This is a genomic window from Kribbella yunnanensis (assembly GCF_039529655.1).
In the GTDB taxonomy this organism is placed as follows: Bacteria; Actinomycetota; Actinomycetes; order Propionibacteriales; family Kribbellaceae; genus Kribbella; species Kribbella yunnanensis.
Window position 1 is genome coordinate 308951 of sequence record NZ_BAAANF010000017.1, and the last position, 115343, is coordinate 424293.

Below are 115343 nucleotides of genomic sequence, written 5' to 3' on the forward strand. Positions count from 1 at the left end.
TGAGTGTGGCGTACAGCGCGAACGACCTGGTCATCGTGGAGTTCGACGAACACGTCCGCAAGCGTCCCGAGATGTACTTCGGAAGCGGGTTCGACAGCCCGCGCTTTCCTATCGCAGTGCTGGAGTCTGTCGCCGCGCACGCGCTACACCCTGCGGCCGCCGTCGCCGTCGAGTCGCACACTCTGCGCAGTTCCGTCGACATCCTCGACGACCGGAGCTTCACCATCACCACGCTGTGCCCGCAGGATCTGGCGGAGGGGTATCACGGATCGCTGATCACGGTCCGCTGGTTGAGCCTGGCTGCCACCGCGGTGATCTCCCAGCACGGAGTAGTCGAGGTCTGGTCTGAGGGGATCGGTTTGCGCCAGGAGCTGACGGGCATCCGGCCGTCGGCGCCGAGACGGCCGTACGACGCGGCTGCCGGGAGCGGCATGCGGGTCACCTTGCACCTGGATCCGGAGTACGTCGTTGCCTTCCCATCCGTGCACGGGCTCGACCTGCACTCGCCGTACTGCGAGGACCCGCCGCGGGGAGGTGCGGTGGTGTTCCGGGACCTGCGTCCTACGACCTATTTGTAGGACGCGGAGCGTTCGGCGGCTCGGCGGAGGGTGTCGACGAAGGCGCTGTCGGTGATGTCGAGGTCGGGGAGGACGGGGAAGAGCAGGTAGACGGCGTGGTTGCCGGCGGCGGCGACGCCGATCCGGAACCTGGCCTTCTTGCCGCTGCCGGTCTCGAAGGAGGCTTCCCAGGCCTCGCCTTTGACGCCGCCGGTGGAGATGGTGCCGACCGAGCTGACCTTGGCGGTGGAGACGGCCTTCTGGCAGCCGTCGACGTTCTTGCGGACGAGGCTGACGTATGCGGCTGCGGCGTTCGGGGAGGCGAAGCGGGCGACCGTGTCGTCCAGGCCGAACTCGGTGGGGACCTTGGCGCCGGGGGCCAGGTAGGTCTGGGTGGCGTACTTGGCTGCCTTGGCCTTCTTCGGGTCGGTCCGCTCGCACTGGGTCGTGTTGCCGACCTTGCCGGGCGTGCTGACCCAGGGCTTGTCGACGGCCGCGATGATCGGCAGCTCGGCGGGTGCCATGAAGCCGGCCGGCTCGGAGGTGGGGAGCAGGCTCGCCTTGGCGGCGGGGGTGCCGGAGCCGCAGCCGCCAGTCTGCGGGCAGATCTTCTGCAGGGCCGCGGCGGTGGCATTCAGTACGGCGTCCGGCTTCGGCGGGGTGGTGCCGTTGGTGTCGTGCTCGACCACCAGGGTGGCCTGGCCGGCCAGCGTGACCGAGATCGTCCGGTACCGCGTCTTGGGGCCGGTCGCCTGTCCGAAGACCGCGATCCAGCCCTTGTCGCCCATCCCGCTGAGCAGGTAGCTGGTGTTCAGGCGGGTCCGCTTCTCGGCGGCACACTGGCTGAACCAGCCCACGATCGTGCCGTATGCCTTCTCGGCGGCCGCCGCGTCGTTCGACACCTCGACGTACTGGACTGCGGAGTCCTTGGTGGTCGGGTTGGCGAACTTGCGCACCCAGGTGCGCAGGCCGGACGGGTCGGCGAACCGCTGGGACTGACAGACGTAGTCGTGGTCCCCGGCGCCGCTGCCGTCCGCAGTCGCGCTGACCGACCAGGTGCCGGTCGAGCCGAGCGTCTTCGCGCCGGCCACGTCGAGCAGGCCCTTGTCGTCGGCGAGCACCTTGGAGTCGCTGGACTTGTCGTCGCCCGGGCCCTTGCCCTTCTTGGCGTCGCCGGAAGAGTCGTCGCCGCCGAAGGCGTTCAGCGCGGCGATACCGCCGCCACCGACCAGCACCACCACCGCCACACCGGCAGCGATCGTCTGGTTCCGCTTACGCGCCTTCTCCCGGCGTGCTTCCCGGGCAGCGGCGCGACCGCCGCCACGTTGTGCGCGGTGGGAACCGGCCAAAGCTCGACCTCCTGAGTGATTCCACCCGACAGTACTGGGTGGACCCTGTTCGCCCACACTCAGCTACCCCATCGACACCGGTGGGGAAGGTGCCGCGTGTTGGATGTTCTTTGGCGCTTGCGGCGCCCAGGCACGCACCTCACGGCACCGGAGGAACAGCCACGATGGAAAAGCATCGAGGCCGCTCCTCCGGCACCGCGATGCACGCACCTGAACACCGCAATCACTCAAACAACATCCAACACGCGGCACGAGCGTAAGCAAGCGCGCTGAAGTCTCCCATATCCGGCGTGTCTGGCCCAGCCGTGTCCAGTAGCAGAGCGACGATGGGAGTCAGATGACCGACATGCTCAGCCGCCCGGGCAGTCCCGGCGGCGATTCTGCCCCGCCACCCGGCCCCGTGGACGCCGTACCGACCAAGCCGGTGATCGTGTCCGCAGTGCTCTCGGCGGGAGCGTGCCTGCTCACCGGTCTCCTCACCTGTACGGCGGTCGCCGTCATCGGCTGGCTGGCTGCCACCTTCGGCGGTGCGTCCGGAGCGATCCGGGCCGGTGCGTCCGCCTGGCTGGTCGCGCACAAGGCGGGCGTGACGCTGGGCACCGGCACGATCTCGATCGCACCGCTCGGTCTGACCCTGTTCTTCGCGTGGTGTCTCTACCGCGGCGGCAAGTCCGCGGCCCGCAGCAGTGCGGCGGACGAGACCAAGGACCTGATCCTGCTGTCCGCTGTGTACGCCGGTGTCTACGGCCTGGGCGGTCTGATCGTCGCCTTGCTCACCGCTGACGGCACACTGCACGTTTCACCGCTCTCGGCCTTCCTGGGGACCGCCTCGCTCGCACTGGTCGCCGGCACGATCGGTGTACTGGTCGAGTCCGGTGCGGCCGAGGACATCGCCGATGCGACTCCACCTGGCCTGCGCGACGCCGTACCGGCCGCTGCAGCCGCCGTACTGACCGTGATCGCCGTCGCCTCTGTTCTGTACGGCGTGCTGCTCGCAATCCACTTCTCTCGGGTCACAGCGATGCTGGAGCTGCTCGACGCCGGGGTGATCGGGTCGGTCGTGCTGTTCGCGCTCTGCCTGATGCTGGTGCCGAACATGGTCCTGTACGCCGTCTCCTTCCTCGCCGGACCCGGATTCCAGCTCGGTACCGGGACGACGATCGCCCCGACCGGTGTGGACGTCGGCAACCTGCCGGCGCTTCCGCTACTGGCCGCCGTACCGGCAGACGGCTCCACTCCGACCTATCTGCTCGTGCTGACCGCGCTGGTGCCGCTGGGAGCCGGTGCGATGGCCGGACTGGTAGTAGTACGGCGTGGGCGCGCGGAACAGCACGCAGACGCGCTCGGCTGGGATGCGTTCGCGCTACGCGGCGGAATCGCGGCCCTACTCGCCGGAATCGCCTTCTACGTGCTGATGGCGCTGTCCGGTGGTTCGGCCGGGCCGGGGCGGATGGCTGCGGTCGGAATCCCGGCCGCGCTGGCGGCGGCCGGCGTACTGACGGCTGGGATGGCGATCGGGGCTGCGATCACCGCGGCCGTGGTGGCTGCCCGCCGACCGGCTGAACCGGAGCCTGAACCCGAGCGATAGGCTTCCCGGCGTGACAGACCCGGTTGCCCCCACCCCTGAGCCCGCCAGGCTCGTCGTGCTCGTCTCCGGCTCCGGGTCGAACCTGCAGGCTCTGCTGGACGCTGCCGCCGACCCGGCGTACGGCGCGCAGGTGGTTGCTGTCGGTGCCGACCGCGACGGAACCGTCGGTCTGGAGCGCGCTGCCGCGGCTGGTGTGCCGACCTTCGTGCACAAGGTCAAGGACCACGCCGAGCGAGCTGACTGGGACAAGGCGCTGACCGCTTCGGTGGCGCAGTACAAGCCCGACCTGGTCGTGTCGGCCGGGTTCCTGAAGCTGGTCGGGGACGACTTCCTGGCCGCGTTCGGCGACCGCTACATCAACACCCACAACGCGCTGCTGCCCGCGTTCCCCGGGATCCACGGGCCGCGGGACGCGCTCGCGTACGGCGTCAAGGTCGCCGGCGCCACCCTGTTCTTCGTCGACGGCGGGGTCGACACCGGCCCGATCATCGCGCAGGTCGTCGTACCCGTCACCGACGACGACACCGAGGAAACCCTCACCGAGCGGATCAAGGAGGTCGAACGCCGCCAGCTGGTCGAGTGGGTCGGCCGACTGGTCCGTCAGGGCTGGACCATCACCGGACGAAAGGTTCGACTGAAGTGAGCACCGACCGCAGGCCGATCCGCCGGGCGCTGATCAGCGTCTACGACAAGACCGGTCTGGAGGAGCTCGCTACCGCGCTGCACACGGCCGGCGTCCAGCTGGTGTCGACCGGTTCCACCGCCGCCCGCATCGCAGCGGCCGGCGTACCGGTGACCAAGGTCGAGGAACTGACCGGCTTCCCGGAGTGCCTCGACGGCCGGGTCAAGACCCTGCACCCGAAGGTCCACGCCGGCCTGCTGGCCGACGTACGGAAGACCGACCACGTCGAGCAACTCGCCGAGATGCGGGTCGAACCCTTCGACCTCCTGGTCAGCAACCTCTACCCGTTCACCCAGACAGTCGCCTCCGGCGCCTCGGTCGACGAGTGCGTCGAGCAGATCGACATCGGCGGTCCGTCGATGGTCCGTGGCGCAGCCAAGAACCACGCGAACGTCGCCGTACTGACGTCACCGTCGCAGTACGACGAGCTCTACACCGTGCTCGACGAGGGTGGCTTCTCCCTCGAGGAGCGCCAGAAGCTGGCCGCGGCCGCCTACATCCACACCGCCGAGTACGACGTGGCCGTCGCCTCCTGGATGGGCAGCGTGCTGACCGACTCCAGCGAGGGCTCCGGTTTCCCGGCGTGGGTCGGCGCTGCGTGGGACAAGAAGGCCGTGCTGCGGTACGGCGAGAACCCGCACCAGCCGGCCGCTCTGTACGTGAACGGTCGTGGTGGTCTGGCTGCGGCGGAGCAGTTGCACGGCAAGGAGATGTCGTACAACAACTACGTCGACTCCGACGCAGCCCGCCGTACGGCGTATGACTTCGCCGAACCGGCCGTCGCCATCATCAAGCACGCCAACCCCTGCGGCATCGCCATCGGCACCGACATCGCCGAAGCCCACCGCCGCGCCCACGAGTGCGACCCGGTCTCCGCGTACGGCGGCGTCATCGCCACCAACCGCCCAGTCACCGTCGAACTCGCCAAGCAGGTCGCCGAGATCTTCACCGAGGTCCTCGTGGCCCCGGCCTTCGAAGACGGCGCGGTCGAGGTCCTCCAGGCCAAGAAGAACATCCGCCTCCTGGTCGCCCCCGCCGTTTCAGGGTCTGAGCAGGTCGAGATGCGCCCGATCAGCGGCGGCCTGCTGCTCCAGCACACAGACCGCTTCCAGGCCCCCGGCGACGACCCGTCCGCCTGGACCCTCGCCGCTGGAGACGCCGCCTCGCCCGAGCTCCTGGCCGACCTGGCCTTCGCCTGGAAGGCCTGCCGCGCCGTCAAGTCCAACGCGATTTTGCTGGCCGCCAACGGCGCCTCAGTAGGCGTAGGCATGGGCCAGGTCAACCGAGTCGACTCCTGCCGCCTGGCAGTCTCCCGAGCCGGCGACCGCGCAGTCGGTTCAGTCGCCGCCTCCGACGCCTTCTTCCCCTTCCCCGACGGCCTGGAGGTCCTCATCGAAGGCGGCGTCAAGGCCGTAGTCCAGCCCGGCGGCTCCATCCGAGACGAAGCCGCCATAGAAGCCGCCACCAAAGCCGGCCTCACCATGTACTTCACGGGTACTAGGCACTTCTTCCACTAGTACGACACCCCGCTGCGCGGGGGAGTGGGCTCATCGCCCACGCCCCCCGCGCACAAGCCACTCGCTACGCTCGCGTCTCGCACGCTCCCCCACCCACCCTGCGTGCCGGGCTACTGCCCGGTGGTGCACTACCGCGCACGTGCGGGCTACCGCCCGCCCAACTGCTCCGGGGTTGATGTGGTCCCGGCGTGACCCGCCTTCCTGCCCTGGGCCGCCACGTCGGGGTCAGCTGAGAACGAGGCGCTCATCCCCGAAACTGGCGACGATCTCGAGCCGACCGCCAAGTGCCTCGACATACCTGCGGATAGTGCTCAGCTCGGACCGAGCCAGTTCGCCACGCTCGATCTTGGACACCGCAGTCTGCGTGATGTGCAGCCGCTCCGCCAGATCCGTCTGAGTCAGCCCATGCTCCTGCCGCACCTCCGCAAGCCGGTAAGCCCGGATCTCGGCCAGCGCCTCTTCCTTGTAGGCCGCAACTGCAGCCTCGTCCTCCGGGGTTCTGATGAACTCCGCTCGTACCTCTTCATGTGTCCGGTACTTCACCGTTGACTCCTTCGCCCGTTCATCGGCCCTGGCTGCTTCTTCATGTTCGGACGGCGCGAGGCTTTGATCGTCTCCACCGCCGGCCGGCCAAGCCCAGGTCCCAAGCCACTTGTGACAGCCCTCGGTGTAGGCGATCGTGTACGTCATTAAAGCAGATTATTACCTCCAGGTTCTAGAACCCAAAAGTACTATCCGCGTCAAGAAACTCCGTGGCCCCTGCAAGGCGGCCGGGCGCGGTCTCATTGGATGCTCCGACCGACAGGACGTATACGGCGCATCGGCGGCCCGGTTGCCAGCCCTGAGCGTGGCGGAGCCGTCCAGCACACCTATACGTCCTGTCGTTGCGCGGATCGCGGTGTGGGGCCGAAACTCCGTTGACCTCGCTAGGCGGCGCTCATACGTTGAAACGGTTCCTGAGCTCCCGGGGAGGTGCCGTGACCGATCGACGTACTGCTGCGGCTGTTTGACAGGGGACGACGCCGACGTCAGTGCGACTGGATGACACCTACCGGTGGCATGTGGGGGAACCTGCGTGACAGTGGCCGGGACAAAGAAGACAACCCCGGCAGTGGTCCGGATTCAGGGATGGAACAGGCCCTGATGAAGTAGGAACCGGAAGTAATCGCCCACCCGAGAGGTGAGCGGTGAATCGCGTCAATCCCCAGTCCAGCCTGAGTTTCCTCGCTCCGCGCGGAGGAGAACGAACGGAACCCTGCGCCTCCGAGTCAACGATCTTTCGACTCGCGAGGAGCAGCACCATCAGCAGATCCACCGAGAACACCGGGTTCACCTGTGCCCATTGCGCGACTGCGGTCAGCCCGCTGACCAACGGCAGCTACCGCAACCACTGCCCGGAATGCCTGTACTCACTGCACGTTGACATCACAACTCACTGCACGTTGACATCACACCAGGCGATCGCGCCAACCCGTGCGGCGCGCTCATGCGTCCCGTCATGCTCGAGCACCACACCGCCAAGGGCTACATGCTCGTCCACCAATGCCTCACCTGCGGCACCCGCCGCCGCAACCGCATAGCCCAAGACCCTCACCAACCCGACAACCTCGACCAACTCCTCACCCTCATACCCGCATGGAGAACACGGCCGTAAGTACCGGCCGTGGCCGAAGACCGGAGGGCGATGCGTCAAAGTAGAGGCGTGACTGATCAGGATGCCTCGACCGAACTCGCCCGCCTGCGCGGCACGATCGACAACATCGACGCCGCCCTCGTGCACCTGCTCGCCGAGCGGTTCAAGTGCACGCAGCAGGTAGGCGAACTCAAAGCCCGCAGCAGCCTCCCGCCCGCCGACAAGGCTCGCGAGGAACGGCAGATCACCCGCCTCCGCTCGCTGGCCACCGACGCCGGCCTGGATCCGGTCTTCGCGGAGAAGTTCCTCAACTTCATCATCGCCGAGGTCATCCACCACCACGAACGCATCGCCGAAGGCAAGTAGTCAGCCGACGTCCAACGAGGTCGGATATGCCTGGTGACCGGTCATCAGGTCCGGGTGGGTGCGGTGCGCGGATCTGCCCCACTCACCAACCCGCTTCTGGGCGGTTCGGGCAGGTCGCGCTGAGCGTGAACCGAGCGAGCTCCGCAAGGTTGGTGAGTGGGGGCGGTCCGCCCACCTCCTCCCACCCCCTCTCCCGGTCCACTGTTCGGCACGGTGGCTTCGGTCGATGCGCCACCACCGGCAGCCCGCGTCGACTGTGAGGAGATTGTCGGCGGTAAACGATGTACAACGGCGCGGAGGTCACACTCGACCGCCACTGCCCACACTCGCCGACCACAGAGAGGCCAAGGGCCAGCTGGTCACGCGGCCCGCCGACTCCGACCGCCTGATCGGCTGGGCGCTGACCTGCGGGAGTGTGACTGGACCGCTGCCATCGACTGCTCGACTCAGGAACTAACCCACATGCCGAAGTCAGGCGCGATAAGCGCGCAACGGGGGGTGCGCCGGAGGTGCGGTGCGCGGTAGCGCACCGGGCCCGGGCGGCAGCCAGGAAGGGAGCGAAGGGTGCGCGGGGGAAGGAACTCAGTTGGGGACGATGAGGGCTAGGCCGGCTATGGCGGCGGCGGTCAGGAAGAGGAACGCGGTGTCGAACATGCGGCCTCGGACGTGGAGGAGGCCAGCGGCTCGGTCGGTGAGGGTGGCGCGGAGGAGGGCTGCTACGCCGGGGGCGGCGGCGAAGATGAGGATGCCGTTGCGCCAGTTGTAGAAGGTGAGGATGACGAGGCCGGTGGCGGCTACCAGGAGGGAGAGGGCCAGGGGCCATTCGGTGGTACGGCGCTGAGCCTCGCCGGCCATCAGCACGTCACGCTCGCTTCGGGGTGGCGGTGGACTCGGCGGCTTCGACGACGTTGGTGAGGAGCATGGCGCGGGTCATCGGGCCGATGCCGCCGGGCATGGGGGCGATCCAGGCGGCGGCTTCGCGGGCTTCCGGGGCGATGTCGCCGACGATCTTGCCTTCGGCCGAGCGGCTGGTGCCGACGTCGAGGAGGATGGCGCCGGGCTTGATCATGTCGGCGGTGATCAGGCCGGCGGAGCCGGCGGCGGCGATGACGATGTCGGCGGTGCGGACTACGGCGGCCAGGTCGGTGGTGCCGGTGTGGCACTGGGTGACGGTGGCGTTCTCGGAGCGGCGGGTGAAGAGCAGGCCCATCGGGCGACCGGCGGTGACGCCGCGGCCGACGACGACCACGTGGGCGCCGGCGATCGGGACGTCGTACCGGCGGAGCAGTTCGACGCAGCCCTTCGGGGTGCAGGGGAGAGGGCCGTCCTGGCCGAGGACGAGTTTGCCGAGGCTGACCGGGTGCAGGCCGTCGGCGTCCTTCAAGGGGTCGATCAGGCCGAGGATCGTGTTGGTGTCGACGTGCTTCGGCAGCGGGAGCTGGACGATGAAGCCGGTACACGCCGGGTCCTCGTTCAACCGCGCGACCTCGGCCGCGATCTCTTCCTGGGTGGCGGTGTCCGGCAGCTCGACCTGGATCGAGGCGATGCCGACCGCGGCGCAGTCGCGGTGCTTGCCGGCGACGTAGGCCCGGCTGCCGGGGTCGTCGCCGACCAGGATCGTTCCCAGCCCGGGAACCACACCCTGCTCCGCCAGCTTCGCGACCCGGACCTTCAGTTCGTCCTTGATCGCTGCCGCCGTCGCCTTGCCATCCAGAATCTCTGCGGTCACGAGGCAAGAGTCTGCCATGTGGAGGCCGGGGAATAGCGCCCACCCTTGCCGTGGTTCCGGTAGATAGTTTATTCTTGAACTACTTAGCCCAGAGGAGACCCGAGATGCCCGCCGTGACCGTCAGCGACATCACTGTGCTGCCCCGCATCCACCAGCCGGACCCGGCCGTCGCGCGGGAGCGGGCGGTGCGGTCTGTGACGACTGCCCCGAGTGGTTACGAAGGCGAGGGCTTCCCGGTACGGCGGGCTTTCGCGGGCGTGGATCTGAAGGATCTGGACCCGTTCATCCACATGGACCAGATGGGCGAGGTCGAGTACGCACCGGGTGAGCCGAAGGGCACGCCGTGGCACCCGCACCGCGGATTCGAGACCGTCACGTACATGCTCGACGGGATCATGGAGCACCAGGACTCGAACGGCGGCGGTGGTGTCATCTCCAACGGCGACACCCAGTGGATGACCGCCGGATCCGGCCTTCTGCACATCGAAACCCCGCCGGAGCACCTCGTGGCGAGCGGCGGTCTGTTCCATGGTGTGCAGTTGTGGGTCAACCTGCCGAAGGCGCAGAAGTGGGCAGCACCGCGCTACCAGGACATCCGTGGTGGCGACTCGGCGTTGCTGTCCTCGCATGACGGTGGCTCGTTGGTCCGCGTGATCGCCGGCTCGGTCGACGGCCACGACGGACCGGGATCGACGTACTCGCCGATCAGCCTGGTGCACGCGACGGTCAGCCCGGGCGCCGAGCTCGTGCTCCCGTGGCAGCCGGACTACAACGCGCTCGTCTACGTCCTCGCCGGTCAAGGCACGGTCGGCGCCGAGCGTCGTCCGTTCCGCAAGGGCCAGCTGGCCGTCTTCGGTCCCGGCGATACCATCCGTACGGCGGCCGCCCTCAGCCAGCCGCAGGCGGAGCCGAATCTCGACGTACTGGTCATCGGCGGACGTCCGATTCGCGAGCCGATCGCGATGGCGGGGCCGTTCGTGATGAACACGCGGGCCGAGGTGGTGCAGGCGTTCGAGGACTTCCAGGCCGGCAAGCTCGGCTCGATCCCGGCGGTTCACGGTCTCGGCACGGAGCTTCACCAGTCCAACTGAACTGCAGCAGGACATAGCCTGCGGCTGGGAGCCGGTGTTGATGCCGATCTTCACCGGCCCGCCGAGGTAGTGCTCAGCCCTCCGGGTAGAACAGGAACAATGTGCAGCCCACGGCCGACTGCGGTACGTGCGAGGACCCAGCTGGTGCATGGATGAACGACCCGGCGGGATAGTCGCGCTCGCCGTCGTTGAACACCCCGTCGACCACGAAGACCTCCTCCGGACCAGGGTCGTGTACGTCGATGCCTTCCCACGACGACCCCGGTTCCATCTCGAGCAGGTGCGCCGACGCGATACCGCCCTTCCAAAGCGTCCTTAGTCGGATGCCGGGGAAGAGCTCGCGGGCGGGGACGTCTGCTGCCGAAATCCATTCCATACCGACAATCCTGACCAAACCGCGCCTGCAAACCCAGTGTCTGAATAGTCCCGAACGGGTACTTTTCTGCCATGAGCCCCCATCGCGTGGTAGCCCTCGTCTCAGCCCCGCAAGGCAGTTTCGAGCTCGGCTGTGTGGCCGGTGTCTTCAGTGCAGATCGCTACCGGTTCACGATCTGCGCCGAACGCCCTGGCCCGATCCGGACCGTGCAGGGTTTCGACCTGGTCGCCCCACGCGGCCTCCGCGCGCTCGACCACGCGGACACGATCGTCATCCCCGGCTGGCTCCCCAACCACAGAGAGCCCTCGCCCGCCGTACTACGCGCGCTGCAAAGAGCGCACGACCGCGGTGCGCGACTCGTCAGCATTTGCTCGGGCGCTTTCGCGCTGGCCGCGACCGGCCTGCTCGACGGCCGCCGGATGACCACGCACTGGCGGTACTGCGACAACCTGCAGGACCGATTCCCCGCCGTACAGGTGGATCCCGACGTGCTCTACATCGACCACGGTGACATCGCGACCAGCGCCGGATCCGGTACCGGGTACGACCTCTGCCTGCAGTTGGTCCGCAACGATCACGGCGCCGCGTATGCCGCCCGGATCGCCCGCCGGATGGTGATGCCGCCACATCGCGAAGGCGGTCAGGTCCAGTACCGCGCCGACGAGGAACCGCCGGCCGGCGAATCGCTGGCCGCCTTACTGGACTGGGTTTCCGGCCACCTTGCCGAGCCGATCACCGTCGACGAGCTGGCCGCCCGCTGCAACGTCTCGCCGCGAACCCTGGCCCGCCGCTTCACCGACCAACTCGGTACGGCGCCCGGTCAGTGGTTGCTCGCCCAGCGGATCGCCAGAACCCGTGCCCTGCTGGAGGAAACCGACCTCCCGATCGAAACCATCGCCGGCCACACCGGGTTGTCCTCGGCAACCAACCTCCGTCGCCGCTTCCAGAAAGCAGTCGGTACGACGCCGAGCGCCTACCGCAGGTCGTTCCGCGCATCGAAGGCGCCGGATTGGTCCAGCGTGATGTAGGACTGGAGCCGAGGGTCGTCGAAGTCACCGCCGTACGCCGCGACGAACGTGCGCGCGGCCGACGGTCCGCCGTACTGCGGGTTCAGGCCGTTGGAGAGGCTGTTCACCATCAAAGCGAGGTCGAGGTAGCGATCGCCGCTGCCGAGTCGGGCGAGATCGAGTACGCCGGTGAACTTCAGCGTCTCGGGGTCGACGAAGACGTTCGGTGCGCAGTAGTCGCCATGGGTCACGGCAGTCGCCGTACCGGGGAAGGGTGAGTCGAACGGGCAGCCGGACAAGGCGTCCAGTTGTCGCAGACCCTCCGCAAGGGCGGCGATCACGGCCGGGCGGTCGGCCTCGGGCCAGGGCTGCGACGCGTCGCGACCGGGCAGTTCGGCGGTCAAGAGCCAATTGTTGCCGCGATCAACGACTTGTGGGCAGGGGAAGCCGACCGAGGCGAGCCACTCCATCCGGTCCGCCTCATCGCTGATCGCGGCGGCGAGCGGACCCTCACCTGTCTTGTAGTAGAGCCGTTCGCCCCGCCGGACGAGCCGAACGACGGTCGCTCCGGACATACCGAGCAGGACCGGTTCGGCGGCCGAAGCGCCGAACCGGTCCATCAAGCGTTGAAGATCCACTCAGCGAAGATTACGGTGCAACGCCGAAATGAGCTCCCCATTTGCTGTGTCACCGTCGAGCGACCAGATCATCGCGCCGCCGAGGTTGCGGTGCGAGATGTACTGCGCCTTGCGCTTCATCTCGGTCGGGTCGTCCCAGGTCCAGAACGTGGTCCCGTCGAACAGCCAGGCGAAGCCGGCCTTGGTGTCGCGGTGGACCGTGAACGACGACAGCTTCGACTTCAGGATCCGGTAGTCCTCGTAGCCGGCCTCGTACGTCGCCGGCGCGGGGCCGGTGGCGTTCTGGAAGAGACCGTTGTTGGCGTTCGTCACGCCGGTCCAGCCGCGGGAGTAGAACGGCACGCCCATCACCAGCTTGCTCCGTGGAGCGCCCCGGGCGATGTAGGCGTCGATGGTGACCTGCGAGCTGAACTCGGTCGCCGTCGGATCACCCGCAGGCCCGTCGATCGAGGACTGCTGGTTGGTCTGCGGGTCCCAGGCGCCGTGGTAGTCGTACCCCTGGGTGGTCCCGAAGGTCAGGTCCTTGAAGACGTTGCGAACCTCGAATCCCCGGTCGACCTGAGCCGGGTCCGCCGGGAGGAATGCGGTCAGGTTGTAGCGGCCCTTGAACGGCCACGACGCCTTGTCCAGCTGCTTGCGGTACTCGTGCACCAGACCGGTGAAGTTCTGCTTGTCCTCGGGCCGGATCACGTTGCCCGGGTTGCCTTCGCTGGCCGGCCATTCCCAGTCCAGGTCGATCCCGTCGAAGATGCCCTTCGCGGCACCGGCCGGCAGACCGGGCAGGTTGCCCTTGATCCACAGATCCGTACAGGACTTCACGTGCGCAGCCCGGACCTCAGGCAGCGCGGCGTTCGAGAAGTACTTCGAGCCGGTCCAGCCGCCGAGCGAAATGCTGATCCGCAGCTTCGGGTACTTCGCCTTCAGTTGCTTGAGCTGATTGAGGTTGCCGTTCAACGCCTGACCAGGCTGGTCGGCAACTCCGCTCACGCTCTGCTCGGCGCTGAACGGCCGCTGGAAATCGGCCCACGGGTCGCTGCTGTAGCAGTTCCCCTGCTCGTCGACGAACCCGAACGCATAGTTGATGTGAGTCAGCCGCGCGGCCGACCCGTTCTTCACGAGGTCACTGACCAGGAAGTTCCGGTCGTACCCACTCCACTGCGTGTAGTAGCCCACCACGCGCTGATCGCTGCCATGTGCTTCGGCCGGTACGGCGGTGGTTCCCGCCAGCACGGTCGCCGCGGCAACCAACAGCCCAATACTTCGACGCTTCATTCCACTCCCCAACGGGCGGTCAAGGGACAAGTGGGCTCACAGTAGAGCCGCTCCAACGATTTACACAATGTCCCTACCAAATCTCGTCGTTACGACTCGTCGGTAGGGTCGCCGGTATGACGAATGTGCGTGATGATCTTGCACCGACCGGCGTACTGCGGGCGTCGATCAACCTGGGGAACCCGGTCCTGGCGCAGGGCACACCTGATGAGCCGCGGGGCGTGACCGTCGACATCGCGCGCGAGATTGCGCGCCGGCTCGACGTACCGGTCGAGTTCGTCTGCTTCGACGCGGCCCGGAAGTCGTTCGAGGCGATGGTGACGGGCCAGGCGGACCTCTGTTTCCTCGCCGTCGACCCCGCTCGGGCCGACCAGGTCGCGTTCACCGAGCCGTACGTCGTCATCGAAGGTGTCTACGTGGTCGGCAAGGACTCGGCGCTGACCACGGTCGCCGATGTCGACGGTCCCGGGATCCGGATCGGCGTGAAGGAGGGGTCGGCGTACGACCTGCACCTGAGTCGGACCGTCCAGCAGGCCACGATCGTCCGCGGTGCCGAGGGCGTCGACGTCTTTGTCGACCAAGGGCTCGAGGCCGGCGCCGGGATCCGCGAACCAGTCACCCAGTTCGTCGCCGAGCATCCTGACCTCCGGATGATCGACGACCCCTTCATGGAGATCCGGCAGGCCGTCGGCACCCTCAAGACCCGCCACCCGGACACCGTCGCCTACCTGTACGGCGTCGTCGAGGAACTGAAGGAGTCCGGCTTCATCGCACAAGCCCTCGCCCGCTGAGGGAACCTCGCCGGTTGTTCACGACACAGATGGGTCAAGACAACCGATTGGGGACCCATCGTGGCATCCGCTCCACGATCGAGACGGTACGGCGTCATCGCCGTCGTCGCGATCGCGATACTCGGCCTCCCGGCGCAGAGCCAGCCGGCCCAAGGTCAACGGACCCAGAGCCAGCCGGCGATCAGCCAGCCGGTTCAGGGTCGACCAGCTCAACCGGCGGCCGAGGTACGGCAGCTCAACGGGCAAGTCACCCTCATCACCGGCGACCGGGTCACGCTGCGCGAGGGGCGCGTCTCGGTGGATCCCGGGCCTGGCCGCGAGAAGGTGCGCTTCACGACTCGCATCGTGAAGGACCAGGTGGAGGTGCTGCCGTCCGACCTCGGCCGGCTGTTCGCCGCCGGCCGGCTGGATCGGCAACTGTTCGACGTTGCCGCGCTGATCAGGGCCGGGTACGACGACCGCTCGACGCCCTCGATCCCTGTCGTCGTCACGTACACCGGGAAGGCCAAGTCCCGCGCAGCCGTCGTCGGCGCGACCGTCACCCGGCAGTTGCCAGTGCTGAACGGCGTCGCGCTGAAGATCGACAAGGCCAAGGCCGGCGCATTCCTGACTGGTACGACGACGGCCGGCGTACAGAAGATCTGGCTCGACGCGAAGCGGAAGCTGAGCCTGGACGAGTCCGTCCCGCAGATCGGTGCACCGACCGCGTGGCAGGCCGGCTACACCGGCAAGGATGTCAAAGTCGCCGTACTCGACAGCGGCGTTGACACCTCGCACCCGGATCTGGCCGGCCAGGTCGTTGCTGCGCGCAACTTCACCGACACCGATGACGGTGACCGGAACGGTCACGGTACCCACGTCGCCTCGACCATCGCCGGTACGGCGGCCGCGTCGGCCGGCAAGTACAAGGGCGTCGCGCCGGCTGCCAGGATCTACGACGGCAAGGTGTGCGACGATCACGGCGACTGCCGGGTGTCCGCAATCCTCGCCGGGATGGAATGGGCGGCGACCGAGGTCAAGGCCAAGATCGTCAACCTCAGCCTCGGGGGTGGCGACACTCCGGAGATCGACCCGCTCGAGGAGGCCGTCAACCGGCTCACTGCGCAGACCGGCACGCTCTTCGTAGTTGCCGCGGGCAACGAAGGGTCAGGGGTCGGGACGGTCGGTTCGCCGGGGAGTGCCGATGCCGCGCTGACGGTGGGCGCGGTCGACAAGCAGGACAAGCTGGCCGAGTTCTCCGGTCGCGGCCCGCGCGTCGGTGACGGCGGTCTCAAACCGGATGTGACCGCGCCGGGCGTCGGCATCGTCGCCGCCAAGTCGAGTACGTCGGTCATCGGCACTCCCGTCGGTGATCGCTACCTACGACTCAACGGCACGTCGATGGCCACCCCGCATGTCGCGGGCGCCGCCGCACTGCTGGCTCAACAGCACCCGGACTGGGATGCCGAAGCCCTCAAAGCCGCGCTGATGGGGTCCGCCAAGCCGGCCGCCGGGCAGACGCTGTTCGAGCAAGGTTCAGGCCGGATCGACGTCGCGAAAGCCGTTCAGCAGAAGGTGTTCGCCGAACCCGGCAGCCTGTCGTTCGGTGTTGTTCGGTATCCGCATGACGATGATCAATCGATCACCAAGCCACTGACGTACCGCAACACCGGCGATCAAACGATCACTGTGCAGCTCGACACCGTACTGACCGGCCCGGACGGCAAGCCCGCGCCTGCCGGAGCGATCAACCTGAGCACGCAGTCCGTCACTGTGCCTGCCGGTGGAACAGTTGCCGTGCAGGTGACGATCAACACCAAGCACGACGGGCCGAACGGCGCCTACGTGGGTCGCGTCACTGCTACCGCCGGCAGCGCCACGGTGGCGACTGCGCTGGCGGTTACCAAGGAGGTCGAGCACTACACGATCACGGCCGAGGCCATCGATCCCGACGGGAAGCCGGGCGGTTTCGAGGAAGTCATGGCCTACAACGTCGCAACCGGTGACCGTACGACCGCCATGTGGCCGAACCCGGGGCCGGTCAGCTTCCGGCTGCCGAAGGGTGAGTACCTGCTCGACACGTCGCAGTTCATTCCGAACCCGACCGACCCTGAGGCCACCGGGCGTAGCTATCGGATGGTGCAGCCTCGGCTGAACCTCACTGGCGACAGCACAGTGGTGTTCGACGCCCGGAAGGCGAAGAAGGTCACGGTCACGGTGCCGCGCTCCGAGGCAAAGATCCTCTCGGCGACCGTCGGTTACCTGCGCAAGGCGGTCGGCGCCGAGGGTGGGCTGACCTCCATGTCGCTCGGCGCCTCGTACGACCCGGTGTACACCGGGCAGGTCGGTCCGTCGGCGGAGCCGGGCGCGATGACCGGGTTCCTTGCTGCGCAGTGGGCTCCGCCCGGTACCGACGGGCAGGTCCGGAACGCGCCGTACGTCTACAGCCACTTCGACGGCTTCCCCGGCGGATTCCCGACCGGCCTGGACCGGGCGATGACGGACCGGGATTTCGCCGCGGTCGACGTACAGCTCAACAAGACGAATGACCGGAAGGCCCGTCTCGGTGCGTACGGCATGGCGCCCGGGATGTCCTGGAGCTTCGGGAAGGCGCTCGAGTTCGATCAGGCGCGGACTGTCCGGTTGCTGCTGGGCGGTCGGTCGGCCGTTTGGAGCAAGGGCTTCGAGGAGATTCATCCGGACGATCCCGGCAACTGGGCGACCGACATCCGGTCGCGGTACCGCGAGTACCGGGCGGGAACGTCGTACCGGGAGCGGATCAACTCCGCCGTATTCACGACCGCGCCCGTCTGGGCCTTCCGCGATCGGAATGTCCTGAACATCCTCGACTACACGTTGATGGATGCCGATGGGAACAAAGGCGAGACCGGGATCGACACGCAGTCGGGCCGGTTGCTGCGCAACGGCGAAGTGATCGCCGAGGGCTTGTACGGCGACATCTACGCCGAAGGGGTGCCGGCGGAGAAGGCGACGTACGTGCTGGAGAGCTCGCTGACCCGGCAGACGTGGTCCGACTTCAGCACCCGGACCGATCGGAAGTGGACGTTCACCTCGGCGGCGACCGACCAGAAGACACAGCTGCCGGCGATCGGGATCCGGTACCGGCCGAAGGTCGGGATCGACAACGTGGTGGAGCGGACGCCGGTGATGGTGCTCCCGATCGTCCTCGAGGCGCAGCGTGACGGGGTGCTGCCGAAGATCCGGAGTGTGGAGATCCGGGTGTCCGGTGACGAGGGCAAGACCTGGCGCAAGGCATCGGTGCAGGCGGACGGAAGGGGTGGCTACCGGGCAGCATTCGCGACCCCGAAAACTGCTCGATCGGTCTCGCTGCAGGCGCGGATCGTCGACTCCGCCGGGTTCGTGACCGAGGAAACGACGATCGGGGCGTATCCGTTGCGGTGATTCCAGCCCACTGCGGAGGGTGAACGGGTGGTCACTCTTCTTGCAGGTTCCTGCCATGTCCTCCGGTTCGTGCAACCGAATGGGCTAGACCGGACATCTACCGGTAGTGGCCCGCCGGCTCCGCTCTGTGAGGAGGGCGGGTGGGCCACGTGAGGACAAACCGAAACGGGAGGGACTCATCGTGGTATCTACACCACGATCGAGGCGTATTGGCGTTGCCGCCGTCGCCTCGATCGCCGCCCTGGGAATCGGCCTGTCGGGCATCGCCCAGGCATCGGCTACTCAACCCAGACCGACATCACTGGCCGAAAAGGCCCAAGCCAACAAGGCCGCCGTCAAGGTCACCCTGGTGACCGGGGACCGGGTCACCGTCCATGGGGACGGCAAGGCGACCGTGGAGCCCGGCGCGGGCCGGCACGGGATCGCCTTCGGCAGCTACCGGGTGCAGGGACACCTGTACGTCGTTCCGTCCGACGTCCGGCAGCAGGTTGCGAGCGGGCGCCTGGACCGGCGGCTGTTCGACGTGACCGGTCTGATCAAGATGAAGTACGACGACAAGTCGTCCAAGGCGATCCCCGTGATCGTCACCTATGCCGGGCAGGCGAAGACGCGAGCCGCCGTACCGGGAGCGACGGTGACCCGCCAGCTGCCGGTCGTCAACGGTGCGGCGCTGAGCGTCGACAAGAGCAAGGCTGCCGCCTTCCTGGCCGGTGCCGGCAACAACGCTCGCTCGGCGACCGCGATCGAGAAGATCTGGCTGAACGGCAAGCGCGAGCTGCTGCTCGACAAGTCCGTACCGCAGATCGGTGCGCCGGAGGCCTGGAAGGCCGGCTACACCGGTAAGGGCGTGTCGGTCGCCGTACTGGACACCGGCATCGACGCGACGCACCCCGACCTGTCGACGCAGGTGGCCGGGGCCAAGAACTTCACCACCGAGTCGGCGGACGACGTCATCGGTCACGGGACGCATGTCGCGTCGACGATCGCTGGTACGGGTGCCGCGTCGGGCGGGAAGTACAAGGGCGTGGCACCGGACGCGAAGCTCTATGACGGCAAGGTCTGCGAAGCGTTCGGCTGCTTCGAGGACGACTTGCTGGCCGGGATGGAGTGGGCGGCCAAGGAGGTCAAGGCCAAGGTCGTCAACTTCAGCATCGGCGGTGCGGATTCACCGGAGATCGACCCGCTCGAGGAGGCCGTCAACCGCCTGACCGCGGAGACCGGGACGCTCTTCGTCATTGCCGCCGGCAACAGTGGCCCTGGTGCCGGAAGCGTCGGATCGCCGGGGAGTGCGGAGGCTGCACTGACGGTCGGTGCGGTCGACAAGCAGGACAAGCTGGCCGAGTTCTCGAGCGTCGGCCCGCGTGTTGGTGACGGTGCGGTCAAGCCGGACGTCACCGCGCCCGGTGTCGACATCGTGGCTGCCCGGTCGAAGGACGGCTCCATCGGTACGCCGGTCGGCGACAAGTACCTGAGTCTCAGCGGTACGTCGATGGCGACGCCGCACACCGCGGGTGCCGCGGCGATCCTGACCCAGCAGCACCCGAACTGGAAGGCGGGTGAGCTGAAGTCGGCGATCACGGGTTCCGCCAAGCCGGCGGCCGACCAGACCACGTTCCAGCAGGGTGCCGGCCGCATCGACGTGGCCAAGGGCATCAAGCAGACCGTGGTCAGCGACCCGGGCAACCTGTCGTTCGGGACTGCGGTCTGGCCGCACAACGACGACGAGCCGGTCACCAAGACGCTGACCTACCGCAACCTGGGCGACCAGCCCGTCACGCTGAACCTGGCGGCGACGCTGACCGACCCGACCGGTGCGGCCGCTCCGGCAGGCTCGTTGCAGCTGAGCGCGAACACGGTCACGGTTCCGGCCGGTGGTACCGCCTCGGTCCAGGCGACCTCCAACACCAAGCACAACGGACCGGACGGCGCGTACTCCGGTCGGGTCACCGCAACTGGTGGTGACACCTCTGTGGTCTCCGGGATCGGTGTCAACAAGGAGGTCGAGAGCTACAACCTGAAGGTGAAGACGAGCGGTCCGGACGGCAAGCCGCTCCCGCCGTTCATCGTCGTCCTGGGTCTCGACGACCACTCGTTCAACTTCTACTACACCGACAAGGACGAGCTCAGCCTGCGGCTGCCCAAGGGTGGCTACCACCTGGAGGCCTCCAACTTCCTGGTCGACCCGAACGACCCGGAGAAGGGGTCCTTCTACGAGGTCGTGCAGCCCGCGTTGCAGCTGACCGGGGACGCCAGCACCGACCTCGACGCCCGGCTCACCAAGCCGGTCAAGGTGACGGTCCCGAACGCCGGGGCGTCGCTCGCGGTCGGATCGGTCGGCTACGAGCGGTACACGCCGGACGGTCAGAGTGGGCTGGGTTCATCGGCGTTGCTGTTCGACTTCGACAACGTGAACACCGCGCAGATCGGTCCGGCATTGCCGCCCGAGCAGCTCACCGGGTTCGTCGGCTCACAGTGGGCCAAGAAGAACAGCGAGGGCAGGTTCGACAACTCGCCGTACCTGTATGCCCAGGGTGAAGGCACGCCCGGCGTCTTCCCGACCGGGTTGATCCGGAACGTGCAGGCGAAGGAACTCGCCGAGGTCACCCAGCAGATCAACGCGGCGAGTGACCGCAAGGTCGAGCGGGTCGTGTTCGGCTCGGCAGGTGGCTGGGCCATCATCCTCGACTACGACCAGCCGGCCACGACCAAGCTGCTGGCCGACGACAAGCCGGCGCAGTGGAGCACCCAGATCAGCGAGATCGTGCCCAGCACGGATCCGGAGAACCCGTTCCCGGACACGATCACCCAGCTCCGATCGCCGTTCCGGGAGTACCAGGCCGGCAAGAAGTACCAGGAGCGCTTCAACGCTGCTGCCTTCACGCCGTCCCCGGCCTTCGCCGGCCGGGCCGGGAACGACCTGCTGGTGCTGGCCTACGGCCTGACGGATGCCGACGGCAACCAAGGCGCCACCCGGGCGGACTCCGAGTGGAGCAAGCTGTTGCGCGACGGCAAGGTGGTCGCCGAGTCCAAGTACTTCGGTGAGGCCTTCGCCGAGGGCCTGCCGCCGGAGAAGGCGAAGTTCACCTTCCAGTCGTCGATGACGCGGCAGACGTACTCCGCGTTCAGCACCCGGACCGACCTGACCTGGACGTTCTCTTCGGCGAAGACCGCCGAGGAAACCCAGATCCCGTTGGTCGGTGTCGGCTACCACCCGAAGGTCGACAAGCACAACGTCGCCGACCGCAAGCCGGTCAGCGTCCTGCCGTTCACCCTGCTCGCCCAGGAGGGCAGCGCGGTGTCGGCCGTCAAGAAGGTCGAGCTCCAGGTCTCCGGCGACAACGGCAAGACCTGGCACAAGGCCTCCGTCGTCCCGGCCGGCCACGGGTCCTACAAGGCGATCTTCGCCACCCCGAAGGGTGCCAAGACGATCTCCCTGAAGGCCCACGTAGTAGATGCCCAGGGCAACACCGCCGACCAGACCACGATCGGCGCCTACCCGCTGCGCTAGCAGCACAGCTGAACGAACAGGGCGTCGCGACCATCCCGGTCGCGGCGCCCTGCAGCGTTCGCCGCGCCCACGCCACCTCCTCCAAAGCCCGCGCCCCAGTCGGCAGTGAAGCAAATGCACCAGGTCACTCTCGTCACCGGCGACCGCGTCACCGTGCGCGACAATCAGGCGAGCGTTCGGCCGGGCCCCGGCCGCAGCCACATCACCTTCAACACCTACCGCACCAAGAACCGCCTGTACGTCGTACCGTCGGACGTCCAGCGCGATCTCGCCGGGGGCCGGTTGGACCGGCGGTTGTTCGACGTCACGGGTCTGACGACGATCAGGGCTTATCCGTTGCGTTAGGAGATTGGGACAAACCTCGGTGGGGGCTGGGTCGTCTTAGGTTCCGACGGCCGGGACTGGGGAGATACGGATGAAGTTGACGGGCAAGCGCTGGATGGTGGCAGGCGTCGCGGTGGGGGTGACCGCGGCGCTTGTCGCCATGGGGGCGGGCGGGGGAGCGCAGGCGGCGCCGCAGCCGGTGGGGGCGCCGGTTGTGAAGGCGGCGGCTCCGGATCGGGTGGTGACGCTGATTACCGGGGACCGGGTGGTGGTTCGGGGTGGGGACCTGCAGAAGGTCACCGTGACTGCCGGCAAGGAGCGCGAGGGGGCGATGTTCCGGATCGGGCGCGAGAGCGGACGGTTGACCGTGCTCCCGCTGGATGTGGCGAAGGCGGTGGCCGAGGGGCGGTTGGATCGACGGTTGTTCGACATCACCGGGCTACTGGCGATGCAGTACGACGATGCGCACACCTCCGCGATTCCGCTCTTGGTGGAGTCGGCGGGACCGCGTGCGGCGTTGCGGGGGACGAGTTTCGGGCCGGCGCTGGGTGGGTCGGGGTTGTCGGCGGCCAAGGTGGACAAGGCGTCGGCGGGTGCGTTCTTCAGCGGTATGACTCGACAGAGGTCCGCGGGCGGCACGATTTGGCTGGACGCCAAGCGGCAGACCCAACTCGACCAGAGTGTGCCGCAGATCGGCGTACCGGCCGCGTGGAAGGCGGGGTTCACCGGCAAGGGGGTGCCGGTGGCGATTCTGGACAGTGGGATCGATGCCAGTCACCCGGACTTCAAGGGTCAGATCGTGGCCAGCAAGAACTTCACCGAGGAGCCGGTGGGTGACGCACTCGGGCACGGCACGCATGTCGCCTCGACGGTTGCTGGAACGGCTGCGGCGTCGAAGGGTAAGTACAAGGGGGTTGCGCCGGGCGCGCGATTGATCGACGGCAAGATCTGCGACGGCGAAGGCGGTTGCTCGGACTCGGCGATCCTGGCCGGGATGGAGTGGGCTGCGGTCCAGCAGAAAGCTCGCGTGATCAACATGAGCCTCGGTATCTGGGACGAGCCTGGCGTGGACCCGATCGAGGCTGCGGTCAACCGGCTGACCGCCAAGACCGGTGCGCTCTTTGTCGTTGCGGCAGGCAACGAAGGGCCGGACGGCCGGACCGTCCGCTCACCCGGTACGGCGGCGTCCGCGCTGACCGTTGGTTCGGTCGACAAGAAGGACGTTCTCGCGGACACCAGTAGCCGCGGACCGTTGCTGGAAGGGTCGGCGATCAAGCCCGATGTCACTGCACCTGGGGTGGACATCGTTGCTGCCAAGGCGAAGAACTCACAGATCGGTACGCCGGTCGGCACCAACTACCTGCAGTTGAGCGGTACGTCGATGGCGACGCCGCACGTTGCCGGCGCGGCCGCGATCCTGGCTCAGCAGCACCCGAAGTGGAAAGCTGCCGAGCTCAAGGCGGCGCTGATGGCGACGGCGAAGCAGTTGCCCGGTCAGTCGGTGTTCGAGCAGGGCTCGGGGCGGATCGACGTCGCGCGGGCGATCACCGACTCGGTGGTCTCGGTCCCGGGCAGCATCGGTTTCGGTACGGCGCTCTGGCCGCACGCGGATGACAAGCCGATCGCCAAGAAGCTCACCTATCGCAATCTCGGAACCAAGCCGGTCACCCTGTCGCTGCAGACCAGTTCGACCGTCGGCGGCAAGCTCGGACCATCCGGTGCGTTCAAGCTCAGCGCTCGGAAGCTCACGGTTCCGGCCGGCGGTACTGCCGCCGTCACGGTCACCTCCGACACCCGTCACTCCGGCCCGGACGGCCTGTACTCCGGTCGCGTCGTCGCCACGGCGAAGGGTGTCAGCGTCGGCACGCCGCTGGCTGCGGACAAGGAGATCGAGAGCTACAACGTCACCGTGCGGCACCTGATGCTGGACGGCGAGGGCACCGAGAAGAACTACACCCGGATCTTCTCGCTGGACCAGGAGAAGATCATCGAGGTGCCGACCGATGCGAACGGCGTCGCGAAGCTCCGGATCCCGCGCGGCCGCTACCTGGTCGAGGGCCTGCTCGGCGACACGAGCGACCGCTTGTACCAGCTGGTCTGGCCGAACCTGACGGTCGATCGGGCGATGACACTCGCCGTCGATGCACGCAAGGCGAAACCGGCCGCGTTCACGATGCCGCGCAAGAACACCGCGCTGGTCGAGGCGCAGTTCGACTACCACTGGGAGGGTAAGGACTTCTTCTGGGAAGGCAACATCTCCACCCAGAACCTCGACAAGCTGTCCGTCGGTTCGATCGGGGCGCCGCTGGACGGATTCACCGCCACGATCAACTCGCGCTTCGTGGTGCAGCGCAAGACCGGTGACAACCGCAACGCGCCGTACGACTACAACCTGGTGCAGAGCCGCAAGGGCACCTACTTCACCGGCTACCGGCGGACCGTCCGCGAGGCCGACCTCGGCCGGATCCAGTCGCAGTACGCCGTCGATGTCGCCGGGCGGATCGTGACCGACGAGCGGTTCGGCTGGCTGCCGGGCGCCGGGGGCAGCACGGCCGGGATCAGAGTCGAGTACGACGGGCCGGTCACCGCGACGCACTTCGTCGAGGCTCGTGATGGCGGCGGTGCGATCTCGTGGGACGGGAATGTCAGCTACCTGCATCGCGAGGGCGGTAACGACGACGAGCTGTGGTCGCTCACCTCGGAAGGCCCCAAGTCGAACCCGGGTCAGCAGTACGGCGAACGGTGGGGTCGCTCGGTGGTCAACGCCGGGCTGCAGAGCGGCGACAGCAGTTACCGGACCGGGAACGAGTTGGCGCTGTTCATGTTCCCGCTCACCGACGCCGATGGTCATGCGGGGACCGGGCTCACCGGGGCCGAGGACGAGTGGACCAAGCTGTATCGCAACGGCAAGCTGGTCGCGTCCGAGTCGGTGGCCGGGCAGATCTCGCTGGACAACGCGCCGGCCGAGAAGTCGACGTACCGGCTGGAGACCTCGGTGCAACGCAGCAAGTCGCAGCTCGGGACTCGCGTCGAACACGTGTGGACGTTCGCCTCGCAGAACACCGGCGACGCGAAGGTGGTGCTGCCGTTGCGTGACGTGCACTTCCAGCCGGCCGTCGACGCTCTGAACTCGGTGCCGCGGACGACCGTGACCACGTTGCCGTTGACCGTGGTCAACCAGCCGGGAGCGAAGCCGGCGCCGATCGAGTCGGTGGCGGTGCAGTTCTCCGCCGACGCCGGGAAGACCTGGCAGCGGGCGATCGTCGTACCGGGGGTTGGCGGCAGCTACTCGGCTGTCTTCCGGACACCGGCCGGCAAGGTCGTTTCGCTGCGTTCCACGGTCAAGGACCGCGACGGCGGAACGGCCACCCAGACCGTGCTCAACGCGTACCGGATTCGATGAGGATGGAATAGTCCGGTTGATGCAACCCCCCGGAGGGTTTCTGACGTCTCGGCTGCAGAGAGCTCATCCGAAACCCCTGGGGAGGACCCGTCGTGACTCGGAGTTCGAGGACGAGACCCGCGATCGCCGTACTGGCTGTCGCGGGTCTTGCATTGACTGGCTTGAGCGGGCAGGCGGTGGCAGCGCCGGCACCGGCACCCGCCGCGCCGGCGGCGCTTGGTGGAAAAGATGTGCAGGTCACGCTGATCACCGGTGACCGGGTTGTGCTGCACGGCGGTGATCCGGCGAAGCAGACCGTGTACGCCGGACCGGGCCGCGAGGACATGGTCTTCCAGAAGGAGCGGACCAAGGACCACTCGTATGTGATCCCGGCCGACGCCGTGAAGGCGGTCGGGGAGGGACGGCTGGATCCGCGGCTGTTCGATGTGACCGGGCTGATCAAGGCCGGGTACGACGACGCGTCGTCGAAGGTGATCCCGGTGCTGGCGACGTACGACGGCAAGGCGAAGCGAAGCACGCCGGTCGGGGCGAAGGTCACGCGGCAGTTGCCGTCGATCAAGGGCGCGGCGCTGGACGTGGACAAGTCGAAGGCGGCCGCGTTCCTCGGCAAGCCGACGGCTCGATCGGCCGGCGGGTTCGCCAAGCTGTGGCTGGACGGCAAGCGCAAGGTGACGCTGGACGAGTCGGTGCCGCAGATCGGTGGACCGGCTGCGTGGGCCGCGGGATACACCGGTAAGGGCGTGACCGTCGCCGTACTGGACACCGGGGTTGATGCGACGCACCCGGATCTGGCGACGCAGGTTGCCGGGGCGAAGAACTTCACCACCGAGTCGGCCGAGGACATCATCGGCCACGGCACGCACGTCGCCTCGACGATCGCCGGAACGGGCGCCGCGTCGGGCGGGAAGTACAAGGGCGTGGCGCCGGACGCGAAGATCTACGACGGCAAGATCTGCGTCGAGGAGGGCTGCTACGAGTCCGACATGCTCGCCGGGATGGAGTGGGCGGCCAAGGAGGTCAAGGCCAAGGTCGTCAACTTCAGCATCGGTGGTGAGGACACCCCGGAGATCGACCCGATCGAGGAGGCCGTCAATCGGCTGACCGCGGAGACCGGCACCCTCTTTGTCGTTGCCGCTGGCAACAGTGGGCTGGCCGGTGCCGGGTCGGTCGAGTCGCCGGGCAGCGCCGAAGCCGCGCTGACCGTTGGTGCGGTCGACAAGCAGGACGGCCTGGCCTACTTTTCCAGCATCGGCCCGCGCGTCGGTGACAGCGCGGTGAAGCCTGACGTCACCGCGCCGGGTGTGGACATCGTTGCGGCCAAGGCGAAGAACTCTTCGATCGGTGAGCCGGTCGGCGACCAGTACTTGCGACTCAACGGTACGTCGATGGCGACCCCGCACACCGCCGGTGCCGCGGCGCTGCTGGCGCAGGAGCACCCGTCGTGGAAGGCAGGTGAGCTGAAGAGCACGCTGATGGGTTCGGCCAAGGTGGCCGCCGATCAGACCTCGTTCCAGCAGGGTGCCGGGCGGATCGATGTCGCGGCTGCGATCAAGCAGACCGTGGTCGCTGCGGAGGGCAGTCTGTCCTTCGGCCTGGCGACCTACCCGCACACCGACGACGAGCCGGTGGTGAAGACGCTGACGTACCGAAACCTTGGCGATCAGCCGATCACGCTGAACCTGGCGACGACGTACAAGGACGGCACGGGGGCGGCTGCTCCGGCGGATGCACTGCAGCTCAGTGCGCCGACCGTGACGGTCCCGGCCGGCGGAACCGCTTCTGTGCAAGCGACCTCGAAGACGAACCACAGTGGGCCGGACGGCCTGTACTCCGGTCGCATCACGGCCACGGGCGGCGGCCAGACGGTCGTCGTACCGGTCGGTGCCGACAAGGAGGTCGAGTCGCACACGCTGACCGTGCAGACCCTCGCTCGCGACGGGAAGCCGTCCGACTACCCGGTCAAGGTCTATGCCGTGGACAAGGGCGAGTTGCTGTCGTTCGACCCCAACGCCGATGGCGTGGTCAAGGCCAAGCTTCCGGCGGGCGAGTACCTGGTTGGCCAGTTCCAGGAGTTCGAGCGGGGCGAGGAGGACTGGATCTTCTTCCAGCTCGTCGCACCGCAGGTACAGGTCGACGCCGATCGCACGGTCGTACTCGACGCCCGCCTGGCCAAGCCGGTCGTGACCAACGCGCCGAAGGCCGGTGCCGAGCAGGCCACGTCCGCCATCGGCTACGACCGGACGAAACCGGGCGTGAACGCCGGCTACAGCAACGAGGCAAGCGGTTTCGGCAACGGCGAGATGTTCACGTACAGCACCGGCCCGAAGCTGACGGAAGCCGAGATGATCGGTCATATCGCGTCGCAGTGGGGTGTTCGAGGCGAGGAGGGCTTCTTCTTCAACACCCCGTATCTGTACGCCCTGGCGGAACGTCAGCTGGGCGAGTTCCCCACCGGGTACAACCGGACCGTACGGCCGAAGGACCTCGCGGTGGTCGACACCCAGGCGCACGCGACGACCGACCGGCGGGCAATCGCGTTCATCTTCCCGGCCCTCGAAGGCGTCGGCTGGTCCGGTGCGCGAGCCATCTACCTCGACACGCCACGAGCGATCCGGTACTACGTCGACGCGAAGGCCGGCTGGAACACGAACATCGAGGAAGCAGCGTCGCCGGAGGATCCGTTCGCGCGACCCAGGTGGCAGCTCGTCGGTCAACTGAAGAACTACCAGGCAGGCCGGACCTACCACGAGCAGCTGAACGTGGCAGCCTTCGGCCCGGCCGGCGGTACGTCGCGCATCGGCAACAACCTCGGTGTGTACGTCGGCAACTACGGTGACGCCAGCGGTGCAAGAGGATCCGTCCAAATCGACTCGGGGAGCAGCATCCTCACCCGCAACGGCGAGCAGGTCGCGACATCCAACCGCTTCGGGTCCGTCGAAGCAAGCGACCAGCCGGCGGAGAAGACGACGTACAAGCTCGTCACCACCGGCACCCAGTCGGTCTCACCCTTCGCCACCCGAGTCGACCTGGACGCGACCTTCACCTCAGCCGCAACCACCACCTGGACCCAGCTGCCGATCATGACAGCCCGCTTCCAGCCCCCGGTCGACGCCCACAACCGGGCTGTGCGCACCAAGGTGACCACCCTCCCACTGGTGATCGACGGCGCCAAACACCTCAAGTCCGTGAAGGTCGAGGTCTCCGGCGACAACGGCACCACCTGGACCACCGCCAAGGTGACCAGAACCGCCAAGGGCTACAAAGCCACCTTCACCACCCCCGCCGGCACCACCATCTCCCTAAGAGCCCACCTCATTGACCAAGCCGGCAACACCACCAACCAATCCACCACCTCCGCCTACCACCTGAAGTAACCCACTCGCCCGCCGCCGAAGGACACCACCTTCGGCGGCGGCTCCATTTGCCGCCGCCCCAAACGACACCGCCTCCGGCGGCGACAGACTTTTTGGCGCCTCCGGCGCAGCCTCCCCGGTGGATCCGCCCTCGGCGGGTTTCGTCAACTTCGGTACGGCGGTCGGTGGCTGGGGCGCGCTGGTCTGCGGCCGGGAGCGTGGGTGCCGAGCTCTCGCCGCTGCGGCCGGCCTACAGAGGAGGTGTGGCGGGGCGGGTCTGTGGCTGAGCCGGTTGGCGGGGTAGCGCCTGGGTGCACGTTGCCTGGGCTGACGGGCTTTGGTTGCTGTACGAGAGCTGTGTGGAACATAGGTGCCCGCATGTGACGAACAGTTGGCTCAAACACCAGCCCTCAAAGGCGAAACGACGCTTTGCGGATACCTACTGCCGCTCCGTGGCAGTGATGATCCGTGGATCGTCGTCGGTGGCGAATTTCGCGCCGGGAGATGGAGTGTGGGGTGCATCTTGGGCCGCTCGGGCCCAAGACACTCCCCGCACCGGCCAAACCAGCCGCTCGAGCCGAAGGCTCCGCGCAGTGGACGAACCACCCGCGGCGGTCACCTAATTGGCAACCTCGTCTTCAACCGCAACCGAAGCCCGTCAGCCCTAGGTGACGGGCACTCGATCGCCGTCCTCGCCATCCCCCTCAGCCACCCGCCCGCACCAGCCACACCCCCTCTGTAAGCCGGCGCAGCGGCGAGGGCCCGGCACCCACGAATCCGGCCGCATTCGAAGCTGCCTGAGCCGCCCGGGGGCGCCGAGCGCATTTGGGGGTGGAAGCACGAAGCCCTCGCCGGGGCGAGGGCTTCGTTCGATGACCACGTTAGGGGTGGGATCGCGGTGTCGTTTTAGCCGAGGAGGTTCAGGGCTTGGACGGCGTCTCGTTCTTCGGCCAGTTCGGCGGTGGAGGCGTCGATGCGGGCTCGGGAGAAGTCGTTGATGTCGAGGCCCTGGACGATTTCCCAGTTGCCGTCCTTGGTGGTGACGGGGAAGGAGGAGATGAGGCCTTCGGGGACTCCGTAGGAGCCGTCGGAGACGACCGCCATGGAGAGCCAGTCGCCGTCGGCGGAGCCCTTCAGCCAGTCGCGGGTGTGGTCGATGGTGGCGGCTGCGGCGGAGGCGGCCGAGGAGGCGCCGCGGGCTTCGATGATGGCGGCGCCGCGCTTCTGGACGGTCGGGATGAAGTCGTTCTCGAGCCAGTCGGTGTCGGCGGTGAAGTCGGCGGTGTTCTTGCCGGCTACCTCGGCGTGGAAGATGTCCGGGTACTGGGTGGCCGAGTGGTTGCCCCAGATGGTCAGCTTCTTCAGGTCGGTGACGTGGACGCCGGCCTTGCGGGCCAGTTGCGCGAGCGCCCGGTTGTGGTCCAGCCGCGTGAGTGCGGAGAAGCGCTCGGCGGGGATGTCCGGGGCGTTGCTGCGGGCGATCAGCGCGTTGGTGTTCGCGGGGTTGCCGGTGACGGTAATCCGGATATCGTCGGCGGCGTGGTCGTTCAGTGCCTTGCCCTGGCCGGTGAAGATCGCGCCGTTGGCCTCGAGGAGGTCACCGCGCTCCATGCCCTTGGTCCGCGGCCGGGCGCCGACCAGCAGGGCGACGTTCGCGCCGTCGAAGATGACGTTCGGGTCGTCGCCGATCTCGACGCCGGCCAGGGTCGGGAAGGCGGAGTCCTCGAGTTCCATGACGACGCCCTCGACCGCCTTCAGCGCCGGGGTGATCTCGAGCAGCCGCAGCTCCACCGGGGTGTCCGGGCCGAGCAGGGCACCGCTCGCGATCCGGAACAGCAGGCTGTAGCCGATGTTCCCGGCGGCTCCGGTGACGGCCACCTTTACCGGTGTAATGCTCACGACAGCTCCAATCTGTGCATTCTTGTGCTTCGGACGCTAGCAACATCCGCAGGCGGGCCCAACCCTGGGTCACCTCCGACTTGCTCACATCATCAGCGGTTCGTTCACCGAGCGGTCATCTGCCGGACGCAGAGGTAGCAGAAGGTTCTCGACAGTCCCTGACTTGTAAGGAGTAAGTGCATGAAGCGGTTCGTCCCCGTCGCCGTCTCGGCCCTCGCGGTCGGTACGGCCCTGCTGGCCCCGCAGGCTGTCCAGCAGGCCACCCAGCAGAACGGCGACCAGGCTCAGGTCGCCGGTTCGGCGTACCACCACCGCGACGAATTCGTCATCGTCGGCCACCGTGGTGCCTCCGGCTACCGCCCCGAGCACACCCTGGCGTCGTACGAGCTGGCCGCCCGGATGGGCGCCGACTACATCGAGCCCGACCTGGTCACCACCAAGGACCGGGTCCTGGTCGCCCGGCACGAGCCGGAGATCGGCGGTACGACGGACGTCGCGCAGCACCCGGAGTTCGCGAACCGGAAGAAGACGAAGGTGCTCGACGGGACATCGCTGACCGGCTGGTTCACCGAGGACTTCACGCTCAAGGAGCTGAAGACCCTGCGTGCGGTCGAGCGGATCCCGGCGATCCGGCAGCACAACACCGTGTTCAACGGCCGGTACCAGATCCCGACCTTCCAGGAGGTCATCGACCTGAGCAAGCGGCTGTCCAAGGAGCTCGGCCGCCCGGTCGGCATCTACCCCGAGACCAAGCACCCGACGTACTTCCAGCAGCAGGGTCTCGCGCTCGAGCCCGAGCTGGTGAAGACGCTGAACCGCAACGGCCTGAACCGCCCGGACGCCAAGGTGTTCGTGCAGTCGTTCGAGGTCTCGAACCTGATCGCCCTGCACAAGCAGCTCCGGGTCCCGCTGGTCCAGCTGACCGACGCCGTCGGCCAGCCGTACGACTTCACGGTCGCCGGTGACAAGCGCACGTACGCCGACATCACCAGCCCGAACGGCCTGAAGGATGTTGCCAAGTACGCCGCGGGTCTCGGTCCGTACAAGGCGCAGATCATCCCGTTCACGGCCGACGGCAAGCAGGGCAAGCCGACCACGCTGGTCGCCGACGCGCACCGGGCCGGCCTGGTCGTGCACCCGTACACCTTCCGGGTCGAGAACAACTTCCTGCCGAACGAATTCGACAGCGACGCGGTCCCGTCGGACTCCGGCAACCTGTTCGGCGAGATCGCGACGTACCGGAAGCTCGGGATCGACGGCCTCTTCACCGACAACACCGACGTAGCGGTGGCCCAGGAGAAGGAAACCAAGTGAGGGCATGATAGGTGGGTGGAACGCAAAGTCGGCTCGGGGACAGCGACGGTCGAGGCAGCGCCGGACGGCACGTTCGTCCTGCGCGTCGACGGCTCGCTGCAGTCGCAGGTCGATCTCGCGGATCCCACCCACCTGTCCTTCGAGTACATGCGCCGGATCGCCGACGTACTCGACACCATGACGCCCCGCCGGCAGCCGATCGCGGTCACGCATATCGGGGGTGCCGCGCTCAGCCTGCCGCGGTACGTCGCGACCACCCGCCCGCGGTCCCGCCAGATCGTGCTCGAACCGGACGAGGATCTGACCGAGTTCGTCCGGGAGGCCCTGCCGCTGCCGAAGCGGTCCGGGATCAAGGTCCGCGGGGCCACCGGCCGGGCCGGGATCACCGACCTGTACGACGACTCGATGGACGTCCTGATCCTGGATGCGTTCGAGCGTGAGGCGGTCCCGGCGAACCTGGTCACCACCGAGTTCTTCGCCGAATGCGCCCGCGTCCTGCGCCCGACCGGCCTGCTGATCGCCAACCTGATCGACGGTCAGGCCGGGCTGCCGTTCATTCGCCGTACGGCGGCCACCGTGCGAACCGTCCTGGGCGAGGGCGTCGTACTGGCCGAGCGCAAGGTGCTTCGCGGCAAGGGGTTCGGCAACGTCATCCTGATCGCCTCCCCGCACGAGGTGCCCGATCTGACCGCGACCGGTCGCCGCGCACAGCCGCCGTACGACGTGACTCCGCTGACCGAATTGGCCGGGAAGGCGACCGTGCTGACGGACAGCGACGGGTTCACGCCGCCGGCCGCGCCACCAGGCACATTTCGTCCCTGACCCACCGCACAGGATGTAGCTGACAGGCTACAGACTGTGATATGTAGGTGTCGGCGCCGCCCGCCACCGATGATACGGGGGTCTGGGATGGCTCGGCTGCGCTCAGTGCCCCGCGTGGCACTGGGAATCGCTCTACTGCTCGTCGCCGGCGCCGGTCTGGTGCCCACGGCAACGGCACACGCGGAGACGATCCGGACCTTCGGCAAGGTCTTCGGTACCCAGACCAACGGCTCGATCCGGATCACCGGCAATGCGCTGGAGACCTGCGATACCGCGGCCACGGCCTGCAAGTCCGCGCTGGCCGGCAGCAGTTCAGGGGCCTCGAACAACGAATGGGCGATGCGCCTGCTCGATGCCGACGCCGACGCGGCAACGAAGTCCTCGTCCGCAGCCACGGTGACTGTGCCTGATGGCGCGAAGGTCATCTTCGCCGGACTGTTCTGGGGAGCCTCGCGCGCCGCAGGCACCGGCGGTACGGCGAGCAGTGGCGACGGCACAACGATCAAGCTCAAGGTGCCGGGGGCAACGACGTACCAATCGCTGACGGCCGGGCGGACCGACTATCTGAGTGCGCAGACCCAGGACTACTCGTCCTACCGCGATGTCACCGAGCTCGTGCAGAACGCCGGCAGCGGCGAGTACTGGGGTGCGGATGTTGCCGCAGGCACCGGATCGGACCGGTACGCCGGTTGGAGTCTGGTGATCGCGTATGAGGACGCGGACGAGCCGTTGCGCGACCTGACCGTCTTCAACGGCTATGCGCGCGTGACCACCGGTGATGTGATCAAGACCAGCATCTCCGGCTTCCTCGCCCCACCGAGCGGCGCGGTGAATGCCCGCTTCGGCAGCGTCACCTACGAAGGCGATGCCGGGATCAGCGGCGACTATTTCGCGGTCAACGGCACCCGTCTCGCGGACGCGCAGAGCCCGTCGGCCAACTTCTTCGGCAGCCGGGTCACCGATGCCGGCGCGAACCTCACCAACCGCAATCCGGCCGCGCTGAACAACCTCGGTCTGGACGCGAAGGTGGTCGATGCCGCCGGCATCCTTCCGAACAGCGCCACCAGCGCCGAGCTCACCTTCGCGAGCACCGGCGACTTCTACTATCCGGCCGCGCTGACCACCCAGATCGACCTCTATGCGCCGGCAATCAAGGGCACCAAGACGGTTCGCAACCTGGCCGGCAACGACCCGGCCAAGGTCGGCGACACTCTCGAGTACACGCTCAACTTCGGCAACACCGGCGACGACGACGCGCTCAAGGCCGTGGTCCGGGACACCCTGCCGCCGAACACGACGTACGTGCCGGGCTCGCTCTCGGTGTCGATGGGAGCCGTGGCCGGCGCCAAGACGGATCAGGCCGGCGACGACCAGGCCGAGTACGACGCTGCCTCGCGGACTGCCCGCTTCCGGGTTGGCACAGGTGCGAACGCGGCCACCGGCGGCCGGCTGAAGAAGAACCAGAGCACCACGGTCCAGTTCCGGGTCACTCTCGATGACGCGTCGGCCGGGACCACGGTCGTGAACACCGGCTATCTCGACTACACCGCCGAGACCCTCAACAAGCCGTACACCTACCGCCCCGACGAGGTCCGTACGCCGGTGGCCGCCTCGGCCGATCTCCAGCTCACCAAGACCGGTACGCCGGACCCGGTGCCGGCCGGCGCCGACCTGACCTACACGATCGTTGCCAAGAACAACGGTCCGAATACGGCGAAGGAAGTCGCGGTCACCGACACTTTGCCCGCCGGCGTCGAGTTCGTCTCGGCCACACCGACCCAGGGCACGTGTGGCGGGACACTGAGTTGCACACTCGGCGATATTCCGTCCGGGTCGAGTGCCACGATCACTGTCGTGGTGAAGGTCCCCGCTGCCAGCACAGCAACGGGCCTGACGAACGTCGCCACCGCGACCACCTCGACCTCCGACCCGAACCCGAACAACAACACAGCCTCGGTAACTACCCCGGTGACCCGAGTCGCCGACCTCTCACTGCAGAAGGCAGTTGTCCCGGACAACCCGGCGGCCGGTGAGAAGGTCAAATACACGCTGACCGTGAAGAACAACGGTCCGTCCGCGGCGCAGCAGGTCCGGGTTGCCGATTCGCTCCCGGTCGGTCTGACGATCATCGATGCCCAGGCCCCAGTCCCTGCCGGGTGTTCGGCGGCTGGCCAAGACATCACCTGCCTCGTCGACACCTTGGCCGGTAACGCCACGCTGGTCATCCAGGTGACAGCGACCCTCGATTCGGCGTACCAAGGTGGTCCGCTCACCAACGGCGCCGCCGTCTCGAGTGCAACCCCGGATCCGGACCCGTCCAACAACACCGGTACGGCGACCATCACGCCAGGTGATCCGAAGGCTGACCTGGTCGTCGGCAAGCAGACCATCACGAATCCGGTGGTCCCGGGCAAGTCGGTCACCTACCAGATCACCGTGCACAATGACGGCCCGTCCGATGCCCGTGGTGTGCAGGTCGCCGATGACCTCCCGGCCGCGTTGAGCGACGCGACCGCCGACTCGACGGCGGGTTCCTGCACCGTGTCATCCGGGGAGATTCGCTGCGCGCTGGGCGACCTTGGGGCCGGTTCGAACGCCACGATCACCGTTACTGCCAAGGTGTCCGCGACCGCCACTGGCACGCTGACCAACAGCGCCACCGCAACCAGCACGACGCCCGATCCGGAGAAGTCCAACAACACCGGCCGGACCACCGACAACCTCAGCGCGAGCGCGGACCTGGCGATCACCAAGACCGCGCAACCCGCGCCGGTCCACGCCGGGCAACCCGTCAGCTACAAGCTGACGATCACGAACAACGGCCCGTCGGCCGCGCAATCGGTGACGGTGACCGACCCGGTTCCCGCGCCGCTGAAGTATGTCTCGGCCACGACATCACAGGGCTCGTGCGAACAGGCCAACGGCACCGTCACCTGCGCAGTCGGAACAGTTGCCCCAGGCGACGAAATCACCGTGACCGTGGTCGCGAACGTCCCCTCCGGAACCCCGCCGAACGAACTCGCCAACACGGCCAGGGTCTCGTCGCCGACCCCGGATCCGGTCGCGGACAACAACAGCGCGACGTACACACTGCTCACTGGTGCCCAAGCGAACATCACCCTGACCAAGACCGTCAGCCCCGACCCGGTCGTCGCCGGTGAGACGATCACCTACAACCTCACCGTCAGCAACGCCGGACCGTCCGATGCGCAGAGCGTTTCGCTGGACGACGACGCACCGGCTGCGGTGACCGGCGTGAGCGCCTCGCCGACCGGCGGCGCGACCTGCAAGGTCAGCGATGGGCGAGTGACTTGTGAGTTGGCCACGCTGGCAGCTGGGGACAGCTTCGCGGTCAAGGTCACCGGCACGATTGCCCCGGGGACCGTGCCCGGTGCGTTGACCAACACGGCGTCGGCCGGCGCGAAGACGCCGGAGGATCCGACTGACTCCGACAACACCGCGACCAGTACGACGACCGTCCAGGCGCGCGCGGATCTGTCGATCACCAAGACCGCTCCCTCGGCCGTTGTCGCAGGCAACGAGTTGACCTACACGCTGACAATTGGGAACGCCGGTCCTTCCGATGCGGTCGGCGCGGTTGTCACCGACACTCTGCCAGCCGGTACGACGTATGTCCGCGGATCGAGTCCCGCCGGCGACTGCCTGCAGGACCCGTCGGTCTCGGAGCCGGTGGTGATCTGCCCGGCCGGTCGGGTCAAGCCTGGTGGTCAGCTCGTCATCACCGTGGTGACCAAGGTCGACCCGGCCCTTGCCTCGGGCAAGTTGATCAACGCGGCGACGGTCAGTGCGCAGACGCCCGATCCGAACGACTCCAACAACCGCAGCACGGCCGACACTGTGGTCACCTCCTCGGCTAATCTGTCGATCACCAAGTCGGTGAAGCCGTCCTCGCTGGTCGCTGGTGGCGAGGGCCTCTACACCCTGACCGTGCACAACGACGGTCCGTCGAGCGCGCAGGCCGTCACCGTGACCGACACCCTGCCGACCGGCGTATCGGTGCTGGAGGCAACTAGCGCCGAAGGCACTTGCACCACGGCGGTGAGCTGCATGCTCGGGACGATGGGACCGGGTGCAGAGGCAGTTGTGCAGATCCGGGTCAAGGTGGATTCGGGCCACGCTGCGCCGATCACGAACGCGGCCAGTGTCGCTAGTACGACACCGGATCCGGATCCGGCCGACAACACCAGCACGATCACCACGGAGGTCGACCAGTCTGCCGATCTCACGGTCGTCAAGACGAGCGACGAGAAGTACGCGACCGCTGGTGGTGGTGTGACCTATCGCCTCACCGTCGTCAACAACGGCCCGTCGGACGCGACCGCGGTCGCCTTGGCGGACACGCTGCCGACTGGGCTTGCGGTGGTCAAGGTCGAGCCCGACTGCACGGTCACCGGGCCGAACATCGAGTGTGCACTGGGCACACTTGTCGCAGGCAAGTCGGCGACGGTCGTCGTCTCGGCCGTCCTCGACTCCGGCTACTCCGGTACGACGGTTGCGAACACTGCGACGGTGAAATCGCCGGTGCCGGATCCCGTTGACACCAACAACAGTTCGACCGTGACGATCCCAGTCGGTACCAGCGCTGACGTTCAGGTGACGAAGCAGTCCGAGCCGGGGACCGTCACGCCGGGCAGTACCTTCGATTACGCTCTTGTGGTCACCAATGCGGGACCGTCGGTCGCGCGTTCGGTGGTGGTGACCGACACGATCCCGGCCGGTCTGACGATCGTGTCGGCGGGAACGCCGTGCCAGGTCGACGGATCCACGGTCCGGTGCGCGCTGGGCGACGTACCGATCGGGCAGGTGTTGCTCTCGATCCGGGTGAAGCTGTCGGCTGGGTATGACGGCGCGACGTTGACCAACACCGCCGCGGCCACGTCAACGACACCCGATCCGGACAAGGACAACAACACCGGAACGAGCGTTTCGCCGGTGGCCGCGCAGGCCGATCTGGCCATCACCAAGACGATGTCGCCGGCCAATCCCGTGGCGGGTCAGCAGGTGACCTACACGCTGACGGTTCGCAACAACGGCCCGTCCGATGCCCGCAAGCTCATCATCACCGACGAACTCCCGCGCGGCCTAACCAACATCTCCGCAACCACCCCCTGCCTCGTACTCCCGCCGCCCGTGCCCGCCCGCGCCACCAGTGGTGGCGCGAGACCTGAACCGGGGGCCGGAGACCCCGTGCCACAGGTCTCCGGTCGCAACATCCTGTCTCCTGCCACCACTGGTGGCCGGGGCGCTGGGGCGCCGGATGCTCCGGAGGCGGGGGTTGTTCAGTGCGGTACGGCGTCCCTGGCCGAGGGGGCGGTGATCACGGTCAGGATCACGGCTACCGTCGTACCGGGGTTCAGTGGTGAACTAACGAACCTGGCGCGGGTGGGGTCGGCCACGCCGGATCCGGTCAGCGCGAACAACGAGGCGAGGGTGACCGGGCGTCCTGGGCGGTCGGCGAACCTCGAGGTCTTCAAGACGGCGTCCAGCCCGACTGTGGTCGCGGGTGGATCGTTGCGGTACCGGATCGCGGTGCACAACGCCGGACCGTCGGTGGCGCTGAAGGTGTCGGTGACCGACGAGCTCGCGGCCGGGCTGCGGTTGCGGGCGACGCCGGCGCGGTGCCAGGCGGTCGGGCAGCTCATCACCTGTGCGCTCGAGCGGATCGACCCCGGGAAGACGGCGGTGATCGTGCTCGACGTGGTGGTGGATCCGAAGTACGGGAGCAAGTCGGTGGCCAACACCGCGACCGCGACGTCGGTGACGCCCGATCCGGACCCTCACGACAACACCAGCACGGTGACGACCGCGGTGACGCCGAAGCCTGAGCCTCCGAAGCCGGATCTCCCCGATACGGGTAGCCCGGTTGGGTTCTGGGCGGTCGCGATGGCGCTCATCCTGCTGGCGGCCGGGACCGTGCTGATCGTGGTCAGCCGGCGAGCCGGTCGACGCAGTCGCTGAAGGCGAGGCGCTCGGTGCGGCTCGCGCCGAGCGCCAGGATGAACTGATCCAGCCGGTCCGGTCGCGGTACGCGGCCGCCTCGCAGCCAGCTCTGCAGGGTGGCCCGCGGGATGCCAGTGAGCCGCTCCAGCGAGCGGAGTGATCGCGGCCTGGTCAGCGCGGTGAGCGCCGCACCCAGGTCCTCTGGGGTCGCGGCCGCGCGCAGCAGCTCGCTGACGTCCTGGGGGTCGCGGGCGGCCGCCTCCCAATGCCGCCGCCAGATCGGCAGGAGCTCAGCTGGTACGTCGCACCCGGTCAGGAACGCGACTGTCACCGGCCAGCTCGGTAGCTGCTTGCCGCTGGTCGCGCGGACCAGATGGGCGTGGGAGTAGTGGGCCTGATCGGCCAGCTCGCGATAGCTGAGACCGGCATCCTGGCGGACGCGCTGCAGAGCGCCGGTGAACGCTTCCAGCTGCATGACAACCTCCTCATGACCAAACATAAGTCAACATGAATGAACAATTCAAGTGACGGCGACCCGTAGGATGGGCGCATGTCTGTCGCGCGCGTGGCTGCCTTGGTTCACTACCCCGTTAAGGGACTGTCCGGCGTACCGGTCGAGCAGGCCGAGATCGGGCCGAGCGGAGTCGCCGGCGACCGCACTTTCATGCTGGTCGACCCCGACGGGACCTTCCTCAGTCAGCGGTCGGTGCCCGCGATGGCCGCGCTGCGGGCCGAGCTCGCCGGCGACACGCTGCAGCTGTCCGCGGCGGATGCGCCCGACCTCGTCGTACCGATCCAGTACGACGGGAAGCGGCGCGACGTCAGCCTGTTCGGCAAGTGGTTCGGGCTGGGCGTGGTGCAGGACGCGGCGGCGGACGAGTGGTTTTCCGCGCGGCTCGATCGGCCGGTTGGCCTCGTGAGGGTGACGCCGGAGCACGAGCGGCCCGGTTGGGGTGTGCATCGCGGCGAGACCGGTTTCGGCGACGCGCATGCGCTGCTGATCACCTCGCTGTCGTCGCTCGACGGGCTGAACGAGCGAATCGCGAGCCGCGGTGGCGAGGCGATCCCGATGAACCGCTTCCGGCCGAACGTCGTGATCTCGGGCTGGTCCGAACCGCACACCGAGGACCGGGTACTGCGGATGTCGCTCGGCGCGGTCGAGATCGGCTACTCCGCGCGGGCGATCCGTTGCGCCGTACCGACTGTCGACCAGGCGACCGGCCGTAAATCCGGGCCGGAGCCGACCCGGACCTTGGCCTCGTATCGTCGGGAGCCGGCGTACGGCGGTGGGGTCAGCTTCGGGATGAAGGCGGCTGTGCTGACCCCGGGGATGGTCACGGTCGGTGATGAGATCTTGGTACACGACTGGATCCCGGCCGGAACGGATCCGGCGCCCGCCACCCGGTAGCGTCCGGAGCTGTGCACCGGCTCCTACTGTTGCTGCTGGCTCCTACCTCGTTGCTGGTAGCCCCCAGTTCCTTGCTGATGGCAACGCCGCCGGCGCCGGGTGCGCCGTCGTACGAAGTCTCGTTGACCGGCACGCCCGATGGACGGACCTGGTCGGGGCGGGAGACTGTCAGCTTCACGAACACCGCGGCGGAGGCGCTGCCGGAGGTCTACGTGCGGCTGTGGGGCAACTCGCGTGGTTGCGGCTCGGTTGAGGTCCTGGGTGGCACGGCTCTGCGTGACTGCACGGTGGTCAAGTTTTCGTTGCCGAAGGCGCTGAAACCAGGGGAGCGGACGTCGATCAGCTTCGATGTGAAGCTCACTGCGCCGGATCGTGAGGATCGGTTCGGGCGTTCCGGTGAGTTCAGCTTCTTCGGGAACGCGCTTCCGGTCCTGGCGGTTCGTGATGCGACTGGCTGGCATCTCGAGCGTGACATGGGGATCGGGGAGAGCTTCTACACGGTCGCGGCCGACTTCGCCGTACGGCTCACGCACACCGGGAACATCGCCGTACCGTCGACCGGAGTGACGACGGATGGGGTCGCAATCGCGAAGCAGGTAAGGGATTTCGCTTGGGCTGCTGGTCCGTTTCGGAGTACGTCGGTAACGTCGCCGGGTGGTGTGACCGTGCGGACCTGGGCGACGCCGATGGTCACGGCGGCCGCGGTCGACGCGGCTCGGGCTGATGCGGCCGCGGCGCTCGACGAGTTCGGTCGGCGGTTCGGTGCGTACCCGGATCATGAGCTCGATCTGGTGCTGAACGATCGGTGGACGAAGTTCAGCGGGATGGAATACCCCGGGTTCGTCTTGCTGATCTCACCGAACAGCCCGGTCGTGCATGAGGTGGCTCATCAGTGGTGGTACGGGATCGTCGGCAACAACGAGTACGCCGATCCCTGGCTGGACGAATCCTTTGCCACGTACGCGACTGATGTCTTCGAGGACAATCACCGGGTCGGGTGCTGGCCGGGAACGTTGCCCGTGGCAATCACTCGGGACATGGGCTACTGGGGCGCGCACGATTCGTCGTACGGGACCTTTGTCTACACCTACGGTTCCTGCATGCTGCACGAGCTCGAGCGCCTGATCGGTACGCCGGTGATGGACCGGCTGCTGGCGTCCTACGCGAAGGCCAATTGGCACGGGGTGGTCACCCCGGCCGACTTCAAGACCGCCGCGCAGGCCGCCAGTTCCGTTGACCTGGCGCCGTTCTGGCGCACGCACGGGATCGGTTAGCAGGCGAGCGCGGCCCGATTGGCGACGTACTTGTAGGTGCAGAAGTCGATGACCTTGTTGAGCGAGTTCTGCAGGCGCGCGGTGTCGCCGTCGTTGTTCCAGATGTAGTTGCCCGAACCCCAGTACAGATGGTTCGCGCTGTTGCGGCCCTTGCCGGTGTGTACCAGGACCGTGCTGCGCGCCTTCAGGACGAAGGTCGGCGGGAAGTAGTAGACGTGGCTGGCGGCATCACGGATCCGGTAGCCCTTCAGGCTGAGCGGACGCGTGGTGTTGTTGCGGATGCTGATGTACTCGAGGTTGATGTGTGCGTTGGTCCTGGTGTCCTTGCCGACCGGGTCGTACTGGATCCCGGCGATCAGGAACTGCGGTGCCGCAGCCGAGGCCGGAAGCGGAGCGACCAGCGCTCCGGCGGCGAAGACCGTCGCTGCGATTCCGGACATGGGCAGACTGAAGCGTCGCGTGAACAAGGAAATCCCCTTTGGCAGTGGGCCAGATTCCCCCCGGCCCTGATGATTCGTGCTGCCGGTCCCCCCGGCTCTGGAGACCTTAGGAGTTACGCTCCGTGTTCGTCAAGGGCTCAACGAACCTCGGTGGCAACCCCGTGTTCGAGGAGCTGGAGACGGTCGGTGAGACCTGCATCGGCGAAGGCCTGCGCGAACTGGTCCGGGCCCTCGGTGAAGTGCGTCCATCCCTCGGTGTGGACCGGGATGATCGTCGCCGGCGCGAGCAGGTGGGCGGCCTCGACAGCCTCGGCCGACGTCAGCGTGAGGTTGGCCCCGTCCATCAGCACGGTCCGCGCCGCGCCGGCGAAGAGCACGCCGACACCGAACGGCCCGAAGCGGTCGGCGATTTGCTTGACCAGGTCCACGGACGCGTTGTCGCCGGACACGTAGACGGTCGGCAGGTCTGCGCTCTGCAGGACGAACCCGGTGACGACACCCAGTACGGCCTCAGCGCCTTCCGGCCCGTGCAACGCCGGTACGGCGGTCACCGTGACCCCGTCGATCGTCGCCGACTCCCATTTGTCGAGTCCCTGGACACCGGGGATCCGGGTGCCCGCACCGGGGGTCGACAGAACAGTGGGGATCGACGGCAGCAGCGCGCGACCCGACACGTCGAGGTTGTCGAAATGCTCGTCGTGCGAGAGCAGTACGACGTCCACCGGGCCGAGGTCGGCCGCCGGGATCGCCGGTCCGGTCAACTTCTTCATCACCCGGCCGGTCGGCATCTGGTACTCGCGCGGCTCGTCGAAGGCAGGGTCGGTCAGGAAGGTCAGGCCGCCGTACGTGAACAAAGCGGTCGGCCCGCCGATGTGCGTGATCTTCATGTCCTCGATCCTCGGTCGTTTCGGCCGAGATCACCATTGGCCCGCGAGCCACAGTTCCTGAAGATCGGGCCATATACTGTCTGTCATGCGTAGCGTCGCCGTACTGGCCTTCGACGGGATGAGTCCGTTCCACCTGTCCGTGCCCTGCCTGGTCCTCGGCGATCCATGGGACACGAACGGCCTGTACGACGTGCGTGTGTGCGCCGAGGAACCGGGATTGCTGCGGACGAACGCCGGCTTCGGGATCACGGTCGAGCACGGGCTGTCGGTGATGGACACGGCCGACGTGGTGATCCTGCCGAGCTGGGAGCCGACGCGCGAACCGTCCTCGTTGCTCTTGACGACGATCCAGCGGGCGCATGCGCGTGGAGCGGTCGTGATCGGGCTGTGCATCGGTGCCTACCTGGTCGCCGCGAGCGGAATCGCCGACGGCCGCGAGGTCGTGACGCACTGGCGGCGGGTCGCGGAACTGCAGGCCCGGCATCCGGACCTCGCCGTACGGGCCGATGTGCTCTGGTCAGATCTCGGCGACGTGATGACTTCAGCTGGTACGGCGGCTTCGTTGGACTGCTGCTTGCATCTGGTGCGCACGCAGTACGGCGTGGAGGCGGCAGAGGAGCTTGCGCGCAACCTCGTGATCGCGCCGCACCGCAGTGGTTCGCAGGCGCAGTACATCCCGGTCCCGGTCCCGCCTGACCCCGGTGATGACGTGATCGAGAAGGCGATGGTGTGGGCACGTGCACGACTCGACCAGCCGGTGTCGCTCGACGAATGGGCGGCCGCGGTTGCGTTGTCTCGCCGTACGTTCACCCGTCAGTTCCGGGCCCGCACCGGCAGCTCAGGCCAGGCCTGGCTCCTCCAGCAACGCCTGGACCGCGCCCGTCTGTTGTTGGAAACCACAGACCACCCGGTCGAGCGAGTAGCCACCGCCAGCGGCTTCGGCAGCAGCGCGGCCCTCCGCCACCACTTCCACGCCGTCCTCGGCACCACCCCGCAACGCCACCGCCAGGACTTCGCCCCCGCCCTCGCCTAGAGCAGCCAGAACAACGTGTAGATCGCCGGCGCCGCAAACGTCACCAGCAAGATCCAAGCCATCAACCGATGCCCGGTCTTCCCCCGATCCAGCCCCGAGGCGAACGACAACACCGCCCCCTCCTCGGTATGCCGGCTCAACCCCATCCGCTTGGCCTCCTCAGGCCGCCGATCAGGCCGCTCATCCGCCAACGCATCCGGCGGAATCCCAAAATGCGCCGGCCGCTCCGGCCCCAGGTCCCCACGTTCCCGTTCCCCGAACATGCACCCTCCCGCCGTAGCCTCCCCCCATCGTCCCACCAACCACCCCCCAACACCCGCGACATCTCCCTTACGCCCCACCAACACCCAGAACCGGCCCGCCCACCACCCCACCCGGCGCACGCCGCCCACCGCCCGACCCGGGCGCACGCCGCCCACCGCCCGACCCGGCGCACGCCGGCCCACCGCTGCCCTTCGCCACGGCCCACCTTCGCCTAGCGCCCCGGGCCGCCCGCTCTCGTACTGCGGGGCGGAAGTTGTGCCCCGTCAGCCCAAGGTCCACCCCACCCCGCCGACCAGCCGCGGCGCTCACCACCTTCGCCTGCCGCCCATTTGGTGGGTCCACCCACCGGGTTGTGGGTTCCCCCATCGCATGCGGGGTGGGGAACCCACCATCTGATGGGTGGACGCCAAGGCCGGTTAGTTAAGGCGGCTCGGGCGACGCTAACCGAGCCAGCAGCGACCCAACTCCCCAAACCGGTTCGGGGAGCGCCAGCGCACTGCCGTAGCCATTCGGGGAGGATCCACCCCCCGAATACGACCGATATCCACCCCAAACCAGTTCGACACCGGCCGGCATCTTCCCCAAACCGGTTTGGGGAGGACCCACCACCATGCTTTCCAGACGACTGGGGAGCCCTACCCGCCGATTCGGTGGGGTAGCGCTCCCCAGCCGCGCCGTACTGCACCGCTCTTGACACCACCCCCGAACCGCTTAACTAACCGGCTTTGGGGTGCACCCATCAGATGGGGAGGACGAGCCGCAGCGAGCGGATCCAACGGACGAGCGGCGATCTACGCCGGTCGCCGGTTGTCGGCGTATGAACAGGACGTATAGGTGTGCGGCGGCGGTGGTTCCCGCCGGCGGCCGCCCAGGCGACCGCGTAGCAGACGTATACGTCCTGTCCGTCGGGTGATTGCGTCAGTTGAAGTCGGCGACCCAGCCGACCCGGGTGACCCGCTTGCCGATGCAGAGGCCGAGGAGGTCGACCGAGGTGCAGTACTTGTAGGTGCCACGACCGACACCGAGGGTGCGCAGTCCACAGTTCAGGAGCGTGCCCTTGCTCTGCGCCATCATCTGGTTGAACGCGTCGTTCGAGGACCAGTTGTCGCCGCCGGCTGCGGACATCGAGGAGCCGCTCGCGTTGACGTTGCCCGATTTGCTCCGGCTCTGTGCATCGCTGCGGGCTCCGTACGTCACCGGAGCGTCCTGCTCGAGCGGTGCGCACCCCTTGCTCTTGCGCGCGCTGTCGATCTGGTTGAACAACTGGATCTCGTCGTTCGTCATGTCCCCGTCAGCCGCGGGCGGCGGTGGTGGCGGAGGCGGCGGGGGCGTCTTCGTCGGCTTACCGGTTGGAGTGGTGGTGGGTTGGCTGGTGGGGGGATTGGTGGGCACCGTGGTGGCTGTGCTCGTTGGGTTGTCGGTGGGGACGGTCGTGGGGGTGTTGGTGGGACCGCTCGTGGGAGGCGCTGTGGGGGTCGTCGACGCCGTCGGGGTGCCCGTGGGAGGTGCGGTGGGGGTGGCCGTGGGCTTCTTCGGCGGGACGGTGGGGTCGTCGACCGGGATGGTGCTGGGGGTTGCGTAGGAGTCGTCGGTGCGGGTGCCGATCGGGAGCGAGGCGTCGGCCTCGTCGTTCTGCGGCTGGTGCAACAGGAGCCACGAGATCGGTGTGATGACGAGAAGTACCGCCGCCACCGCAATGAACGGCCGCCGCTTACTGCCCGCACCACGCGCCGTCCGAGACACCGGATGGCCGTCGGCATCAACCGCCGTACTGTCTGCTGCCTGGCGCGGCCGTCGGTTCGCCGCCGCCTTGCTCTCACGAATCGCCGCGGTACGCGGCCCTGACAGCTCGGTCGTGCCCCGCGCAGTCCGCGGATCCGCAACCGCCGCAACCGGCGGCTGCACGTACGACGAACTCGCCGCCGCCGTAGATTCGAACCCCTCCGACCCCGACGCGGACCCGAGCCGGGTGGACTCGGTCCCAACAGACCCCGCCGACGCAGAATCCAACCCCGCAGGTGAACCAAGCCGCCCTGACGCCGTAGGAGCCGTCTCACTCCAGGCAGACGCGGTAGGCGTCGAGTCGAGCCGCCCGGATGCCGCAGGAGCCGTTTCGCTCCAAGTAGACGCGGTCGGCGCGGAGCCGATTCGGCCAGACGCGGCCGAGGTGGAGCCGAGTGGGTCGGACGCTGCGCGGGCCGTCTCGCTCCAGGTGGACGCGGTGGGTGTGGAGTCGAGTCGGCTGGGGGTGGGAGACGCGGCCGGTGTCGACTCAATCCGCGGAGACCCGAGGGAGGCGGATTCGCTCCAGGTGGAAGCGGTTGGCGCGGGGGTGGCGCGCGGGGGCTCGGGGGGTGTGGTGGCCCAGGCGCCTAGGCCTGCGAGGTCCTCGGCCGGCGTCGATTGGCGGGATCGACGGGTCGGGGCGGGCTCGGGTGCCGGTGCGGGTGTTGGGGCGGCGGACTGGGTGACCCAGCCGCGTGAGCTCGTGCTGTCCGCAGTACTCGTCCCGAGCGGCTCACTGCCGGCACCAGAACGCGTGGGCCCGGCGAAGGCGTCGTCACTCCCGAGACGGCTCGAGCCGCTGAACGCATCGCCACCACGTGGTGCGTACTGCGGGGTGGAGTCGGTGCGGGTGCGGGCCTCCAGGTGGGCTTGGGTGTCGGCCCAGGCTTGGCTGTCGGTGCGGGGCTGGGCGTTGGCCCAAAAGGGGGACTCGCCGCCTCGCGGGGCGTAGCGGGGTGGTTCGGGTGGGGGCGTGGGTGCCGGTTCCGGGGCGTTCGGCCGGGAGCCCCGGGCACGCGTCGCCTTCCTGCGTGGTTTCTGCCGGCCACTGCCGGAATCGGACGACATTATGTCGTTGTTCCCTTCACTGTCTCGCCCCCAAGACGTGCCTCATCAGTCGTCGCGTCCGGCTCTGTAGAGCGTGGACGGTGCGACAAGGACGGATCTACCCGCCGTGACCGGCCGGAAATCGGCCGGACGTTGTGGCATTCGAACAACGTCTTCGCCACTGTCGGTGCCTTCGACACAATGACAACCTGTACGACGGCCTAGCTGCGGCCGAAGTCCTGCACCCAGCTTCCGGGGCCCCAGTCGGACTTGACGCGTCCGGGGTCGTAGCCGACGCCGAGCAGGTTGAACTTGCAGTTCAGGATGTTCGCCCGGTGGCCTTCGCTCTTCATCCAGGCAGCGACCACCTTCTGTGCGGTCGGGTACCCGGCCGCGATGTTCTCGCCCCAGCTGCCACCGTCGTACCCGGCGGCGCGCATCCGGTCGCCCGGGTCCTGGCCTTCGGGGTTGGTGTGGTCCATGTAGTGCCGGCGGACCATGTCGGAGGCGTGCCGGCCAGCTGCCTCGACGAGGGCGCTGTTCAGCCGCAGCGGGCCGCAGCCGTTCTGCTGGCGGACCTGGTTGGTCAGCTCAAGCACCTCGCGCTCCTGCGCGTTGGTACCGCCACCGTCGTTCGTGGGCGGCGGCTCAGGCGTGTTGCTCGGCGGCTTGCTGGTCGTGGTCTTCGTCGGGGTCGGCCGGGGCGGCGGCTTCGGCTTGCCCGGTTTCCCTTCGGTCGTCCGCGGCTTGCCCGGGGTGACAGTGACCGTGGTGACGCCGGTGGTCGGCGCGGTCGGCGTCGTCAGCGTGTTCGACGGTGTACCGGTCGGGGTGACTCCCGGCGTACCGGTAGTGCCCGGCGTCGAGGTCGTCGACGTGCCGTTCGCACCGGCGCCGATCACGGCGGTGGTGACCTTGCCGTTGGCCAGCGTCTTGGTGACGGTCTTCAGCGGGACGCTGTGCGCGCCGTCGACGAGTGAAGCACCGGAGTCGTCCCGGGTGTCCTCGGAGACGTTCAGTACCTTGGTCGCGTCGCTGACGGTCGAGTTGTCCCGCGACATCAGATAGATCACCGGGCCGATGGCAACGAGCACCGACAATGCGCTGACGATCGGGCCGACCAGGCCGCGTTTGTTCTTCTGCGCGCGTCGGGTACCGCGGTGCCGCCGGGGGGTTGGCGCATCCGTCATGGGTGGGCGAATCCTCTTCGTGTGCGTCGTGCCGAGTACTGCGTCGTTCCCCTCGGTCCTTCCAGGTCCCCCCTGGTTACCGAACAGCGACCTTAACCGATACGCCGGGTCACCGTTACAGTTCCGCGACCCGACTTAACGTTCTCCGAAGGTTGCGGTCAGCCACCGAAGTCCTGGACCCAGGATCCCTTGCCCCATTCAGGTTTCACCTGTCCCGAGGAGTAACCGACACCAAGCATTGTGTAGTCACAGTTCAGGATGTTGGCCCGGTGTCCCGGGCTGTTCATCCAGCCCTTAACGACCGCCGCCGGACTGGTGTAACCGACAGCGATGTTCTCGGCCATCGCGCCGCCCTGGAAGCCGGCGGCCTTCATCCGGGCGAACGGCGTCCGCCCGTCCTGGCTGTTGTGCGCGAAGTAGTGGTTGACCACCATGTCCGACGCATGCGCCTCGGCGGCCTTCGCCAACGCGCTGTTCGTCCGCAGTGCACCGCATCCGTTCTTCTTCCGCTCGGCGTTGGTCAACGTGAGCACCTGAGCCTCGGGACTACCGGAGGCAATCGTCGTGGTCGACTTCGTCGGCTTCGACGCCCGCGGGGTCGCGGTGTGGCTCGGCGTGGTGGTCGGCTTCCGCGTGCCTTCGCGACTCGGCGCCGTACTCGACCGGGTCGGTGTCGGCTTGACCGTTTTCGCGGGAGTCGGCGTGGGGGTGACAGACGCCGTACGGCGTGGTGTCGCGGACGGGCTCGTCGGCCGGATCGGGGTCGGGGTGACCGATGCGTCATCGACCGGCGTGGAGGCCGCAGTCAGCGGCTCCTCCTGGCTCGTCACCTTCTGACCGTCGACATCCCGCAGTACGAACCACCCGATCCCTGTGAGCACGACCAGCGCGGACAGGGAAGCGAGCAGTGGACCGGCCACACGGGAACGCCGCGACCGTCGGGGGTTCGTCATGGTGAGCAGCCTTGCCCACCCGATCGTTGCCTGACTCCTCTGGAGACCGGCCTTAACGGATGTCTGACAATCAGAACTGGTCTAGCAGCGTGCCGTGACGACGTCGGCAATGACCTTCCAGCCCAGGCTGCGGTACAGCCGGAGACCGTCGATCGATGCGATCAGGATGCCGCGCTTGGCGCCCTGGGCCGCGGCGGTCTCGACCAGGGAGGCCATCACCGCACTGCCGAGTCCACGCCGCCGGTGCGCCGGGTCGGTCTCGATCCGGTCCGCGACGGCATCCGGCCCGACGACCGCCATCCGGCCGCTCGACACGACTCCGCCGTGCAACGTGGCTCGGGTGATGATCAGGTCGTCCTCGAGCTCGGTGTGCAGCGCATAGCGCTCGTGCAGCTTGAGGGCAGGCTGCTCCGACAACTGGATCGTCATCAGCCAGTCCTGGTCGCGCTGCACCTCCAGACCGAGGTCCTCGAGCTGCTCGATCCGGGCTTCCTTGTCATCGGTGGCCAGGGTGATCCAGCCGGCCCCGCGACCGCCGGGCGCGGCCAAGGCCAGCTCGGCGGCTCGCTCGACCCGCTCGGGTTTGTCGTCCGCGTCCAGGACGACGTACTCCATGGCGCGGTTCTCCTCACCCGCGCGGACGGTCAATATGCCGTCCAGATCATCCTCAACCGTCGTCCAGCCCCTCGAGACGGACCACCCGGCCTGCCAGCGGCGGACGAGCTCCTCACGATCTCTCACCAGTCGATTCAACCAGCCGAATGCCGAGACGGCGAGGGGAACGGTGTCGCATGACACAAACTCGCCGTCCCGGACCGGTCACGGACGGGGGTCGGTGGGCAGTAGATCGAAGATGTAGTCGTCGTCCCAGCGCCCGTCCCGGCCGGGTGCCCCGGCGCGCCCGATGCCGACCTTGTTGAAGCCGTTGGCCTCGGCAACATGGGCCGACGCGGTGTTCTCGACCGCGGCGAGCAGGGTCAACCGACGACGTCCGAGACCACCCTCCTCGACCGGTGTGAAGGCGTGTTCGATCACCAGCCGCACTGCCTTCGTCATCACGTTCTTGCCGCGGCCAGATGGGTGCATCCAGTACCCGATCTCGCCGGGTCGCGTGTTCAGCCGGTCGTTCATGCCGAAGATGCTGACGTTGCCGATCAGCTCGTCGGTGCCCGGATCCGCGATCACCCACGACACGCCTTCACCCGAAGCCCGTGCTTCGTTCCGGCTCTCGATGAAACCTTCCGCGTGGTGCAGCTCGTACGGCGACGGTAGGCCCGCCAGCCAGTACTGCGTCCGCTCGTCGCTACAGGCTTCCTGGACCCGCTTGGCGTCATCGGGCCGAGGCGCCCGCATGTGGAACGTGCCACCGTCGAACTCCGGTACCGTCCACCAGTTGCCCTGCGGCTCCAGTTCGTCATCGCGGCCGACGGTCGCCACCCATTCGTCGTACCGGACGCCGCGAGCCTGGGCAGCACCCGGTACGACGACCAGTCCGCGGAACCCGGCTTTCCAGGCGACCCGGCGTGAACCCCAGTTGCCGACGTGAGCCCGCCAGATCACCCGGTCCCAGTTCAGGTCGTCGAAGACGTGTCGCACGACCAGCTTGACCGCACGCGTCATCGCGCCGGCGCCGCGCGCCCACGGAGCGATCGCGAAACCGATCTCGCCGACACCACCGGCGATGTCGTGCAGGCTGATCGTGCCGGCGAACCGTCCGTCCACGTCGATCGCCCAGTGCCGCGAGCCGTTCTCGTCGCGCCAGCCGTTCGGGATCAGTTCGGTGAGGAAGGAGACGGCGTCGGCGTGCGAGTACGGCACCGGAATCGTGGTCCAGCGCTGCATGACCGGGTCCTGGCACATCTCGTAGACCGCGTCGGCGTCAGCAGGCGTGTGTGCACGCAAAGTGATCGAATCGGCGGTCAGCACGGGCACGTCGTCGGGGAATCGCATGCTTCAGGGTGACAAGCTGCCACCGCCGCGGCAACGTCATTTCCCTGACAGCACGCCGAACTCCGTTTAGTCTTGGCACGTGAATGCAGCCGGAGCGGAGCCGCAACGCGGCCGGGGTGGACAGCTGGCCGCGCAACGACAGGCCACAATCGTTGCCGAGGTCAACAGTCGCGGCGCGATCACAGTCGCCGAACTGGTCGAACGCTTCGGCGTGTCGGACATGACGATCCGGCGCGACCTGGACGCCCTCGACTCCAGCGGCCTCCTCCACAAGGTGCACGGCGGCGCGACCTCGGTCGGCCTCCGCAGCGCCCACGAGCCCGGGTTCGACGCCAAGCTCACCCAGGAGTCCGCCGCCAAACAAGCCATCGCCGCCGAAGCCGCCGGCCGCGTCCAACCCGACAGCGCCATCGGCATCGGCGCCGGTACGACGACCTACGCGCTCGCTAGGCAGTTGCTCCGGGTCGAGAACTTGACGGTTGTCACGAACTCCGCCCGCATCGCCGACGTCTTCCACGGCAACGCCCGCTCCGACCGAACCGTCGTACTGATCGGCGGCATCCGCACCCCATCGGACGCTTTGGTCGGCCCGATCGCGACCGCCGCCCTAGGCTCCCTACACCTAGACCTACTCTTCCTCGGCGCCCACGGCGTAGACGCCGAACACGGCCTCAGCACCCCGAACCTGATGGAAGCCGAAACCAACCGCTCCTTCATCGCCGCCAGCCGCGAAGTCGTAGTAGTAGCCGACCACACCAAGTGGGGCACCGTAGGCCTCAGCACCTTCGCCACCTGGGCCGACCTAGACGTCATAGTCACCGACGGCGGACTGTCAGCTGGCGCCCGCAAAGCCATGCGAGACACAGGCTGCGAACTAGTAATCACCTCCTGACCGGACCCGCATCACCGTCCAACCCCGGTTGGCGAGGCGCTCGCAGGCGTGCCAGTCGCTCACCAAGTGCACTTGGTGGGTGATGGCGGTCCACCCCTCGCTCCGAGCACGCGCGCTCCTACGTCGCGTGCTCCGCTCGTGCGCCCCACCCACCCCTCCCACGCGGCTACCGCCGCTTCCTGTCGAGAACACTTCCGCCGACCGCACATTCGCAACCGCCGCCGCTAAGCCCGCTCCTACGTCGCGTGCACGCGGCTTGCTGAACCGGATGGCGTGGGGACTGCGGCCCGGCATCGACCTGCGGATTCGGGCAATCGCGTTGCGGGGCAAGCGGGTTGATCCTCCCCGCAGGCGGACCGCCCCCACTCATCAACCCCCTGGCATCGGCGAGCTCCACGCTTGGAGCCACTCGAAAACCGCAGTTGATGAGTGGCGCACGTCCGCGCCACGCGCACATTGCGTCCGTTCGATTCAGGGACGGGCGATCCGAATCTCGAGGTCGGCCACCAATGCCGCGGTCAAGTCGGCCAACTGATCTGCCGTCAAGGTGACGCCGCGCAGCGAGCCGACACCTCGGACCGTCGCCAGTGAATTACCCCGCAGGTCGGATCCCCGCAGATCGCAATGATCCAGTTCCAGCCCCGACAATCGGCAGCCGTCGATGACAGCCTTGTCCCACCGACAGCCAACCAGGCTTGTTTCGCTCATCGAGCAGTTCACGAACCCCAGTGCACCGGCCGTCCGCACCGTGTCGAACGTCGCGTAGTCGAGCCTGCAGTCCCCGAAGATCACGTTCTCGCAGGCAACTCCGCTCAGCGACAGCCCGGACAGTTGGCAGCCCCGAAAATGCACCCGATCCAGCTTCCCGCCGTCCACCCTGGCCGACGACAGGTCCACCCCGTCGAACACGCTGCCGGACATCACCACGCCCTCCCAGAGCGCATCCGCCAGGCGCGTCCCGACAAACCTCGATCCGACGATCGTCACGTCCTCGAGTCGCAGCCGCGTCGCATCGATTCCACCGACAGCCGCCTCACGAATCGCTGCACCGGTAAGAGCGTCGACCTCGGTCAAGTCCATCTCGTCGATCACCGGCATCAGAGACCGCGCCTCGCGTACTTCCCGAATCTCCACTGCTCTCCCGAGACATCTGGCGGATCTACTTGTGCCGTGTCCAGTTGTCCCACGAAAGACGGTTGCCCCCACGTACACAACGGTGGGCGTGTCCTAAAGCGGCGCGTCGACCTACGCCACGCCGCGTGCACGCGACGTAGGAGCGGGCGTGCTCGGAGCGAGGGCTAGGCGCGCGCGAGTGTGCCCGCAGCGAGGGGGGATCGCTGCGGGCTGGGTGAGGGCGAGTTAGGAGTGCGCCTTCAGGGTGTATTGCGGGCCGAAGAGTTTTTCGGCTTGTTTGGGGCCGATGTTGCCGTCGGCGGCGGGGGTGCCGGGTTTGCACTTGTCGATTTGGATCTGCCACTTGGTGGCTTCGTTCTTGGTGTCGATGTCGTAGTTGCCGCTGACGGCGAGGGTTCGGCCGCTGACCAGTTTGATGTGGTTCAGGACGAATTGCAGGCGCTTCACACTGTCGGACTGTTTGACGCCGAACTTGAGCTTGTCCAGGAAGACATCGCCGCCGGCGAACGGGTTTCGCTCGGCTGGTTTGCCGGTGTAGACCTGGTCGGGCGGGAAGATGCAGATCTCGTTGGCTGCGGTGCCCTTCTTGGGGGCTTTTTCGTTCGCGCCGATGTTGATCAGGTAGTCGTAGCGGCTGTTGGCTGTGCGGTGGCCCCACATGGCTGCCAGGTGCAGGTGGGGGCCGGTGGCGTTGCCGGAGGAGCCGGACTTGCCGAGCGGGTCGCCGGCTTTGACTTGTTCGCCCTTCTTCACCTGCAACCCGGGCGACAGGTGCTGGTACAGCACGCTGGCCTTCTTGCCGGCGTGCCTGATGCCCAGCAGGACCCAGTTCGAATCTGCGCCCTGGACGCCCGGTTGCGGTTTGTTCGTCACGCCGTCGTTGCAGGCCAGGACGATACCGTCCTGGACCGCGAAGACCGTCGTACCGGTCGCCACCGGGTAGTCGAAGGCGGCGTGCTTACCGCCGCTGGAATAACGCCAACCGGTTCCTACCTTGAGTTTTCCGGCAGGCAAAGGCAGCGCCATCGCCCCCACCCCACTTCCCCCAAATTGTGCTTTCCCCTTAAGGGAAAAGTACGCCTGGAGGCAAGGGCTGCACAGTCCTCGAAGACAGTTCTGCACCTTGGGGCAGGAGGTCAATCAGTTGATTCTCGACGCACCGTCAGAAGGCGTTGCTGCGAGTGCACTGGGGGCCGCGAAACCCTTCTCTGCAAAGGCTTTCTCGATCGCAGACAGTACGGCGTCGGCCTCATCGGAAGCGGTCAGCGCGATGATGCAACCGCCGAAACCACCACCGGTCATCCGGGCGCCGACAGCACCTGCGGCGAGTGCGGTGTCGACGGCGACGTCGAGCTCCGGAACGGTGATCTCGAAGTCGTCGCGCAGCGATGCATGCGACGCGTTGAACAGCGGTCCGACGTCGCGCAGGCGGCCTGCCTTCATCAACGCGATCGCGTCCTCGGTCCGCTTGATCTCAGTCACTACGTGTCGGACGCGGCGACGATCCACCTCGTCATCGAGCTTCGCCAGCGCAGCATCCAGCTCATCAACAGAAACCGAACGCAGAGCCGGTACGCCGAGTTGGGCCGCCGCGCGTTCGCAGCTCTGCCGACGTGCGGCGTACTCACCGTCGGCGTGCCGATGCGGCGCCTTCACGTCGACCACGAGCAGCGTCAGCCCGTCAGCCGAAGGGTCGAACGGGATCTGATCCAACGAGCCGGAGCGGATGTCGAACGCCAGCGCGTGCCCGGCTGTGCAGCACATCGACGCGGTTTGGTCCATCAGGCCGACCGGCGCACCGACGTACTGGTTCTCGGCGCGCTGTGCGAGCCGCGCAACCTCGGCCGGCTCGACCTCGACCTCGGCCAGACCCAGCAAAGCAACAAACGTGGCACACAGCAGTGCCGCCGACGACGACAGGCCCGCGCCGGTCGGGACGTCGGAGTCGAAGAGCAGGTTCGCGCCGCCGATCGGGTAGCCCGACTCGCGCAGGACCCAGACCGCGCCGGCCGGGTACGCCGCCCAGCCGTCGACCGAGTGCGGCGCCAGCTCGTCAATTGCGAACTCGATGACCGCATCGTGCCCGACGGATGACACCGCGATCCGGCCGTCAGCTCGCGCCGAAGCGTGCACCACGACCTCAACCGGCAGGGCGATCGGGAGGACGACACCGTCGTTGTAGTCGGTGTGTTCGCCGATCAGGTTGACTCGTCCGGGAGCACGCCAGGAACCGTCCGGCGCCGTACCGAAGATATCCGCGAAGCTCACGAGCCAGTCACCTTCCGAAGAGTCTCGGCCACGTCTTCCGGACGGGTGTCGCTGATGAAAGCGCCCATCCCGGATTCCGAACCGGCCAGGTACTTGATCTTGTCGGCTGCCCGTCGGATGGACAGCACTTCCAGGTGAAGGTAGCCGAGTTCGCGGTCGATCCGGACCGGGGCCTGGTGCCAGGCGGCGATGTAGGGCAGCGGATCGCCGTACAGGTTGTCGAAACGGTTCAGTACGTCGAGGTAGAGCTGGACGAAGTCGTCGCGCTCACCGATTGAGAGGTCGTCGATCCCGGCCACCTGGCGGTGCGGGTACAGGTGCACCTCGACCGGCCAGCGGGCGGCCTCGGGGACGAACGCCGTCCAGTTGCCGTTCTCGGCGACGACCCGGGTGCCTTCCTTGCGTTCGGCGGCCAGGACGTCGGCGAACAGGTTGCTACCGGCAACTTCCTGGTGCTCGCGGGCGCGGGCCATCAGGGTCCGGATCCGGGGCGGGAGGAACGGGTAGCCGTAGATCTGGCCGTGCGGGTGGCTGAGCGTGACACCGATCTCGCGGCCGCGGTTCTCGAACGGGAAGACGTACTCGATGTCGTCGCGGGCGCTGAGGTCGGCGTTCCGGTCGGCCCAGGCGTCCACCACCAGCCGCGCCTGGCCCTGGGAGAGCTGGGTGAACGAGCTGTTGTGGTCGCTGGTGAAGCACAGCACCTCGGTCCGGCCGGGACCGGCGAACGACGGGAACCGGTTCTCGAAGACGGCCACGTTGTAGTCGTGGTCCGGGATCTCGGTCGGGTTGCCGGGCTTGCTGGCGCAGAGCGGGCACTGGTCCGCCGGCGGCAGGTAGGTGCGGGTGTTGCGGTGCGTCGCGTAGGTGATCACGTCACCGGTCAGCGGGTCGGTCCGCAGGTCGACCTGCGGCTGCGGAGCGGGCAGGCCACGGGTGTCCTCGAGCGGAACCCGGGCCGGCGTGTCGGCCGGGTCGTAGTAGATCAGCTCTCGGCCGTCGGACAGGTGGGTGTCCGTCCGGCGCGCACCACGGGGTGTCTTCACGCTAATCATCGTAAACCAACAAACTCGAACATGCATCGTGGTGCGTCCCACCGGTACGCTGAGGAGATGGACGACCACGCCCAACGCCCGCCCTCTCGACATACGACGAGAGGGCTTTAGGACCTCCCCGACATGAACGAAACGCTCCTCAATATCGTTTTGATCCTGGTCTTCGTGCTGATCGGCGGGGTGTTCGCCGCCGCCGAGATGGCACTGGTCTCCCTGCGCGAGTCGCAGGTGAAGGCACTCGCCCACCGCGGTAAGCGGGGCGAAACGGTGGCCCGGGTGGCCGCCAACCCGAACCGGTTCCTGTCCGCCGTACAGATCGGCGTGACGCTGATGGGCTTCCTGTCCGCCGCCTTCGGTGGCGCGACGCTGGCCGACGCCCTGTCGCCGCACCTGGTGGACCTCGGGCTGCCCGAGGGCGTGGCCGGGACGGTCGCGCTGGTCCTGATCACGGTGCTGATCTCGTATGTGTCGATCGTGATCGGTGAGCTCGCGGCCAAGCGGCTCGCCCTGCAGCGGGCCGAGACGTTCGCGCTCGGCCTCGCTCCGCTGGTGGACCGGATCGCCTCCGGCGCCCGCCCGGTGATCTGGCTGCTCTCGAAGTCCACCGACCTCGTGGTCCGCGCGCTCGGCGGTGATCCCAACGCGAACCGCGAGGTGATGACCGACGAGGAGCTGCGCGATGTCATCTCCGCGCACGAGTCGCTCGGTGAGGAGGAGCGGCGGATCGTCGACGACGTGTTCGAGGCGGGCAGCCGGCAACTGCGCGAGCTGATGCTGCCCCGGACCGAGGTCGACTTCGTGGATGCGGAGATGCCGGCGTACAAGGCGGTCAAGTTCGCCGCCGAGCGCCCGCACTCGCGGTACCCGGTGATGAACGGTTCGGCCGACGACATCGTCGGGTTCGTGCACGTCCGGGACCTGTTCGACCCGGCGGTGGCGTCGCGTTCGGTCCGGGTCGGCGACCTGGCGCGTGAGGTGCTGATGCTGCCGGACACCGCCAAGCTGCTGCCGACGCTGACCGAGATGCGTCGCCGCAGCACTCACCTCGCGATCGTCCTCGACGAGTACGGCGGTACGGCGGGCATCGTCACGCTCGAGGACCTCGTCGAGGAGTTGATCGGCGATATCAAGGACGAGTACGACGAGGAGTCCACCGAGACCACGCGGTTCCGCAGCGGCGACATGGAGGTCGACGGGTTGTTGAACCTGGACGACTTCGCGGACGAAACCGGCCTCGAATTGCCTGACGGGCCGTATGAGACGGTCGGCGGATTCCTCGCTGCCCAGCTCGGCAAGGTGCCCGCGGTCGGCGAGGAGGCCCAGGTCGACCACCACACACTGACCGTGACCGAGATGGACGGTCGCCGAGTCGCGCGGGTCCGCGTGCACCGGGTCAGACCGGCAGGGGAGCAACCGGTTCCGGACGAGGCGTCAGCGCCCGTCGCCGACTGAGGATTACGGCGCCACCGACGACGTACCCGAGACCCTGGAAGACCAGGAGCGGGATGATGCCGACCACCTCGCCGAGCAGGCCGGCGGCGGCGATACCGAGCAGGACGGTCACACCTTCGGCGGCCATGATGGCGCCGAAGATGCGGCCGCGGGTGCCGTCGGTGGTCAGGCGTTGGAGCGTGGTCATCATGCCGGCGATCGCGAAGGCGCCGGGCAGGCCGACGACGATCATGCAGGCGAAGGCCGGGATCAGGCTGTCCCAGAAGAGTGGGTAGCAGAACAGGGTGAGGTCGATCAGGCCGAAGAGGAGCGCGCCCACTCCCCACATAGTTGCTGCAGGCAACCGTGAGCCGACGGCGGCGGCGACCAGACCGCCGACGATGCCGCCGATTGCTTGTGAGGACACGATCAGGCCGTAGGCCTTGCCATCGCCGCCGAGCTCGGTGGAGACGAAGGGTGCGAAGAGGGTGCTCATCACGCCTTCGCCGAGCCCGGTCACCAGGCAGAACACGAACAGCAGCCGCATGCCGGATCCGCGGACGCAGAGCTTCAAGCCCTCGGTCCACTCCGCCTTCAGTCGGCGGATTGCGCCACCGGCGGCCTCGGCGATCTCGCGGATGCGTTCGGTCCGGTGTCGTACGGCCGAGAGCAGGGCGATCGCGAGTAGGAACGTGACTGCGTCGGCGATCGCGAGCAGTGTCAGACCGCCGGTCGCGGCGAGGACACCGCCGATCGCGGCGCCGATCAACCGGGCCAGGTCGTGGATCTGACTGTTCAACGCGTTGGCGGTGACGAGTTGTTTGGAGTCGACGAGAACCGGGATCAGTGACTGCTCGGCCGGTTGGAAGAACTGTTGCAAACACGCTTGGGCGAGCACTACGCCGTACACGATCCAGATGGTGCCGGCGCCGCGAACCGCTAGCAGGGGAAGGAGAACCGCGGCGTTGAGGAGGTTCGCCACGATCATCGTTTTGCGCTGATCCCAGCGGTCGACGAAGACGCCGGCGAGCGAGCCGAGCAGGACAGTCGGAGCGAACGACGCCAGGAGCAGACCGCCGGAGGCGAGGGTTGATCCGGTCAGCACGTAGATCTGGAAGGCGAGGCCGGTGCGGAGGAGCCAGTCGCCGGTCATGGAGATCAGGCCGGCGCTGAGCACCAACCGGTAGTCGCGCTGCCGCGCGAGGACGCCCCACAGGTCCTTCATTCCGTCTCCTCCGGGTCCACGGTGACGATCTGGGTGATGGAGACGTAGCGGCTGCCGACCGGGCGGGTCGACTGGTCGTCGATCGGGCGCTCCTCGACGTACCGCTCGACGAGGCTGTTGATCTGCTGGACGAGCTCAGCCAATTCGTCGCCGGTCAGGTAGATACCGCTGCGGCCGATCCCGGCGTGGTCGCGCCAAATCGGCTCCTCGTCGTTGCGTTGCTGCTGCCACTGAGCCAGCGACTCCAACGCCCGCTCAGCCAACAACTGCTCCAGTACGTCGGCCGCCGCCGCCCCCTCTGGTGTTCGGGCAGCATCCCGCCACGACTGCGAAGTCGACACCAACCGCCACGGCCGCTCGCGGTTGTCCTTCCCCGGCGCCGGTTCCACGAAGTCGTATTTCGCCAACTGCCGCAGATGATGCGAAGCCAGCGCGTGGCTGATCCCCAACCGCCGAGCCGCATCAGCCGCCGTCATCGGCCCTTCCCGCCCCAGCAAGCTCTGCAGATCCAGCCGCACCGGATGAGCCATCGCCCGAATAGCCAACGGATCATCCAGCAACCGAGTCCGCTTCTCCAAAGACATGCTTGGAATATCCGCCGTACCCGACCCTCATGTCAAGCCATTGCTTGGAATCCCCCACCCAAAGATGGGTCGCCTGCTCTTTGTGCACGGAAGCCAACTTTGTGTACCCACCGACCACTTCTGAGGCCTCGGAGTGGTTGGTGGGTTCTCAAAGTCGTGCTGCGTGGTTGAGGAGTGCCCAAAGGTGGGTCGGCTGCTCTTTGGGCGCGAGGTGCAACTTTGTGTATCCACCGACCACTTCTGAGGCCTCGGAGTGGTTGGTGGGTTCTCAAAGTTGAGCTGCGTGCACAAAGAGCAGCGGGGTGGTTGGGGAGCGGAGGGCTGCTCTTTGGGGGGAAGGAGGGGTGCGCTAGGCCCGCCTGGCGGTGGCTGGGCTGCGATTCAGCCGGTGTGGTCTCGGATCCATTCGAGGGCTGGTTCGGACTGGGTGAGGATCGTGGTGTGGTCGAGGTGGGGGTGGAGGTCGAGGGTGGGGAGGGCCAGGCGGCTGGCTAGCCAGCGGCTGTTGGCGGGCGGGACGACTACGTCGTCTAGGCCGTGACACAGCAGGACGGGACCGTCGACTGCGGTGAGGATGAATTCGGCGGGGAGGGTGCTGGCGAAGGTGACTACGGCTTCGACGCGGTCGCCGAGGAGGGCGGCGGTGCGGAGGGCCAAGGCGCCGCCTTCGGCGTGGCCCATCAGGGCGAAGCCTTCTACGCAGGCTGCGTCGACGACCGCGGCCAGGTCGGCGGCGGTGGTGGACGACGTGAGGTCGCAGGAGATCCAGCGGATGCCGAGCCACTCGCCGGCCTCGTAGAGGTCGTCGGTCGGGACGCCGAGCGTGACGACGGCCAGGCGGCCGTCGTCGCAGGGCGCGCTGTCGTAGACGTGCAGCGCGCGGCCGTCCGTCAGCCGGAGGTCGGTCTCGAACATGTCACTCACCTTAAGAAGAGGAAGCTGCCCAGGTGAGCGATACGTCGAAGCCGACCCTTTCGGCTCGACAGGTTGTCCCTAACTAACCAAGCGCGTGTGGTTCGCCTCATTCGCGAGCGCCGGGTCGAGGGCGCCGAGGGCCAGCCAGGTCGCGCCGCTCACACCGTCACGGGCAGTGAGGATCTCTCCGGAAAACTGCTCGTGAAAGGTCTCCCGGAGCAGGCGGCCGACCGGAGATTGTTCACCGGCGACACTGCCCGCGAGGATCAACGGGGTCGTGTCCTTCGTTGTCCTGATCCGGCCGACCGTCTCAATGAGCAGGTCGGCTGCGCGTTTCACCAAGGCGTGCGCGGTCTTGTCGCCTTGCTCGTACGACGAGACCACCGTGCGGGCCAGTTCGGCCATCAGTACCGGTGGACGGTTGTTCACCACCCGAATCACGTCGTTACGCACGATTTCGTACCCATCACGCTGCGCAAAGATCGCCGAATCGTGGCCCGGCAGCAAAGCCTGCAGGACCGATTCGCCGAGCAGCCCGAGTGGCTCCTCCAGATCGAACGCGAGCAGCACACTGCGAACGGCTTCGCGGCCCAGCCAGAAGCCGGAACCCTCGTCGCCGAGCAGCCAGCCGTGCCCGCCGGCGGTCCGGACCAGTCGGTGGTCCACGACGAGCCCGGCATTGCTTCCCGTGCCCGAAATCAGCACGTGTCCGTCCGGTTCCGGCGTACCGGATGCGAAAGCGACCTCCAGATCGCCGATGAACTGGGCCTCGGTGGCCAGCCCGGCACCGGACCAGGCCGCGTCGAACTGGGCCTTCACCTCCGGTACGGCGAGGGCCGAGCCGCCCGCGGCCCCGATCACGGCGGCCCCGACGCGGGCCGGGTCGAGCCCGGTCAGGGCGGTGTGAAGGGCCTGTCCGAAGTTGGCCGCGGCCGTCGTCGGGTGGCTGGTGGGGTTTCCGCCGGCAGCGGCCCCTCGGCCGACTACGTTGCCCTCAGAGTCGGCGATCACGATCCGGGTCGAGGTGCCACCGAGGTCACCGCCCAGGACCAGTGTCGAGGCTGGCATCAAGACCACTGAGTCCGCAGGTTCCGGCAGCGGGCGTTCAACCGACATACGCAATGCTCCAAACTGCTCGAAAGAGGCCTCAATGAACATCCATGGACAAGGTCACACAACGGTCCCGATCTGGGGGTCGTAGCGAGATGAGCCTTGACTTTAGCTGCCACTTGAGAAAAGTTCTGTCCAGCAAACCGCAAACTTGCGCAGTTGTCGGCATCAAGAGTGTCGCGATGAACAGATTGTTGAGGGGTGGGCCGGAAGATGGCCAGCAGTGACCAGGGCGGACCAGGGGAGAGCACCGCAGTGAGCGCGCAGAGTTTTGTTCACGCGCTGACTCCGATCCTCGCCGCCGTGACCGAGCAGATCGACGGCCCGATCCAGCAGGCGGCCGAACTGTTCGTCACCTCATTGCGCGCGAACGGCGTCATCCAGGCCTTCGGCTCCGGACACTCCGAAGCACTCGCGATGGAGATCGCCGGCCGCGCCGGCGGACTGATCGCCACGAACCGGATCGCGCTGCGCGACCTCGTCCTGCTCGGCGGCGAACCGGCCGAGCTGCTGCGCAGCGCCGAGCTCGAGCGCGACCCGTCGTACAGCCGCAAGCTCTACGAACTGTCCGCCGCCCGCGAAGGCGACGTGTTCGTCATCGCCTCCAACTCCGGCGTGAACGGCTCGATCGTCGAACTCGCCAACGTGGTCAAGGAAAACGGCCACCCGCTGATCGCGATCACCTCGCTGCAGCACACCGCCGGAGTGGACTCGCGCCACCCGTCCGGCAAGAAACTCATCGACTTCGCGGACGTCGTCCTGGACAACCAGGCTCCGTACGGCGACTCCGTGCTGGACCTGCCCGGGGGTGGCAAGGTCTGTGCCGTGTCTTCGATCACGGCGGCGCTGATCGCGCAAATGCTGGTCGCAGAGGTTCTGCGCCGGCTCACGGCGGCGGGTGAGACCCCTCCGGTCTACCTGTCCGCAAACATCCCGGGCGGCGACGAGCACAACAACGCCCTCGAAGCACAGTACGCCGGCCGGATCCGGCGTACTGCCTGAAACACTCTCGGAAGGCGGGACCCATGACCACTCCCAACCCTCTGTCGCGGCGGCTGTTCCTGCAGCGCGCGGCGGTCGGCACCCTGCTGGCCACTGGCGGCAGCACGCTGCTGGCAGCATGTGCCAGCGGTGGTGGCGACGAAAACACTGGCGGCGGCGGCGCCAGCAAGACGGCGGAGAACCCCTTCGGCGTCAAGGCCGAGGACCCGCTCGACGTCGTCATCTTCAAGGGCGGCTACGGCGACGACTACGCGAAGTTCCACGAGTCGCTGTACAAGGAGAAGTTCGCCGCTTCGGCGATCAAGCACACCGGCACCACCGAGATCACCCCGCAGCTGCAGCCGCGCTTCAACGGCGGCAACCCGCCGGACGTGATCGACAACTCCGGCGCCAAGCTGCTGCCGGTCTCGACGCTGGCCAGCACCAACCAGCTCGCCGACCTGACCCCGCTGTTCGACGCGGCGTCGATCGACGACCCGAACATCAAGGTCAAGGACTCCGTCGAGCCGATCACCCTCGAGGCGGCCGAGCTCAACGGCAAGCCGCTGATCCTGAACTACGTCCTGACGGTCTACGGCCTCTGGTACAACAAGGCGCTGTTCGAGAAGAACGGCTGGCAGCCGGCCAAGACCTGGGCCGAGTTCCTCACCCTGTGCGACACGATCCAGAAGGCCGGCATCGCGCCGCTGGCCCACCAGGGCAAGTACCCGTACTACATCGGTCAGGTCCTGCTGGACATGGCCGTCAAGCACGGTGGTGTCGAGGTCATCAAGGCCATCGACAGCCTGCAGCCGAACGCCTGGATGCACCCGTCGATCAAGGCCGCGGCCGAGGCGCTGCTCGAGCTGAAGAAGAAGGGCTACATCCTCAAGGGCACCGAGGGCCTGGACCACATCCAGTCCCAGACGGCCTGGAACCAGGGCAAGGCGGCCTTCATCCCGTCCGGTTCGTGGCTCGAGAACGAGCAGAAGCCGGTCGCGCCGAAGGACTTCCTCACCACGGTCACCTACACGCCGCTGCTCGACGGCGCCAAGCTCCCGGTCGACTGCACCGAGATCGCGGCCGGTGAGGGCTTCATCGTGCCGGAGAAGGCGAAGAACCGGGCCGGTGGCCTGGAGTACCTGCGCCTGATGCTGTCGAAGAAGGGCGCCGGCAAGTTCACCGAGCTGACCGGTTCGCCGACCGTCGTCAAGGGCGCCGCCGAGGGCCTGAAGCTGTCCCCGGGCGCCGAGTCGTCCAGCGCGCTGATCAAGTCCGGTGGCGAGAACAACTGGTCGACGTACTTCGCGACCTGGTACGCGCCGATGAACGACCCGCTGTACGCGATCGTCGGCGAGCTGGTGGCCGACCGGATCACGTCCGACGAGTTCCAGAAGCGGGCCCAGAAGCTGGCCGACGACACGGCCAAGGACCCGAAGACCGTCAAGCGCACCCGGAGCTGATGCTCCACCCCCGCCAGATGCTGGCGTGAGCCACTGGGGCATCCTCAAGGTTGAGGATGCCCCATCGGCTCGTAATCCCCTAGGAGAAAGATGCGGCACGGCAGCTACCGCTTCGTCGCGAGTTTCCTCGCGATCCCGCTCGCGTTGTACCTGATCTTCGTGATCTCGCCCTTCGGGCAGGCCTTCTACTACTCGTTGACGAACTGGACGGGCATCTCCCCGAAGTTCGACTTCGTCGGCCTGGACAACTTCAAGACCCTCGCGCACGACGCGACCTTCCGCACCGCGCTCGGTCACAACATCATCCTGCTGATCCTGATCCCGGTGATCGTGATCTTCCTGGCCCTGCTGTTCGCCTACCTGCTGAACGTCGGCGGCCGGTCGAACAGCGCCGGCGTCCAGGGTGTCCGCGGCAACGGCTTCTACAAGCTGGCGTTCTTCCTGCCGCAGGTGCTGTCGGTCCCGGTCATCGCGGTGATCTGGTCGGTGGTGATGACGTCTACCGACAACGGCCTGGCCAACACCGTCACCAAGAAGCTCGGACTCGGTACGTCGCAGTACCTGGCCAGCCCGGACATCGCCCTGTACTGCGTGATGTGGGTACTGATCTGGGGCAGCGTCGGGTTCTACCTGGTGATGTTCAACGCCGCCATGTCGGGCATCCCGAAGGACATCTTCGAGGCCGCGATCATCGACGGCGCGACCCGGTTCACGACGTTCTTCCGGATCACGCTGCCGCTGCTGTGGGACACCATCCAGACCGCCTGGGTCTACCTGGCCATCCTGGCCCTGGACGCCTACGCGCTGGTCGCCGTGATGACCGCCGGCCCGGGCGGGCCGGACAACTCCACCCAGGTGATGGCACTGCAGATCGCCGACAACGGCTTCAAGTTCGGCCGCTCCGGCTACGCCTCGGCGATGGGCGTCGTGCTGTTCTTCCTGACCTTGCTGATCGCCGCCGTCATGCTCCGGGCCACGCGCCGCGAGCGGATCGAATACTGAGGGCCGTCTCATGACTGTGAACATCGACGTCAAGGGCGAGACCGCCGACGCACCCGCACCGATCCAGCCGGCCGGACCCAAGGACCGCTCCTTCAGCCCCGTGAACGTGTTCTCGCACACGGTGCTGATCGGCTGGAGCGTCCTGGTCGTGGTCCCGTTCGTCTGGTCGCTGATCGCCTCGCTGAAGAGCACCGGCGAGATCTTCGGCGACAGCCCGTGGGCACTACCCAAGAAGCTGCTCTGGGGCAACTTCTCCAAGGCCTGGGAGAAGGGCGTCGGCGACTACCTCGGCAACAGCATCGTGGTCGTCGTCTTCGGCGTCCTCGGCACCATGCTGTTCGGCTCGATGGTGGCCTACGTCCTGGCCCGCTACGAGTTCCCCGGCAACCGCTTCATCTACTACCTGTTCGCGGCCGGGATGATGTTCCCGACGTTCCTCGCGATCGTCCCGCTGTTCTTCGTCGTCCAGAACTTCGGCATGATCTCGACGTACCAGGGCCTGATCCTGGTCTACATCGCGTACTCACTCCCGTTCACCGTGTTCTTCATGCACGCCTTCTTCCGAACGTTGCCCACCTCGATCGCCGAGGCCGCCCTGGTCGACGGCGCCGGCCACGCGACCACGTTCTTCCGCGTGATGCTCCCGATGGCCAAGCCCGGCCTGATCAGCGTCGGCATCTTCAACGTGCTCGGCCAGTGGAACCAGTTCGTGCTCCCGTCCTTCCTGTCCCCGGAGAAGCCGGTCCTGTCCCAGGGCATCGCCACCCTCCTGGGCAGCCAGCGCTACGAGAACGACTGGGGCACGCTGTTCGCAGCCCTGACCATCGCCATGGTCCCGGTCGTAGTCGTCTACCTGATCTTCTACCGCCAGGTCCAGGCCGGCCTGACCGGAGCGACCCTGAAGTAAGTACTCTGCCTGGATGCTGAAGCGGCGGACAGTTTTGCAAGGAGCGCTCGCCGGCGCCGTGCTGAGCGGATGCTCGACGGGTACGCCGGAGAGCGCTCCTACTGTTGATCCCGGGGCGTTGCCGCTTGAGGTGGTGGCGGGGGCTGAGTACGGCGGGTTTGCGGCGGCGGCTTATCGGAAGAAGTATCCGAATGCGACCGTGACGTCGGTGGTGGAGCCGTTGTTGCGGGACAAGGTGCTGACGCGGTTCCAGGCTGGTGGACCGCCGGACGTCGTACTGAATGTTGGTGACAAGGCACTGGAGCTGCCGCGGTTGGTGGCGCAGGGGCAGGTGGCGGATCTGCGGAGCGTGCTGGATGCGCCGGCTTGGGACAACGCGAAGGCTAAGGTCTCGGACGGGATTCTGCCGGGGATGCTGGAGTCCGGGCAGTACGACGGGACGCAGCGGACGATCAACTATGTCGCGACGGTGTACGGGCTCTGGTATTCGTCCGGTCTCTTTCAGCGGCGTGGTTGGGATGTGCCGCGGACGTGGCCGGAGTTGCTTGCCCTCGGCACCGAAATGAAGGGCGCCGGGCTGCCGGCATTCGTGTATCCCGGCAATCATCCGTACTACGTTCTCGAGTTGATCCTCACGTTGGCGGCGAAGACCGGCGGGCATGACGTGGTGAAGCGGATCGACAACCTGGAGGACGGCGCTTGGCGTGACTCCAGTGTCGTCCGGGCGATCTCTGCGGTTGGTGAGCTGGTGAAGCGGGGGCTGATGGCTCCGGGTAGTGCGAAGTTCGACCACATCGCCGCCCAGAAACGCTTCCTGGCAAGCAAAGCGGGGATGCTCCCGTGCGGGAACTGGCTCGAGAACGAGATGAAGACCTCGATCCCGGCCAACTTCGCGCTGACGATGTTCGCCGTACCGCCGCTGGACGGCTCACCAGCGCTTCCCCGCGGACTCCACGTCGCCGCGACCGCGCCGTACCTGGTGAGTGCGAAGGCCAAGAACAAGGCCGGTGGGCTGGAGTTCCTGCGCGCCGCGCTGTCGCGGGATGTCGCCGCGCAGGTGACGACGGAGGCCAATCAGCTCACAATCGTGCGTGGTGCGGCGGACGGACTGGAGATTGGTACGGCGTTGCGTTCCGCCCGCGATCTCCTCGGGGCGGCGGGGGATCAGGCGATCACGTGGTACTTCGACAGTTGGTACCCGGCGTTCGCGACCGCCGCAGCTGAGGCGACTGGCGAGTTCCTGGCCGGCGGCGTACCGGTGTCGGACTGGAGCGGGAAGATCCAGGTCGCGGCGGACGATCTGAAGAAGGACAAGGCAGTCACGAAGTATCACCGAGCGTGAATAGGTTAGGTTAGGGCAACCTAATCGAATCACTCCCTGTGAGGTTCCGATGCGCTTGCTGCGCCCGCTCGTGCTGCTCCTCGTTCCCCTGCTCGTCCTGACCGCCTGCGGTGCCGAAACCAAGGAACGCGCGGCGGCCGGCGGCGGCCAGACGCAGGGTGGTGCGGAGGCGGGGGCGTACCCCGTCACGATCAAGAACAAGTACGGCAACGCCGTGATCAAGGAGACGCCGAAGCGCGTCGTCGCGGTCGGTCTGGTCGAGCAGGACGCGCTGCTCGCGCTCGGCGTCGTACCGGTCGGGACCACCGAGTGGTTCGGCGAGAAGCCGGGCGCGATCTTCCCGTGGGCGAAGGACAAGCTGGGCTCGGCCACGGTGCCGACCGTGCTGAGCGACAAGGACGGCATCCAGTTCGAGAAGATCGCCGGGCTGGCGCCGGACCTGATCATCGGTCTGTACTCCGGGATGACGGCCGCCGACTACAAGAAGCTCGAGGCGATCGCCCCGACCGTGGCCCAGCCGGCTGACGGCAGCGCGGACTACAGCGTCACCTGGCAGACCGTCACCAAGACCGTCGGGCAGGCCGTCGGCAAGCCGAAGGCGGCCGCCGTGCTGGTGGCCGAGGTCGAGAGGAAGTTCGCCGACGCGCGCGCCGCGCACCCCGAGTTCCAGGGCAAGACCGGGCTGATGGCGTCGCCGTACGAGGGCTATTTCGTCTACGGACCGCAGGACCCGCGGGAGAAGCTGCTCACCGACCTCGGCTTCGTGCTGCCGGCCAACCTGGAGAAGGTCATCGGCGACAAGTTCGGTGCCAACATCAGCGCCGAGAAGATCGGCCTCCTCGACCAGCAGTTGCTGGTCTGGTTCCCGGAGAAGAACGGCACCGCCAAGCTCAAGGCCGACCCGCTCTACAAGAGCATGAAGGTCCGCACCGAGGGCCGCGACGTCTTCATCGAGGAAGACAACAACAGCGAGCTGTACGGCGCCACCAGCTTCGTCTCCGTCCTCAGCCTCTCAATCGTCCTCGACCAACTCGTCCCCAAGCTCTCCGCCGCCGTAGACGGCAACCCGGCCACCAACGCCTGATCGTCCATCACCCGGGGGTTATGACTGCTGAAGGTGACCCGGTGTGAAGGAGGACCGGGGCGCTGGCAGAATCGGGGGTATGTCCCTCGCTGCCCCTGACCCCTCCGCGGCCGGAACCGAGCGGCGCCCCCGGGTGCTGTCCGGGATCCAGCCGACGGCGGACTCCTTCCACTTCGGCAACTACCTCGGGGCGGTGCGGCAGTGGGTGGCGCTGCAGGACGACCACGAGGCGTTCTACTGCGTGGTCGATCTGCATGCGATCACGGTGGAGTACGAGCCGAAGGCATTGCGGGAGCGGACGCGGCGGTCGGTGGCTCAGCTGCTGGCGGCGGGGATTGATCCGGAGCGGTCGACGCTGTTCGTGCAGTCGCATGTGCCTGAGCACGCGCAGTTGGGGTGGGTGCTGGGGTGTATCACCGGGTTCGGCGAGGCCAGCCGGATGACGCAGTTCAAGGACAAGTCCGCCAAGGGTGGCGCGGACCGGGCCACGGTTGGGCTCTTCACCTACCCGATCCTGCAGGCCGCGGACATCCTGATCTACCAGGCCGATCGGGTCCCGGTCGGTGAGGACCAGCGCCAGCACCTGGAGCTGACCCGCGACCTGGCCGGGCGGTTCAACCACCGGTTCGGCAAGACCTTCCGGCTCCCCGAGCCGTACATCGTCAAGGAAACGGCGAAGATCGCCGACCTGCAGGACCCGACCGCGAAGATGAGCAAGTCGAGCTCGTCCCCGGCCGGCATCATCGACCTGCTCGACGATCCCAAGGTGAGCGCGAAGAAGATCCGCTCCGCGGTCACCGACTCCGGCCGCGACGTGATCTTCGACCCGGAGAACAAGGCCGGCGTGGCCAATCTGCTGACCATCTATTCGGCGCTGACCGGTAAGAAGATCAGCGAGCTCGAGGACGAGTACGCCGGCCGTGGCTACGGCGACTTCAAGAAGGACCTGGCCGAGATCGTGGTCGACTTCGTCACGCCGTTCCGCGAGCAGACGCTGGCGTACCTGGACGACAAGGCCCAGCTGGACTCGATCCTGGCGGCCGGGGCCGAGCGGGCTCGCGAGGTCACCGAGCGGACGCTGACCCGGGTGTACGACCGGCTCGGCTTCGTCCCCGGGGCAGGCAAGTAGTGGCGACGATCGGGGTTGCGATCCCGATCGCGGAACCGTACGGCTCGGAACTGCAGAAGTTCCGGGCCGAGTTCGGCGACCCGATGGCCGCCTCGATCCCGACTCACGTGACGCTGCTGCCGCCGACCGAGATCGACGACGCGGACCTGGCGACGATCGACGAGCACCTGCTCGCGGTGGCCGCCCGGTTCCCGAGCTTCCGGATCCGGCTCCGCGGTACGGCGACCTTCCGGCCGATCTCGCCGGTGGTCTTCGTACCGCTGGCCGAGGGCATCTCGTCGTGCGAGGTCCTGCAGTCGCAGGTCCGGTCCGGTCCGCTGGCGGTCGATCTGCGGTTCCCGTACCACCCGCATGTCACGGTCGCTCACGACCTCGAGAAGGACGCGCTCGACCGCGCGTACGACACGCTGTCGGAGTACGACTGCGCCTTCGACGTAGCCGCCTTCGACCGCTACGAACACGGCTCGGACGGCGTGTGGCGCCCGCAGCGCTCGTTCCCGCTGACAGGCTGAGTCTCCTTCCTCTGGGTACAGGAGTTTCATGAAGATCAAGGCTGTCTGGGCGCGGTTCGCACGCACCCAGATCTGGCGGGCGTGGCAACGGTACGGCGATCGCCGGGGTAACCGGTTGGCCGGGGCAACGAGTTTCTTCGGCTTCCTGTCGTTGTTCCCGCTGATCGTGCTGGCCGCGGCCGTCACCGGCCCACTGCTCGGCAACGACGCGGTGCGCGACCTGAAGAAGGCTCTGCAGACGAACCTGCCGGGGATCGGCGACAAGATCGACATCGACGCGCTGATCGCCAACGCGGGCACGATCGGACTGATCTCCGGGGTCTCGCTACTCTTCACCGGACTCGGCTGGATCGACTCGCTGCGTGCCTCGATCCGCTCGATGCACGAGCTCGACGACCAGCCCGGTAACGCGATCCAGCTCAAGCTCGCGGATCTCGGTGCGCTGATCGGTCTCGGCGTGATCGGCGCCGTCGGCACCGGCGCGTCGTCGATCCTGACCGGGTTGTCGGAGCGGATCGTCGACGCCACCGACCTGGACGGGACCTGGCTGGCGAACTGGGGTCTGGACGCGATCAGCGTCGTACTCGGCATCGCCGCCGGCGCGCTCCTGTTCCTCTACCTGCAGACCGCGCTCCCGCGGATCATCCTGCCCCGCAAGGTGATGCTGATCGCCGCGCTGGCCGGCGGCATCCTGTTCTACCTCTCCCAGAAGCTCGGCGGGGCGTACGTGACCCACGTGCTCGGAGCCAACGCGGCGTACGGCGCCTTGGCCCTCCCGCTGGCGCTGCTCGTGTGGATCTACCTGATGACCCGCGTCATCATGCTGATCGCCGCCTGGACGAAGGAGGCCGGTCTCGACGCGATCGCCCGCGAGACCGACGACGCTGCCCGCCTCCGCATCGCCGAGACGCCGCTCCCCGCCTTCGAGGAACCGCTCCTGCTAGGCCCACCCGGCAAGCGCTACAAGGTAGTCCCGATCCCGCAGAAGAAGGCCGACACAGTTGCGGTCGCGGCAGGCGCCGTACTGGGCATGGCTGCTACCACCATCGCCCTCCAGCTTGTGAAGGCTGCCCGCTCAGTACGTCGTTAGTGGCGGCGCCGGCGCGGTCGTTTCAGGAACAGGCCGAGGAGCAGGACCGGGGGTGCGGCCCAGAACCACACCGGCGTGCTCACGAAGAACGAATTCACGGTGCGGATCTGTTTGTCCGCCGTACGGCGGCTGGGTGGGATCGGACCGGCCGCTTGCGGCTTACCGTCGGACGGGCCGGTGGCTTCCTTCGGGGGCGCGACGGGCTTGACCAGGGAGCCGACCGGGCTGAGCTTGTCGTAGTTCCGGAAGGTCCAGGTGAGCAGGGTGCTCGCGTCCTCGGTGATGCCGTGCGGGGCGTTCAGCATCGTCACAACCAGGGTGTGACCATCCCGCCGGGCCGCGCCGACGAACGTGTTCCGCGCGAGCGTGGTGTAACCGGTCTTGACGCCGAGAGCGCCGTCGTACTTGAAGAGCAGTTTGTTCTGGTTCGCGACCTGGTAGGTGCCCTTGGTGGTCAGCGGGAAGTTCGTGAACTTCGTCGAGGCGTACTTCGCGAAGTCCGGCCGGCCGAGTCCCGCCTGCGCGAACAGCGCGAGGTCGTAGGCGCTGGAGACCTGCCCGTCCGCGTCGAGCCCGGTCGGGTCCGTCACGTGCGTGTCGAGGGCGCCGAGTTCCTTGGCCTTCGCGTTCATCCGCTGGATGGTCCCCGCCGTACCGCCGTCGTCGTGCTCGCAGAGCGCGTGTACGGCGTCGTTTCCGGAGGCCAGGAACATCCCCTGGAAGAGCAGATCGACCGAGTACCGCAGTCCGGGCGAGACCCCGACCTTGCTGCCGACGATGTTCGCGTCGGCGTCCGTCCCGGTCACCTGATCGGTCTTCTTCAGCCGCGGCAGCAGTACCAGCGCGGTCAGCGTCTTGAGCGTGCTGGCAGGCCGCATCTTCGCGTGCGGCGCCTTCGCGAGCAGCACCTGACCGGTGTCGATGTCAGCGACGACGTACGCCGCCGCCTGCACGGTCGGTGGAGTCGGGCCGGCGGTGACCACGGCCGGCTTCGCCGTCATCAGCTCGCCGCCGACCGGCCCTTGCCCGACGGCGGTGGCTGCCAACGGCTGCGCGACCACCAGGGCGGTGGTCGCGCAGGCCGTCAGAAGCAATCGCATCGGCGGCAGCCTAGTTGCCCGATGGGGCAGGCGCCATGTCGGCCCGGTCAGGCCCGGTACGCCGTCCACATGTTGCTGATCCGGGTGCTCTGCCCCGGGGTGAACTGGTTGTAGCAGGAGTCGTACGAGTAGTCCATGTAGTTGTGGATCGGGTCCAGCCCCGGCAGCGAGCAGGAGTTCCGTCCGGTCGGGCACCCGCTCGACGCGCTGCCCTGGGCAGGCGTGTCACTGACCGAGTCGTTCGTGCTCGTGCACCCACCCTGGAACGTGTGGTAGAGCCCGAACCAGTGCCCGGCCTCGTGCGTCGCGGTCTTGCCGAGGTTGAAGTTCGTCGACGAACCACCCGGCAGCGAGCTGTACTGCACGCGGATGCCGTCGATACTCGGGTTGTTCGCGTAGTCCCACGGGAAGGTCGCGATCCCGAGGTACGAGAAGTTGACCAGCCAGATGTTCAGCGCGTTCTTGCCACCCTTACGGGTCTGCGACCGGTACGTCGTACTCTGACCGTCGGTGTGCCACGTGCTGTTGTTGTACCGGTACGTCCCAGCCAGCGTGAACGTGAACCCGGTGTTCGCAGCAGAGCTCGACTCACCACCAGCGAAGTCCTGGTTCAGCTCGGCGATCTGCTGGCTGATCTGCGTCGCGGTGACGTCCCCAGCGCCACTGCTGGACCGCATCACGTGCACGTAAACCGGCACATTGGCCGCCGCAAGCGCACCGGCCTTGGGCGCCAACCCACGAGCAGCCTTGGCCTTCACCAGCGCCGCAGTCTTGGCCTCGATCGACTGCTGCTCCTTGAGCGACAGTTCCCGGTGGTCCTTCCCGAACCCACCACGAGCAGCCGGCCCCTCAGCCGGCGTCAAACACGGGTTGGCAGTCCGATCAACCGGCAGCTGCGCGGTCGCCGTACCACCAAGCGGACTGAAAGCAAGCGCCCCACCGGCCAGCAAAACGGCCAGAGCGCGGGGACGAGTGACGAAAGAGCGCATAAAGCGTCCTCCAGAACCGGGCCGCTGGGCGGTGCGGCCGAATCCCCCGATTTTCCGCACCACCCCGCACACTGCCAACCAATTCCCTGACCCCCCAGTGCCAAGGCACCACCAGGCCGAGTGTCCGTCCTCGCATTGACATCCACGCCCGACCTTGAGTCAATGGATCGTCGGTAGACCATTGGATTGAGGAGCCGCCGTGACCGGACGACTGGGTGTGCAGGAGCTTCGGGATCTGGTGGGGACCGGGGAAGTGGACACGGTTCTGGTGGCTATCACCGATATGCAGGGGCGGTTGCAGGGGAAGCGGTGTGGGGCGCGGTACTTCGTGGAGGAGGTACTGCGGCACGGGACCGAGGGGTGTAACTACCTGCTGGCGGTTGATGTCGACATGAACACTGTCGACGGGTATGCGATGTCTTCGTGGGCCAGTGGGTACGGCGATCTGGTGATGGCGCCGGATCTGGACACGTTGAGGCTGGTGCCGTGGCTGGAGGGGACGGCCATGGTGCTTTGTGATGTGGAGTGGCTGGATGGGACGCCGGTGGTTGCTTCGCCGCGGCAGGTGTTGCGGAAGCAGTTGGAGCGGTTGGCGGCGCGGGGGATGGAGGCGTACGTCGGCACGGAGCTGGAGTTCATCGTCTTCGACGACACGTTCGAGGGGGCGTGGGACAAGCGGTACCAGGACCTGACGCCGGGGAACCAGTACAACGTCGACTACTCACTGCTCGGTACGTCGCGCGTCGAGCCGCTGCTCCGCGCGATCCGGAACGGGATGACCGGGGCCGGTCTGTACGTCGAGTCGGCGAAGGGGGAGTGCAATCTCGGGCAGCACGAGATCGCGTTCCGGTTCGACAAGGCGCTGGCGACGTGTGACAACCACTCGATCTACAAGACCGGGGCGAAGGAGATTGCCGCGCAACAGGGCAAGAGCCTGACGTTCATGGCCAAGTACGACGAGCGCGAGGGCAACTCGTGTCACATCCATCTGAGTTTCCGGTCGACCGAGGGCGAGGCGGTGCTCGCGGGGGACCGGGAGCACGGGTTCTCCGAGTTGATGGAGCGCTTCATCGCCGGCCAGCTCGCGTGTCTGTCGGAGTTCACGTATCTGCTGGCCCCGAACATCAACTCCTACAAGCGGTTCGTGAAGGGGAGCTTCGCGCCGACCGCAGTCGCGTGGGGGCTCGACAACCGGACGTGTTCGTTGCGTGTGGTCGGTCATGGGGAATCGCTGCGGGTGGAGAACCGCCTGCCCGGTGGTGACGTGAACCCGTACCTTGCCGTCGCCGCGATCATTGCCGCCGGCCTGCACGGTATCGAGAACGAGTTGGAGCTCGAACCGCTTCTCGAGGGCAATGCGTACGAGTCCGACAAGGATCACGTGCCGTCGACGTTGCGCGAGGCCGCGGCGTTGTTCACCGGTTCGCGGATCGCCCGCGAGGCCTTCGGCGACGAGATGGTCGACCACTACACGAACGCGGCGCGTGTCGAGCTCGACGCGTACGACGCCGTTGTCACCGACTGGGAGCGGATCCGTGGCTTCGAACGCCTCTGATCGCCAAGGCCCGGTCGAGCCGGCGACGAGCGAGCCGGCGACCAGCGCTGCGGGCCCGAAGCACCGGCGCCCGAGCGATCCGGAGGCGGCGCCCCCTCGCCCACGGATCGGGATCACGACGTACCTGGAACCCACCGTCTGGGGTGTCTGGCAGCGGGAGGCGGCGTTGCTTCCGCGGGTCTACCTCGACTCGATCGTCGCGGCGGGCGGCGTACCGGTTCTGCTCCCGCCCGTTGGTACCGATCCGTCCGTGCTCGACATCCTCGACGGCCTGGTGATCGCCGGTGGTTGTGACGTCGACCCGGCCGCGTACGACGCGGTGCCGCACCCGGAGACGGTCGACACCAGGCCGGGCCGCGACGAGCACGAGTTGATCCTGATCCGGGCTGCCCTCGACGCCGACCTGCCGTTGCTGGCGATCTGTCGTGGTCTGCAGGTGCTCAATGTCGCGCTCGGCGGCACGCTGCACCAGCATCTGCCCGAGGTGGTCGACCACGACCTGCACCGGCCGTCCCCGGCGGTGTTCGGCCGTACCGACGTGAAGGTCGACCCCGGCAGTCTGACTGCGCGGCTGCTCGGCGACCGCAGCAGCGTGCACTGTTACCACCACCAATCCCTCGACAAAGTCGCACCGACCCTCCAGGTCACCGCCCGCGCCGCCGACGGCACGGTCGAGGCGGCCGAGGTCGAAGGGCATGAGTTCGCGCTCGGCGTGCAGTGGCACCCGGAGGAGAACCCCGAGGATCTGCGCTTGTTCACCGCGCTGATCGACGCATCCAGGAGACACCAGTCATGACGTACGACGTGATCAACCCGGCCACCGAGAAGGTCGTCCGCACGATCGAACTCGCCTCACAACAAGACACCGACGAGGCGATCGAACGAGCGGCCAAGGCGTTCGAGAGCTGGCGGAACGTCACCCCGGCCGACCGCGGGCGACTGCTCAGAAGGTTCGCCGACGTGGTCGATGCCAACCTGGAATCCCTTGCTGCACTAGAGGTTGAGAACGCCGGCCACACCATCGGCAACGCCCGCTGGGAAGCCGGTAACGTCCGCGACGTCCTCACCTACTACTCGGCCGCCCCGGAACGTCTCTTCGGCAAGCAGATACCCGTTGCCGGCGGCATCGATGTCACGTTCCAGGAACCGCTGGGTGTCGTCGGCGTAATCGTCCCGTGGAACTTCCCGATGCCGATTGCCGGCTGGGGTTTCGCCCCTGCGCTTGCCGCAGGCAACACCGTCGTACTCAAACCCGCCGAGCTCACCCCGCTGACCGCGATCCGCCTCGGTGAGCTCGCGCTCGAAGCAGGCCTACCGCCCGGCGCCCTGGAAATCATCCCCGGCGCCGGCACAGTCGTCGGACAACGGTTCGTGACGCATCCCGCCGTACGGAAGGTGGTCTTCACCGGCTCCACCAAGGTCGGCAAGCAGATCATGGCCGGCTGCGCGGACCAGGTGAAGCGGGTGACGCTCGAACTCGGCGGCAAGTCCGCCAACGTCGTGTTCGCCGACGCGGATCTCGAGAAGGCTGCGGCCCAGGCGCCGTACGGCGTCTTCGACAACGCCGGCCAGGATTGCTGTGCACGCTCGCGGATCCTGGTCGAGCGCACAGTCCACGACCGCTTCCTCGAGCTGCTCGAACCGGCCGTGAAGGCGTTCAAGGTCGGCGACCCGGCCGACCCCGCCACCGAGATGGGCCCGCTCATCTCGCAACAGCAGCACGACCGCGTCGCGTCGTACGTCGACAACCCGCTCTTCCAGGGGACCAAGCCGACCGGCCCCGGGTTCTGGTTCCCGCCGACGGTGCTCGGTCATGACGTGCCCGACGAGATCTTCGGGCCCGTGGTCAGCGTGATCCCGTTCGACGATGAGGCGGACGCGATCAAGCAGGCGAACGATTCGGAGTACGGCCTGTCCGGCTCGATCTGGACCCGCGACGTCGGCCGCGCGCTAAGGGTCAGCCGCGGTGTCGAGGCCGGCAACCTGTCGGTCAACTCGAACTCGTCGGTGCGGTACTCGACGCCGTTCGGCGGCTACAAGCAGTCCGGGCTCGGCCGTGAGCTCGGTCCGGACGCGCTGGCCGCGTTCACCGAAACCAAGAACATCTTCATCAGCACGGAGGACTGAATGACTGACGTCAAGGCGAGCCGCCTCGAGGGGCGCGTCGCGGTGGTGACCGGCGGCGCGAGCGGGATCGGTCTGGCGACGGTACGCCGGTTCGCGGCCGAAGGTGCCAAGGTCGTGATCGGTGATGTCGACCCGGCGGCCGGGAAGATCGCCGCGGACGAGGTCGGCGGGCTGTTCGTCGCCACCGATGTGACCGACCAGGCCGCGGTGGAGAACCTGTTCCAGCAGGCCTTCGACACCTACGGCAGTGTCGACATCGCGTTCAACAACGCGGGCATCTCGCCGCCCGACGACAACTCCATCCTGGACACCGGGCTGGAGGCGTGGCGCAAGGTGCAGGAGGTCAACCTGACCTCGGTCTACCTGTGCTGCAAGGCGGCGATCCCGTACATGCGGCGTCAGGGCAAGGGCTCCATCATCAACACCGCATCTTTCGTCGCGGTGATGGGTGCGGCGACCTCGCAGATCTCGTACTCGGCGTCGAAGGGCGGCGTACTCGCGATGAGCCGCGAGCTCGGCGTCGAGTTCGCCCGCGAGGGCATCCGGGTCAACGCACTCTGCCCGGGCCCGGTGAACACGCCCCTGCTGACCGAGTTGTTCGCGAAGGACCCGGAGCGGGCGCAGCGCCGGCTCGTACATGTCCCGATGGGCCGCTTCGGCGAGCCGGACGAGATCGCGGCCGCGGTCGCGTTCCTGGCCAGTGACGACTCGTCGTTCATCACCGCCAACACGTTCCTCGTCGACGGTGGAATCTCCGGCGCTTACGTGACCCCGCTCTAGGCTGCGGTCATGGTCACGCCTGCAGACGATGCCGTGTTCCGGCCGGTCCGGACCGGGAACCCGTTCGAGGAAACCGTCGAACGGTTGCTGCAGGCAATCAAGCTGGGCGTGGTCCGGCCGGGTGACCGGTTACCCGCCGAGCGCGATCTCGCCACCCGGCTGAACGTCAGCCGGGTCACCCTGCGGGAGGCGATCCACGCCCTCACCGAGGCCGGGTACGTCGAATCCCGCCGCGGCCGGTACGGCGGGACGTTCGTCAACGAGCAGTTGCCGAAACCCCGCCGTACGCCGGCCAAACGGATCGCCCGCGAACTGGGCGACGGACTCGACGACGCCCTGATTCTGCGTGACGCGCTGGAAACCGGGGCGGCCGAAGCGGCCGCCGTACGGGCGTTGACGGCCGCGGAGGAAGCACATCTGCGGAAGTGCCTGGCCGACACCGCGGCCGCGAAACTCACCGACTACCGCCGCTTCGACTCCCGGCTGCATCTCGCGATTGCAGAGGTCACCGGCTCGGCGTCACTCACCTCCGCGACGGCCGACGTACGGATGCGGTTGAACGAGCTGCTGGACGCAATCCCTTTGCTGGAACGTAATATCGAGCACTCCAACGACCAGCACGCGGCGATCGTGGACGCGATTCTGAACGACGATCCGGCGGCCGCGCGACAGGCGATGCAGGAGCATCTTTCCGGTACGGCGGCACTGTTGCGCGCCTTTCTCGTCTGACTGCTTGACTCTGTCAATCGCGCGTGTCTCAATGTGTCAAAGGTCTGCCGGAAGACCATTGAGGAGGCCCTCGTGAGCCACGAAAAGACCCCGTTGACCGATGACGAGCAACGCCTGCATCAGCTCGGGTACGCGCAGGAACTCTCGCGGACGATGTCCGGGTTCTCGAACTTCGCGGTGTCGTTCACGATCATCTCGATCCTGTCCGGCTGCCTGACCCTGTACGGGTTCGGGATGAACACCGGCGGCCCGGCGATGATCGTCTGGGGCTGGCCGTTCGTCGGGCTGATGACGTTGTTCGTCGGGCTCGCGATGGCCGAGGTCTGCTCGAGCTACCCGACCGCGGGCGGTCTGTACTACTGGGCCGCCAAACTCGCCCCGTCGAACGGTCCGGCCTGGTCCTGGTTCACCGGCTGGTTCAACTTCCTCGGCCAGGTTGCCGTGACCGCTGGTATCGACTTCGGCGCCGCGTTCTTCCTGAACGCCTTCCTCGACCTGCAGTTCGGCTTCAGCGCGACACCCGGCCACACGATCCTGCTGTTCGGTCTCATCCTGCTGGTGCACGGGTTGCTGAACTCGCTCGGCGTGAAGCTGGTTGCCAGGCTGAACGACATCAGCGTCTGGTGGCACATCGTCGGCGTCCTGTTCATCGTCGGCGCGCTCGTTCTGCTGCCCGACAACCACCAGTCGGCCGGCTTCGTCTTCGGCCACTTCGTCAACAACACCGGCTGGGGCTCCACCTTGTACGTCGGCCTGCTCGGGCTGCTGCTCGCGCAGTACACCTTTACCGGGTACGACGCCTCCGCTCACATGACCGAGGAGACGCACGACGCGGCCCGCTCGGGTCCGCGCGGCATCGTGATGTCGATCCTGGTCTCGCTGGGTGCGGGCTGGGTACTGCTGATCGGCCTCACCTTCGCGATCCAGAGCTACGAAGGCGCCCTCGACAGCAAGACCGGCGTACCGCCTGCGCAGATCTTCATCGACGCGGTCGGCCTCACGATGGGCAAGATCCTGCTCCTCGTGGTGATCGGCGCGCAGCTCTTCTGCGGGATGTCCTCGGTGACCGCCAACTCGCGGATGATCTACGCGTTCTCCCGCGACGGCGCGCTGCCCGGCTCGTCGCTCTGGCACAAGATCAACTCCAAGACCCGCACCCCGACCAACGCCATCTGGCTGGCCGCCGGCGGCGCCTTCCTGCTCGGCCTGCCCTACCTCTGGAACGCCACCGCGTACGCCGCGGTCACGTCGATCGCGGTCATCGGCCTCTACATCGCCTACGTCCTGCCGACCCTGCTCCGGCTCGTCCAGGGCAAGAACTTCAAACCCGGCCCGTGGTCCCTGGGTCGCTGGAGCAAGCCGATCGGCATCATCGCGATCGTCTGGGTGGCCTTCATCACCGTCCTGTTCATGCTCCCGCAGGCGAGTCCGGTCACCGGTAAGAACTTCAACTACACCCCGATCGCCGTCCTGGTCGTCCTCGGCTTCGCCTCGGCGTACTGGTTCCTGTCCGCCCGCCGCTGGTTCACCGGCCCCAAGGTCCAAGGCTCCGAAGCCGAACTGGCCGCCATCGAACGCGACCTCGACGTCATCTGACCCCGAGCCCCCACCCCCAACCCACCCCCCAATCCAGCCCACCCTCATCCTTATCCCCACCCTCATCCCCCTCATCCCCACCCTCGCCTCGCCCCCAAAGAGCAGCCCCCCGCTCCCCAACCCCCTCGCTGCTCTTTGTGCACCAAGCTCATCTTTGGGAACCCACCAACCACGCGGAGCTCGCGAAAATGACTGGTGGGTGCACAAAGTTGGATCTCGTGCACAAAGAGAAGGCGGCCCACCTTTGGGCGGGGAGGGGTGGCGGCGGGGTGGTGGGGGTTCCCTGAACGTTTCAGGTTTGCCGGGGCGCCATCTGGTGCCCCGGCACGATCGTGCCGTGCTGACCGCTCTGACGCGGCAGGATCGGGTGACAGGATGGTGTCGAGACGGTTTCCTCATGTGACACTCGCCGTGTCGGCCGGTCGTCGGCTGTGATAATCGGCGAGGGCCTAATACATCGAGTGGCGGCCTTCGAGGAGTTATGTGACTGACGACGAGCTGGTTGGCCGGAGCGGACTGGTCGAGCGTGCGAAGAAGCAGCTCGAGACCAGCGGCAGTGTGCTGCTCTACGGTCCGACCGGTATCGGCAAGTCGGCGATGGGGCGGGCGCTGGTCGCGGACCGGACCAAGGCTGGCTGCCGCGTTCTGAGTGCGGCTCCGTCACAGAGCGAAGCCGGGCTGCCGTATGTCACGCTCCTGGACCTGCTCTCGAACCAGCTCGAGCTGGCCTGGCAGGTGCTGCCGGACCACCTCCGCCAGCCGCTAGAGGTCGCTCTGCTGAAGGCGAGCGCTCCGGACACGGTCCGTGACGAGCTCGCCGTCCGCCTCGCCGTACTGCATGTGCTGCGGCGCCTGGCGGCGAATGGGCCGGTCCTGCTCGTGGTCGACGATATCCAGTGGGTCGACCCGTCCAGTCTCGAAGTACTCACGTTCTGTGCACGCCGGCTGTCCGAAGGCGTGCACATGCTGGCGACCGAGCAGGTGGCCGACGGCGACCTCCCGGTGATGGCTGAGGCGTGCCCGGAGCCGGTGCTGCAGCTGGAAGTACCCCCGCTGACCGAGCCCGACGTACTGGGTCTGCTGCGCCAGCGGCTGTCCAGCCCGCTCCCGGTCCGTACAGCGCGCCGCATCTTCACCGCGAGCGCCGGCAACCCGTTCATGGCGCTGGAGCTCGGCCGCGCCGTGCTGCGGCACCCGCAGGGCGTCTCGCCGAATGACCCGCTGCCGGTGTCCAGCCGGCTCAAGACGCTGCTCGGCGACCGCCTGTCCGACCTGAGCCTCGGTGCGCACGAGCTGCTGCTGCACGCCGCCTCATCCCCGCGCCCCACGACCACTCAGCTCGCACAGTCCCTGGACCGGCCGATCGAGACCGAGCTGGCCGAGGCCGAGGCGCTCGGGCTGATCGACATCGCCTCCGAGCGACTGCGGTTCGCCCACCCGCTCCTGCGGGAGTACGTGTACGCCGAAGCCACGTCGGCCGCTCGCCGTCAGGCGCACGCCCAGCTCGCCGCAGTCGTCGACGAACCGGTCGAGAACGCGACCCACCGCGCCCTGGCCACCCAAGAGGCAGACGCTGACCTCGCGGTCGCCATCGAGGAGGCGGCCGCTGTTGCCGCCGGTCGTGGTGCGCCTGGCGCCGCCGCGACTCTCTGGCGACTCGCAGCCGAGCGGACTCCAGGCAACCTCCCGGACGAGCGCGCTCGCCGCCTCACTCGGGCCTCGGACGACGCTGCGGCCGCCGGGCATCTGGCGGAATCCGCTGAGATGGCGCGGCTCGCCGTACAGGCTGCGACGCTTCCAGAGACCAAGGTTCCGGCGCTGCTGCTGCAGGTCGACGCCGCCTGGCCGGACCGGGAGGTTCGAGTCGGTCTGCTGGCTGACGCGTTCGAGGTTGCCCAGGGCGACGACCGGCTCGAGGCGCGGGTCCGCATCGGGCTCAGCAACAGCGCGTACTTCGATCGCCGGCTGGACGAGGCTCAGGAGCACGCCCGGGTGGCCGAGGAGCTGGCCAGAGCGTCCGGCGACACCGAGGCGTTGGTCGACGCGCTGAGCGCGACCAGTTCGGTGCTGATGTCGCGCCGAGCCGACCAGAGCGCGGACTTCCTGTTGTCCCAGGCGGCCGAGCTCGCGCGCGACCTGCCGCTGTCCCAGGCGGTCGTGATCGCCCGCCAGATGGCGGCGATGAGCGAGCTGTTCCGCGGCCGCACCGACGAGGCGATCTGCGCGATCAGTGCCCTCGTCGAAGAGGTCCGCGACGGTGGCGCCATGCGCTGGCTCGCCTCGGTGCTGATCTCGGCGACCGCGATCTACGAGCGCAGCGGCCGCGGTCCCGAGGCTCTGAGCGCCGGGCACGAGTGCTACCAGCTCATGCAGGACATCGGCGAAGAGGCCGAGGTCGGGCTCATCATCGCCAGTCGCGCCGAGTGGGCCGGCGGTACGGCGGCCATGGCCCGCCAGCTCGCTGATGCGGCACTCGAGGGGGTCCGCCTGGTCGGCAACGACGAGTGGACGGGCCCGGCACTCGCCGTACAAGGACTGGTCGGCGTACTGACCGGTGATCCGCAGCGGGCCGTCGAGGCCTTCGATGCGATCGCGGACTCCGGCGAGGCCGCGATGCCGTTCGACCCCGCGATCATCCCCTGGCACGCGGACTACGCCGAGGCCTTGGTTGCCGCCGGCCGGCTCGACGACGCGGCCGCCTTGATCGCCGAGATCCGCTCCCGCGCCGCGACCTTGGACCGCCCGATCGTGCTGATCGGTCTGGCCCGTTCGGAGGCGCTCCTGATCGCCAAGCAGGGCGATCCGGCCGCGGCCCTTGACCTGCTGGAGCAGACGATCAGCGGCGCGGGCGACCGCGTGTACCCGCTGGATGTCGCCCGCTGCGAGCTGACCCGCGGCCGGGTCGCCCGGCAGGCCCGGCGTCGCTCGGTGGCGCGGACGGCGTTCCTGGACGCGATCGAGCAGTTCGAGACGTACGGCGCTCCCGCGTGGCGCGAGGTGGCCGAGACCGAGCTGGCCCGCCTGGACGTGCCGAGCCGCAGCCGGCAGCCGTCCGAGCTGACCGACAACGAGCAGCAGATCGTGGCCATGGTGCGCGACGGTTCCACGAACCGCGAGATCGCGGCCGCGCTCTACCTGTCCGTCAAGGCGGTCGAGTCCCAGCTGACCCGCCTCTACCGCCGCTTCGGAGTGGCGAACCGCACCCAGCTCCTCCGCATGGTCGACCGCCCGGGGTCATAACCTGGCGGGGTGAAACTCGAACGCAAGCATGCTTTCGTCCTGCTCGGAATCGCGCTCTGGAACGTTGTTACGTATCTGCGGTTCATCAAAGCGCTGGTCGACACCGAGAACCGCCCGACCGGGTACTACGTCGCCCACACGATCCTGATCGTGGTGAACCTGGTGATCGCGGCCGTCCTCGGCACCTGGGGAGTCCGCGCCTACAAGGCGGCCAAGGTCACCTCGTCGTGAAGGTCTACATCAGCGCGGACATGGAAGGCATCACCGGCCTGGTCGACGCCGAAGACGTACAACCGCCCGGCCGCGACTACGAACGCGGCCGCGTGATGATGACCGAAGACGTGAACGCCGCCATCCGCGGCGCCTACGCGGCCGGCGCGACCGCCGTACTGGTCAACGACGCCCATGGCCCGATGCGCAACCTGCTGCCCGACCAGCTGGACCCGCGCGCCACCCTGATCAAGGGCCGCCCGAAGCCGATGGGCATGATCGAGGGTCTCTCCGCGTCGTACGACGCCGTGCTGTGCGTCGGCTTCCACGCCCGCGCCGGCATCCTCGGCGTACTCAGCCACAGCTTCATGGGCCACGAGATCGAAGACATCTGGCTGGACGACCAGGTCACCGGCGAAATAGGCCTCTTCGAAGCAACAGCCGCAGCGTACGGCGTCCCTCTCGCCCTCCTCACCGGCGACGACGCCGCCTGCGCCGAGGCCGTGGCCTGGAACGACCGCATCCACACCGTCCCGGTGAAGTACGCCAAGGACCGCTTCGCCGCCCAGCTGGTCCCGGTCGCCGAAGCCCGCGCCGCCATCGAATCCGGAGCTGCTTCCGCCCTCCGCTCCATGCCAACCGTCGCGGCCGCCGCAGACCGCCGTACCCTCACCGTCCGCTGGCAGTCCGCCTCCGTGGCCTCCCACCTCACCGCCATCCCCGGCGTAACCCGCCACGACGACCGCACCGTGACGGTCACCGACGACATGCTCCAGCTCTACCGCCTCTTCAACCTCTACCTCCGCGTCGCCACCGCAGTCACCTCAAACCCGCCGTACTGCTAACGCCCGAGCAGCAGACGACAACTCAAGCCCCATACTCAACCGCTGCCAAGCCTGCGAGAACGACGACTGAAAGCTCCCGCGCACCGCGAACGCAACAACCGAGATCAACGCCTGCCCAACCGCAAAGAACCCGATCCCCACCACCGTCCCCACGATCGAACCCCCAGTGAACTGGCCGACCAAGATCAATACAACGCCGACCAGCCACGCAACAAACCCCACCACATAAGCCGCCGCCAGCAACCGCCCGTTAGCCACCCTCGCCCAATCCATGCCCGCCAGTATGGGCCCTCACGTGCTTGCTGACGTGAAGCTCCGCAGCGCCTCGAGGAGTAGTTCCGGGCTCTCCAGTTGTGGCAGGTGGCCGGTCTGCGCGAGTAGCTCGAAGCGAGCGCCCGGTACGGCGGCCGCGTACGCCCGGCCGTAGTCGGGATCGACGATCCGATCGGCGTCACCCCAGATCACGAGGGTCGGTACGGCGATGCCGCGCAGCCGCTCGCGAAGACCGGGGTCGGTCATCTTCTCGGCGTACACGGCCAGCGTCGCGCGGTTGCCCGCGAGCATCGCCTGAGCCTCCGGCGGAAGGGCGGTCGGATCGATCTGGAACCGCGCCGGGTCGTGGTAGCTGAGCTGGGCGATCTCGGGGAACGTGAGGTTGAAGAAGTCCGCGACCGGGTGGCCGGGCACCTCGATCCCGACCGCGTCGACCAGGACGAGTGCGTTCACCCGCGGCGAACCGAGCAGCGCCAGCTCAGCCGCGATCCACCCGCCGATCGAGTTCCCGACCACAGTCACCCCGGTGAGATCCAGTTCGTCGAGCAGGCCGACGTACTCCCGAGCCAACCCTGCGATCGTGGTCAGGTCCTCCGGCCGCGTCGTCCCACCGAACCCGGGATGCGTCGGTACGACGACGCGCACGCCGAGCGCCTCGGCCAGTCGCGCGCCGAACGGCTCGACGGTCTGCGGCCCACCGCCGCCATGGAGAAGCAGGACAGGACGGCCGGCGCCGTACTCGATGATCTTCATATAAGGAACCTTAGATCAATGTCCTTATATAAACAACCTGGTAAGATTCGCTGCGTGGAGACCACGGTTCAGGACGTCGGCATCGCTGTGAAGCGCCTCCAGTGGCGGCACCACACCGAGATGAGCAAGCGCCTGGCGCCCCTCGGCATCTCCCTCCCGCAATGGGATGTCCTCCGCCGCCTCCACGAGCACCCCGAGGCGTCCCTCCATGACCTGGCTCAACTGACCTTCCAGACCGACCAGTCCATGGGCTCCCTGGCCACCCGGATGGTCGCCCGCGGCCTGATCGAACGCGTCGAAGGCCCAGGCCGCGCCGTCCGCCACCGCCTGACCCCCGAAGGCGACCTGCTCCGCAAACAAGGTGCCACCTTCGTGGAGTCCGCCCTAGCCGACTCAGTCGGCACCCTGACCCCCGCCGAACGCACCACCCTCCTGAAACTCCTCACCAAAGCCGGCGCCTAACGCGGCTCGAAGTAGCTCCAGCTCCCACCACGATCCGAGCTGATGCCGACTCGCGTTTGGCCTCCGCGGAGGTCGAGGGCGTAGGTCAGCTGGTTCGTGGTTGCCAGCCCGGCCGACTCCCCAGGTCCGAAACCGAGCTGCTGGGAGCGGTTGCCGGTGATGCGGTAGCGCGCGACGCCGGTATCGCCGGCCGCCGGACCGAACATGATGACGGTGCCGTCGTCGTACGCGATGGGGCCGCCTCTGCTTTCGGCCGGCCGCTCGGTCACGACAGTCCAGGTCTTCCCGGCGTCGGTGGAGACCTTCATCGTCGCGAGCGCCTGCGGGTTGCTTTCATCGACGGTGGAGGTTGCGACGACTGTCTTTCCGTTCGGGCTCACCGACAGGTCGGCGGCGTCGTGGTCGGGATCGAGCGGTGCCTGCTGCCAGGTCTTCCCGCGGTCTTCCGACCACAGGATGTTGCTCCGGATCCCGCCGCTCAGGAGCCACCATCGACCGGTGTTGTCGCGAGTCAGGCCGCGGGCCAACGACGCGTCCACCTCCGTGGGGAAGGTGAGGTCGCGCATCGTCGACGTCTTCGGGTTGATGACCGAGATGGTGCCCCACTCGTCGGTGAGGATCTCGTCGTCCTGGAAGGTCTGCGACGCAGCGACATGTCTCAGGCGGGTCCGTACGACGCCCCTCTCGGTAAGCCGGATCAGCGCGCCGTCCGACCAGTTTTCGGTCGTGCCCTGGGTGGGCGGGGACGCGAGCATCGGTTCGTCGCGGGACCGCAGGAGCATGTACATCTGCGACTGGACCGGGGCGAAGGCGACTCGCCCGTGCAGGCCCAGTACGGCGGTGAACTCGCACTCAGCGCCCTGTGACGGGCAATGGGACCAGCTCGCGGCCCAGCGAGTCGGTGACGTCAGCACCGTGGAGTTGAGCCTCGCAGTGGAGTCGTAGGCGAACGCCTGCCCCTTCTTGTCCGATCCCGGGGCGGTCGGCGCGGGAGTCCTTGTCGGCTCCGGAGTGATCGGGGCGTCGTTCGAGTGCGGGTTGACTGTCGTGACCAGAAGTATGGCGGCGACGACTGTGGAGATCGCGGCGGCAACGGATACCCGACGGCGGTTGCGGCGGTGGACTGCCTTGCGGGCAAGGGTTTCGAAGGCGGGAGCATCGACCGCGCTCTGGACGGTGAAGGCCAGGTCTTTGAGGTCAGACATGGTCGACCTCCTCTTCGGCGAAGGTGCTGAGCAGGGGTGCCAGGCGGGCTCGGCCTCGGGTCAGGCGGGCTTTGACGGTGCCTTCGGGGATGCCTAGCTGGGCGGCGATCTCGCGGACGGAGAGGTCGACGATGTGATGCAGGGTGATGGCTTCACGTTGGTCCCACGGCAGTCGGCGGAGGGCGTCGACGAGGGCGACGTGGTCGGGGGTGAGGCCGGGGACCGAGTCTGGTGGTGGGCCGGTGCGGCTGATGATGCGGTGGAACGTGCTGTTGCGGCGGAAGCGGCTGCGGGCGACGTTCAGGGCGACCATGCGGAGCCACGCTTCGGGGTTGTCGACGTGGGCGAAGCGCTGGGGTTTCTCGATCGCCCGGACGAAGGCTTCCTGGACGGCGTCCTCGGCCTCGCTCAGGCTTCCGCACAGCCCGTACAGCTGCCCGACCAGGCGGCGGTAGCAGCCGTCGTACACCTCGCGCAGGCTTTCCATCGCGACCCCCAGTCAGCACCCAGCCTCTGCCCGCACGACTCTTGGCGGGTAGGAGCCGGTTGCTGAATGTGTGCTAGATCACATTCGGCGGAATGAGAGCATTCGCCGTATGTGGCTCGACGTACGGCGGCAGTTGGTCGAGAACCGGTATCAGCTGGCCGTGGAAGCGGCGGGTGAGTTTCCGGCGGAACGCCGAGTCGCGGGTACGCCATTGCTGGCGCCGGCGTCCTGGATTCCGGCCGAGCCCATCCCACTGACCTCGGTGCGGCTCGAGTTCGATCCGGACGCGGTCTTCTCCGGAGTGACGGGACTTGAACCCGCTGCTCAGGAGTCCTTGCCGCCCGGCTACAGCTCGTACGCGGAGGCGATTCGCGGCCTGGCGGCGCCGGCGGTCTTCGAGGACCGGCCCACCTATCGGTTGATCTCGGCGGATCTGGCTGGAGCGGATCCGGTACTGCGCTTCGGTCGCGGTACCTACTTCGACAGCATCAACACGGGGGAGGCGGCCGCTCACGAGTACGCCGCCGGGGTCGGTGGTTTGCGGGCCGCCATCGGGGAACCGTGGAACCTGTCCCGGCGACCGACCAACGTCGCGATCAGCACACTGACCCTTCGCGCCGAAGCCGGCGAGTCAACCTTCTTCGTCCATTGGCGTGATCCGAAGAAGGTCGGCCACGCGGGCGGTCTCTACCAAGTCGTCCCCGTCGGCATCTTCCAGCCGAGCGCAGCGGCCGCCTGGAACGAGCAGCACGACTTCTCCCTCTGGCGGAACATCGTCCGCGAACTGGCCGAGGAGCTACTAGGCGAGTCCGAGGACTACGGAAGCGACGCCGCCCCGATCGAGTACGACGATTGGCCGTTCGCGGCCCGTCTCGAGGCCGGCCTGGCAGACGGCTCGGTGCGGGCGCACTGCGTCGGGCTCGGCGTCGACCCACTCACCTTCGCAACAGACCTGCTCACCGTCGTGTCGATCGATGCACCCCTCTTCGATGACCTGTTCGCCAACCTGGTCGAACGAAACGACGAAGGTCGAGTCCTGGCCCCACAACTCTTCACCCCCGAGGTCGTCGGCAACTTCGTCCACCACCAACCCATGCAAGCAGCCGGCGCCGCCCTCCTACACCTAGCCCAAACCCACCACCTCGCCTAGCCGCGGTACCCCTCCCATTCACCTCAACAGCCGGACCCAGGGCACTCCACAATTGCTCCCGGCGGCACCCGCCACGCCTGGGCACACCCCGCCAACGACAATTGATGAGCTGTCTGGGTCCGCGATCGTCCGCTCCGGCGCGCACAAAGGAACAGCCTCTGACCGCGCAGGGCGGGCAGAGGCTGGTGAACCGATGGTCAGACTCGGCGGAAGATGAGGGCTCGTTTTACTTCTTGGATGGCCTTCGTGACTTCGATGCCTCGGGGGCAGGCGTCGGTGCAGTTGAAGGTGGTTCGGCAGCGCCAGACGCCTTCTTTGTCGTTCAGGATTTCGAGGCGCTGTTCGGTGCCTTCGTCGCGGCTGTCGAAGATGAAGCGGTGGGCGCCGACGATGGCTTGGGGGCCGAAGTACTGGCCGTCGGACCAGAAGACGGGGCAGGACGTGGTGCAGGCGGCGCAGAGGATGCACTTGGTGGTGTCGTCGAAGCGGTCGCGGTCGGCCTGCGACTGGATGCGTTCGCGGGTCGGCTCGTGGCCGCTGGTGACGAGGAAGGGCATCACCGAGCGGTAGGCGTCGAAGAAGGGTTCCATGTCGACGACGAGGTCCTTGAGCACCGGGAGGCCCTTGATGGGCTCGACGGTGATCTCCTTCTCCGGCGACAGGTCCTTGATGAGCGTCTTGCAGGCAAGGCGGTTGCGACCGTTGATGCGCATCGCGTCGGAGCCGCAGACGCCGTGGGCGCAGGACCGGCGGAAGGTGAGCGTCCCGTCCTGTTCCCATTTGATCTTGTGCAGTGCGTCGAGGACCCGGTCGGTCGGCTGCAAGGTGACGGCGTACGTCTTCCACTCCGCCTCGTCGACGACCTCGGGGTTGTACCGGAGGATCTTGACCTTGACGTCCATCAGTACTTCCGCTCCATCGGCTTGTAGCGGGTCTGGATCACCGGCTTGTAGTCCAAACGGATATTGACGTTGCCCTCGGCATCGAGTTCGCGGTACGCCATGGTGTGCCGCATGAAGTTCACGTCGTCGCGCTTGTCGTAGTCCTCGCGGAAGTGACCGCCGCGAGATTCCTTACGAGCAAGGGCAGACACGACCAGTACTTCGGCCAGGTCGATCAGGAAGCCGAGTTCGACGGCCTCGAGCAGGTCGGTGTTGAACCGTTTCCCCTTGTCCTGCACGGATACCTGGGCGAAGCGCTCCTTCAGCGACTCGATGTCCACGAGCGCCTGCTTCAGCGAACCCTCGGTCCGGTACACCTGTGCGTTCAGGTCCATCGTCGCCTGCAGGTCGTTGCGGATCGCCGCCACCCGCTCCGAACCGGAAGCGTTCCGCATGCCCTCGATCAGGTCGACCACGAACGCCTCAGGCTCGGCCGGCAGCTCCTCGAAGGCAGCCGTCGCCGCGTACTCCGCAGCCGCGATACCCGCCCGCCGACCGAACACGTTGATGTCGAGCAGCGAGTTCGTGCCAAGGCGGTTCGCGCCATGCACGGACACACACGCGACCTCACCCGCGGCGTACAGACCGGGGATCACGTCGTCGTTGTTGGCCAGCGCCTCGCCCTTGATGTTGGTCGGGATGCCGCCCATCGCGTAGTGCGCGGTCGGGAAGACCGGGATCTGCTCGGTATACGGCTCCACACCGAGATACGTCCGGGCGAACTCCGTGATATCCGGCAGCTTCGCGTCGATATGCGCCGGCTCGAGGTGCGTCAGGTCGAGCATGACGTACGCCTTGTCGGGCCCACAACCACGGCCTTCGCGCACCTCGTTCGCCATCGCGCGCGCCACCATGTCACGCGGCGCGAGGTCCTTCACGGTCGGTGCGTACCGCTCCATGAAGCGCTCGTTGTCCGCGTTGCGCAGGATGCCGCCCTCACCACGAGCAGCCTCCGACAGCAGTACGCCGAGACCCGCGAGACCGGTCGGGTGGAACTGGAAGAACTCCATGTCCTCCAGCGGCAGCCCCTTGCGCCACACGATCCCCATGCCGTCGCCGGTCAACGTGTGCGCGTTGGACGTCGTACGGAAGACCTTGCCGAAGCCGCCGGAGGCGAACACGATCGACTTGGCGCTGAAGATGTGCAGCTCGCCGGTGGCCAACTCATAGGCGACGACACCGGTCGCGCGGCCGCCGACCATCAGCAGGTCGAGAACGTAGAACTCGTTGAAGAACTCGACGTTCTGCTTGATGCACTGCTGGTACAGCGTCTGCAGGATCATGTGACCGGTACGGTCCGCGGCGAAACAGGAACGCCGCACGACGGCCTCGCCGTGGTTGCGGGTGTGTCCGCCGAAGAACCGCTGGTCGATCTTGCCCTCGGCGGTCCGGTTGAACGGCAGGCCCATCTTCTCCAGGTCGAGGACCGCGTCGACGGCCTCGCGGCACATCACCTCGGCCGCGTCCTGGTCGACCAGGAAGTCACCACCCTTGACCGTGTCGAAGGTGTGCCACTCCCAGTTGTCCTCCTCGACGTTGGCCAGTGCGGCGCACATGCCGCCCTGGGCCGCGCCGGTGTGCGACCGGGTCGGGTAGAGCTTGGTGAGCACCGCGGTCCGGGTCCGCTTGCTGGACTCCAGGGCCGCGCGCATACCGGCCCCACCGGCGCCGACGATGACCACGTCGTACTGATGCCGCTGCATCTGAGAACTGTCCTTACTTGCAGACCGACAGCGTGCTGCTGGGGTCGAGGCAGGGATCGAAGGTGAAGATGACCAGGGTGCCGAGGACGACGATCACGATCGACGCCGTGACCAGCAGTGCCTTCAGCCAGAACCGTGTCTGGTCCTTCTCGGCGTAGTCGTTGATGATCGTGCGCATCCCGTTGGTGCCGTGCAGCATGGCCAGCCACAGCATCAGCAGGTCCCAGACCTGCCAGAGCGGGTTGGCCCACTTGCCGGCCACGAAGGCGAAGTCGAGGGCGGTGATGCCGCCGCCGAGCATCAGGTTCACGAACAGGTGGCCGAGCACCAGTACGACGAGGGCCAGGCCGGACAGGCGCATGAACAGCCAGCTGTACAGCTCGAAGTTCGTCTGACCGGACCGGTTCCGGCCGCCGCCCTTCAGCGAACGGGCGCGGGTGCTGGACCGCGGGGCCGCGATCTCGCTCATCTCAGCCTCCGAAGACGTGGGTGAGGTGCCGGATCACGAACGGCACGAAGAGCACGACCCAGACCACGCCGACGCCGATCATCAGCTTGCGCTGGTTGCGCGGGCCCTGGGCCCAGAAGTCGACCAGGATCAGCCGGATGCCGTTGAACGCGTGGAACAGGATGGCCCCGACCAGGCCGACCTCCATCAGGCCGACGATCGGGTTCTTGTAGGTGCCGATGACCTCGTTGTAGGCCTCCGGCGACACCCGGACCAGAGCGGTGTCGAGTACGTGCACGAGCAGGAAGAAGAAGATTCCCACGCCGGTGATCCGGTGCGCGACCCATGACCACATGCCCTCCCGGCCACGGTAGAGCGTGCCGGCTGGTTTGCTGGGCAAACCGATCCTCCGATCGGATCTCGGAAAAGAGAGCCGGTGCGGCTGCCGCGATTCGGCTCGGCCCGGCGAAAACCCGGCCGGGTTCGATGGTAGTCCTGCTGCCGTGGCGCTTTTGTCCTGACAGGTGTGACATCGCTCTCCCGCGTGTCGGAGCCTGCCCTTAATTGGCCCCGCAACCAGGGTCGGCAGTGGCCCTCGACCGGTGACCCCCACTGTGTTCTTGACTTCAACTGAGCTTTAACCGCGAGAGTCCGGTCAAAAGACGATGGAGGGGAGATCACGGTGAGTTTCTGGATCTGTGCAACCTGTGCGGTCGAGCACTCCGAGCAGGTCGAGGTGTGTGCGATCTGCGCCGACGAGCGGCAGTGGGTACCGGCCGACGGTCAGCACTGGACGACGCTGGAGGAGCTGGCCGCCGCAGGGACGTCGGTGGTCGTCGAGCCGGTCGAGCCCGGCCTGTACGGCGTCACGTCGAAGCCGCCGGTGGGAATCGGCCAGCAGTCGATGCTGGTCACCACGTCCGAGGGCAACCTGCTGTGGGACCCGATCGGCTATCTGGACGACGACGCCGTACGGCGGATCCGGGAGCTCGGCGACGTGGTCGGGATCGTTGCCAGCCACCCCCATATGTACGGCGTCCAGGTCGAGTGGAGCCACCGCCTCGGCAACGTACCGGTGTATGTCTCCGAGGCGGATGCCCACTGGGTCGCCCGCCAGGACGCGGTGATCCAGACCTGGAAGGGCGTGCTGAATCCGTTGCCAGGCGTCACATTGATCCAGCCTGGCGGTCATTTCCCGGGGAGCGCGGTCGTGCACTGGGCGGATGGTGCCGAGGGCAAGGGTGTGGTCCTGTCCGGCGACACGATCTTCGCGAACCCCGACCGCACCTCGGTCAGCTTCATGCGCAGTTACCCCAACCGCATCCCGCTGTCCGGTGCAGTCGTCGACCGCGTGGCTCGCGCCCTAGACCCGTACGACTACGACCGCCTCTACAACAACTTCGGCTCGGTAATCCCCGTCGACGCCAAGGCCGTCGTACGGCGTTCTGCCGATCGCCACATGGCCTGGACCCGCGGCGACTACGACCACCTGACCTGAAGGCTCAGGCCGCCAGGCGGGACTGGGCCAGGCGGGTGTGGAGGGCGAGCATGTGGCGGATGCAGGTGTCCCAGTCGTAGAGCTCGGCCCGGCGACGGGCCGCGGCTCGGCGGTTGGGGACCTTGGCCAGCTGGAGTACGGCGTCGGCCAGGGCGACCGGGTTGGCCTGGCCCCAGCGACCGCAGGTCTCGTCGACCAGCTCGCGGGCGCCACCCGTGTTGGCCGTGACCACCGGCGTACCGGCGGCGAGAGCCTCCAGTACGGCGAGGCCGAACGTCTCGCCCGGGCAGACCGACAGCGCGATGTCCGCCTCGGCCAGATGCCTGGCGAGGGTACGGCGGCCGTCGACGTACCCGTGGAACGTGATCGGCGCCGAGCCGGCGATCTCGAGCAGTTCGTCGAGATGCGGACCGGTGCCGTAGACGTCCATCTGCAGCTTGACGCCGCGGCGGTGCAGCTCGGCGGCGGTGGCGACCGCGAGGTGCGGGCTCTTCTCGCGGGACAGCCGCCCGGCGTGGACGAGCTTCAGTACGCCGTCATCGGCCGGCTTGCCGAGTGACGGGTGGAAGGTGTCCAGGTCGACCCCGAGTGGGATCCGGACCAGGGGCGTGGTCACGTCGTCGAACTCGGCCGCCGCGTATCGCGACGTCACCACGACCGCGTCGTACGTGCGGCTGAGGATCTTGTAGAGCGCGGCCACGGTAGCGACCACGTGCAGCTGGCTGGCCTTCACACCTTCGGCGCGGCGCTGCACGCTCTCACCGGTCCAGCGGCTGGTGTAGGTGGTGACCTCGCCGAGCATCCGGCCCGGGCGCAGTACGTCGTGACCGCCGAGCTGACCAGGTCGCGCGGCACCGAGCGCGAGCATCGCGTCCAGGCGTTCGTGGCTGAACAAGACCGTGCCGATGTCGTTCTTTCGGGCCCAGCGCGCGACCGGGAGCAGCGTCGACTTGTCGGAGATCTCGACCGTCGTCGGCTGGAACTTCTTCAGTACGTCGATCACGTTCCACGGCGTGGTGATCAGCCGATAGCCGCCACTCACCTTCGGCGCCTTCACCCGGACGACCGTGCCGTAGTCGGTCTCGATGATCGCGTCCCGCTCGCCCGGGGTGATGACGATCCGGTCCGCGCCGGCATCGACGTACCCCTGACCGATGTGCTCGATGGCGGTCCGCATGCCGCCGGAGGTCGGTCCGACGAAGTTCGCCAGCTGAGCGATTCGAAGGCTCCCCATGCTCAAGCCACCTGCCGTACGGCGGCGGCTTCGCGGAGGACTTGCGCATAGTGCCGGTCGACCAGGTCGTCGACCACCGCCGGCCAGGTACGGGACTGGACTCGCTCGAGACCGCTGGCCGCCATCCGGGCGCGGGCCTCGGGGTGGTCGAGGAGGGTCTTGACGGCGTCGCGGAGTGATCCGGTCTGACCAGGTTCGAAGAGCAGACCGTTGACGCCGGGGTGGATCAGGTCCAGCGGACCGCCTGCGGCCGGGCCGACGGTGGCGACACCAGAGGCCTGTGCCTCCTGGATCGTCTGGCAGAAGGTCTCGTGCTCACCGGTGTGCACGAACACGTCCAGCCCAGCGAAGATCGCGGCCAGGTCCGCACCCCGGCGCATTCCGAGAAAGGTTGCCTGCGGCAACGCATGTTCCAGCGCGGCGCGGTCCGGGCCGTCGCCGACGATCACGATCCGGCAGTCCAGATCGGTCAGCTCGGCGAGTCGCCGAACCTTCTTCTCGGCTGCGAGGCGACCGACGTACCCGACGATCGGTTTGCCGTCCGGCGAGATCTCGCGCCGCCAGCTCTCATCACGGTGCTGCGGATCGAACAGGTCGAGGTTCACACCGCGTCCCCAGTGATAGACCCGCGGTACGCCGCCCTGCACGAGCGCCTCGACCGATGCTGTCGATGGCGCGAGAGTGCGGTCGGCGCGCGAATGCGTCCGCCGTACCCAGCGCCAGATGCCACGATCCGCCGCGGCGAACCACGGGTACTGCCGAGCGAAACCGGCGATATCGGTCTGGAAGATCGCCACCGTCGGCAACCCCAGCCGGCGCGCGGCGCGCAGCCCATAGGCCCCGATGATGAACGGCGAAGCCAGGTGCACCAGATCAGGCTTGAACTCAGCCATCGCCCGCTCGATCGACGGATCCGGCAGCCCGACCGGAAACTCCTTGTACCCAGGCGTCCGGAAGCTCCGCGCCCGGATCACCTGTACGTCGCCATAGCTGTCCGGGCCCGGTCCGGGCGCGATGATGAGCAGCTCGTGCCCGCGGGCCCGAAGCCGGTCGGCGACATGGCGAGCCGTGTTCGCCACGCCATTGATCTGCGGCAGGAAGGTCTCGGCAACCATCACGATTCGCACGTTTGCAGGTTCCCGACCGCGCATGAACCCTCGGCGACACTCTCGTAACACGTTGTGGATTCCCTGTCGACGCCTTCAAGGCCGCTTGATGTCTCCCCGGTGACGAGCGAGCGGCTCCTGGTTGCTCACACGCGAACTCCGGGGACCAGCAGGGTCAGCTGTCCGGGGTGAGCAGACTCACGGACGGGAAGTAGCTGCTGTAGCGGCCAGTGTCCCGGGTCAGCAGCCGGTAGCCGGCCACTGCGGCATGTGCGCCGATGTAGAAGTCGGCCAGCGGGGATCTGCGGGACCCGCCTCGCCGGCGATAGGCGACGTACGCCTTGCCGGCCAGGAAGCCTGCCTCGAACGGCAGCGGTTCACGCCGGATCCCGCTCTCGTCGAGAGTCTCGTCCAGCTCCTCGATCGATGCGAAGTCCACCGACACTTCGGCGTACACGATCGCGTTGATGACCAGGGGCCCGTCGTCGGCCGCCTGGGCGAGCGCGTCCTCCGACCAGTCGGCCCACTGGGGATCGTTGGTGGTCAGATCGAGGATCACGTTGGCGTCGACCAGCGTGGTCGGACGCCGGACGACGCTGAGCTCAGTCCTCGCCACGCAGCAGATCCATGATCTCGTCGGTGCTCATCCCACTGGAGCCGCGTCCGCGCAGGCGGCTCGCGATCTGCCGGCCGTGGGAGCGATTGTGCTCGGCTCTGCTCATCACCACGAGGTTGTCGCGGATGGCGAACTCGACCTCGTCGCCCTCATGCAGACCGAGGTGCTCGCGGACGTCGGTGGGGATCGTCACCTGGCCCTTGGCTCTGAGCTTCATCGAGGCTCCTTCACGGTAGGAATCCAACCAGTAGGAATCCTACCAGCAGGTGACTCCGGCGTGCCCGATCTCACCCGGGTGGTGCATACCAGTGGAGGGGTGGTTCCGCCTACGGTGGGAAGATGAGTCATCGCAGTGAGTCCGGATTCGAGTTCGCGCCGGTGTACGACGCGGGCGCGCTGGACGGGTTCGAGCCGGCCGAGAAACTGGGGGAGCCGGGGAAGTTCCCGTTCACCCGTGGGGTCTACCCGACGATGTACACGCAGCGGCCGTGGACGATGCGCCAGTACGCCGGGTTCGGCACGGCCGCGGAGTCGAACCAGCGGTACCACCAGCTGATCGACGCCGGGACGATGGGGTTGTCGGTCGCCTTCGACCTGCCGACCCAGATGGGGTACGACTCCGACGCCCCGATCGCGTCCGGCGAGGTCGGCAAGGTCGGCGTGGCGATCGACTCGATCGACGACATGCGAGTGCTGTTCGACCGGATCCCGCTGGACCAGGTGTCCACCTCGATGACGATCAACGCGCCGGGATCGGTGCTCCTGCTGCTGTACCAACTCGTCGCGGAGGAGCAGGGGGTCGCCGGTGACAAACTCACCGGGACGATCCAGAACGACGTACTGAAGGAATACATCGCGCGCGGAACCTACATCTATCCGCCGAAGGAGTCGCTGCGGCTGATCAGCGACATCTTCGCGTACTGCAAGGCGGAACTGCCGCGCTGGAACACGATCTCGATCTCCGGCTATCACATGGCCGAGGCCGGGGCGACGCCTGCGCAGGAGATCGCGTTCACGCTGGCCGACGGGATCGAGTACGTCCGGGCCGCGGTCGCGTCCGGGCTGGATGTCGACGAGTTCGCACCGCGGTTGTCGTTCTTCTTCGTCGCTCGTACGACGTTGCTCGAAGAGGTCGCGAAGTTCCGCGCCGCGCGGCGGATCTGGGCGCGCGTGATGCGGGACGAGTTCGGCGCGAAGAACCCGAAGTCGCAGATGCTGCGGTTCCACACCCAGACCGCCGGCGTGCAGCTGACCGCGCAGCAGCCCGAAGTGAACCTCGTCCGAGTCGCCGTGCAGGGGCTGGCCGCCGTACTGGGTGGAACGCAGTCGCTGCACACCAACTCGTACGACGAAGCGATCGCCCTCCCGACCGAGAAGGCCGCCCGGCTGGCGCTGCGCACGCAGCAGGTCCTTGCCTACGAAACCGATATCACCGCGACCGTGGATCCCTTCGCCGGCTCGTATGTCGTCGAGGCGCTGACCGACAAGGTCGAAGCCGAAGCCGTCGAGCTGATGAACCAGGTCGAGGAGTACGGCGGTGCGGTCGCCGCGATCGAGAAGGGTTTCCAGAAACACGAGATCGAGCAGTCGGCGTACCGCATCTCCCTGGAGATCGACGCGGCCGAGCGCGTGGTCGTCGGCATGAACAAGTTCAAGATCACCGACGAAGAACCCTACGAACCCCTCCGCGTAGACCCCGCCATCGAAGCCCAGCAGGTGGCCCGCCTAGCCACCCTCCGCACCGAACGCGACCAGACCGAGGTAGACGAGGCGCTAGCCGACCTCAAGAAAGCCGCCGAAGGCAGCGACAACTGCCTCTACCCCATGAAACGAGCCCTCAAAGCCCGAGCCACCGTAGGCGAAGTCTGCAACACCCTCCGCGAAGTCTGGGGCATCTACACCCCCGCCGACACCTTCTGAAGAGGAAAGAGGAAGAGGTCCAAAGGACACCGCTACGCGGCGGCAGTCCTTTGCGCCTTCGGCGAGGCGCGCAACCCGCCGCGCCACCTGAGACCGCCGGCGCGGTGCAGGCATGTGCGGACACGCACCACCCACTAACTCCTCCGAATGCCCGCCAACTGAGTTCCGCCATGCGTGAGACCGCGATCGCGGCAAGGGTTGGTGGGTGATGGGAGTCCGCGGACGGCACAACCAGCGAGCGCACCCGCCACCCGTCTGCTGCCGGCCGGCGTCGCGGCTGCAAGCATGTGCCCCTCACTGGGCCCTGCGAATGAGGGTCGGCAAGAGCTAACTGCCGGAATGCTCCTGCTCTGCGTCATCGGTCATGAACCGATCGAGGACCGGCGCTCGCCGTTCCTGCGCAAGTTGCCAGCGGAGGGCCGCGTTGACCCATGCGCTCACACTTGGCGCGCGACCCGCAGATACCGCAGTCCGAGCAGCGTCGGCCACGGTCCGGTCGACAGTCACCGACAACTTCTCCTTGCCAGGCATGCCTCCATCCTCCCGCACCCGGACACCCGGGCCATCACAATTGCGTTCTGGATGGTCGCTTACGCGTTGAGCTTGGCACGGCGTGCAGTTGTGATGGGCCGCAGGTCCGGACCCGCCAGTATCGGCAGCCTCGGTGCTCGCGGTGAGCCGGACCTGTGCCACTCACCAACTCCTTCCGACGCCAGTTATCGGCCGCCGCTTGAGCGTGAGGGAGTTGGTGCCGCGGTACTTGGTGAGTGTTGGCGGTCCGCACCCGCCGCCGCGGAGCGGGGGTCTGTTCAGTCGAGGAGGGCGGCGGAGGTCAACAGCGTGGTGGCTAGGGAGATTGACTCTTCGGAGGGGTCGAAGGTGGGGGTGTGGAGGTCGCCGGTGGTGTCGAGGGTGGGTGGGCGGACTCCTAGGCGGGCCATGGCGCCGGGGACGTGTTCCAGGTACCAGGCGAAGTCTTCGCCGCCCAACGACTGGTCGGTGGGGCTGATGGCGCCGGTGCCTAGGGTTTGCTGGGTGGCGTTGCGGAGGGTTTCGATGGCGGTGGGGTCGTTCATGACTGGGGGGACGCCGTGGGTTACTTCGGTGTCTACCTGGATGCCGTAGGGGGCGACTAGTTGGTTCGCCAAGGCTGGGATGAGGTCGGCGGCTTGGCGCCAGGCGTTGACGTCCAGGCAGCGGAGGGTGCCTTCGGCTTCGCCTCGGGAGGGGATGGCGTTGGCGGCGGAGCCGGAGGTGATGCGGCCCCAGACGAGGGACATGCCGGCGCGGGGATCGACTCGGCGGGACAGGGCCGCGGGGAGTTCGGTGACGAGGGTGGCCAGGGCGTAGACGAGGTCGCCGGTGAGGTGGGGGCGGGAGGTGTGGCCGCCGGGGCCGCTCAGGCGGACGAGGATGCGGTCGGCGGCTGCGGTCAGGGCGCCGACACGCAGGCCGATCTGGCCTACCTGCAGGCGGGGGTCGCAGTGGACGCCATAGATACGCCGTACGCCGTCCAACCCACCCGCCGCGATCACGCCGAGTGCACCACCGGGCATGACCTCTTCGGCCGGCTGGAAGATGAGGCGGACCCGGCGGTCCAACACGCCGTCGCGGGCCATCCCGGCGAGAACCAGCCCGGCACCGACCAGGCCGGCGGTGTGGATGTCGTGACCGCAGGCGTGCGCCACTCCGTCGATCGTCGACCGCCAAGGCGCCTCGACGCCGTCGGGGACCGGGAGCGCATCGATGTCCGCGCGCAGCGCCACACAGGAGTCACCGGAACCGATGTCGCAGATGAGTCCGGTCCCGGTCGGCAGCACGCGGGGTGACAGGCCGGCGTCCTTGAGGATGAGCTCCAGGATGTCGGTGGTCCGGACTTCGTGCCAGCCGAGCTCGGGGTGGGCGTGCAGGTCCCGGCGCAGCTCGACTGTGGTCTCGCGGACTTCCTCGACCCGGGCAAGGACATCCGCGACCAGCAGGTGATGACTCATGCCCGCGATTGTGACACGAGGCCTGAATCGTTCACTCTCCGTTACGGCGCCGGGCGGTCGGTGATCGTGCCGCAGGAGTTGCGGAAATGTGACGAAAGTGCCGGTCACTTTCCGGTATCGAGGTCATCTTGGCGTTCTAACTAACACTGGCCGCCCCTATAGTCTGCGGATGGCACGCAGGGGCAGGCGTGCGGGCAAACGATCTGGTACGACGAAGGAGACGTCCGGTGAAGAAGTTTGTGCGGGGAACCGCGATCGTGGGCGTACTGACGCTCGCTGTCGCAGCTTGTGGTAGCAAGCCGACGGAAAGCGGCAGCACCGGAGGGACCGACAACAAGGCCTTCAAGGCCTGCATGGTCTCCGACTCCGGCGGTTTCGACGACAAGTCGTTCAACCAGACGTCGTACAAGGGTCTGCAGGACGCGGTCAAGGCCAAGGGCCTCAGCGAGGTCAAGGCGGAGTCGAAGTCGGACAACGACTACCCGACCAACATGACCGCGATGGTCACCGCGAAGTGCAACGTGATCGTCGCCGTGGGCTTCAAGCTCGAGGACGCCACCGACAAGGCGGCGACCGACAACCCCGGGATCAAGTTCGCGATCGTCGACTCGGCCCCGGCCAAGCCGATCGCCAACGTGAAGCCGCTCGGCTTCAACACCGCGCAGTCCAGCTTCCAGGCCGGTTACCTGGCCGCGGCGCTGTCCAAGTCCGGCAAGGTCGGCACCTTCGGCGGCGTCAAGATCCCGCCGGTGACGATCTTCATGGACGGCTTCGCCGAGGGCGTGGCGTACTACAACAAGCAGAAGTCGAAGAACGTCACCCTGCTCGGCTGGGACGAGGCCAAGCAGGAGGGCCTGTTCACCGGTGACTTCGAGGACAAGGCGAAGGGCCAGAACAACGCCCAGAACCTGATCACCCAGGGCGCCGACATCATCTTCCCGGTCGCCGGCCCGTCGGGTCTGGGCGGTCTGCAGGCGGCCAAGGCCAGCAACGGCAAGGTCAACGCGATCTGGGTCGACACCGACGGCTGCGAGTCCGCCGCGGAGTACTGCTCGGTGCTGATCACCAGCGTCAAGAAGGGGATGGACGTCGCCGTCCAGGACGCGATCGTCTCCGTCGTCGACAACAAGTTCGACAACAAGCAGTTCATCGGCACGCTGGAGAACGGCGGTACGTCGCTGGCTCCGTTCCACGAGTTCGACAGCAAGGTCCCGGCCGAGCTGAAGACCGAGCTGGACCAGATCAAGACCGACATCATCGGCGGCAAGATCACCATCACGTCCCAGGCGCAGCCGAAGGCGTCCTGATCACCGCGTAACACGCGTGCGAGCCAGGAAGGCAGACCGCAACAGGTCAAGCCTTCCTGGCTCTCGGTCTGAGAGGGGAGACTGCCTCACATGCATCTCGAGCTGTCCGGCCTGACGAAGAGCTTCGGTTCGCTGGTCGCCAATGATCACATCGACCTGGTCATCGAGCCGGGCGAGATCCACTGCCTGCTCGGTGAGAACGGCGCCGGCAAGAGCACGTTGATGAACATGCTCTACGGGCTGCTGCAGCCCGATTCCGGTGAGATCGTGATCGACGGCGAGAAGGTGACCATCACCTCGCCGAGTGACGCGATCAAGCACGGCATCGGCATGGTGCACCAGCACTTCATGCTGGTCCCGGTCTTCACCGTCGCGGAGAACATCATGCTGGGCCGGGAGAACACCCACCCCGGCGGCGTGCTGGACCGCAAGAAGGCGAACGCCCTCGTCACCGAGCTGTCCGAGCGGTACGGCTTCGAGGTGAATCCCGAGGCGCTGGTCGAGGACATCCCGGTCGGCGTCCAGCAGCGTGTGGAGATCATCAAGGCGCTCACGAACGACGCCAGTGTGCTGATCCTGGACGAGCCGACCGCCGTACTGACGCCGGCCGAGATCGACGAGCTGATCGCCGTGATGCGGCAGCTCAAGGAGAACGGCACCTCGATCGTCTTCATCACCCACAAACTCAAAGAGGTCAAGGCGATCGCGGACAAGATCACCGTGATCCGCCGCGGCAAGGTCGTCGGCCAGGCCGAGCCTTCCGCGACCGAGGAAGAGCTCGCCGAGCTGATGGTCGGCCGCGCCGTCGACCTGGTCGTCGACAAGGAACCGGCACAGCCGAAGGACGCCGTACTGCGGGTGCAGGGTCTGACCGTGATCGACGAGCGCGGGTTCACCGCGGTCGACAACATCGACCTGGAGGTCCGGGCCGGCGAGATCCTCGCGGTGGCCGGTGTCCAAGGCAACGGCCAGACCGAGCTCGCCGAGGCGTTGCTCGGCCTCACCCCGATCGCCGCCGGGACGATCAGCCTGGGCGGCGAGGAGCTGACCGCGAAGTCGACCCGGCACCGGCTCGAGGCCGGTATCGGATACATCCCGGAGGACCGCGGGCACGACGGTTTCGTGGCCTCGTTCACGGTCGCCGAGAACCTGGTGCTCGACCTGTTCCGCAAGGCGCCGTTCGGCAACGGGCTGGCGCTGAACACCGACGAGATCGACAAGAACGCGCACGCCCGGGTGGAGGAGTTCGACATCCGCACCCAGGGCATCGACCTGACCGTGTCGTCGCTGTCCGGCGGTAACCAGCAGAAGGTCGTGCTCGCCCGCGAGCTGTCCCGGCCGCTGAAGCTGCTGGTCGCGTCGCAGCCGACCCGCGGCGTCGACGTCGGTTCGATCGAGTTCCTGCACAGCCGGATCGTGCGTGAGCGCGACCAGGGCACCGCCGTACTGATCGTGTCCACCGAGCTGGACGAGATCGCGGCGCTGGCCGACCGGGTCGCGGTGATGTACCGCGGCAAGGTGGTCGGCGTCGTACCGGCCGACACCCCCCGCGACGAGCTCGGCCTGATGATGGCCGGCGCCTCCAAGTCCGAGGCGCACGACGTCGCGATCGAGAACCCGACCACGTTGGGAACCATCTAGATGAGCACAACACAAGCCCCCGCACCGGTGGTACGCCGGCGATCCGGGCTTCCGTCGTGGGCGGTCCAGGGCCTCGTCTCGCTGAGCGCGATCGTGCTCGCGCTGCTGGTCGGGGCGATCCTGATCATCGTCGGCGACGACGAGGTGAAGACAGCGGTCGGGTACTTCGGCGCTGCGCCGCTGGACACGATTTCCGCGGCGCTGTCGGCGGTCGGCGAGGCCTACAAGGCGCTCGCGCTCGGCGCGATCGGTGGCATCACCCCGATCAGCGAGTCGCTGACCCAGGCCACCCCGCTGATCTGCGGCGGCCTCGCGGTCTCGCTGGCGTTCCGGACCGGGTTGTTCAACATCGGCGCCCAGGGGCAGCTGATCATGGGCGCCGTCCTCGCCGGGTACGTCGGTTTCGCGTGGCACCTGCCGCCGGTCCTGCACCTGATCGTCGCGATCGTGGCCGGCCTGATCGGCGGCGCGATCTGGGGTGGCGTGGTCGGCCTGCTGAAGGCGCGCACCGGTGCCCACGAGGTGATCGTCACGATCATGCTCAACTACGTCGCGATCTACCTGCTGCAGTGGCTGCTCACAACCAAGGCGTTCCAGCGGCCCGGCCGGGCCGACCCGATCTCACCGGTCGTCGACGCCAACGCGCAGTACCCGCAGTTCGGTGACACCCGCCTGCATCTCGGCTTCCTGCTGGCGCTGGTCGCCGCGGTCTTCGTCTGGTGGTTGCTCAACAAGTCGACCGTCGGCTTCGAGCTCCGCGCAGTCGGTGCGAACGCCGACGCCTCCCGTACGGCGGGTATGTCGGTCGGCCGTGCCTACGTGATCGCGATGGTCGTCGCCGGTGCACTGGCCGGTCTCGCCGGGACCCAGCAGGTGCTCGGAACCGACCTGCCGCTGACTGACGGCGTGGCCGCATCGGTCGGGTTCGACGCGATCACGGTCGCGCTGCTCGGCCGCGGTACGCCGCTCGGCACCGTACTGGCCGGTCTTCTCTTCGGCGCATTGAACGCGGGCGGTCTGCAGATGCAGCTGATCACCCAGACGCCGCTGACCCTGACGACGGTGCTGCAGGCAACCATCGTGCTGTTCGTCGCGGCTCCCGCGCTGGTCCGCTCGGTCTTCCGGTTCCTGCCGAAGGATCGCGGATCCGGAGCCATCCTCGCGAAGGGTTGGAACGGATGAGCGACGTGACGGTTCAGGACGTCGGGCCGGTCCCCGCTCCGGCGGCGATCGAGGCTCCGGCCGACCGCGTCCGCCGGCTGCGTGTCGGCGGTCTGATGCTGGTCTTCGCGCTGATCGGCCTCGGGCTGGCGATCTTCACCAAGAGCGGCAAGGCGACGTTCCAGCTGGTCTCCGGCGACCTGCAGAACAACCTGCTCGGGCTGCCCGCGCAGCCGGTCGCCCTGCTGCTCGGCGCCCTCGGCGTGCTGGCCGCGGTCGCCTACGTTCTGCGTCGGGTCCCGCAGAAGTACTCCGGTTGGCTGGCCATCAGTCTCGGGGTCAGCTTCATCGGCGCCTTCCTCTGCTGGGCCGCCGCGGGCAAGACCTTCCCGCTGGCCAACCAGTTCCAGGGCACGCTGAACTTCGCCACCCCGCTGATCCTCGGCGCGCTCGCCGGTGTGCTGTGCGAGCGGGCCGGTGTCATCAACATCGCGATCGAGGGCCAGTTCCTGGTCGGCGCGTTCACCGCGGCCGTCGTCGCCAGTACGACGGGGAGCGCGGTGGCGGCGTTGATCGCGGCCGCGGCATCCGGCGTACTGATGGCTCTGCTGCTCGCCGTGTTCTCGATCAAGTACCTGGTCAACCAGGTGGTGCTCGGCGTCGTGCTGGTCGTGTTCGCGACCGGCATCACCGGCTTCCTGTTCGACCAGTTCCTGCAGGAGGACGCGGCCGGGCTGAACACGCCCGAGGTGCTGTCTGCGGTGAAGATCCCGGGCCTGGGCGACATCCCGTTCGTCGGACCGATCCTGTTCAACCAGACCGCGCTGGTCTACCTGACCTACATCGCGGTCGCGGTCGTCACCTTCGTGCTCTTCCAGACCCGGTGGGGCCTGCGGGTCCGCGCGGTCGGCGAACACCCGAAGGCGGCCGACACGGTCGGCATCAAGGTCAAGCGCGTCCGGTACTCCGCCGTACTGTGGGCCGGGGTTCTCGCCGGTCTCGGTGGTGCGTTCTTCACGGTCGGGTACGCCGGTTCGTTCGCGAAGGACATGACCGCGGGCAACGGCTTCATCGCCCTGGCCGCGCTCATCATGGGCCGCTGGCACCCGATCGGCGCCATGGTCGCAGCCCTCTTCTTCGGCTTCGCCACCCAACTGCAGTCCCAGCTACAAATCATCCAGACCCCCATCCCCGGCGAACTCCTCCTGATGGCCCCCTACCTAGCCACCATCATCGCCGTAGCCGGCCTCGTCGGCCGAGTCCGAGCCCCCAAAGCCGACGGCGAACCCTACGTCACCGAATAACCCCGTTTGGTGGGTTCACCCCCACCTCCAGCGATTGCCACCTGCTGGGTTAACCCACGAGCTTGTGGGTCCTGCACCCGCATGCGAGTGCATAACCCACAAACTGCTGGGTCAACCCAGCAGCGGGGCAGGACGGGGCGCTCGGAGCGGGGGGACCGGTCGCGTGGGTGGTGCTGGTGGGTGGCAATGGCGGTGGGTGGGGTGCGTCTGGTGGGTTCACCTACGAGGTTGTGGGTTCTGTACCCGCATGCGAGTGCATAACCCACACGCTGATGGGTTAACCCATCAGATGGCGTGGGCCGGGAGTGGGATCGGGTGGGGTTGTGGGGGATGCTGGGGTGGTGGATGTGGATTGGGAGAGGCTGCGGGTGGCCGCGGTGGACGCGATGCGGCAGGCTTATGCGCCTTACTCCGGGTACGCCGTGGGGGCGGCGGCGCTGGTGGAGGACGGGCGGGTGGTTGCCGGGTGCAACGTCGAGAACGCGTCGTACGGGTTGACGTTGTGTGCCGAGTGCGGGCTGGTGTCGGAGTTGCACCGGACCGGGGGTGGGCGGCTGGTCGCGTTCACCTGTGTGGACCACAACGAGGAGTTGCTGACGCCGTGCGGACGGTGCCGGCAGTTGTTGCACGAGCACGGTGGACCCGGTCTGCAGATCGATACGGCGTCCGGGAGCCGGCCGTTGCGTGAGTTGTTGCCTGAGGCGTTCGGGCCCGAGTTTCTGGAGGAGAAGTGAGCTTCGACGCGGTCGACGTGATTCGCACCAAGCGGGATCGCGGTGAGTTGAGCGACGGGCAGATCGACTGGGTGATCGACGCCTACACACGCGGTGATGTCGCCGACGAGCAGATGTCGTCACTGGCGATGGCGATCCTGCTGAACGGGATGAACCGCCGTGAGATCGCCCGCTGGACCGCGGCGATGATCGCCTCCGGTGAGCGGATGGACTTCGCGAAGCTGTCCCGCCCAACCGCCGACAAGCACTCCACCGGCGGGGTCGGCGACAAGATCACGCTGCCGCTCGCACCGCTGGTGGCCGCGTGTGGTGTCGCCGTACCGCAGTTGTCCGGTCGCGGCCTCGGTCACACCGGCGGCACGCTCGACAAGCTCGAGTCCATTCCGGGCTGGCGCGCGGCACTGTCGAACGATGAGATGATGCGGCAGCTCGAGGACGTCGGCGCGGTGATCTGCGCGGCCGGTGACGGCCTCGCCCCGGCCGACAAGAAGCTGTACGCGCTGCGCGACGTGACCGGTACCGTCGAGGCGATCCCACTGATCGCCAGTTCCATCATGAGCAAGAAGATTGCCGAGGGCACCGGTGCACTCGTGCTGGACGTGAAGGTCGGCACCGGCGCCTTCATGAAGGACCTCGCCGACGCGCGCGAACTGGCCGAGACGATGGTTGCTCTCGGCACCGATGCCGGCGTGAAAACCGTTGCCCTGCTCACCGAAATGTCGGTACCACTCGGTCTGACCGCCGGAAACGCCTTGGAGGTCCGCGAATCCGTCGAGGTCCTGGCCGGCGGCGGTCCCTCCGATGTCGTCGAGCTGACGATCGCCCTCGCCGTCGAGATGCTCGCGGCGGCCGGCGTCACCGACGTCGACCCGGCGGAAAAACTGCGCGACGGTACGGCGATGGACGCCTGGCGCGCGATGATCTCGGCCCAAGGCGGCGACCCGTCTGCCGAACTCCCGGTCGCTCCGGAGCAACACGTCGTACCGGCTCCGTCGTCCGGTGTCCTGTCCAAGCTAGACGCACTGGCCGTCGGTGTAGCCGCCTGGCGCCTCGGCGCCGGCCGCGCCCGCAAGGAGGACCCGGTCTCCCCAGTCGCCGGCATCGAGCTGCACGCAAAGCCCGGTGACACCATCACCGCCGGTGCGCCCTTGCTGACCTTGCACGCGGACGACGCAAGCCGCTTCGAGCGGGCCCTCGAGTCGTTGACCGACGCGGTCGAGGTCTCAACGTCGTACGAGGCCGGCCCGCTGGTGATCGACCGAATCGGTTAGCTGGAGCCTGTGGTGAGGCGGGTTCGTTGGCGTTGGGTGAGGTCGGAGATGAGGGCGGTGTCGGGGCGGATTGTTGTGCCGAGTGGGGCGGATTGGCGGACGGAGAGGAGCGCGACCAGGGAGCCGGAGACGAAGCTGGCTTCGGCGATGGCCTCGTTCTTCTCGGTGCCTGCGTCGTACGCCGCGTGTGCGTTGCTGAGGGCACCGGGGACGCGGAAGGGGTGGTTGCGGGGCTCCTGGCTCCAGAAGCCCTCCTGGAGGACCTTCGCCTTGGCCGGGGTTGCTGTCTTGAACAGCTCGACGACGTAGCGCTTCTTCTTGTCGGGGCTGAGGCGGCTGGCGCGGTAGCCCTCGACGAAGCCTGAGTTCAGGAGGAGGGCGCGGTCGAGGGCGGGTTCGGCGGAGAAGTTCGCCAGGTAGGTCTCGGTGCTGAAGGGGCCGGTGGTGTGCTTCGGGTCGGCCACGAAGCCGCGTGGCAGGACGATCATCCCGGCCAGGGCGCTCTTGACGGTCTGCTCGACGATCTTGGTCGGAGCGGGGGCGTCGGCGGGGCGCACCGCAGCGCCCGCGTCACTGCCGCAGCCGGTCACAGCGAGCAGCAGGGCGGTCACAACAACGGCTATACCAGGAGCCGAGCGGTTCACGGGCCTTATCCGAGCAGGGCAAGGTGAACAGCGGCCGAACTAGCGGTGTGATTCGGTCTTCAGTGTGGTGATTCGGCGGAGGGCTGCCTTGGGGGTCATCGGGGCGCAGCCGGCGTCGACGCAGCGGCGGACTACCTGGGGGTCGTCGCGGAGGAGCAGGAGACCTCGGCGGAGGAGGGTGAACGGCGGTTTGCGGTGCTCGCGGAGGTCGCGCTGGAAGCGGCGGACGAACGTGACCAGGCGGTGGTGCCGGACGCAGATCGCGATCGCGAGCAGGCCGCGGTCCCGGAGTTCGCCGGTGATCTGGTCGGCGAAGATGCCCTCGGCAATGATCAGCGGGGACCCCTCGGTGCTGAACTCCCGGTGCCCGACGGTCCCGTCCGCGGAGATCTCGTAGATCGGCATATCGGCCTGGCCGGTCGCGCACAACAGTTCGAGCGCGGCGACCGCGCGGTCGCCGTCCCAGGAGGCGGGGTCGTCCCAGTCGACGATGCCGAGCGGAGACCGCGGCATCGCCTCGTCGTCACCGTCCCGGTAGAAGTCGTCCAGCCGCACGACGGGCAGCCCGGTCAGCTCCGCCAACCGCGACTTCCCGGCCCCCGACGGCCCGGCCAGCAACACCACACGCGCACTCACCCGCCCATTCTCCGCCACCCGCCGGTAACGTCCGCGCCCACCCACCGATAACCAGACGTGCCGAAGCTGAAACTGGGAGCCGTCTTCTACGCGCTGATCGCGGTTGTCGGCGTACTAGAGGTCGTGATGATCACTACTCAGCAGAGCCGGTGGGCGGGCCTGCACGGCTGGGTGCTCGCCGCGACGGCAACCGCCGACGGGCTCATCGCCGCCTTGTTCGCCATCGGAGCGGCCACGCGATGGGGGCTGATCGCGGACGACGGGCCGTGGATCTGCCAGCACGGCTGGGTCGTGGTGATCGGGCTGGTGGCGGTCAAGTTCGTGTTGTTCATCGTGCAGGACAGTGAGGCCATGCCGTTCCCGAGCGCGGCGCTGGTGTTCGTGCCGCACTTCATCCGCAGGTTGCAGGAGAACTATGACCGGGGGCGGCAGGAAGCTAGCTCAGCAGGGCGTTCTGCAGGTTCTGAGAGTGGCGAGTGAACCATGCGTCGGTGCGGGCGGTCAGGGCGGCTTCGCCGGTGGTCCAGCGTTGGTGGAACCAGGGGTGTCCGGTCTCGGAGCCGCGGCGGACGTAGTCCATACACCAGACGTGGTTGTCGGCCGTTGCCGCGACGAGCCGAGCGCGATCAGCCTCGGTCAGTCCGTAGGTGTCCGCGAAGCGGCGCAACCGACTGAGCACCCGACCCCGCCGTACGTCGTGGATGTCGTCCTCCGGGCGGAGTGGCGCCCACAGGCGGATCGCGGCGGCCACGTCCCACAGGGCTGAGCCCGGGCCGGCCAGGTCGAAGTCGATCAGGGCGACCGCGATCCCGTCCCGGAAGACGATGTTGTCCAGGTTTGGATCGTTGTGGCTGATCAGGCCGTCGATGTACGGCGGCGGGACCGGCTCGTTCCAGGTGAGGTCGGCTGTCGGGAATCCCGCAACAGCCTGGTGATAGTCGCGTAGGAGAACCGCCACGCTGTCGAGTGCCTCGTCCGTCATGGACCAGGACGGGTACGGCGGTGTGACGGTCTCGCCTGGCACGTAAGACAGCACCTCACGGTCTTGCGCATCGATGTCCAGGAACCGCGGTGCGCCGGCGAATCCCACGTCCTCCAGATACCGCAGTACGGCGTGGGTCGCCGTACTGCCGGCTCGGAGCGGCCGGCGGACGGTGTCGCGGACCCGGACGACCAGTCCCCGGTTGGCGGTGCCACCGAGTAAAGGGGTTTCCACCTCGCCCATGGTGGGCTAGGTGACCTCGTCCAGCAAGGCGCGTGCGAGTGGACTGTGGGTAACGATCCCGTTGACCAGCCCACTGCGGATCGCGGCGCGGACCGCGTCGGCCTTGCCGAGACCGTACGGAATCGCGATCACCTCGTCGATCGCGTTCATCTGGTCGGCGTTGATCGCGATCACCCGATCGGTGACCTTGCTCTGAACCGGAACGCCCTTCGCATCGACGAACACCCCGGAGATGTCCGCCACGACACCACGCTTCCGCAGCTGCTCACACGCGTCCGCGTCCATGGCGTCGTACAGCGTGGATTGACCGGCGGCCCAGGATCCCAACCCCACAACGGCTTTCGTGACCGCGTCGAAGTGACCGATCGCCTCGGCCACCTCCGGCTGCTGCCGCAACGCGCGTGCCGTGGTCGCGTCCGGAACCACCAGCGGGGCATAGAACAGGTACGCCGGTCCGCCGGACAGCCGCGCGGTGTGTCGGACGAGCTCGACCGAGTTGGCCTCGACATCCGGCCGGGTGAGTGCCCCGGTGAGCTGGACGACGGGGACGGTCGCGAGTGAGGTGAGCTGGTCGGTCATCGCGGTGACAGCGCGCGCCCAAGCCAGGCCCAGTACGTCGTCCGTGGTGACGATCTCGGTCAGCAGTTCCGCCGCGGCCTTGCCGAGCTGCAGACGTAACGCGGCCGGCTCGTCCTCGGGGGTGTCGACGACGATCGCGCGGCGCAGCCCGAAGGTCTCCTGGAGCCGGGCGGACAGGTCGAGATCGACATTGCCCGGATGGCTGATCTCGATCCGCACCAGCCCGCTGCTGCGCGCCTGGTCGAGCAACCGCGCGACCTTGAACCGGCTGAGCCGGAACTCGTCGGCGATCTCGACCTTCGATCGGCCGTCGACGTAGTACCGGCGCGCGATCGACGCCGTCAGCACGAGGTGTGCCGGACCGCCCGCGATGGGCTCCATCTCGCCTCCCCACAAACCGGCCGCTCATATGAGCGGAGCTGTGCACCAGTGTTGCACAGACTCTTGACAGGTCAACCCCGATTCCGTTTCACTCGTGGCAGTGAGCGGAAGCTTGCTCAAATGAGCGGTGAGGGAGTGGCTCGTGCCGAGACAGCGAAAACGTGCCGGAGCGGTCGGTGTCGCACTTCTGGTGAGTGCGGTCAGTGGCTGTGCCGGGTGGGGCGGTGGCGCCGGTGGTGGTGGCGCCGACAGCATCAACGTGCTGATGGTGAACAACCCGCAGATGGTCGATCTGCAGCAGCTCACCGCGGACAACTTCACCAAGCAGACCGGGATCAAGGTGAACTTCACCGTGCTGCCCGAGAACGACGTCCGGGACAAGATCAGCCAGGAGTTCTCCAGCCAGGCCGGTCAGTACGACGTCGCGACCCTGAGCAACTTCGAGATCCCGATCTACGCCAAGAGCAAGTGGATCGCTCCGCTGTCCGACCACATCGCGAAGGACCCGTCGTTCGACCAGGACGACATCCTGAAGCCGATGACCGAGTCGCTGTCCGGCGAGGACGGCAAGGTGTACGGCGAACCGTTCTACGGCGAGTCGTCGTTCCTGATGTACCGCAAGGACGTGCTCGAGTCCAAGGGCGTCACGATGCCGGCCAAGCCGACCTGGGACGAGGTCGCGGACATCGCGGCCAAGGTCGACAAGGCCCAACCCAACATGCGCGGGATCTGCCTGCGCGGTCAACCCGGCTGGGGCCAGATCTTCGCGCCGCTGACGACCGTGGTGAACACCTTCGGCGGCACCTGGTTCACCCAGGACTGGCAGGCGCAGGTGAACTCACCGCAGTTCACCGCGGCCACCAAGTTCTACGTCGACCTGGTCCGCAACCATGGCGAGGCCGGTGCACCGCAGGCCGGGTTCACCGAGTGCCTGAACAACCTGATCCAGGGCAACGTCGCGATGTGGTACGACGCCACGTCCGCCGCCGGATCGCTGGAAGCGCCGAACTCGCCGGTGAAGGGCAAGATCGGCTACGCCCCGGCACCGGTCAAGGAGACCGACAGTTCCGGCTGGCTGTATGCGTGGTCGTGGAGCATCCAGGAAGCCAGCAAGAAGCAGGACAACGCCTGGAAGTTCATCTCGTGGGCGTCCAGCAAGGAGTATGAGCAGCTGGTCGGCGAGAAGCTCGGGTGGTCCCGGGTCCCGGCCGGGAAGCGGGCGTCGACGTACGAGAATCCGGCGTACCTGAAGGAGGCCGGGTCCTTCGCGGCACCGACCAAGGAAGCCATCGAGACCGCGGATCCGCGCAACCCGGGGACGCAGCCGCGGCCGGCGATCGGGATCCAGTTCGTCGACATTCCGGAGTTCCCGGATCTCGGTACCCAGGTCAGTCAGGACGTGAGCTCGGCGATCGCCGGGCGGATGAGCGTGGACGAAGCGCTGAAACGCGGGCAGGTGCTCGCCGACGACGTGGCCGAGCGGTATCGCTCGCGCGCGGCGAAGTGAGGGGAGTGAACCATGTCTGTTGACACCGAAACCCGCCCGCAGCGTAAGCACGCGGCCCCGGACCAGAGCTTGATGCGCAAGACCGGCGACTGGGCTCGGCGGGCGCCCTTGCTGCCGGCGCTGATCTTCATGATCGTCGTGACCCAGTTGCCGTTCGTGGTCACGCTGATCACGTCCTTCATGGACTGGAACGCCTACTACCCCGACGAGCGCGGGTTCGCCGGGATCGACAACTTCCGCCGGGTGCTCACCGACGCGAATACGCGACACGCGATCTGGGTGACGATCCTGCTCACGGCGGGCGTCGTACTGATCAGTCTGCTGCTGGGGCTGGGGATCGCGCTGCTGCTGGACCGCAAGTTCCGCGGCCGGGGTGCGGTTCGGACGATGATGATCACGCCGTTCCTCGTCGTACCGGTGGCGGCCGCGCTGCTCTGGAAGCACGCGCTGTACAACCCGACGTACGGGTTGTTCAACGGGGTGCTGAAGTGGATCTTCGGCGAGAACGCGCCGCAGCCGGACTGGATCAGCAACCAGCCGTTGTGGTCGATCATCTTCGCGCTGGTCTGGCAGTGGACGCCGTTCATGATGCTGATCCTGCTGGCCGGGCTGCAGAGCCGGCCGCTGGACGTGATCGAGGCGGCCGGGATCGACGGCGCGAACCAGTGGGAGATCTTCCGCTACATGACGCTGCCGCACCTGCGCCAGTACCTCGAACTGTCTGCGCTGCTGGGCTCGATCTACGTCGTACAGAACTTCGACGCGGTCTTCACGATCACCTCGGGCGGACTCGGTACGTCGAACCTGCCGTACACGATCTACCAGACCTTCTACACCGCTCACGACTACGGACGCGCCTCGGCCGCCGGCGTCATCGTGGTGATCGGCACGATCGCGATCGCGACCTTCGCGCTGCGGTCGGTGTCCACGCTGTTCCGAGAGGAGACCGGACGATGAGTGGCGCTGTCACGATCGTGACGGGGAAGAAGAATCGCGGTGGTGGGTGGGCGCTGAGTGGGCTGGCGTGGATCATCGGGATCCTGTTCGTGCTGCCGGTGTTGTGGATGTTGCTGACCTCGTTCCACTCCGAGGAGAACGCCGCCAAGAACCCGCCGGATGTCGCGGCTCCGCTGACGATTGATGGCTACCGGGCGTTCTTCGACACCGGCCCGTGGCCGTCGCTGGCGAACTCGCTGACCGCGAGTGTGCTGTCCACGGCGTTCGTGATCCTGCTGGCGTTCCCGGCGGCGTACGCGCTGTCGATCCGGCCGGTGCGCAAGTGGACCGACGTCCTGTTCTTCTTCCTGTCCACGAAGATGCTGCCGGTGGTAGCCGGTCTGCTGCCGATCTACCTGTTCGCGCAGTCGGTCGGGTTCCTGGACAACATCTGGCTGCTGATCATTCTCTACACGTCGATGAACCTGCCGATCGCGGTCTGGATGCTGCGCAGCTTCCTGTCCGAGGTGCCGGTGGAGATCCTGGAGGCGGCCTCGGTCGACGGAGCGTCGCTGAGTAGGACTCTGCGATCCGTGGTCGCGCCGGTGGTGACTCCGGGGATCGCGTCGGTGGCGTTGATCTGTTTCATCTTCAGCTGGAACGAGCTGCTGTTCGCCCGCGTCCTGACCGGGACGGTGGCGCAGACGGCGCCGGTGTTCTTGACTGGGTTCGTGACCAGCCAAGGATTGTTCCTCGCCAAGGTGTGCGCCGCGTCGATCGTGGTCTCGCTGCCCGTGCTGATCGCCGGCTTCGCGGCGCAGGACAAGCTCGTCCAGGGCCTGTCGCTGGGAGCGGTCAAGTGACCCAGCTGAACACGGCGGCATTGGGTGCCCTGGGCAACATCGCCGTACCGTCTTATGACCGTACGGCGGTGACGCCGGGCATCGTGCACTTCGGGGTCGGTGGCTTCCATCGGGCGCACCAGGCGATGTACCTCGACGCGTTGATGAACGACGGGAAGGCGCTCGACTGGGGGATCGTCGGCGTCGGCGTACTGCCGCAGGACCGTCGGATGTACGACGTCCTGTCCGGGCAGGATCACCTGTACACGCTGGTGATCAAGCACCCGGATGGGACGCTGGAGCCGCGGGTGATCGGCTCTCTCGTGGACTACCTGTTCGCGCCGGATGACGCCAACGCCGTACTGGATCGGCTGGTGGATCCGGCGACTCGGATCGTGTCGCTGACGATCACCGAGGGTGGGTACCACGTGAACCAGGTGACGGGGGAGCTGGACACCTCCGGGCTGGAGGCCGACCTCGAGCCGGGTGCGGTGCCGGGGAGTGCGTTCGGGTTCGTGGTCGAGGCGCTGGCCCGGCGACGGGCGGCCGGGATCCCGCCGTTCACGGTGATGTCGTGCGACAACATCCCGGGGAACGGGCATGTCGCCCGGAAGATGCTCGCGGCTTTTGCGCGGTTGAAGGATCCCGCGCTAGCCGATCACTTGGAGAACGAGGTGCGGTTCCCGAACTGCATGGTTGATCGGATCACGCCGGTCACCACGGACGGTGATCGGTCCGCGTTGTCGGAGACTTTTGGGGTCGAGGACGGGTGGCCGGTGGTGTGCGAGCCGTTCACCCAGTGGGTGCTCGAGGACGACTTCGGTGGCGTGCGACCGCCGTACGAGGAGGTCGGCGTTCAGATCGTCGACGACGTCGAGCCGTATGAGCTGATGAAGCTGCGGCTGCTGAACGCGTCGCATCAGGCCTTGTGCTACCTCGGGTATCTGGCCGGCTACCGGTATGCGCACGAGGTGTGCCAGGACAAGCTGTTCGTGGGTTTCCTACTTCATTACATGACCGAAGAAGGTACCCCGACGCTGCCGCCGGTGCCCGGGGTTGATTTGGACCGGTACCGGCATCAGTTGATCGAGCGGTTCGCGAATCCGGAGGTCAAGGACACGCTCGCGCGGTTGTGCGCGGAGAGCTCCGACCGGATCCCGAAGTGGCTCGTCCCAGTCATCCGCGAGCAGCTCGCGGCCGGGCGCGAGATCAAGCGGTCGGCGCTGGTGGTCGCGTCGTGGGCCCGGTACGCCGAGGGTGTCGATGAGCAGGGTGAGCCG

General features: G+C 67.4%; 100 protein-coding genes and 1 pseudogene (1 of these 101 cut by a window edge). 56 read left to right on the top strand and 45 right to left on the bottom strand.

Annotated features, from left to right (window positions below; genetic code table 11):
* Positions 1-578, top strand: a 578-nt coding sequence (locus ABD231_RS24935) for a hypothetical protein (protein WP_344156657.1), incomplete at its 5' end; no start/stop codon positions are given.
* Here the strand turns inward: ABD231_RS24935 and ABD231_RS24940 are convergent.
* Positions 569-1906, bottom strand: coding sequence for a hypothetical protein (locus tag ABD231_RS24940; protein WP_344156660.1), 1338 nt, complete (start codon positions 1904-1906; stop codon positions 569-571). The genes ABD231_RS24935 and ABD231_RS24940 overlap by 10 nt on opposite strands.
* 337 nt (positions 1907-2243) lie before the next feature.
* Here ABD231_RS24940 and ABD231_RS24945 point away from each other — a divergent pair, with 337 nt between their 5' ends.
* Genes ABD231_RS24945 through purH form a run of 3 tightly spaced genes read left to right on the top strand, consistent with a single transcriptional unit; the run spans position 2244 to position 5693 of the window.
* Positions 2244-3494: a cell division protein PerM gene (locus tag ABD231_RS24945; protein ID WP_344156663.1), complete on the top strand. Its 1251-nt coding sequence runs from the start codon at positions 2244-2246 to the stop codon at positions 3492-3494.
* 10 nt (positions 3495-3504) lie between these two features.
* Positions 3505-4137, top strand: coding sequence for a phosphoribosylglycinamide formyltransferase (purN, locus tag ABD231_RS24950; protein ID WP_344156666.1), 633 nt, complete (start codon positions 3505-3507; stop codon positions 4135-4137).
* Positions 4134-5693, top strand: a complete 1560-nt coding sequence (gene purH / locus ABD231_RS24955; RefSeq protein ID WP_344156669.1) for a bifunctional phosphoribosylaminoimidazolecarboxamide formyltransferase/IMP cyclohydrolase — start codon at positions 4134-4136, stop codon at positions 5691-5693. Before purN ends, purH begins: the two co-directional genes overlap by 4 nt.
* A gap of 225 nt (positions 5694-5918) precedes the next feature.
* Here purH and ABD231_RS24960 read toward each other — a convergent pair whose 3' ends face one another.
* The gene (locus ABD231_RS24960; RefSeq protein WP_344156672.1) at positions 5919-6383 is read right to left on the bottom strand and encodes a helix-turn-helix domain-containing protein; all 465 of its coding nucleotides are present in this window, start codon (positions 6381-6383) and stop codon (positions 5919-5921) included.
* A gap of 497 nt (positions 6384-6880) precedes the next feature.
* On the opposite strand from ABD231_RS24960, the pseudogene ABD231_RS42225 reads away from it, so the two are divergent.
* The 3 genes and pseudogenes from ABD231_RS42225 to ABD231_RS24970 all read left to right on the top strand — a co-directional run.
* Positions 6881-7087 (top strand): annotated as a pseudogene (locus ABD231_RS42225) (hypothetical protein); the annotation flags it as partial.
* A gap of 92 nt (positions 7088-7179) precedes the next feature.
* The gene (locus ABD231_RS42230; RefSeq protein ID WP_425554204.1) at positions 7180-7347 is read left to right on the top strand and encodes an RNHCP domain-containing protein; all 168 of its coding nucleotides are present in this window, start codon (positions 7180-7182) and stop codon (positions 7345-7347) included.
* A 48-nt stretch (positions 7348-7395) separates the two neighbouring features.
* On the top strand, positions 7396-7692 hold the full coding sequence (locus ABD231_RS24970; RefSeq protein WP_344156677.1) for a chorismate mutase: 297 nt from the start codon (positions 7396-7398) through the stop codon (positions 7690-7692).
* 582 nt (positions 7693-8274) lie between these two features.
* Here ABD231_RS24970 and ABD231_RS24975 read toward each other — a convergent pair.
* Positions 8275-8547, bottom strand: a complete 273-nt coding sequence (locus tag ABD231_RS24975) for a DUF3017 domain-containing protein (protein ID WP_344158196.1) — start codon at positions 8545-8547, stop codon at positions 8275-8277.
* 7 nt (positions 8548-8554) lie between these two features.
* Positions 8555-9421 carry a bifunctional methylenetetrahydrofolate dehydrogenase/methenyltetrahydrofolate cyclohydrolase gene (locus ABD231_RS24980; protein WP_344156680.1) on the bottom strand — a complete coding sequence of 289 codons (867 nt, stop codon included), beginning with the start codon at positions 9419-9421 and terminating at the stop codon, positions 8555-8557.
* A gap of 104 nt (positions 9422-9525) precedes the next feature.
* On the opposite strand from ABD231_RS24980, the gene ABD231_RS24985 reads away from it, so the two are divergent.
* On the top strand, positions 9526-10512 hold the full coding sequence (locus ABD231_RS24985) for a pirin family protein (protein ID WP_344156683.1): 987 nt from the start codon (positions 9526-9528) through the stop codon (positions 10510-10512).
* A gap of 73 nt (positions 10513-10585) precedes the next feature.
* Here the strand turns inward: ABD231_RS24985 and ABD231_RS24990 are convergent, their stop codons facing one another.
* Positions 10586-10888: a cupin domain-containing protein gene (locus ABD231_RS24990; RefSeq protein WP_344156685.1), complete on the bottom strand. Its 303-nt coding sequence runs from the start codon at positions 10886-10888 to the stop codon at positions 10586-10588.
* Between the two features lie 71 nt (positions 10889-10959).
* Between ABD231_RS24990 and ABD231_RS24995 the strand changes: the two genes are divergently transcribed.
* Entirely contained in the window at positions 10960-11916 is a 957-nt protein-coding gene (locus tag ABD231_RS24995; protein ID WP_344156688.1) for a helix-turn-helix domain-containing protein, read from the top strand.
* Here the strand turns inward: ABD231_RS24995 and ABD231_RS25000 are convergent.
* The gene (locus ABD231_RS25000) at positions 11862-12533 is read right to left on the bottom strand and encodes a phosphotransferase (RefSeq protein ID WP_344156691.1); all 672 of its coding nucleotides are present in this window, start codon (positions 12531-12533) and stop codon (positions 11862-11864) included. The two genes, ABD231_RS24995 and ABD231_RS25000, sit on opposite strands and share 55 nt — an antisense overlap.
* Entirely contained in the window at positions 12534-13805 is a 1272-nt protein-coding gene (locus tag ABD231_RS25005; RefSeq protein ID WP_344156694.1) for a glycoside hydrolase family 18 protein, read from the bottom strand.
* A gap of 116 nt (positions 13806-13921) precedes the next feature.
* Here ABD231_RS25005 and ABD231_RS25010 point away from each other — a divergent pair, with 116 nt between their 5' ends.
* The 6 genes from ABD231_RS25010 to ABD231_RS25035 all read left to right on the top strand — a co-directional run bounded on the left by ABD231_RS25010 (position 13922) and on the right by ABD231_RS25035 (position 28607).
* On the top strand, positions 13922-14596 hold the full coding sequence (locus tag ABD231_RS25010) for a transporter substrate-binding domain-containing protein (protein ID WP_344156697.1): 675 nt from the start codon (positions 13922-13924) through the stop codon (positions 14594-14596).
* A 60-nt stretch (positions 14597-14656) separates the two neighbouring features.
* Positions 14657-17998 (top strand): S8 family serine peptidase, encoded by a 3342-nt coding sequence (locus tag ABD231_RS25015; protein WP_344156700.1) that lies wholly within the window; start codon positions 14657-14659, stop codon positions 17996-17998.
* 181 nt (positions 17999-18179) lie between these two features.
* Complete coding sequence (locus ABD231_RS25020) at positions 18180-21506, top strand: S8 family serine peptidase (protein WP_344156703.1); 3327 nt, start codon at positions 18180-18182, stop codon at positions 21504-21506.
* A gap of 114 nt (positions 21507-21620) precedes the next feature.
* On the top strand, positions 21621-21851 hold the full coding sequence (locus ABD231_RS25025; RefSeq protein ID WP_344156706.1) for a hypothetical protein: 231 nt from the start codon (positions 21621-21623) through the stop codon (positions 21849-21851).
* Between the two features lie 70 nt (positions 21852-21921).
* Positions 21922-25233: a S8 family peptidase gene (locus ABD231_RS25030; protein WP_344156709.1), complete on the top strand. Its 3312-nt coding sequence runs from the start codon at positions 21922-21924 to the stop codon at positions 25231-25233.
* A gap of 92 nt (positions 25234-25325) precedes the next feature.
* Positions 25326-28607 carry a S8 family serine peptidase gene (locus ABD231_RS25035; RefSeq protein WP_344156712.1) on the top strand — a complete coding sequence of 1094 codons (3282 nt, stop codon included), beginning with the start codon at positions 25326-25328 and terminating at the stop codon, positions 28605-28607.
* An 885-nt stretch (positions 28608-29492) separates the two neighbouring features.
* Here the strand turns inward: ABD231_RS25035 and ABD231_RS25040 are convergent.
* Positions 29493-30485 carry a malate dehydrogenase gene (locus ABD231_RS25040; protein ID WP_344156715.1) on the bottom strand — a complete coding sequence of 331 codons (993 nt, stop codon included), beginning with the start codon at positions 30483-30485 and terminating at the stop codon, positions 29493-29495.
* A gap of 180 nt (positions 30486-30665) precedes the next feature.
* On the opposite strand from ABD231_RS25040, the gene ABD231_RS25045 reads away from it, so the two are divergent.
* From ABD231_RS25045 to ABD231_RS25055, 3 genes are all read left to right on the top strand, one after another.
* Complete coding sequence (locus ABD231_RS25045; protein WP_344156718.1) at positions 30666-31799, top strand: glycerophosphodiester phosphodiesterase; 1134 nt, start codon at positions 30666-30668, stop codon at positions 31797-31799.
* A 15-nt stretch (positions 31800-31814) separates the two neighbouring features.
* A complete protein-coding gene (locus ABD231_RS25050; protein ID WP_344156722.1) occupies positions 31815-32621 on the top strand; it encodes a spermidine synthase in 807 nt (268 codons plus the stop codon).
* 114 nt (positions 32622-32735) lie between these two features.
* The gene (locus ABD231_RS25055; RefSeq protein ID WP_344156723.1) at positions 32736-38600 is read left to right on the top strand and encodes a hypothetical protein; all 5865 of its coding nucleotides are present in this window, start codon (positions 32736-32738) and stop codon (positions 38598-38600) included.
* Here ABD231_RS25055 and ABD231_RS25060 read toward each other — a convergent pair.
* Positions 38569-39057, bottom strand: a complete 489-nt coding sequence (locus tag ABD231_RS25060; protein ID WP_344156724.1) for a helix-turn-helix domain-containing protein — start codon at positions 39055-39057, stop codon at positions 38569-38571. The two genes, ABD231_RS25055 and ABD231_RS25060, sit on opposite strands and share 32 nt — an antisense overlap.
* Positions 39058-39132: 75 nt before the next feature.
* On the opposite strand from ABD231_RS25060, the gene ABD231_RS25065 reads away from it, so the two are divergent.
* On the top strand, positions 39133-39990 hold the full coding sequence (locus tag ABD231_RS25065; protein WP_344156726.1) for an MOSC domain-containing protein: 858 nt from the start codon (positions 39133-39135) through the stop codon (positions 39988-39990).
* 11 nt (positions 39991-40001) lie between these two features.
* Entirely contained in the window at positions 40002-41264 is a 1263-nt protein-coding gene (locus ABD231_RS25070; protein ID WP_344156728.1) for a M1 family metallopeptidase, read from the top strand.
* Here the strand turns inward: ABD231_RS25070 and ABD231_RS25075 are convergent.
* Both ABD231_RS25075 and ABD231_RS25080 read right to left on the bottom strand, forming a co-directional pair.
* Positions 41261-41704 carry a lamin tail domain-containing protein gene (locus ABD231_RS25075; RefSeq protein WP_344156730.1) on the bottom strand — a complete coding sequence of 148 codons (444 nt, stop codon included), beginning with the start codon at positions 41702-41704 and terminating at the stop codon, positions 41261-41263. The two genes, ABD231_RS25070 and ABD231_RS25075, sit on opposite strands and share 4 nt — an antisense overlap.
* Before the next feature lie 137 nt (positions 41705-41841).
* A complete protein-coding gene (locus tag ABD231_RS25080) occupies positions 41842-42591 on the bottom strand; it encodes an MBL fold metallo-hydrolase (RefSeq protein ID WP_344156731.1) in 750 nt (249 codons plus the stop codon).
* An 85-nt stretch (positions 42592-42676) separates the two neighbouring features.
* On the opposite strand from ABD231_RS25080, the gene ABD231_RS25085 reads away from it, so the two are divergent.
* On the top strand, positions 42677-43624 hold the full coding sequence (locus ABD231_RS25085; RefSeq protein ID WP_344156733.1) for a GlxA family transcriptional regulator: 948 nt from the start codon (positions 42677-42679) through the stop codon (positions 43622-43624).
* Here ABD231_RS25085 and ABD231_RS25090 read toward each other — a convergent pair.
* The 6 genes from ABD231_RS25090 to ABD231_RS25115 form a co-directional block, all read right to left on the bottom strand.
* Positions 43621-43887, bottom strand: a complete 267-nt coding sequence (locus tag ABD231_RS25090; RefSeq protein WP_344156736.1) for a hypothetical protein — start codon at positions 43885-43887, stop codon at positions 43621-43623. The genes ABD231_RS25085 and ABD231_RS25090 overlap by 4 nt on opposite strands.
* 919 nt (positions 43888-44806) lie before the next feature.
* On the bottom strand, positions 44807-45898 hold the full coding sequence (locus tag ABD231_RS25095) for a hypothetical protein (RefSeq protein WP_344156739.1): 1092 nt from the start codon (positions 45896-45898) through the stop codon (positions 44807-44809).
* Between the two features lie 1043 nt (positions 45899-46941).
* Positions 46942-47910 carry a CAP domain-containing protein gene (locus ABD231_RS25100; RefSeq protein WP_344156742.1) on the bottom strand — a complete coding sequence of 323 codons (969 nt, stop codon included), beginning with the start codon at positions 47908-47910 and terminating at the stop codon, positions 46942-46944.
* A gap of 158 nt (positions 47911-48068) precedes the next feature.
* Positions 48069-48863 carry a CAP domain-containing protein gene (locus ABD231_RS25105; RefSeq protein ID WP_344156745.1) on the bottom strand — a complete coding sequence of 265 codons (795 nt, stop codon included), beginning with the start codon at positions 48861-48863 and terminating at the stop codon, positions 48069-48071.
* An 81-nt stretch (positions 48864-48944) separates the two neighbouring features.
* Positions 48945-49604 (bottom strand): GNAT family N-acetyltransferase, encoded by a 660-nt coding sequence (locus tag ABD231_RS25110; RefSeq protein ID WP_132404878.1) that lies wholly within the window; start codon positions 49602-49604, stop codon positions 48945-48947.
* 78 nt (positions 49605-49682) lie between these two features.
* A complete protein-coding gene (locus ABD231_RS25115; RefSeq protein ID WP_344156750.1) occupies positions 49683-50813 on the bottom strand; it encodes a GNAT family N-acetyltransferase in 1131 nt (376 codons plus the stop codon).
* Between the two features lie 79 nt (positions 50814-50892).
* On the opposite strand from ABD231_RS25115, the gene ABD231_RS25120 reads away from it, so the two are divergent.
* Positions 50893-51705, top strand: a complete 813-nt coding sequence (locus ABD231_RS25120) for a DeoR/GlpR family DNA-binding transcription regulator (protein ID WP_344156753.1) — start codon at positions 50893-50895, stop codon at positions 51703-51705.
* A gap of 471 nt (positions 51706-52176) precedes the next feature.
* Here the strand turns inward: ABD231_RS25120 and ABD231_RS25125 are convergent, their stop codons facing one another.
* The 4 genes from ABD231_RS25125 to galT all read right to left on the bottom strand — a co-directional run bounded on the left by ABD231_RS25125 (position 52177) and on the right by galT (position 56153).
* The gene (locus tag ABD231_RS25125) at positions 52177-52839 is read right to left on the bottom strand and encodes a pentapeptide repeat-containing protein (RefSeq protein ID WP_344156756.1); all 663 of its coding nucleotides are present in this window, start codon (positions 52837-52839) and stop codon (positions 52177-52179) included.
* 225 nt (positions 52840-53064) lie between these two features.
* On the bottom strand, positions 53065-53865 hold the full coding sequence (locus ABD231_RS25130; protein WP_344156759.1) for a M23 family metallopeptidase: 801 nt from the start codon (positions 53863-53865) through the stop codon (positions 53065-53067).
* A gap of 114 nt (positions 53866-53979) precedes the next feature.
* Entirely contained in the window at positions 53980-55107 is a 1128-nt protein-coding gene (galK, locus tag ABD231_RS25135) for a galactokinase (RefSeq protein WP_344156762.1), read from the bottom strand.
* The gene (galT, locus tag ABD231_RS25140; RefSeq protein ID WP_344156765.1) at positions 55104-56153 is read right to left on the bottom strand and encodes a galactose-1-phosphate uridylyltransferase; all 1050 of its coding nucleotides are present in this window, start codon (positions 56151-56153) and stop codon (positions 55104-55106) included. The genes galK and galT overlap by 4 nt, the downstream gene beginning before the upstream one ends.
* A 132-nt stretch (positions 56154-56285) precedes the next feature.
* Between galT and ABD231_RS25145 the strand changes: the two genes are divergently transcribed.
* On the top strand, positions 56286-57614 hold the full coding sequence (locus ABD231_RS25145) for a hemolysin family protein (RefSeq protein WP_344156768.1): 1329 nt from the start codon (positions 56286-56288) through the stop codon (positions 57612-57614).
* On the opposite strand, the gene ABD231_RS25150 is transcribed toward ABD231_RS25145, so the two are convergent.
* The 4 genes from ABD231_RS25150 to ABD231_RS25165 form a co-directional block, all read right to left on the bottom strand.
* Entirely contained in the window at positions 57556-58818 is a 1263-nt protein-coding gene (locus ABD231_RS25150) for an MFS transporter (protein WP_344156771.1), read from the bottom strand. The genes ABD231_RS25145 and ABD231_RS25150 overlap by 59 nt on opposite strands.
* A complete protein-coding gene (locus ABD231_RS25155) occupies positions 58815-59402 on the bottom strand; it encodes a helix-turn-helix domain-containing protein (protein WP_344156774.1) in 588 nt (195 codons plus the stop codon). Before ABD231_RS25155 ends, ABD231_RS25150 begins: the two co-directional genes overlap by 4 nt.
* Before the next feature lie 381 nt (positions 59403-59783).
* On the bottom strand, positions 59784-60317 hold the full coding sequence (locus tag ABD231_RS25160) for an alpha/beta fold hydrolase (protein WP_344156776.1): 534 nt from the start codon (positions 60315-60317) through the stop codon (positions 59784-59786).
* 78 nt (positions 60318-60395) lie between these two features.
* Positions 60396-61385 (bottom strand): N-acetylglucosamine kinase, encoded by a 990-nt coding sequence (locus ABD231_RS25165; protein ID WP_344156779.1) that lies wholly within the window; start codon positions 61383-61385, stop codon positions 60396-60398.
* A gap of 255 nt (positions 61386-61640) precedes the next feature.
* On the opposite strand from ABD231_RS25165, the gene ABD231_RS25170 reads away from it, so the two are divergent.
* The 9 genes from ABD231_RS25170 to ABD231_RS25210 all read left to right on the top strand — a co-directional run bounded on the left by ABD231_RS25170 (position 61641) and on the right by ABD231_RS25210 (position 70937).
* Positions 61641-62429: a sugar isomerase domain-containing protein gene (locus tag ABD231_RS25170; RefSeq protein WP_344156783.1), complete on the top strand. Its 789-nt coding sequence runs from the start codon at positions 61641-61643 to the stop codon at positions 62427-62429.
* 23 nt (positions 62430-62452) lie between these two features.
* Positions 62453-63871, top strand: a complete 1419-nt coding sequence (gene ngcE, locus ABD231_RS25175; RefSeq protein ID WP_344156786.1) for an N-acetylglucosamine/diacetylchitobiose ABC transporter substrate-binding protein — start codon at positions 62453-62455, stop codon at positions 63869-63871.
* Positions 63872-63961: 90 nt separating this feature from the next.
* Positions 63962-64873 carry a carbohydrate ABC transporter permease gene (locus ABD231_RS25180; protein WP_344156789.1) on the top strand — a complete coding sequence of 304 codons (912 nt, stop codon included), beginning with the start codon at positions 63962-63964 and terminating at the stop codon, positions 64871-64873.
* A 10-nt stretch (positions 64874-64883) separates the two neighbouring features.
* Entirely contained in the window at positions 64884-65780 is an 897-nt protein-coding gene (locus ABD231_RS25185; protein ID WP_344156792.1) for a carbohydrate ABC transporter permease, read from the top strand.
* Positions 65781-65793: 13 nt separating this feature from the next.
* Positions 65794-67122, top strand: a complete 1329-nt coding sequence (gene ngcE, locus ABD231_RS25190; RefSeq protein ID WP_344156795.1) for an N-acetylglucosamine/diacetylchitobiose ABC transporter substrate-binding protein — start codon at positions 65794-65796, stop codon at positions 67120-67122.
* Positions 67123-67171: 49 nt separating this feature from the next.
* The gene (locus ABD231_RS25195) at positions 67172-68206 is read left to right on the top strand and encodes an iron-siderophore ABC transporter substrate-binding protein (protein ID WP_344156798.1); all 1035 of its coding nucleotides are present in this window, start codon (positions 67172-67174) and stop codon (positions 68204-68206) included.
* A 79-nt stretch (positions 68207-68285) separates the two neighbouring features.
* Positions 68286-69335, top strand: a complete 1050-nt coding sequence (gene trpS, locus ABD231_RS25200; protein WP_344156801.1) for a tryptophan--tRNA ligase — start codon at positions 68286-68288, stop codon at positions 69333-69335.
* On the top strand, positions 69335-69847 hold the full coding sequence (locus tag ABD231_RS25205; RefSeq protein ID WP_344156804.1) for a 2'-5' RNA ligase family protein: 513 nt from the start codon (positions 69335-69337) through the stop codon (positions 69845-69847). Before trpS ends, ABD231_RS25205 begins: the two co-directional genes overlap by 1 nt.
* A 28-nt stretch (positions 69848-69875) precedes the next feature.
* Positions 69876-70937, top strand: coding sequence for a YihY/virulence factor BrkB family protein (locus tag ABD231_RS25210; RefSeq protein WP_344156806.1), 1062 nt, complete (start codon positions 69876-69878; stop codon positions 70935-70937).
* On the opposite strand, the gene ABD231_RS25215 is transcribed toward ABD231_RS25210, so the two are convergent.
* Both ABD231_RS25215 and ABD231_RS25220 read right to left on the bottom strand, forming a co-directional pair.
* Positions 70934-72037: a D-alanyl-D-alanine carboxypeptidase family protein gene (locus ABD231_RS25215; RefSeq protein WP_344156809.1), complete on the bottom strand. Its 1104-nt coding sequence runs from the start codon at positions 72035-72037 to the stop codon at positions 70934-70936. The genes ABD231_RS25210 and ABD231_RS25215 overlap by 4 nt on opposite strands.
* Positions 72038-72084: 47 nt before the next feature.
* On the bottom strand, positions 72085-73026 hold the full coding sequence (locus ABD231_RS25220) for a zinc metalloprotease (protein ID WP_344156812.1): 942 nt from the start codon (positions 73024-73026) through the stop codon (positions 72085-72087).
* Between the two features lie 199 nt (positions 73027-73225).
* On the opposite strand from ABD231_RS25220, the gene ABD231_RS25225 reads away from it, so the two are divergent.
* From ABD231_RS25225 to ABD231_RS25265, 9 genes are all read left to right on the top strand, one after another.
* The gene (locus ABD231_RS25225; protein ID WP_344156815.1) at positions 73226-74581 is read left to right on the top strand and encodes a glutamine synthetase family protein; all 1356 of its coding nucleotides are present in this window, start codon (positions 73226-73228) and stop codon (positions 74579-74581) included.
* Positions 74562-75377, top strand: a complete 816-nt coding sequence (locus tag ABD231_RS25230; RefSeq protein ID WP_344156817.1) for a gamma-glutamyl-gamma-aminobutyrate hydrolase family protein — start codon at positions 74562-74564, stop codon at positions 75375-75377. The genes ABD231_RS25225 and ABD231_RS25230 overlap by 20 nt, the downstream gene beginning before the upstream one ends.
* The gene (locus ABD231_RS25235; RefSeq protein WP_344156820.1) at positions 75374-76708 is read left to right on the top strand and encodes an aldehyde dehydrogenase family protein; all 1335 of its coding nucleotides are present in this window, start codon (positions 75374-75376) and stop codon (positions 76706-76708) included. The genes ABD231_RS25230 and ABD231_RS25235 overlap by 4 nt, the downstream gene beginning before the upstream one ends.
* Positions 76709-77488 carry a 3-oxoacyl-ACP reductase gene (locus ABD231_RS25240; RefSeq protein ID WP_344156823.1) on the top strand — a complete coding sequence of 260 codons (780 nt, stop codon included), beginning with the start codon at positions 76709-76711 and terminating at the stop codon, positions 77486-77488.
* Positions 77489-77497: 9 nt separating this feature from the next.
* Positions 77498-78217 carry a FadR/GntR family transcriptional regulator gene (locus tag ABD231_RS25245; RefSeq protein ID WP_344156826.1) on the top strand — a complete coding sequence of 240 codons (720 nt, stop codon included), beginning with the start codon at positions 77498-77500 and terminating at the stop codon, positions 78215-78217.
* A 72-nt stretch (positions 78218-78289) separates the two neighbouring features.
* The gene (locus ABD231_RS25250) at positions 78290-79813 is read left to right on the top strand and encodes an amino acid permease (protein WP_344156829.1); all 1524 of its coding nucleotides are present in this window, start codon (positions 78290-78292) and stop codon (positions 79811-79813) included.
* A gap of 483 nt (positions 79814-80296) precedes the next feature.
* Positions 80297-83053 (top strand): helix-turn-helix transcriptional regulator, encoded by a 2757-nt coding sequence (locus ABD231_RS25255; RefSeq protein WP_344156832.1) that lies wholly within the window; start codon positions 80297-80299, stop codon positions 83051-83053.
* A gap of 9 nt (positions 83054-83062) precedes the next feature.
* Positions 83063-83284 carry an SCO4848 family membrane protein gene (locus ABD231_RS25260; protein ID WP_344156835.1) on the top strand — a complete coding sequence of 74 codons (222 nt, stop codon included), beginning with the start codon at positions 83063-83065 and terminating at the stop codon, positions 83282-83284.
* Positions 83281-84108, top strand: coding sequence for a M55 family metallopeptidase (locus ABD231_RS25265; RefSeq protein WP_344156838.1), 828 nt, complete (start codon positions 83281-83283; stop codon positions 84106-84108). Before ABD231_RS25260 ends, ABD231_RS25265 begins: the two co-directional genes overlap by 4 nt.
* Here ABD231_RS25265 and ABD231_RS25270 read toward each other — a convergent pair.
* On the bottom strand, positions 84088-84381 hold the full coding sequence (locus ABD231_RS25270) for a hypothetical protein (protein ID WP_344156840.1): 294 nt from the start codon (positions 84379-84381) through the stop codon (positions 84088-84090). The genes ABD231_RS25265 and ABD231_RS25270 overlap by 21 nt on opposite strands.
* Before the next feature lie 18 nt (positions 84382-84399).
* On the bottom strand, positions 84400-85134 hold the full coding sequence (locus ABD231_RS25275; RefSeq protein ID WP_344156843.1) for an alpha/beta fold hydrolase: 735 nt from the start codon (positions 85132-85134) through the stop codon (positions 84400-84402).
* 54 nt (positions 85135-85188) lie between these two features.
* Between ABD231_RS25275 and ABD231_RS25280 the strand changes: the two genes are divergently transcribed.
* On the top strand, positions 85189-85596 hold the full coding sequence (locus tag ABD231_RS25280; RefSeq protein WP_344156846.1) for a MarR family winged helix-turn-helix transcriptional regulator: 408 nt from the start codon (positions 85189-85191) through the stop codon (positions 85594-85596).
* On the opposite strand, the gene ABD231_RS25285 is transcribed toward ABD231_RS25280, so the two are convergent.
* Positions 85593-86801, bottom strand: a complete 1209-nt coding sequence (locus tag ABD231_RS25285) for a WD40/YVTN/BNR-like repeat-containing protein (protein WP_344156849.1) — start codon at positions 86799-86801, stop codon at positions 85593-85595. The two genes, ABD231_RS25280 and ABD231_RS25285, sit on opposite strands and share 4 nt — an antisense overlap.
* The gene (locus tag ABD231_RS25290; protein ID WP_344156851.1) at positions 86794-87288 is read right to left on the bottom strand and encodes an RNA polymerase sigma factor; all 495 of its coding nucleotides are present in this window, start codon (positions 87286-87288) and stop codon (positions 86794-86796) included. Before ABD231_RS25290 ends, ABD231_RS25285 begins: the two co-directional genes overlap by 8 nt.
* A gap of 109 nt (positions 87289-87397) precedes the next feature.
* On the opposite strand from ABD231_RS25290, the gene ABD231_RS25295 reads away from it, so the two are divergent.
* Positions 87398-88438, top strand: coding sequence for a hypothetical protein (locus tag ABD231_RS25295; RefSeq protein ID WP_344156854.1), 1041 nt, complete (start codon positions 87398-87400; stop codon positions 88436-88438).
* 197 nt (positions 88439-88635) lie between these two features.
* On the opposite strand, the gene ABD231_RS25300 is transcribed toward ABD231_RS25295, so the two are convergent.
* From ABD231_RS25300 to sdhC, 4 genes are read right to left on the bottom strand one after another with little or no spacing between them, the layout of a single operon-like run.
* Positions 88636-89340, bottom strand: a complete 705-nt coding sequence (locus ABD231_RS25300; protein WP_344156856.1) for a succinate dehydrogenase iron-sulfur subunit — start codon at positions 89338-89340, stop codon at positions 88636-88638.
* Positions 89340-91082, bottom strand: coding sequence for a succinate dehydrogenase flavoprotein subunit (gene sdhA / locus ABD231_RS25305; protein ID WP_344156859.1), 1743 nt, complete (start codon positions 91080-91082; stop codon positions 89340-89342). The genes ABD231_RS25300 and sdhA overlap by 1 nt, the downstream gene beginning before the upstream one ends.
* Positions 91083-91095: 13 nt before the next feature.
* Complete coding sequence (locus ABD231_RS25310) at positions 91096-91551, bottom strand: succinate dehydrogenase hydrophobic membrane anchor subunit (protein ID WP_344156862.1); 456 nt, start codon at positions 91549-91551, stop codon at positions 91096-91098.
* A gap of 1 nt (position 91552) precedes the next feature.
* The gene (gene sdhC / locus ABD231_RS25315; RefSeq protein WP_344156864.1) at positions 91553-91930 is read right to left on the bottom strand and encodes a succinate dehydrogenase, cytochrome b556 subunit; all 378 of its coding nucleotides are present in this window, start codon (positions 91928-91930) and stop codon (positions 91553-91555) included.
* A gap of 282 nt (positions 91931-92212) precedes the next feature.
* On the opposite strand from sdhC, the gene ABD231_RS25320 reads away from it, so the two are divergent.
* Positions 92213-93028, top strand: a complete 816-nt coding sequence (locus ABD231_RS25320; RefSeq protein WP_344156866.1) for an MBL fold metallo-hydrolase — start codon at positions 92213-92215, stop codon at positions 93026-93028.
* Positions 93029-93032: 4 nt separating this feature from the next.
* On the opposite strand, the gene ABD231_RS25325 is transcribed toward ABD231_RS25320, so the two are convergent.
* From ABD231_RS25325 to ABD231_RS25340, 4 genes are all read right to left on the bottom strand, one after another.
* The gene (locus ABD231_RS25325; RefSeq protein WP_344156867.1) at positions 93033-94262 is read right to left on the bottom strand and encodes a glycosyltransferase; all 1230 of its coding nucleotides are present in this window, start codon (positions 94260-94262) and stop codon (positions 93033-93035) included.
* Between the two features lie 2 nt (positions 94263-94264).
* The gene (locus ABD231_RS25330; protein ID WP_344156869.1) at positions 94265-95389 is read right to left on the bottom strand and encodes a glycosyltransferase family 4 protein; all 1125 of its coding nucleotides are present in this window, start codon (positions 95387-95389) and stop codon (positions 94265-94267) included.
* Between the two features lie 154 nt (positions 95390-95543).
* Positions 95544-95984 (bottom strand): type II toxin-antitoxin system VapC family toxin, encoded by a 441-nt coding sequence (locus ABD231_RS25335; RefSeq protein WP_344156871.1) that lies wholly within the window; start codon positions 95982-95984, stop codon positions 95544-95546.
* Entirely contained in the window at positions 95971-96201 is a 231-nt protein-coding gene (locus ABD231_RS25340; protein ID WP_344156873.1) for an AbrB/MazE/SpoVT family DNA-binding domain-containing protein, read from the bottom strand. Before ABD231_RS25340 ends, ABD231_RS25335 begins: the two co-directional genes overlap by 14 nt.
* Before the next feature lie 122 nt (positions 96202-96323).
* Here ABD231_RS25340 and ABD231_RS25345 point away from each other — a divergent pair, with 122 nt between their 5' ends.
* Positions 96324-97904 carry an acyl-CoA mutase large subunit family protein gene (locus tag ABD231_RS25345; protein ID WP_344156876.1) on the top strand — a complete coding sequence of 527 codons (1581 nt, stop codon included), beginning with the start codon at positions 96324-96326 and terminating at the stop codon, positions 97902-97904.
* A gap of 327 nt (positions 97905-98231) precedes the next feature.
* On the opposite strand, the gene ABD231_RS25350 is transcribed toward ABD231_RS25345, so the two are convergent.
* Positions 98232-98435, bottom strand: a complete 204-nt coding sequence (locus tag ABD231_RS25350) for a hypothetical protein (protein ID WP_344156879.1) — start codon at positions 98433-98435, stop codon at positions 98232-98234.
* A 278-nt stretch (positions 98436-98713) separates the two neighbouring features.
* The gene (locus tag ABD231_RS25355) at positions 98714-99895 is read right to left on the bottom strand and encodes an amidohydrolase (protein ID WP_344156882.1); all 1182 of its coding nucleotides are present in this window, start codon (positions 99893-99895) and stop codon (positions 98714-98716) included.
* Between the two features lie 227 nt (positions 99896-100122).
* Here ABD231_RS25355 and ABD231_RS25360 point away from each other — a divergent pair, with 227 nt between their 5' ends.
* From ABD231_RS25360 to ABD231_RS25385, 6 genes are all read left to right on the top strand, one after another.
* A complete protein-coding gene (locus ABD231_RS25360; RefSeq protein WP_344156885.1) occupies positions 100123-101202 on the top strand; it encodes a BMP family lipoprotein in 1080 nt (359 codons plus the stop codon).
* A 90-nt stretch (positions 101203-101292) separates the two neighbouring features.
* Positions 101293-102843: an ABC transporter ATP-binding protein gene (locus ABD231_RS25365; RefSeq protein WP_344156888.1), complete on the top strand. Its 1551-nt coding sequence runs from the start codon at positions 101293-101295 to the stop codon at positions 102841-102843.
* Positions 102844-104025: an ABC transporter permease gene (locus ABD231_RS25370; protein ID WP_344156891.1), complete on the top strand. Its 1182-nt coding sequence runs from the start codon at positions 102844-102846 to the stop codon at positions 104023-104025.
* Entirely contained in the window at positions 104022-105308 is a 1287-nt protein-coding gene (locus ABD231_RS25375; protein WP_344156895.1) for an ABC transporter permease, read from the top strand. The genes ABD231_RS25370 and ABD231_RS25375 overlap by 4 nt, the downstream gene beginning before the upstream one ends.
* 341 nt (positions 105309-105649) lie before the next feature.
* Positions 105650-106042, top strand: coding sequence for a cytidine deaminase (locus tag ABD231_RS25380; protein ID WP_344158199.1), 393 nt, complete (start codon positions 105650-105652; stop codon positions 106040-106042).
* A complete protein-coding gene (locus tag ABD231_RS25385) occupies positions 106039-107313 on the top strand; it encodes a thymidine phosphorylase (RefSeq protein ID WP_344156898.1) in 1275 nt (424 codons plus the stop codon). Before ABD231_RS25380 ends, ABD231_RS25385 begins: the two co-directional genes overlap by 4 nt.
* On the opposite strand, the gene ABD231_RS25390 is transcribed toward ABD231_RS25385, so the two are convergent.
* Both ABD231_RS25390 and ABD231_RS25395 read right to left on the bottom strand, forming a co-directional pair.
* A complete protein-coding gene (locus ABD231_RS25390; RefSeq protein WP_344156901.1) occupies positions 107310-107924 on the bottom strand; it encodes a hypothetical protein in 615 nt (204 codons plus the stop codon). The two genes, ABD231_RS25385 and ABD231_RS25390, sit on opposite strands and share 4 nt — an antisense overlap.
* 72 nt (positions 107925-107996) lie before the next feature.
* Positions 107997-108593 (bottom strand): uridine kinase family protein, encoded by a 597-nt coding sequence (locus ABD231_RS25395; protein ID WP_344156904.1) that lies wholly within the window; start codon positions 108591-108593, stop codon positions 107997-107999.
* A gap of 57 nt (positions 108594-108650) precedes the next feature.
* On the opposite strand from ABD231_RS25395, the gene ABD231_RS25400 reads away from it, so the two are divergent.
* Positions 108651-109073, top strand: a complete 423-nt coding sequence (locus tag ABD231_RS25400) for a hypothetical protein (protein WP_344156907.1) — start codon at positions 108651-108653, stop codon at positions 109071-109073.
* Here the strand turns inward: ABD231_RS25400 and ABD231_RS25405 are convergent.
* Positions 109030-109818, bottom strand: a complete 789-nt coding sequence (locus tag ABD231_RS25405; protein WP_344156910.1) for a phosphotransferase — start codon at positions 109816-109818, stop codon at positions 109030-109032. The genes ABD231_RS25400 and ABD231_RS25405 overlap by 44 nt on opposite strands.
* A gap of 6 nt (positions 109819-109824) precedes the next feature.
* The gene (locus ABD231_RS25410; protein WP_344156913.1) at positions 109825-110778 is read right to left on the bottom strand and encodes a sugar-binding transcriptional regulator; all 954 of its coding nucleotides are present in this window, start codon (positions 110776-110778) and stop codon (positions 109825-109827) included.
* Between the two features lie 142 nt (positions 110779-110920).
* On the opposite strand from ABD231_RS25410, the gene ABD231_RS25415 reads away from it, so the two are divergent.
* The 4 genes in view from ABD231_RS25415 to ABD231_RS25430 are tightly spaced (at most 12 nt apart) and all read left to right on the top strand, a layout consistent with a single transcriptional unit that may run on beyond the window.
* Entirely contained in the window at positions 110921-112285 is a 1365-nt protein-coding gene (locus ABD231_RS25415; protein WP_344156916.1) for an ABC transporter substrate-binding protein, read from the top strand.
* 12 nt (positions 112286-112297) lie between these two features.
* Entirely contained in the window at positions 112298-113242 is a 945-nt protein-coding gene (locus ABD231_RS25420) for a carbohydrate ABC transporter permease (RefSeq protein WP_344156919.1), read from the top strand.
* Complete coding sequence (locus ABD231_RS25425; RefSeq protein ID WP_344156921.1) at positions 113239-114084, top strand: carbohydrate ABC transporter permease; 846 nt, start codon at positions 113239-113241, stop codon at positions 114082-114084. Before ABD231_RS25420 ends, ABD231_RS25425 begins: the two co-directional genes overlap by 4 nt.
* A protein-coding gene (locus ABD231_RS25430; protein WP_344156924.1) for a mannitol dehydrogenase family protein crosses the window boundary here: on the top strand, positions 114081-115343 show its 5' portion. 195 nt of this gene lie beyond the right edge of the window; 1263 of the gene's 1458 nt are visible here — the first part of the coding sequence; it begins with the start codon at positions 114081-114083; its stop codon lies beyond the right edge, outside the window. Before ABD231_RS25425 ends, ABD231_RS25430 begins: the two co-directional genes overlap by 4 nt.

Excerpts from the sequence above, each read along its gene's own strand:
- ABD231_RS25270 (WP_344156840.1), bottom strand. The coding sequence starts at position 84,381 with ATGGATTGGGCGAGGGTGGCTAACGGGCGGTTGCTGGCGGCGGCTTAT.
- ABD231_RS25180 (WP_344156789.1), top strand. The coding sequence starts at position 63,962 with ATGCGGCACGGCAGCTACCGCTTCGTCGCGAGTTTCCTCGCGATCCCG.
- ABD231_RS25410 (WP_344156913.1), bottom strand. The coding sequence starts at position 110,778 with ATGGAGCCCATCGCGGGCGGTCCGGCACACCTCGTGCTGACGGCGTCG.
- trpS (WP_344156801.1), top strand. The coding sequence starts at position 68,286 with ATGTCCCTCGCTGCCCCTGACCCCTCCGCGGCCGGAACCGAGCGGCGC.
- ABD231_RS25115 (WP_344156750.1), bottom strand. The coding sequence starts at position 50,813 with ATGCGATTCCCCGACGACGTGCCCGTGCTGACCGCCGATTCGATCACT.
- ngcE (WP_344156795.1), top strand. The coding sequence starts at position 65,794 with ATGCTGAAGCGGCGGACAGTTTTGCAAGGAGCGCTCGCCGGCGCCGTG.
- ABD231_RS24985 (WP_344156683.1), top strand. The coding sequence starts at position 9,526 with ATGCCCGCCGTGACCGTCAGCGACATCACTGTGCTGCCCCGCATCCAC.
- ABD231_RS25425 (WP_344156921.1), top strand. The coding sequence starts at position 113,239 with ATGAGTGGCGCTGTCACGATCGTGACGGGGAAGAAGAATCGCGGTGGT.
- ABD231_RS25150 (WP_344156771.1), bottom strand. The coding sequence starts at position 58,818 with ATGAAGGACCTGTGGGGCGTCCTCGCGCGGCAGCGCGACTACCGGTTG.
- ABD231_RS25210 (WP_344156806.1), top strand. The coding sequence starts at position 69,876 with ATGAAGATCAAGGCTGTCTGGGCGCGGTTCGCACGCACCCAGATCTGG.
- ABD231_RS25405 (WP_344156910.1), bottom strand. The coding sequence starts at position 109,818 with ATGGGCGAGGTGGAAACCCCTTTACTCGGTGGCACCGCCAACCGGGGA.
- sdhA (WP_344156859.1), bottom strand. The coding sequence starts at position 91,082 with ATGCAGCGGCATCAGTACGACGTGGTCATCGTCGGCGCCGGTGGGGCC.
- ABD231_RS25215 (WP_344156809.1), bottom strand. The coding sequence starts at position 72,037 with ATGCGATTGCTTCTGACGGCCTGCGCGACCACCGCCCTGGTGGTCGCG.
- ABD231_RS25100 (WP_344156742.1), bottom strand. The coding sequence starts at position 47,910 with ATGACGGATGCGCCAACCCCCCGGCGGCACCGCGGTACCCGACGCGCG.
- ABD231_RS25045 (WP_344156718.1), top strand. The coding sequence starts at position 30,666 with ATGAAGCGGTTCGTCCCCGTCGCCGTCTCGGCCCTCGCGGTCGGTACG.
- ABD231_RS25325 (WP_344156867.1), bottom strand. The coding sequence starts at position 94,262 with ATGGGGAGCCTTCGAATCGCTCAGCTGGCGAACTTCGTCGGACCGACC.
- ABD231_RS24990 (WP_344156685.1), bottom strand. The coding sequence starts at position 10,888 with ATGGAATGGATTTCGGCAGCAGACGTCCCCGCCCGCGAGCTCTTCCCC.
- ABD231_RS25365 (WP_344156888.1), top strand. The coding sequence starts at position 101,293 with ATGCATCTCGAGCTGTCCGGCCTGACGAAGAGCTTCGGTTCGCTGGTC.
- ABD231_RS25065 (WP_344156726.1), top strand. The coding sequence starts at position 39,133 with ATGTCTGTCGCGCGCGTGGCTGCCTTGGTTCACTACCCCGTTAAGGGA.
- ABD231_RS25220 (WP_344156812.1), bottom strand. The coding sequence starts at position 73,026 with ATGCGCTCTTTCGTCACTCGTCCCCGCGCTCTGGCCGTTTTGCTGGCC.
- ABD231_RS25375 (WP_344156895.1), top strand. The coding sequence starts at position 104,022 with ATGAGCGACGTGACGGTTCAGGACGTCGGGCCGGTCCCCGCTCCGGCG.
- ABD231_RS25060 (WP_344156724.1), bottom strand. The coding sequence starts at position 39,057 with ATGCAGCTGGAAGCGTTCACCGGCGCTCTGCAGCGCGTCCGCCAGGAT.
- ngcE (WP_344156786.1), top strand. The coding sequence starts at position 62,453 with ATGACCACTCCCAACCCTCTGTCGCGGCGGCTGTTCCTGCAGCGCGCG.
- ABD231_RS25350 (WP_344156879.1), bottom strand. The coding sequence starts at position 98,435 with ATGCCTGGCAAGGAGAAGTTGTCGGTGACTGTCGACCGGACCGTGGCC.
- ABD231_RS25300 (WP_344156856.1), bottom strand. The coding sequence starts at position 89,340 with ATGGACGTCAAGGTCAAGATCCTCCGGTACAACCCCGAGGTCGTCGAC.
- ABD231_RS24960 (WP_344156672.1), bottom strand. The coding sequence starts at position 6,383 with ATGACGTACACGATCGCCTACACCGAGGGCTGTCACAAGTGGCTTGGG.
- ABD231_RS25005 (WP_344156694.1), bottom strand. The coding sequence starts at position 13,805 with ATGAAGCGTCGAAGTATTGGGCTGTTGGTTGCCGCGGCGACCGTGCTG.
- ABD231_RS25345 (WP_344156876.1), top strand. The coding sequence starts at position 96,324 with ATGAGTCATCGCAGTGAGTCCGGATTCGAGTTCGCGCCGGTGTACGAC.
- ABD231_RS25025 (WP_344156706.1), top strand. The coding sequence starts at position 21,621 with ATGCACCAGGTCACTCTCGTCACCGGCGACCGCGTCACCGTGCGCGAC.
- ABD231_RS25275 (WP_344156843.1), bottom strand. The coding sequence starts at position 85,134 with ATGAAGATCATCGAGTACGGCGCCGGCCGTCCTGTCCTGCTTCTCCAT.
- ABD231_RS25085 (WP_344156733.1), top strand. The coding sequence starts at position 42,677 with ATGCGTAGCGTCGCCGTACTGGCCTTCGACGGGATGAGTCCGTTCCAC.
- ABD231_RS24945 (WP_344156663.1), top strand. The coding sequence starts at position 2,244 with ATGACCGACATGCTCAGCCGCCCGGGCAGTCCCGGCGGCGATTCTGCC.
- ABD231_RS25195 (WP_344156798.1), top strand. The coding sequence starts at position 67,172 with ATGCGCTTGCTGCGCCCGCTCGTGCTGCTCCTCGTTCCCCTGCTCGTC.
- ABD231_RS25090 (WP_344156736.1), bottom strand. The coding sequence starts at position 43,887 with ATGTTCGGGGAACGGGAACGTGGGGACCTGGGGCCGGAGCGGCCGGCG.
- ABD231_RS25420 (WP_344156919.1), top strand. The coding sequence starts at position 112,298 with ATGTCTGTTGACACCGAAACCCGCCCGCAGCGTAAGCACGCGGCCCCG.
- ABD231_RS25240 (WP_344156823.1), top strand. The coding sequence starts at position 76,709 with ATGACTGACGTCAAGGCGAGCCGCCTCGAGGGGCGCGTCGCGGTGGTG.
- ABD231_RS25295 (WP_344156854.1), top strand. The coding sequence starts at position 87,398 with ATGTGGCTCGACGTACGGCGGCAGTTGGTCGAGAACCGGTATCAGCTG.
- ABD231_RS25145 (WP_344156768.1), top strand. The coding sequence starts at position 56,286 with ATGAACGAAACGCTCCTCAATATCGTTTTGATCCTGGTCTTCGTGCTG.
- ABD231_RS25340 (WP_344156873.1), bottom strand. The coding sequence starts at position 96,201 with ATGAAGCTCAGAGCCAAGGGCCAGGTGACGATCCCCACCGACGTCCGC.
- ABD231_RS24975 (WP_344158196.1), bottom strand. The coding sequence starts at position 8,547 with ATGGCCGGCGAGGCTCAGCGCCGTACCACCGAATGGCCCCTGGCCCTC.
- ABD231_RS25290 (WP_344156851.1), bottom strand. The coding sequence starts at position 87,288 with ATGGAAAGCCTGCGCGAGGTGTACGACGGCTGCTACCGCCGCCTGGTC.
- ABD231_RS42230 (WP_425554204.1), top strand. The coding sequence starts at position 7,180 with ATGCGTCCCGTCATGCTCGAGCACCACACCGCCAAGGGCTACATGCTC.
- ABD231_RS25245 (WP_344156826.1), top strand. The coding sequence starts at position 77,498 with ATGGTCACGCCTGCAGACGATGCCGTGTTCCGGCCGGTCCGGACCGGG.
- ABD231_RS25160 (WP_344156776.1), bottom strand. The coding sequence starts at position 60,317 with ATGTTCGAGACCGACCTCCGGCTGACGGACGGCCGCGCGCTGCACGTC.
- ABD231_RS25010 (WP_344156697.1), top strand. The coding sequence starts at position 13,922 with ATGACGAATGTGCGTGATGATCTTGCACCGACCGGCGTACTGCGGGCG.
- ABD231_RS25080 (WP_344156731.1), bottom strand. The coding sequence starts at position 42,591 with ATGAAGATCACGCACATCGGCGGGCCGACCGCTTTGTTCACGTACGGC.
- ABD231_RS25370 (WP_344156891.1), top strand. The coding sequence starts at position 102,844 with ATGAGCACAACACAAGCCCCCGCACCGGTGGTACGCCGGCGATCCGGG.
- ABD231_RS25185 (WP_344156792.1), top strand. The coding sequence starts at position 64,884 with ATGACTGTGAACATCGACGTCAAGGGCGAGACCGCCGACGCACCCGCA.
- ABD231_RS25155 (WP_344156774.1), bottom strand. The coding sequence starts at position 59,402 with ATGTCTTTGGAGAAGCGGACTCGGTTGCTGGATGATCCGTTGGCTATT.
- ABD231_RS25105 (WP_344156745.1), bottom strand. The coding sequence starts at position 48,863 with ATGACGAACCCCCGACGGTCGCGGCGTTCCCGTGTGGCCGGTCCACTG.
- ABD231_RS25130 (WP_344156759.1), bottom strand. The coding sequence starts at position 53,865 with ATGGCGCTGCCTTTGCCTGCCGGAAAACTCAAGGTAGGAACCGGTTGG.
- ABD231_RS25030 (WP_344156709.1), top strand. The coding sequence starts at position 21,922 with ATGAAGTTGACGGGCAAGCGCTGGATGGTGGCAGGCGTCGCGGTGGGG.
- ABD231_RS25310 (WP_344156862.1), bottom strand. The coding sequence starts at position 91,551 with ATGAGCGAGATCGCGGCCCCGCGGTCCAGCACCCGCGCCCGTTCGCTG.
- ABD231_RS25355 (WP_344156882.1), bottom strand. The coding sequence starts at position 99,895 with ATGAGTCATCACCTGCTGGTCGCGGATGTCCTTGCCCGGGTCGAGGAA.
- ABD231_RS24995 (WP_344156688.1), top strand. The coding sequence starts at position 10,960 with ATGAGCCCCCATCGCGTGGTAGCCCTCGTCTCAGCCCCGCAAGGCAGT.
- ABD231_RS25170 (WP_344156783.1), top strand. The coding sequence starts at position 61,641 with ATGGCCAGCAGTGACCAGGGCGGACCAGGGGAGAGCACCGCAGTGAGC.
- ABD231_RS25285 (WP_344156849.1), bottom strand. The coding sequence starts at position 86,801 with ATGTCTGACCTCAAAGACCTGGCCTTCACCGTCCAGAGCGCGGTCGAT.
- ABD231_RS25165 (WP_344156779.1), bottom strand. The coding sequence starts at position 61,385 with ATGCCAGCCTCGACACTGGTCCTGGGCGGTGACCTCGGTGGCACCTCG.
- ABD231_RS25235 (WP_344156820.1), top strand. The coding sequence starts at position 75,374 with ATGACGTACGACGTGATCAACCCGGCCACCGAGAAGGTCGTCCGCACG.
- ABD231_RS25075 (WP_344156730.1), bottom strand. The coding sequence starts at position 41,704 with ATGTCCGGAATCGCAGCGACGGTCTTCGCCGCCGGAGCGCTGGTCGCT.